This window comes from Variovorax sp. Varisp41, from assembly GCF_047325085.1.
GTDB lineage: Bacteria > Pseudomonadota > Gammaproteobacteria > Burkholderiales > Burkholderiaceae_C > Variovorax.
This window is the reverse complement of the sequence record NZ_CP168540.1, coordinates 3848005-3958196: the sequence shown is the minus strand read 5'-3', so window position 1 is coordinate 3958196 and position 110192 is coordinate 3848005. Positions and strand designations below refer to the sequence as shown.

The window sequence follows — 110192 nt, the reverse complement described above, 5'->3', positions numbered from 1 at the left end:
CAGCGCCGTGGTGGGCTCGCTCGCCAATGCCTGCGTCTCGACCGTGGCGGGACGCGGCAACAAGCTGGGCAACTACGCCTACCTGCGCTTCGTGGCACCCACCACGCGCGAGTACCAGATCTCGGTGGCGTCGAGCGCGCCGACGGTGAATCCGGATTTCGCCGTGTTCCGCGCCGGCCAGATCCCGCGGTCGGGCAACAAGGTCAGCCTGCCGGCCGGCGAGTACGTGCTGGCCGTCACCGATCTCAACAGCTCGGGCGCGAACTGCATCAGCGTCGCGATCCAGTAAGAGGAATGATGGCCATGACGATTCGCTCGAACACACGGACCGCCATCGCGGCGCTCTCGCTGGCGGTGCTGACGACCTGGGCGCTGGCCGACGGCACGCCGGACTCGCGCGTGCACAAGCGCGTGCCGCACAAGGCGGCGGCGGCACCCATGACCACGGCCGTGCAGAAGTCCAACGGCGCCGGTGTCGCGGTGCAGTACCGTGTCGAAGGGGTGCCGCGGGCGGGGAGCGCCACGTCGGTGGTGCTGCAGTTCGACGACGTGACCGATCCGCAGGGCGCGTCGGTGCGCTTCACCACGGACCCCGGCTTGACGCTGCGAAACGGCGCGCCGCTGACGCTTCCCGCCGGCCAACGCAGCACCGCGACGCTGTCGGTCATCGGCGAATCGGACGGGCTGCGCTACCTGAACGTGTTCGTGACCCAGGGCGGCGCGAGCAGCGCCATCTCGATCCCGATCCAGACCGGAGCGGCACCGTTGATGAAGCCGCAGGGCGACACCCAGACCACCAAGGAAGGCGACAGCATCGTCACGATGCCCGCCAAATAGGCAAAAAGCGGCCTCCAGGAGCCGTTGCAGCCGCCCCGAAAGGGGCCTTTTCCAGCACTTGCACCCCGCGCAGGACGCGGGCTATAATCGCTGGCTCTGCCCTTGTTGCGTCCGCAAGGTACGTGCAGGTCGGAGATTTATCAACCTTCCCCCGTTGCCGCGAGTCGGTCATACGACTTCGGTCAAACGCTGTCGCCAATTGAAGTGGCAGCGGCGGGAGAAGCTTCCATTTTTTGGAGAAAACACATGAGTCTGAGCAACTCCCTCGGGTTGCTGGGCCGCAAGGTGGGGATGATGCGTCTCTTCACCGATGACGGGGACGCAGTTCCTGTCACGGTGGTGGATGTGTCGAACAACCGCGTGACCCAGATCAAGTCGCAAGAGACCGATGGCTACGTCGCACTGCAAGTGACGTTCGGTTCGCGCAAAGCATCGCGCGTGACCAAGCCCGAAGCCGGCCACCTCGCCAAGGCGGGTGTCGAAGCTGGCGAAATCATCCAGGAATTCCGCGTCACCGCAGATACCGCAGGTCAGCACCAGGCTGGCGGCGTGATCGCGGCCGGCAGCGTGTTCTCCGTGGGCCAGAAGGTGGACGTGCAAGGCACCTCCATCGGCAAGGGCTACGCCGGCACGATCAAGCGCCACAACATGAGCTCGCAGCGCGCGTCGCACGGTAACAGCCGTTCGCACAACGTGCCCGGCTCGATCGGCATGGCGCAGGACCCCGGTCGCGTGTTCCCCGGCAAGCGCATGACGGGCCACCTCGGCGACGTCACCCGCACGACGCAGAACCTGTCGGTGTTCCGCATCGACGAAGCGCGTCAACTGCTGCTCATCAAGGGCGCGATCCCGGGTTCGAAGGGTGGCTTCGTCACCGTGCGTCCCGCCGTCAAGGCCAAGCCGCAAGCGGCTGAAGGAGCGAAGTAATGGAACTCGAACTCCTGAACGAGCAAGGTCAGGCCGCGTCGAAGTACGACGCCCCCGAAACCGTGTTCGGCCGTGACTACAACGAAGACCTGGTCCACCAGATCGTCGTCGCATTCCAGGCCAACGCCCGCCAAGGCACGCGCGCCCAGAAGGACCGCGAACAGGTCAAGCACTCGACCAAGAAGCCTTTCAAGCAAAAGGGAACGGGCCGCGCCCGTGCCGGTATGACGTCCTCGCCGCTGTGGCGCGGGGGTGGCCGGATCTTCCCGAACATGCCTGACGAAAACTTCTCGCAGAAGATCAACAAGAAGATGTACCGCGCCGGCATGGCGTCCATCTTCTCGCAACTCGCTCGCGAAGGCCGTCTGGCCGTGGTCGATTCGATCAAGGTCGACTCGCCCAAGACCAAGCCGCTGGCTGCCCGCTTCAAGGCGATGAATCTCGACTCCGTGCTCGTGATCGCCGAAGAAGTCGACGAGAACCTTTACCTTGCCTCGCGCAACCTGGTGAACGTCCTCGTGGTCGAGCCGCGCTACGCAGACCCGGTGTCGCTGGTGCACTACAAGAAGGTGCTGGTCACCAAGGGTGCCGTCGACAAGCTCAAGGAGATGTTCGCATGAGCCGCGTGAACCCCACCCCTGCTCAACGTCAGTTCGACGAAGGCCGTCTCATGAACGTGCTGGTCGCCCCGATCGTGTCCGAAAAGGCCACGATGGTCGGCGAGAAGTCGAACGCTGTCACTTTCAAGGTGTTGCAAGACGCCACCAAGCCCGAGATCAAGGCCGCCGTCGAACTGATGTTCAAGGTCGAAGTCAAGGGCGTGTCGGTTGCCAACATCAAGGGCAAGACCAAGCGCTTCGGCAAGTCCGTCGGCCGCCGCGACCACGTTCGCAAGGCCTACGTCACGCTGAAGGCCGGTCAAGAGCTCAACCTCGTCGGGGAAGGCGCTTAATCATGGCCGTCATCAAGATGAAACCCACTTCGCCGGGCCAACGCGGCGCGGTGAAGATCTCGCGTGACCACCTGTACAAGGGTGCTCCGCTCGCATCCCTGCTGGAACCCCAGTTCCAGAAGGCCGGCCGCAACAACAACGGCCACATCACGACCCGTCACAAGGGCGGCGGTCACAAGCACCACTACCGCGTGGTGGACTTCCGTCGCAACAAGGATGGCATCCCGGCGAAGGTCGAGCGCATCGAGTACGACCCGAACCGCACCGCCCACATCGCGCTGGTCTGCTACGCCGACGGCGAGCGCCGCTACATCATCGCCCCGCGCGGTCTGGAAGCCGGTGCAACGCTGCTGTCGGGTTCGGAAGCTCCGATCCGCGCCGGCAACACGCTGCCGATCCGCAACATTCCGGTGGGTTCGACGATCCACTGCATCGAACTGCAGCCCGGCAAGGGCGCGCAGATCGCCCGCTCGGCCGGTACCTCGGCCACGCTGCTGGCCCGTGAAGGCGTCTACGCCCAGGTCCGCATGCGTTCGGGCGAAGTCCGCCGCATTCACATCGAATGCCGCGCGACCATCGGTGAAGTGGCCAACGAAGAACACAGCCTGCGCCAGCTCGGCAAGGCCGGTGTGAAGCGCTGGATGGGTATCCGCCCGACCGTTCGCGGCGTGGTGATGAACCCGGTCGACCACCCGCACGGTGGTGGCGAAGGCAAGACCGGCGAAGGCCGTCACCCTGTCGACCCGTGGGGCAACCTGACCAAGGGTTACCGTACCCGTAACAACAAGCGCACGCAGGTCTTCATCGTGTCGCGCCGCAAGAAGTAAGGGATAGCAAATGACTCGCTCTCTCAAAAAGGGTCCGTTTGTTGACCATCACCTCGTTGCCAAGGCCGACAAGGCCGTGACGACGAAGGACAAGAAGCCGATCAAGACCTGGTCGCGCCGCTCGATGGTCCTGCCCGAATTCATCGGCCTGACCATTGCCGTGCACAACGGCAAGCAGCACGTGCCCGTGTACATCACCGACCAGATGGTCGGCCACAAGCTCGGCGAATTTGCGCTCACGCGCACGTTCAAGGGGCACCCCGCGGACAAGAAAGTCCAGAAGAAGTAAGGAACGACCATGTCTGAAACACGTGCAGTCCTCCGCGGTGTCCGCCTCTCGGTCGACAAGGGCCGTCTGGTCGCCGACCTGATCCGCGGCAAGAAGGTCGATCAAGCGCTCAACATCCTGCAATTCACGCAGAAGAAGGCCGCTGTGATCGTCAAGAAGGTGCTCGAGTCGGCCATCGCCAACGCGGAGCACAACGACGGTGCCGACATCGACGAACTGAAGGTCAAGACCATCTACGTCGAACAGGGCGCCACGCTCAAGCGCTTCACGGCGCGCGCCAAGGGTCGCGGCAATCGCATCAGCAAGCCCACGTGCCATGTGTACGTGACGGTTGGCAACTAAGAGCCTGGAAGAAATATGGGACAGAAAATCCATCCGACCGGCTTCCGTCTGGCGGTTACCCGTAACTGGTCCAGCCGCTGGTACGCCAGCGACCGCGATTTCGCGGGCATGCTGGCCGAAGACATCAAGGTTCGCGAATACCTGAAGAAGAAGCTGAAGAACGCTTCGGTGTCGCGCGTCCTGATCGAGCGTCCCGCCAAGAACGCCCGCATCACGATCTACTCGGCTCGTCCGGGCGTCGTGATCGGCAAGAAGGGCGAAGACATCGAGAACCTCAAGCGCGAACTGGGCCGCCAGCTCGGCGTGCCGGTGGCAGTGAACATCGAAGAAGTGCGCAAGCCCGAAATCGATGCCCAGCTGATCGCCGACAGCATCACGCAGCAGCTCGAAAAGCGGATCATGTTCCGCCGCGCCATGAAGCGTGCCATGCAGAACGCCATGCGTCTGGGTGCCCAGGGCATCAAGATCATGTCGGCTGGCCGCCTGAACGGCATCGAAATCGCTCGTACCGAGTGGTACCGCGAAGGTCGCGTGCCGCTTCACACGCTGCGCGCCGACATCGACTACGGCACCTCGGAAGCCAAGACCACCTACGGCGTCATCGGCGTCAAGGTGTGGGTCTACAAGGGCGACACCCTGGGCCGCAACGACCTGCCCGCCGTCGAGACCCCGCGTCCCGAGGAAGAGCGTCGTCCGCGTGGTCCGCGCCGCGATGGCCGCCCGGGTGGCGACCGTCCGGGCGGTGACCGCCGCGGCGGCCCGCGTGCCGGTGCCCGTGGCCCGATCGGTGGCAACACCGCTCCCGCCGACGGCAGCGACAAGCCCGCAGAAGCAACCGGCGGTGCCGGTGCAGACTCGAAACCCGCCGTTAAGCGCGTCCGCAAAGCCGCGCCCGCTGCAGCAGCGGACGGTGCCAAGACCGAGTAATCGGTCTGTAGCCCCGGGTGTGCATTCGCACTGAAAGCCCGGGGCAGTCCTCACGGAGTAACAAGACATGCTGCAACCTGCACGCAGAAAGTTCCGCAAGGAACAAAAGGGCCGCAACACCGGCGTCGCCACCCGGGGCAACTCGGTGGCCTTCGGTGACTTCGGTCTGAAATGCACCGACCGCGGCCGCCTCACGGCGCGCCAGATCGAAGCCGCTCGCCGCGCGATTTCGCGTCACGTGAAGCGCGGTGGCCGTATCTGGATCCGCGTGTTCCCCGACAAGCCGATCTCGACCAAGCCCGCAGAAGTGCGGATGGGTAACGGCAAGGGCAACCCCGAGTACTACGTCGCCGAGATCCAGCCCGGCAAGATCGTGTTCGAGATCGTCGGCGTGCCCGAAGAACTCGCCCGCGAAGCCTTCCGCCTGGCCGCTGCCAAGCTGCCGCTGCGCACGACGTTCGTCTCGCGCCAGCTCGGCGCCTGAGAGGAGAACATCCATGGCAACACGTAAGAAGAAAGAAGCCGCGGCTCCGGCCAAGGTGAGCAAGGCAGCAGCACTGCGCGAGAAGGACGTCGCCGGTCTGCAAGCCGAAATCAAGGATCTGCAGAAGGCCCATTTCGGCCTGCGCATGCAGAAAGCCACGCAACAGCTGTCGAACACCTCGACGCTGCGCGTGACGCGTCGCGACATCGCGCGCGCCAAGACCGTTCTTGCTCAGAAGCAGCAAGAAACCCAAGCCGCCAAGTAAGGAGTGAACATGACGGAAGCTAAAAAATCCCTCAAGCGCACCTTGATCGGCAAGGTGGTCAGCGACAAGCGTGCCAAGACCGTGACCGTGCTGGTCGAGCGCCGTGTGAAGCACGAGCTCTACGGCAAGATCGTGGCGAAGACGAGCAAGTACCACGCCCATGACGAAAAGGGCGAGTACAAGCTGGGCGACACCATCGAGATCACGGAAAGCCGTCCGATCTCGAAGACCAAGAACTGGGTCGTGACCCGTCTGGTCGAGAAGGCCGTCCTGGTCTGATCCCCCTCGGGTAAGCCGGCTCCGCGAGGCAGCCGGCAGTCCATCGCGAAACGGCCCACAATGTGGGCCGTTTTTCTTTTTCCAGGAGCACTTTCAAATGATCAAAGTCGGCGACACCCTTCCCTCGGCCACCCTGCAGGAGTATTCCGAAGTCGAGGGCGAAGGCTGCAGCATCGGCCCGAACCCCGTCGACGTGAGCAAGGCAACGGCCGGCAAGACGATCGCGCTGTTCGCGCTGCCGGGCGCCTTCACGCCCACCTGCTCGGCCAAGCACGTGCCCGGCTATGTGCAGCACTTCGACGACTTCAAGGCCGCGGGCGTGGACGAGATCTGGTGCGTGAGCGTGAACGACGCCTTCGTGATGGGCGCCTGGGCGCGCGACCAGAAGACCGGCGCCAAGGTGCGCATGCTGGCCGACGGCAGCGCAGACTTCGCCAAGGCCACCGGCCTCACGCTGGACCTCACGGGCCGTGGCATGGGCCTGCGCAGCAACCGCTACTCGATGCTCGTGAAGGACGGCAAGGTCGCGACGCTCAATGTCGAGGCACCGGGCAAGTTCGAGGTCAGCAACGCCGAGACGCTGCTGGCGCAAGCCAAGGGCTGAAGCGGCGAAGCCGGGGCGACGCCTACAGGTCCACCTTCAGGTAGTGCGCCCCCGCAATGGGGTTGTGATAGAAGGGCGGCACCTCTGCGAAGCCCAGGTCCTCGTAGAGGGCGCGTGCCGACTCCATCTCGTCGAGCGTGTCGAGCAGCACGCAGCCGTAGCCCGCGCCACGCGCCGCGTCGAGGATCGCCTCGGCGAGCTGGCGGCCCAGCCCCAGGCCGCGAAAGCCCGGGCGCACGTACAGGCGCTTCATCTCCGCCGCATTCACGTAGTCCGCGCTGTCGAGCGGCCGCAGCGCGCAGCAGCCGGCCACGTGCGCGAGCCGGCCATCGGCGCGCACCAGCGTGGGCGTGGCGCGGCCGGCCTCGTCCTTGACGTGCGCCGGATCGACCAGCGCCAGCAGCAGCGTGCCGCGCGGCTCGACGTATTCGCCCGGCAGCGCGGCCAGTTCCTGGTCGAAATTCTGGAAATCGAGATCGATGCCCAGCGAGGCGGCGTAGTCGCGGAAGATGAGGCGCGCGGCCTCGAGTTCGTGGGCCTCGTCGGGCGTGAGCAGCACGACGGCCGGCGTGTCCGACAGCGGCAGGGGGCGTGAGACCGAGGAGCTCATGCGCGCAACGACGAAACCCAGTACGCGACGCCCGCGCACAGCAGCGCGAGCACCAGCGCGAAGCCACGCGACGCGGCGTCGTCGCGGCTGCCGGCGGCGGCGATGTGCTTGTCGCCCGACACCATCGGCGCGACCAGCCGGTGGCGCTTCACCAGCACGTAGAACAGCACCGCGAGCACGTGCAGGCTCGCGAGCGCGATCACGATCCACTTGCCCTGCGTGCTGTGCCAGCCCGTGGCCAGGCTCACGAGATCGCCCGAGACGAAGCGCGTGAGCGGCCCCGCGGCCGAGATCTCGTCGTCGGCCAAGAGGCCGGTGGCCACCTGCAGCGCCAGGATCGCGAGCACCGCGAACACCGACAGCGCGCCCAGCGGCGTGTGGCCGATCAGGTGGTCGGGATGGGCGCGGCCGCGCAGGTAGGCGAGGAGCGAGCCCGGCGCGTAGACGAAGGCCGCGAAGCGCGACCAGCGTCCGCCGACGAAACCCCAGACCAGCCGGAACAGCAGCAGCGCGAGCACCGTGTAGCCGAGGCGGAAATGCCATTCCATGACGCCGCCGAGGCCGGTGGCGATCAGCCCGATCACGGCGGCGGCCAGGGCCCAGTGGAACAGCCGGGTCGGCAGGTCCCAGACGCGTGTTCGGGTGGCCTGGCGAGACGCCGCGGCCGCGGGGGAGTCGGTCATCGAAGGAGGGGGGAGCGCAAGGCTGCGGAAGGCGCAGATTAGCAAAGTCCGGGCCGTCCGCTCCATCGGGTTGTTGCTATGCGCGCCGGCCGGCCTGCCCCTACACTGCCGCGCAGGTGCCGCGCCCGACGGCATCACCCACGATTTCCCCACGTCAGGAGGACCCCGATGATCCGACTCGCCACCTTCGCGCTGGCCGCCGCCTGCGCCGCCACCACCCTGCCGGCCGCGGCCCAGTTCGCGAAGCCTGAAGACGCCATCAAGTACCGCCAGAGCGCGCTGTTCGTCATGTCGCAGCACTTCGGCCGCCTGGGCGCCATGGCCAATGGCCGCGCGCCCTACGACGCGGCCGCCGCCGCGGCCAATGCCGAGGTGGTGGCCGACATGGCGAAGCTGCCCTGGGCCGGCTTCGGCGCCGGCACCGAGGGCGGCAAGGCCAAGCCCGAGGTCTGGAAGGAAGCGCCGAAGTTCAAGGAGCACCAGGACAAGCTGATCGCCGAGACCGGCAAGCTGCTGGTGGCCGCCAAGGCCGGCAACATCGATGCGCTCAAGGCCCAGTTCGGCCCGACCGCCGCGAGCTGCAAGGCTTGCCACGACAGCTTCCGCGACCGCTGATCCGCCATCGCTTGCCCCAACGAAAAAGGCGCTGCCCGGTCACGGGCAGCGCCTTTTTGGCGGGCAGGAGGAGGGCTCAGGCCTCGGCCAGCAGCTTCTCGATCAGCTTGTGCAGCTCGGCGAAATCGGGTTCGCCCACGTAGCGCTTGACTATCTGGCCCTGCTTGTTCACGAGGTAGGTGGTCGGCGTGAGCTTCACGTCGCCCCAGGCCTGCGCCACGCTGCCGGTGTTGTCGATCGCCACCTTGAACGGCAGCTTGCGGGTTTCGGCGAAATTGACGACGTAGCTCGGCGGGTCGTAGCTCATGGCCACCGCCAGCGTGTCGTAGCCGCGCGCCTTGTACTTGTCGTAGGTGGCGATCACCTTGGGCATCTCGCCGACGCAGGTCACGCAGCTCGTGGCCCAGAAGTTGACCAGCGTGACCTTGCCCTTGAGGTCCTCGGTGCTCTTTTTCGTGCCGTCGAGCAGCACGAAGGTCGAGGCGGGCGCCGCGGTGGTGCCCGAGCCGAGGTACACCCCCACGCCGGTGGCCAGGGCGACGGCAACGGCGGCTGCGATAACGTACTTTTTCATGGCTGCTGACTGAGTGGGGCGGCGCGATTCTAGTTCCGTGCGTCCGAACGTGCAGGCGCGCGCGACAGTCTCCGTGGAACGGTGGATCGATAATCCGATCCCCATGCCGCTGCCCACCTCCCGTCTTCGCCGCCGTGCGCGCGCCGCCTGCGCCGCCGCCGCGGTCCTCGCGCTCGCGGCCTGCAGCCCGACCTTCAACTGGCGCGAAGTCCCGGTGGCCGAGGCCGGCCTGGTCGCGCTGCTGCCCTGCAAGGCCGACCGCGCCACCCGCGCGCAGCCGCTGGGCGCCGAATCGGTGCAGGTCGACATGGCCGGCTGCGAGGCCGGCGGTGCCACCTTCGCGATTGCGCATGCCACCGCCGCCGATGCCGCCCAGGCCGAGAGCTGGCTGCGCGCCTGGCAGCTCGCCACGCGCGAGCAGCTGCAGAGCGCGGCCACCACCGAGGCGCCCGCCACGGTGCCGCGCGCCGCCCCCGTGCCCGCGCCGCTGCGGCTCGACGCGCCGGCCACGCCCACGGGCCAGCCGCTGCAGGTGCTGTGGTTCGCCCAGGCCGAGACCCGCTCGACGCCGCCGGGCGCCGTGTCGCTCTACCAGGCGATGGTGCTGGGCCGGCCCTCGTCGGGCGAGGCCGCCAAGACCTTCTTCGAAGGACTGCGGCTGCCATGAGCCGCGCGCGGCGACGGTTTCGATCGTGCGTCGCTGCCGCGCGCCGGGGCGTCCGTTGCGCAATGGCCAAGCTTGCGGGCTGGCGCGTTATGTCGTCTATCTACTTCCTCCGGGCGCCCCCGCATAATCGAAGCGCCGTCCCCCGAGCCGCATGAACAGCATCCTCATCATTGCCCATTCGCCGTTCGCACAAGCGTTGCGGAAGTGCGCGCTGCATGTGTTTCCCGACAGCGAGAACGCCATCGTCGCGCTCGACGTGCTGCCCAACGTGCCGCCCGAGGAAACCCTGGCGGCCGCGCGCATCACGCTCGCGCAGCAGCTCAACGGGCCGCGCGTGCAGGTGCTGGTGCTGGCCGACGTGTTCGGCGCCACGCCCTGCAACGTGGCGCAGAAGCTGGTGGACGGCGTGCGCTCGCGGCTCGTGGCGGGCGTCAATCTTCCGATGCTGCTGCGCGCCGTGACCTACCGGCACGAGCCGCTCGACGTGCTCGTGCAGCGCGCCATCACTGGCGGCACTTCGGGCGTGATGCAAGTGGCGGTGGCTGCACCGCAGAACCAGGCCAAGAGAAAGCACAGTGATCAAGAAATCCGTGACCATCAGCAATAAGCTGGGACTGCATGCGCGCGCATCGGCCAAGCTGACCAAGCTCGCCGGCAGCTTCCCCTGCGAGGTGTGGCTCTCGCGCGGTGACCGCCGCATCAACGCCAAGAGCATCATGGGCGTGATGATGCTGGCCGCCGGGCTCGGCTCGACCGTCGAGCTCGAGACCAACGGGCCGCAGGAAGAAGAAGCGATGAACGCCATCGTCCAGCTCATGGACGACAAGTTCGGCGAGGGCGAATGACCTTCGCAGTCCACGGCCTCCCCGTCGCCCGTGGCATCGCCATCGGCCGCGCGGTGCTGGTGGTGTCGAGCCGCATCGACGTGGCCCACTACTTCATCAAGCCCGAGGAGATCGAGACCGAGATCGACCGGGTGCGCATCGCGCGCAACGAGGTGGCCGAGGAACTCGCCAAGCTGCAGACCAGCGTCGCGCAGATGGGGCCCAACGACGCGCCGCACGAACTCGCGGCGCTGCTCGAGGTGCACCAGCTGCTGCTGCAGGACGAGGCGCTGACCGGCGGCGTCAAGCACTGGATCACCGAGCGGCTCTACAACGCCGAGTGGGCGCTGACCACGCAGCTGGAGATCGTCGCGCGCCAGTTCGACGAGATGGAGGACGAGTACCTGCGCGAGCGCAAGGCCGACCTCGAGCAGGTGGTGGAGCGGCTGCTGCACCGCATGAAGGGCACGGCCGCGGTGCTGGCACCGAGCCCGCCGCGGCGCAAGCGCGCCTCGTCCGACGAGGACGACGACCTCACCGCGGGCGACGGCATCGACGTGCCGCTGGTGCTGATCGCGCACGACCTCTCGCCGGCCGACATGCTGCAGTTCAAGAAGAGCGTGTTCGCCGGCTTCGTCACCGACGTCGGCGGGCGCACCTCGCACACCGCGATCGTGGCGCGCAGCATGGACGTGCCGGCCGTGGTCGGCGCGCGCACCGCGAGCCAGCTGGTGCGGCAGGACGACTGGGTCATCATCGACGGCGATGCCGGCGTGATGATCATCGATCCCTCGCCGATCATCCTGGCCGAGTACGGCTTCAAGCAGCGCCAGGGCGACCTCGAGCGCGGGCGCCTCGCGCGGCTGCGCCACAAGCCGGCCGTCACGCTCGACGGCCAGCGCGTCGAGCTGCTCGCCAACATCGAGATGCCAGAGGACACGGTGGGCGCGATGAAGGCCGGCGCGGTCGGCGTGGGCCTGTTCCGCAGCGAGTTCCTGTTCATGGGCCGCGAGTCGTCGGCGCGCCAGACCCGGCTGCCCGACGAGGAGGAGCAGTACCAGGCCTACAAGCGCGCGGTCGAGGGCATGCAGGGCATGCCGGTCACCATCCGCACCATCGACGTGGGCGCCGACAAGCCGCTGGACAACAAGTCCGCCAACAAGCAGGAGCACCTGAACCCCGCGCTCGGCCTGCGCGCCATCCGCTGGAGCCTGGCCGATCCCGCGATGTTCCTCACGCAGTTGCGCGCCATCCTGCGCGCGGCCGCGCACGGCGAGATCCACCTGCTGATCCCGATGCTCGCGCATGCGAGCGAGATCCGCCAGACGCTGGCGCTGCTCGCGCTCGCGCGCACCGAGCTCGACAACCGCGGCGCGGTGCACGGCCAGGTGAAGCTCGGCGCCATGATCGAGATCCCGGCCGCGGCGCTCACGCTGCGCACCTTCCTGAAGCACTTCGACTTCCTCTCGATCGGCACCAACGACCTGATCCAGTACACGCTGGCGATCGACCGCGCCGACGAGTCGGTGGCGCACCTCTACGACCCGGCCCATCCGGCGGTGCTCAAGCTGGTGGCCGACACCATCGCGGAGTGCCGGCGCCAGGGCAAGGCCGTGGCGGTGTGCGGCGAGATGGCGGGCGACGTCGCCTTCACGCGGCTGCTGCTGGGCCTGGGGCTGCGCAGCTTCTCGATGCATCCCTCTCGCATCCTCGCGGTCAAGCAGGAGGTGCTGCGCGCCGATACGAGCAAGCTCGAGGCCTGGGCGCGCTCGGTGGTCGACTCGGACGATCCCGCCACCATGCTCGCGGGCTGAGCGCCGCGCGCGCTTCAAGCCCGCCGCAATAAAACGAAACACGCCGAAACCGCGGCGAAAGGACTTGCCGCGCGCCGGCAAGCACGATCAGGCCTTCTCTTCACCAACCCTGAAAGGCCCGATCCATGAAGCTCTCCCTGACCCAGGCTGTCGCCGTCGCCTCCTTCGCCATGCTCGCCGCCGCGGGCGCCAAGGCCGAAAGCTATGACGGCGTGCACCAGGCCGTGTCGGCCAAGACCCGCGCCGAGATCAACGAGGAAGCCGTGCGCGCCGCCGCGGCACCGAACCAGAACGTGACGCGCGGCTCGCGCGGTCCCGAGACCGTGGCGCGCTCCACCGACCGTGCCAACGTGGTGGCCGAGGCGGTGCGCACCGCGGCCGCGCCCGACCAGAATGTGAGCTCGGGTTCGCGCGTCAACAGCAAGGTGATCTCGACGCTGCAGAACCCGGTGGACGCACGCGCCGCCGCCTCGCGCGACGCCAGCAAGCTCTGAGCGACACGGCCCTTCGCGCCCCCGGAAGCAAGCGACGCATCGGCGTCGCTTTTTCGTTTCGGCCCTCCGGCCTCCAATCCAAAAAAAACAAAACACGCCGATACCGCGGTGAAAGGACGCGAAGCCGCCCCGAAAGCACCATCGAGCTTCCTCCTCCAACACACACAAGGACCCGTCATGAAACACTGGATCAAACGCACGCTCTTCGGTTTTGCCGGGCTCGCCGTGGTGGCCGGCAGCGTCGCCGGCTGCGCCGGCCATCGCCACGGCTGGAACGGCGACAGCGCCGAGTTCCGCGCCAAGATGGTCGAGCGCGTGGGCAGCAAGCTCGACCTCGATGCAGCGCAGAAGCAGAAGCTCACCGTGCTGGCCGAGAAGCTGCAGGCGCAGCGCCAGGCCCTGCGCGGCGCCGACGGCTCGGGCGACCCGCGTTCGCAGTTCCGCGCCCTGTTCGCCGGCAACAAGCTCGACCAGGCCGGCGCCACGCGCCTGGTCGACGAGAAGACCGCGGCGCTGCGCAACGGCAGCCCCGAGATCATCGCGGCCGCGGCCGACTTCTTCGACCACCTGAATCCCGCGCAACAGCAGAAGGTGCGCGAGTTCATGGAGCGCGGCGGACGCCGCTGGAGCCGCCAGGGCTGATGCACCGGCGGCCCCGACCCCTGGCCGGGGCCGCATTCCCATCCTTTCCGGGGCCCGGCGCCCTCCACCTGATGCGAGCACACCATGAAGACCATCGAACCGAACCTGGCCGACCTGATCGCGCTGCGGCGCCAGGCCGCGCGCCGCGCGAGCGATGCCGCGACCGATGCGCAGGAAGGCGCCGCGACCGGCGGCGTGCGCACCACGCTGCGGCTCGAGGCGCTGGCCGTGCTGGCGGGCGCGCTGATCGCCTACGACCGCACCGGCAGCGGCTGGGGCCTGTTCGCGCTGCTGTTCCTGCTGCCCGACCTGTCGATGCTCGGCTACCTGGCGGGGCCGCGCATCGGCGCGCGGGTCTACAACCTCGCGCACTCGTACCTGGTGCCGCTGGGCATCGGAGCGCTGGGCCTGCTGGTGGCGCTGCCCTTCGCGCTGCCGCTGGCGCTGGTCTGGGCCGCGCACATCGCGTTCGACCGGACGCTGGGCTTCGGCCTCAAGTACGAGGCGGGCTTCGGCTTCACGCACCTGGGCCGCGTCGGAAGGCAGGACCCATGGTGAGCGCGCGTCCCGACGATGTCGTGCGGCCCGTGCTGCGCCCCGCCGTCGCGCGCACCTGGCTGCTGGCCGAGGCGCTCGCGCTCGGCACTGCCTCGGCCGTGCACGCGGGCCGGCTGATCCCCGGCTTCGCGCATGCGCAGGCGCGCACGGCCGAGGCCGTGATCGCGCTGGTGCTGGTGGGTGCCGCGGCCGCGAGCTGGCTGCGCCCGGCCTGGACGCGCTGGTTCGCGATCCGTGCCCAGGGCTTCGCGCTGCTCGGCACGCTGGTGGGCCTGTTCACCATCGCGATCGGCATCGGGCCGCAGACCGTGCCCGATGTCGCCTATCACCTGGTCCTGCTCGCCGCGCTCGCGGCCGGCCTCGTCGTGGCGGTGCGATGCCGGGCGGGTTGATCATCAGCCAGCTCCTGGCCAGGAGGCACAATCCGCCCATGCCGCGCATCCTGCTGATCGACGACGACGAGCATCTCGGCGCGCCGCTGGCGAGCTACTTCGCGCGCTTCGGCTGCACGCTCGAGAGCGCGGTGCGGCCCAGCGAAGGCCTGGCGCGGCTGCGCGCCGAGAGCTTCGACGCCGCCATCCTCGACGTCATGCTGCCCGAGATGGACGGCTTCGCGCTGTGCCGCGAGATCCGCAAGGAAAGCGACATCCCGATCGTGATGCTGACCGCGCGCGGCGAGGTGATGGACCGCGTGGTCGGCCTCGAGCTCGGTGCCGACGACTACGTGCCCAAGCCCTTCGAGCCGCGCGAGCTGGTGGCGCGCGTGCAGACCATCCTGCGGCGCCAGCGCGTCGCGCCGCCCGCGGCGGCCGCGTCGCAGCAGCGCGTGTTCGACGGCCTGGCGATCGACCTCGACCGGCGCCTGGTGCTGCGCCAGGGCGAGCGCGTCGACCTCACCGGCACCGAGTTCGAGCTGCTGGCGCTGCTGGCGGCCGAGCCCGGCAAGGTGTTCAGCCGCGACGACATCCTCAACCGGCTGCGCGGCCACGAGGCCGAGCTCTACACGCGCGCTGTCGACATCGTGGTGAGCCGCCTGCGCAAGAAGCTCGAGCCGCTGGACTGCATCAAGACGCTGCGCAACGCGGGCTACGCGCTGGCCGTGGCGCCCGGCGAGCCTTCTTCATGAACTTCCGCCGCAGGGAACGCCGCGATCGCGAGGGCGCGTGGCATGCCTTCGCCTGCCGCCGCGACGAGCTGCACCGGCAGTGGCATGCGCAGTGGCACGAGAAGGTGCAGGGCAAGCGCCGCTGGCGCCGCTCGCTGCGCATACGGCTGGTGATGATGTTCGTGCTGCTCGCGGTGGTCATGACCGGCGTGTTCCTCGCGGGCATGAAGAAGTCCTTCTCCACCGGCTGGGCCGAGGCCGCGCAGCCGATGCTGGTCGACTACGCCGACCGGCTGGTGGCCGAGCTCGGCACGCCGCCCGACGTGTCGCGCGCGCAGGCGCTGGTCGACCGCCTGCCGATCACCATCCGCATCGTGGGGCCGACGGTCAACTGGGATTCCAATCCCGGCGAGCACGGCACGCGCGGCGGCTGGATGCGCGACCACGACGAATCGATGTGGGGCGACAAGTGGTTCATCCGGCCCACGGCCGACGGCCACCGCGTGATCTTCGGCTGGGCGCCGCGGCTGTGGCAGATCGCGCCGCGCGCGGCCGGCTGGGCCACGCTGAGCCTGCTGCTGCTGCTCGTGGTGCTGGGCTATGCCTACGTGAGCCGGCTGCTGCGGCCGCTGATCGACATCCGCGAGGGCGCGCAGCGCTTCGGCCGCGGCGACTTCGAGCGACCGATCCCGGTGCGGCGCAACGACGACATCGGCGACCTCGCGGAACACATCAACACCATGGCCCACGACATCCAGGCCATGCTCGATGCCAAGCGCGGCCTGCTGCTGGCGCTGAGCCACGAGCTGCGCTCGCCGCTCACGCGCGCGCGGCTCAATGCCGAACTGCTGCCGTCCACGGCCGAAGGCCGGGCCGAGCGCGAGGCGCTGCTGCGCGACCTCAACGAGATGCGCGACCTGATCAGTGACCTGCTCGAGAGCGAACGGCTCGCGAGCCCGCACGCGGCGCTGCAGCGCGAGCGCATCGACCTCGCGGCGCTGGTGCGCGAGACCGTGGCCGAGATGCCGGCCGCGCGCGAGGTCCACCTCGACCTCGCCGAGGGCCTGCCGGCCCATTCGGTGGATCGCATGCGCATCCGCCTGCTGGTGCGCAACCTGCTGGACAACGCGCTGCGCTACAGCACCGAGGCGCCGCGTCCGCCGAGCGTGTCGGTGCGCGCCGTGCTCGAGGGCCAGGCGCAGGGCGTGGAGATCGAGGTGCGCGACTTCGGCCCGGGGGTGGACGAGGCGCAGCTCGAGCGGCTGACCGAGGCCTTCTACCGCACCGATGGCGCGCGCCAGCGCGCCACCGGCGGCGTCGGCCTGGGCATGTACCTGTGCCGGCTGATCGCCGAGGCGCACGGCGGCAGCCTGCGGGTGCGCAATGCCTCGCCGGGGCTGCAGATCGTGGTGCGGCTGGGCTGAGCGCGGGCCTGGCTGTCGCCTGCGCTACGCGCTGCCTGGAGCGGCGCGGCTAGCATGCGCCGCATCCGCCACACCGGGGCGCGGGCCCCATCTCCAGGAGACGCTTCATGACCGACACCACCGCACTCGTCAACCACCAGGTCCGCCTCGCCAAGCGTCCCGAGGGCGCCGCCACGCGCGAGCACTGGCGCTTCGGCAGCGAGCCCGTGGCCCAGCCGGCCGAGGGCGGCGTGCTGGTCAAGACGCTGTCGCTGTCGCTCGACCCGGCCATGCGCGGCTGGCTCAACGACGCCAAGAGCTACATCCCGCCGGTCGAGATCGGCGCCGTGATGCGCGCCGGCGGCATCGGCCGCGTCATCGCCTCGAAGAACCCGCAGTTCGCGGTCGGCGACACCGTCTACGGCACGCTCAACGTGCAGGAATACATGCTGATCCCGCAGGAGGAGATCAAGCGCAACGGCCTGGTGAAGATCGACCTGCGCGTGGGCAGCATCACCCAGTGGCTCAACGTGCTGGGCATGCCCGGCATGACCGGCTACTTCGGCCTGATGGACGTGGGCCAGCCCAAGGCCGGCGAGACCGTCGTGATCTCGGGCGCCGCCGGCGCGGTCGGCCAGACCGTGGGCCAGCTGGCCAAGATCAAGGGCTGCCGCGTGGTCGGCATCGCGGGCGGCGAGGCCAAGTGCGACTGGGTGGTCAAGGAGCTGGGCTTCGACGCCTGCATCGACTACAAGGCCGGCGCCGCCGCCGTGCGCGACGGCCTCAAGCAGCACTGCCCCAAGGGCGTGGACATCTACTTCGACAACGTCGGCGGCGAGATCCTCGACCTCGTGCTGGCGCGCATCGCGCGCAAGGCCCGCATCATCATCTGCGGCGCCATCAGCCAGTACAACAACGCCAACAGCATGCCTGCGGCCGGCCCGCGCAACTACCTGAGCCTGCTGGTGAACCGGGCCCGCATGGAAGGCATCGTGGTGTTCGACTACGCCGACCGCTATCCCGTGGCCATTGCCGAATTGGCCGGCTACCTGAAAGATGGGCGCATGAAGAGCAAGGAAGACATCGTGCAGGGCCTCGATACCTTCCCCGAGGCCCTGAACCGGCTCTTCAGCGGCGCCAACTTCGGCAAGCTGGTCCTGCAGGTGGCGACCGAGTGATGACAGCTGGGTAGTATTTGGCAAAACTTTCGTATCGAAAAGTTCGCGATTGGCTTTAGTTCACAAACAGTTAGTTAACAATGTCAACCACTGTCAACTGAGGCCAAATGCACTTCTTCTCCTAGGAATTGATTAATAGACTGCGCTCTGCCTTGTAAAGGCATGTAGTCCTTTTGTTAACAATCCCCAGGGAATTCAGATGCGTAAAAGTTTCTTCAAGCTGGCGGCTCTGGCCGCTGTTGCCGGTGCGCTGTCTCAAGGCGCGATGGCTGCCGACGGCACCATCAACTTCACGGGCGAAATCGTCGATGCGCCCTGCTCGATCTCGCCGAACAGCCAGAACATGACCGTGCCGCTGGGCAAGGTCGCGCGTACGGTGCTCGACGGCGGCAAGGGCAAGAAGGCCACGCCGTCGAAGTTCACGATCGACCTGCTCGGCTGCGGCGCCACCGCCAAGGGCGCGACCGTGTCGTTCACCGGCACGCCCGACCTCGACGACGCCACCACCCTGCGCCTGGCGAATGCCGGCCAGGTCGGCGTGACCACCGCTTCGGGCGTGGCCATCGAGCTCGGCGATTCCGCCGCCACCAAGATTCCGCTCGGCTCGGAATCGGCGCAGTACGTTCTGGGCCAGGGCGACAACGCCCTGAAGTTCCAGGCCGTGTACGTGTCGACCAAGGACACCGTGACGGTCGGTCCGGCCAACTCGGTGGCCCAGTTCACGGTCAACTACAAGTAAGCCGCTGACGCGGGATCCGGCCCCTGCCATCGCGCGGGCGCCGGCCGGATTCCGCTCCGGACCGACGCGGCGCGGCGACCTCGCGTGGGCGCGCCGCATCGGCCGGTTTTTTCCATCACCCGTCTTTTTTCCGCCGGTGCGCCGCGTGCGCCGCCGTGCTGGGGTGCGCCCGGACGCCAGCGTCCACCGCACCGAGGAACCCGTCGTATGTGCAGCAAGAATCGAATTCGTTGGACCCTGGGCATCGTGGCGATGCTCTGCCTTCAATGGCCGGCCGCGGCGGGCGTGATGCTCGGTGGCACGCGCGTCATCCTGGGCGAGAAGGACCGCGAAGCCTCGATTCCGGTGAAGAACACCGGCACCTCGCCCTACGTGGTCCAGGCCTGGATCGACGCCGGCGAAGGCAAGAACAAGACCCCGATGCTGGTCACGCCGCCGCTGTCGCGGCTCGATCCCGGCATGGAGAACATCCTGCGCATCATGCGCGTGGCGGGCGAGCTGCCCGCCGACCGCGAGTCGGTGTTCTGGCTCAACGTGAAGGAGATCCCCGAGCGCTCGAAGGACGAGAACGTGCTGCAGATCGCGGTGCGCAGCCGCATCAAGCTGTTCTACCGGCCCAGCGGCCTGGGCGGCAAGTCCGAGGAGGCCCGCGCGCAACTGCAGTGGGCGGTGGCCGGCGGCGCGCAGGGCGCGGTGCTTCGGATCGGCAACCCGACGCCCTACCACGTGACCTTCACCGGTCTCAAGATCAACGGCGGCCAGCAGGACATCAACGCCGACATGGTGCCGCCCTTCGGAGAGTCGGTATATCCGCTGACCGCGGTGAAGGCGCCGCAGGCGATCCAGGTCAACTTCACCACGCTCAACGACTACGGCGGCGAAACGCCCGAGGAGCTGGTGCGCGTGCCCGCGGGCGATGCGCCGGTGGCCGTGAAGGCCGAGCTCGCTCCGGTCGCGGCGGACGGCGCGAAGCGCTGAGGAAGGCGAGCCGAGCCATGCGCCGCCGCGTGCCCACTTTCCCCGCGCTGCGTCGCGCGCCGGTTGCCGCCGCGCTGCTCGCGGGACTCGGCATGCATGGCGTCCAGGCCACGCCCGCGCCGCAGAAGCAGCAGCTCGCCGCCTCGAGCTTCAACGAGGAGTTCCTCGGCATCGGCGGCGACCAGCCCCATGCCGACCTCTCGCTGTTCTCGTTTGGCAACCGCGTGCTCGCGGGCAAGTACACCGTCGACGTCTCGCTCAACGAGCGCGGCGTGGGCCAGAGCGAGGTCCGCTTCGAGGACAGGGAAGGCACGAACGACGCGGTGGCCTGCCTCACGCGCGGCCTGCTCGAGGGCTGGGGCGTGAACGTCGCCGTGTTCCCCGCGATCGCCGGCGCCGCCGACGAGGCCTGTATCGACCTCGCCAGCGCCATTCCCGAATCGAAGCTCAGCTACGACGCCGGCCGCCAGCGTCTGTTCCTGAGCATTCCGCAGGCCGCGCTCAAGCGCAGCGCGCGCGGCGCCGTGGGTCCCGAGAAGTGGGACAAGGGCATCACCGCCTTCATGCTGGACTACCAGCTCAACTACTCGCGCTTCAGCGGCAGCAACTACCGCAACGACACCCCGCTGGCCAACCCGCAGCTCAACGTCTTCGACGCGGCCGACCCGTTCAACCGCAACCGCAACACGCTCCAGCGCAACACCTTCTTCGCGGGCGTGCGCGCGGGCTTCAACATGGGCGACTGGCGCTTTCGCCACTACTCGACCTACAACCGCGGTCTCGACGGCAAGAGCCGCTGGCAGGGCGTCACCAGCTACGCGCAGCGCGACCTGGCCTCGATCAACGGCCAGCTGCTGATCGGCGACGGCAACACGCCCGGCAACTTCTTCGACAGCCTGCCGTTCCGCGGCGTGCAGGTGTCCTCCGACGACGCCATGCTGCCCGACAGCCTGCAGGGCTACGCGCCCACGATCCGCGGCATCGCCCAGACCAATGCGCGCGTCACCGTGCGGCAGAACGGCTACGTGGTCTACAGCACCTTCGTGGCGCCCGGGCCGTTCGTGCTCGACGACCTCTATCCCACCGCCTCGAGCGGCGACCTCGAGGTGACGATCACCGAGGCCGACGGCCGCCAGACCAGGTACACCCAGGCCTTCTCGGCCGTGCCGACCCTGCTGCGCGAGGGCACCTGGCGCTATTCGGCCACCGTGGGCAAGTACCGCAACGGCTACGACAGCGTGAACACCAACCCGCTGCTGCCGAGCCAGGCGCCGGCCGAGCCGGTGTTCCTGCAGGCGACCCTGGCGCGCGGCCTGCCCGACGAGTACTCGGTGTATGGCGGCCTGATCGCCGCGCGCAAGTACCAGTCGGGCCTGGTGGGCGTGGGCAAGAACATGCGCGCCTTCGGCGCGGTTTCGTTCGACCTCTCGGCCGCGCGCACCGTCGACCGTTTCGACAAGACCTACAACGGCCAGTCGCTGCGCTTCCTCTATTCGAAGGCCTTCGTCGACTCGGGCACCAACTTCCGCGTGGCCGGCTATCGCTACTCGACCAGCGGCTACCGCACCTTCCAGGAGGCGGCGCAGATGCAGGGCCTGCTGCTGCCCGACAACTTCAACAGCCGCCGCAACGAGCTGCGCTTCGAACTCTCGCAGCAGATCGGCAGCTGGGGCTCGGTGTTCGCCTCGGCGCGTCAGCAGACCTACTGGGGCACGCCCGCCAAGGACCGGCTGGTGCAGATCGGCTACTCGGGCAACTACAAGCAGTTCGGCTACAGCGTCTTCTACAACTACAGCACCAACAACGGCGGCATCAACACCTTCGGCTCCGGCACGGCGCGCCCGGTCAACCGGCAGCTCATGGTGATGATCAGCATCCCGCTGGGCGACACGCGCGCCAGCGCGCAATACACGGTCACTCGCGACAGCGACGGGCGCCTCAGTCAGCAGGCCAGCGTCTACGGCAGCGCCTTCGAGGACAGCCGGCTCAACTACAACGTCACCGCGGGCCACTCGAACATCGACAGCCAGGGCTCGAGCGGCAGCGCCAGCGCGAGCTACCTGTCGCCCGTGGGCCGCTTCGACCTCGGCCATTCGCAGGGCAAGGGCTATGGCCAGACCACCTTCGGCATGTCGGGCGGCCTGCTCGCGCATGGCGGTGGCGTCACCTTGTCGCAGCCGCTGGGCGAGACCGTCGCGCTGGTGCAGGCGCCCAAGGCCGGCGGCGTGGGCTTCGAGTCGCAGCCGGGCGTGGCGACCGACAGCGCGGGCAATGCCGTCATCCCGAACCTGAGCCCGTACCGGCTCAACCGCCTCGCGCTGCGCACCGGCGACCTCGGCGACACCGTCGAGGTGAAGAACGCGGCAATGGAAGTGGTGCCCACGCGCGGCGCCGTGGTGGTCGCGAAGTTCGAGACCTCGGTGGGTTTCCGCCTGCTGATGACGCTGAGCGACGCGAAGGGCCGGGCCTTGCCGCTGGGTTCGAAGATCGAGAACGAGGCGGGCCAGGAGGTCGGCATCGTCGGCCCCGACGGCCAGGCCTTCGTGACCGGCGCGGGACAGAGCGGCAATCTCACGGTGCGCTGGGGCCAGGGCGCGAGCGACCAGTGCACGGTGGCCTACAGCCTGCCCGAGGAGGCCAATCCGCCGCCGATCCGCGAGCTCGCGGGGCAGTGCGCCGCCAGTTCGCAGGACAGCGCGGCGCTGTTCAAGCCGCAGGCAATGAAGAAAGAGGCGAAATGACCCGCAGCAATCCGTCGGGCGCGATGAAGGCGTTCTTCTCTTCCCCGTTGCGTCGCGGCGCTTCGCTGATCGCGGGGCTCGTGCTGCTGGTGGCCGCGCAGGAAGCGAGTGCCTATTGCCAGCTCAACACCGCCAATGGCTACGTCGTGAAAGACATCAACATGGTGGTGGGGCGCATCGTGGTGGACCCTACCTGGCCCGTGGGTTACCTGATCAAGGAGGCCCGTTTCCCCATCTACGAGGCGGGCAAGAACAACACCCCCTTCGACTGCTCCACCGGGTCCGGCACGCTGCGTGGCGAGATCAACCGTGCATCGGTCGGTGCCGAGTGGTCCGGCAAGGAGAAGGTGTTCGCCACCAGCGTGCCGGGGATCGGCATCCGGCTGCTTCGACGAGGTATCGGCAATTCCCCCGACACCTACTACCCCCACACGCTGTCCGGCGTCTTCGGCGCGTTTGCCACGAATGCCGACTTCGTGGTCGAGCTCTACAAGATCGCTCCCGTCACCGGCAGCGGTCCGCTGGTCAGCGGGATCTACACCACCTACTCCGGCGACCGTGGCGGCTCGGCGGTGACCACGCGCGTGGTCGGCGACGCCATCACCATCGTCACGCCGACCTGCAGCGTGGACACCGGCTCGAAGAACATCCCCGTGCTGTTCGGCAAGGTGCCGCAAAGCGACTTCAAGGGCCGCGGCACCACCACGGCCGAGCGCAACTTCAACATCAGGCTCAACTGCAACGCGGGCGTGGGCACGCAGAACACCGTCTACCTGCGCATGGACGCCACGCCCGACCCGGCCGGCGACGCGGGCGTGCTGCGCATCACCCAGGGAGGTACGAGCACCGCGACCGGGGTGGGCATCCAGGTCATCGACGGCAAGAAGGTGCCCGTGAAGTACGGCGACGACGCGCTGGTGGGGCCGTCGAAGGATGGCGAATACCTGCTGCCTTATACCGCGCGCTACTTCCAGACCGGCAATGCCGTGACGCCGGGACAAGCCAACGGCATCGCGACCTTCACGCTGGACTACAAGTAACTGGGCAAGGCGATCCGCAAGATGGATGCGCCGGGCCCGGTGAGCACCCGGGCCGGCGAGCGGCCGTCGCCGCTTCGTGCTCAGCCCAGGTCCGGCCGCATCGGAATGTCGCCCATCGCGTCATCCTCGCGCAGCCCGCGCGCGGCCTTCAGCAGCTCGATCGACAGTCCGTCGCCATGGCCCGCGAAGCCCTGCGCGATGCCCTCCAGCGCGGTCGAGAGTCCGAGTTCCCCGTCGGCGCGCGCGTCCATGCTGATGTTGAGCACGCGCGCCGCCATCTGGCGGTAGGTGACGGCGCCCGCGCCCTCGAGCGCCGCGACCAGGTCGAGGTACAGCGCGAGGTTCATGTCGAACACGAGCTTGGGGGTGATCTCGAAATCCTCGTTGTTGTTCTTCTTGTCCATGCGATGACTCCTTTCTTCGGGAGTCACCACTCTAGCCACAAAAAGCGCGCGCGCCCGTCGGACACGGGCGATGTTGTGCCGCGTGCACGCATCCGGGGCCGCGCCCGCGCCGCGGTCATCCCAGCCGCAGCAGCAGCGCCGAGGCCGCGCACACCAGCAGGAAGGGCACGCTCAGGCGGTGGAACTCGCGCAGCCCGTGGGGCAGCTTCGCGAGCCGCAGCGCGATCAGGTTGGCGAGCGAGCCCAGCACGCAGCCGAAGCCGCCCACGCTCACGCCAGCGGCCAGCGCCGGCAGGTCGTGCACGTAGCGGTCGAGCAGGATGGTGGCCGGCACGTTGCTGATGAATTGCGAGCTCACGATCGCCGCCAGGTAGGCGCGCCAGCCTTCGGCGATCGGCCATTGCGTCATCAGCGCGGCGATGAAGGGCAGCTCGGCGAGCTGGCGCAGGTCGACGAACATCAGCGCGATGATCGCGAGCAGCGCCCAGTCGACGTCGCGCAGCACGCGGCGCTGGAACAGCAGGTAGGCGCCGAACACCACCGCCAGGCCCGCGGCCAGCCAGTGCCGGTCGAGCGCGACCACGAAGCCCACGAACAGCAGGCCCGACAGCGCCAGCAGCCGCGGCTGCACCGGCGCGCTGTCGGCCGCCGGCTTGAGCGCGATCGCGGTGCGCGGCACCAGCAGCCAGACGGCGGCGAACAGCCAGAACAGCATCACGCCCACCGTGGGCGCCATCATCCCCATGAAGCCCGCGAAGCTCTCGCCGCTGCGGTGCCACAGGTAGAGGTTCTGCGGATTGCCGATCGGCGTGAGCGCCGAGCCCGCGTTGACCGCCAGCGCCTCCAGCACCACCAGCCGTGCCAGCGGCAGGTGCGCCTGGGTGGCGAGCACGCGCGTGAGCGGCACCAGCAGGAACAGGCTGACGTCGTTGGTGACCAGCGCCGACAGCACGGCGGCGCTGGCCACGAGCAGCAGCGCGAGCCGGCGCAGGTCGGTGGTGCGCGCCAGCAGGCGCTGCGCGGCCGACTGCAGCACGCCGCTCTTCTCCACGCCCTGCGTGATCGCGAGCAGGCCCGCGAGCGCGCCCACGGTCTGCCAGTCGATCAGCTTGAGCCAGTCGAGCGGCGCGCGCGGCCGCAGGAAGGCGAACAGCACGGCCACCGCCACCAGCACCCAGAGCAGGCCGTTGCCGCCGCCCTCTTGGGGCGAGCTGGTGTCCGCGGAGGCGGTGGCGGGGGGCAGGGCGGACGCGGTGTTTTTGGTCATGGAGCGGCGGTGGTCAGGGCGGCGGGAGCGTGCGCGGCACGCACTTGCCGCCCCCGAGTTTCGGGCATGGCGAGCGCGAACAGCGCGAGCGCCGCGGCGGCGATGGCCGCGAGCACGACGAAGGCGCTGCCGTAGCCGGCCGCGTGCGCGATGCTGCCCGCCAGCAGGTTGCTGAGCGCGGCACCCAGCCCGACGCAGGCCGCGCCCAGGCCGAGCGCGAAGTTGAAGTGGCCGCTGCCGCGCGTGAGGTCGCCGATCATCAGGGTCAGCATCACGCCGAAGATGCCCGCGCCGATGCCGTCGAGCACCTGCAGCGCGAGCAGCGCGGCGGGGCTGTCGGCCAGCAGGTAGAGCAGCCCGCGCACCGGCAGCACCGCGAAGCCGACCAGGAACACCGGCTTGCGCGCGAGCCGCGGCGCCCAGCGTCCGACCGCCATCGCGATCGGGATGGTCACCAGCTGCGTGACGATCACGCCGGCCGACAGCCACAGCGTGGCCGCGGCGCCGGTGCGCGAGCCGACCTTCTGCGCCACCAGCGTCAGCATCGCGGCATTGGCGAGGTGGAACAGGAAGGCGCAGGCCAGCAGCACGACGAGGCGGCGGTCATGCCAGCGGACGGTGCCGGGCGCGGCATCGGGCAGCGCATCGGCGCCGCGTGCCAGCCGTGGATCGACGTCGCGGTCGCGGATCAGCAGCGCCGCCGCGATGGTCGGCAGCGCCATCGCCACCGCATAGAAGAACATCGCGCGCGGGCCGAAGGCATGGCCGACCCAGCCGGTGCCCAGCGCCCACAGCACCGTGCCGGCCGCGGTGATGGCGGCGTTGCGGCCGATGCGCGCGTCGAGGCCGGCGCGGCCCACCATGCCGAGGCTGGTGGCCGCGAGGGCGGGCGCGACCAGCGTGCCCGCGGCGCCGATCAGCGATTGGCCCGCGAGGATGGTGCCGTAGAGCGGCCACTGGGCCATCGCCACCAGGCTGAGCGCGATCAGCGCGACCGCGCCCGCGATCCAGCGCGGCTTGCGGCGCACGCTGTCGATCAGCGCGCCGGCCGGCGCCTGCACCGCCAGCCCGACCAGCGCCGAGACGAACATCACGCTGCCGATGCGCTGCGGATCCCAGGCCAGCGTGCCGGCCATGAAGACCACCAGGAAGGGGCCGACGCCGCCCTGGATGTCGGGTGCGAAGAAGGCCAGCGCATCGAGGGCGCGCAGGCTGCGGCGGGCGGGCGTGGTCGTCATGGCGGGGCGAGCCGAGGATCAGGAAGCCGGGCCGCGCGGGGCAGGGCGCGGACCCGGCCCCATGCCCGGGCCCGGACGTGGACCGCGCAGCACCTCGGCGACCGTGTCCGCCGTCGGGCCCAGGCCGGTGGCCTCGAGCGCCGTGCCCTGCGCGCCGCGCGTGCCCCAGCCGCGCGCATGGAGCTCGGCGCCCGGCCGCAGCTGGCCGCGGTACATCGCGCCCACGTGCGGCGGGAAGCGCACGATGGTCTGGTCGGCCAGCAGCACGCCGTTCACATCGCCGCGGTCGGTGTAGAGCAGGCGGTCGATGCGGCCCTGCGCGCTCAGCGCGTCGAGCGCGCCCGGTTCGCGCGGCGGCCGCGGCGGCGCCATGCCGGGCGCGGGCGGGGTGTCGGCCAGGCTGCGGCCGTTGGCCTCGAGCGAGCGCATGCGCAGCACCGGCACGCCGGGCGCGCGCCAGCCGCCGACCTGCACCGTGTCGCCGGGCCGCAGCAGCTGCATCGCGTCGGCCGACAGGTGCGGCGGGAACGCGACCTGGGTGCCGTCGGCCAGCAGCAGGCCGTCGGCCTCGCCGCCGGGGTTGAGCAGGAAGCGCTGCACGCGGCCTGTGACGACCGTGCCGGCCTCGGGCGCGGCGGTTGCGGCGCCCGGGGGCAGCGGAGCACCGGGCGGCGGGGACGGCAGTTGGGCGAAGGCCGTGCCGCCCGCGAGCAGGAAGGCGGCGGCGATGAAGGGGGGGCGGACTGTCATGGGAGGCTCCTTGCGGGTGGATGTCCTCAAGACATCTCACGCGACGTGCCAGCACCGAAACCCTTTGAAATCAACGACTTGCGAGCGCCGCCGCGGCGGCATCCGGATGATCCGGGGACAGCGGTCGTCCGCTTTCCGGACACCGCGTCATTCGAGGCCGTACTGCGTCAGCTTGCGATAGAGCAGTTGGCGGTGGATGCCGAGCCGGCGCGCGGCCTCGGCCCGGTTGCCTTGCGCTTGCGCGAGCGCATGCGCGATCAGCAGCCGCTCCAGCCTTTCGACGGCCACCGGCAGTTCGGCCTCGAGCCAGTCCGCGGGCAGCGCCGGCGCGGCATCGACGGCCGGCGCGGCACCCAGCGCGGCGGCCAGGTCGGCCTCGCCGATCACGCGGTGCCGCACCAGCGCCTGGCAGCGCTCCATTGCATTGCGCAGCTCGCGCACGTTGCCGGGCCAGGGATGGCCGAGCAGGCGGCGGGCGGCCTCGGCCGACAGCGACTTCGGCGGCTCGGTCGCATCGCGCGGGACCGCGCGGCGCAGGAAGTGCTCGGCCAGCGGGATGATGTCGGCCAGCCGCTCGCGCAGCGGCGGCAGGCGGATCGACAGCACGTCGAGCCGGTACAGCAGGTCCTCGCGGAAGCGCCCCTCGCGCACGGCCGCGCGCAGGTCGCGGTGGGTCGCGGCGACCACGCGCACGTCGACCTTCACCGTGCGGTGCCCGCCCAGCGGCGTCACTTCGCCCTCCTGCAGCGCGCGCAGCATCTTGGCCTGCACGTCGAGCGCCATGTCGCCGATCTCGTCGAGCAGCAGCACGCCGCCGTCGGCCGCGCGAAAGCACCCGGGCCGCTCGCCGGTGGCGCCGGTGAAGGCGCCGCGCACATGGCCGAACAGCTCGCTCTCGAGCAGCTCCTTCGGGATGGCCGAGCAGTTGATGGCCACGAAGGGCCCGCCGGCGCGCGCCGAATGGCCGTGCAGCGCGCGCGCCACCATCTCCTTGCCGGTGCCCGTCTCGCCGAGCACCAGCACTGGCATCGCGCTGGCGGCCGCCAGGCCGATGCGCTTGTGCACTTCGCGCATGGCTTCGCTCGGCCCGATCAGTTCGGCGTCGTCCTCGTCGTCGGGAGCGCTGGCGGGCGCGGCGGCCGTGCGCTGTTGCAGCGCGCGCTCGAGCACCTCGCGCACCGCCTCACGGCCGATCGGCTTCGCCAGGTGGTCGAAGGCGCCCAGGCGCATCGCCTCGATGGTGTTGCCCGCGCTCGAGAACGCGGTGAGCACGATCACCGGCGGCAGCCTGCCCGCGCGGGCGCGCAGCGCCGAGAGCGTCTGCAGGCCGTCCATGCCGGGCATGCGGTGGTCGAGGAACACGGCGTCGAAGCGCGTGCGCGCGAGCGCCTCGAGGGCCTCGGCGCCGCCGGCCACGGCCGTCACGCCGTGGCCCAGGCCCTCGAGGGTTTCGGCCAGCGTGTCGCGGAAGGCGTCGTCGTCGTCGACGATCAGGAGGTGCGCCATGGAAGCTCCAGTTCGAAACGGGTGCCCGGCGCCAGCGGCAGGTGGCGCAGCTCGCCGCCATGCGCCAGCGCCACCTCGCGCGCCAGCGCCAGGCCCAGGCCGGTGCCGTCGGCGCGGCCGGTGGCGAAGGGCTCGAACAGGCTGGCCTGCAGCGACTGGGGCACGCCCGCGCCGTCGTCGTCGACGCGCAGCGCCAGCGTGCGTGCATCGGGTTGCACCGCCGCGAGCACGACCTCGCCGCCGCGCGGCGCATGGCGCACGGCGTTGTCGAGCAGGTTGTCGATGGCGCGCGCCAGGTGCACGGGGTCGAACACGGCGCTGTCGGGCGCCTCGTGCCGCAGCACGAGCCGCACGCCCGCGGCCTCGGCCTTCGGCGCCACGGCCGCCAGCCGCTCCTCGAGCCAGCGCGCGAGCGGCACCGGCACCGGGGCCAGCGTCACGGGCTGCACCAGCGCCAGCAGGCTCTGCACCAGTCCGTCGAGCCGGTCGATCTGGCCGACGATGGCCTGCAGCGCCGGGCCCTGCCGTTCGGGCGAGGCGGCCAGCGCGTTCTCGGCCTTCAGCCGCATGGTGGCGATGGGGTTGCGGATCTCGTGCGCGATGCCGCCCGTCATGCGGCCCAGCGCGGCCCGCCGCGGGTCGGGGCGGCGCGGCTGCGCGGCCGCGCGCAGGTGGGCGCGCGCCTCCTCGAAGCGCAGCCGGTAGCGGTTGAAGCCGTCGACGATGCGGTCGAGCTCGCGCACGCCGGTGCGCGGCAGCTCGGGCATGGCGTCGCCATCGGCGTCGGCCCGCGCCAGCCGGCTCTCGAGGCGCTGCACATGGCGCAGCCCGCGCAGCAGGATCGAGCCCAGCCACAGGCCCGAGGCCAGCACCAGCAACAGCAGCACGCCGAGCCCGGTGCGCAGGCTGTCCTGGGCCGCGAGCGCGCCGCCGTTGGTGCGCGTCATGGTCCAGGCCGCGAGGTCGTCGGCCGGCGCCGGCAGCGGGCAGGCCGAGACGATCAGCGCCTCGCGGCTGCCGCGCACCACGTCGGTCTGCGGCTGGCGGGTGCGCGCCGCGAGCTGCGCCAGCTGGGCGATCAGCGGCTGCTCGGCCGCGGGCACGTCGCGCTTGACGCCGCTGCCCTCGTAGGTCGGGTAGGCATAGGCCAGCGGGCCGTCGACCGCATGCCAGACGCCGCCCTCGACATGCGGCGCCTCGATCAGCACCAGCTGCAGCAGCACGCGCAGCAGGTCGAGTTCGGGCCGCGGCGGGGCGGGCTTGGCGATCGACCTGGCGTAGCGCGCCGCGATCGCGCGGCAGGACTGCTCGGTGGCGGCGCGTCCGGCCGCCACCTGGGCGCCCGCGCTGCTGCGGTAGAGCGTGAACATCACGACCGCGAGCGCCGCGCACATGCCGAGCAGCAGCACCCAGAAGAAGACCAGTTGACCGCGCAGCGATTTCATCTGCCGCGATCCTGCCCGGTCTTCACGGCGCGGCGCGTCAGCCGCGGACGCGTTCTCTCAGCTCGCGCTTGAGCACCTTGCCGATCGCGCTGCGCGGCAGTTCGTCGATCAGCTCCAGGCCCGCGAGCCGCTGCGTCTTGCCGAGCTGGGCATTGGCCCACTGCAGCAGCGCGTCGCCGGGGGTGGCATCGCCCTCGCACCGCACCACGAAGGCCACCGGCGTCTCGCCCCATTGCTCGGAGGGCACGCCGACCACCGCCACGTCGGCCACGGCCGCATGGCCGCGCAGCACCGCCTCGAGGTCGCTCGGGTAGATGTTGAAGCCGCCGCTGATGATCATGTCCTTCTTGCGGTCGAACAGCGTGAGGAAGCCGTCGGCGTCGAAGCGGCCCACGTCGCCGGTGCGGATGAAGCGCTTGCCCGTCGCGTCGAACCACTCGGCCTCGCGCGTCTTCTCGGGCTGGCGGTGGTAGCCGGTCATCATGCCGGCCGAGTGGCCGACCACCTCGCCGGCCACCTCGGTGTCGCCCGCCGGCAGCTCGCGGCCTTCCTCGTCGATCAGCCGGATGTCGCTGCCCGGTGCCGGCTGGCCCACGGTGTGCAGCTTGGTCGGATGCAGGTGGGCCTCGAGGATGCAGGTGCCGCCGCCCTCGGTCATGCCGTAGAACTCGATCAGCCCGCCGGGCCAGCGCGCGAGCACGTCGGCCTTGAGCGCGGCATTGAAGGGCGCGCTGGTGCTGAACTTGAAGCGGTAGGCCGAGAGGTCGTGCGCGTCGAAGCGTGGATGCGCCATCAGCCGCTGGTACTGCACCGGCACCAGCATGGTGTGGGTCACGCGGTGCCGTTCGGCCAGCTGCAGGTAGCCGAGCGCGTCGAACTTCGGCATCAGCACCACGCAGCCGCCGAAGGCCAGCGTGGGGAAGAACACGACCAGCGTGGTGTTGGAATAGAGCGGCGTCGACAGCAGCGTGACGGTGTGGCTGTCGTACTCGTACTTGGCACCGCGCTGCACGTGGGCCCAGCGCATGCCGTGGCCCTGCACGATGCCCTTGGGCTCGCCCGTGGTGCCCGAGGAATAGATGATGTTGAAGGCCGTGCCGGGCTGTACGTCGGCGGGCTCGGGCGTGGCGCCTTCGGGCGCGAGCCAGTCGGCCAGCGAGCGGCCGACGGCCGAGCCGTCGAGCGCCACGCGCGCGATGCCGCCGGGCTGCGCCGGGCCGATCACCTCGGCCGCGCCCGCGTCGGCGAAGAGGATGCGCGCATCGGCGTCCGAGATCATGCGCGCCAGGCTGGCCGGCGTGGAGCCCGGGGCCAGCGGCGCCACCGCCACGCCCGCGCGCAGCGCGCCCAGGAACACGGCCGCGTAGTTCACCGACGAGGCGGCGCAGACCGCGATCGCGTCGCCGGCGCGCAGGCCGTCGCGCTGCAGGCTGGCGGCGATGCGGTCCATCAGCGCGTCGAGCGCGCGGTAGTCGAGCTGCTGCGCGGCGTCGGCGAGCGCGGGCCGCTCGGGGGTGTTGTGCGCGTGGAAGCGGATCAGGTCGGCGATCACGCCGAAGTCGCGTTCCATCAGGGCCTGAAAGGAAGCGTCGGAAGAAGCGGAAGCGGGTTGCTGCAAGGTCGGTCCTCGGTCGTTGCCGGTCGTGCAGGATAGCGAAGATGCCCGGCGCCCGGTGAGCCCGAGGCGACGGGCCGCGCCATGAAAAAAGCGGCCCGGAGGCCGCTCGTTGCAGGGGCTCGCGCGGCTCAGACGCCGGCCGCGTGCGCCTGCTGGTCCGCGTGATAGCTCGAGCGCACCATCGCGCCGACGGCCGCGTGCGAGAAGCCCATCTTGTAGGCCTCTTCCTCGAACATCTTGAAGGTGTCGGGGTGCACGTAGCGGCGCACCGGCAGGTGCGAGCCCGACGGCGACAGGTACTGGCCGATGGTCAGCATGTCGATGTCGTGGGCGCGCATGTCGCGCATCACTTGGAGGATCTCCTCGTCGGTCTCGCCGAGGCCGACCATGATGCCGCTCTTGGTCGGCACGTCGGGGTGCAGCGCCTTGAACTTCTTCAGCAGGTTGAGGCTGAACTGGTAGTCGCTGCCCGGGCGCGCTTCCTTGTACAGGCGCGGCGCGGTCTCGAGGTTGTGGTTCATCACGTCGGGCGGCGCGGCCTTGAGGATCTCGAGCGCGCGGTCGTCGCGGCCGCGGAAGTCGGGCACCAGGATCTCGATCTGCGTCATCGGCGAGAGCTCGCGGATGTTCCTGATGCAGTCGACGAAGTGCTGGCTGCCGCCGTCGCGCAGGTCGTCGCGGTCGACGCTGGTGATCACCACGTACTTCAGGCGCAGCTTGGCGATGGTCTTCGCGAGGTTGAGCGGCTCGTCCTTGTCGAGCGGATCGGGGCGGCCATGGCCCACGTCGCAGAAGGGGCAGCGCCGCGTGCACTTGTCGCCCATGATCATGAAGGTGGCGGTGCCGTTGCCGAAGCATTCGCCGATGTTGGGGCACGAAGCCTCTTCGCAGACCGTGTGCAGGTTGCTCTCGCGCAGGATCTGCTTGATCTCGTAGAAGCGCGTGGTGGGGCTGCCGGCCTTGACGCGGATCCACTCGGGCTTCTTGAGCACCTCGCCCTGCTGGATCACCTTGACGGGGATGCGCGAGAGCTTGGCCGCGGCCTTCTGCTTGGCCAGCGGGTTGTAGGTTTCGGCGCTCTGGGCGTCGCGGACGACTTCGGTGGTGCTCATTGGAGTTCTCGTCAAGGCGCCAGGAAAGTACCGAGCTTGCGGCCCAGCACGGCGGCGGCTTCTTCCCATGTGGATTGGACGCCGATTGTAGAAAGGTCGACCGTTTGCAGCCCGGCGTAGCCGCAAGGGTTGATTCGCGAGAAGGGTTCGAGGTCCATCGCGACGTTGAGCGCCACGCCGTGGTAGGTGGCGTGGCGGCTGACCTTGATGCCCAGCGCGGCGATCTTGCCGAGGCCGCGGAACGGGTCGTGCGCGGGCCGCGGGCCGGTGAGGGCGGCGTGCGAGAACGGGTCGTCCAGGCGCACGTAGATGCCGGGCGCGCCCGCCACGCGGTGGCCGGTGACGCCGAAATGCGACAGCGTGCGCAGCACCGCCTCCTCGAGCCGGTAGACGTATTCCTTGACGAAGTAGCCCGCGCGGCGCAGGTCGATCAGCGGATAGGCCACCACCTGGCCCGGGCCGTGGAAGGTGACCTGGCCGCCGCGGTCGGTCTGCACCACGGGGATCTCGCCGGGGTTGAGGATGTGGTCCTGGCGGCCCGCGATGCCCTGCGTGAAGACCGGCGCGTGCTCGCAAATCCATAGCGCGTCGGGCGTGTCGGGCGTGCGTTCCAGCGTGAACTGCTTCATCGCGGCGAAGGTGGCGGCGTAGTCGACGCGGCCTTGCCAGTCGAGGGCGATGGGGGGCGCTGCGGTGTCGGTGCTCATCGTGGGGGCTGCCGCTCGGGCAGGGTGCGGGTCTCGCCGATGGCGAGCGTGAAGAAATCGTCGGCGGCCACGCCCTGGGCCTGGCGCGCGGCGGCGAGGTCGCGCGGCGGCTGGTCGAGCGCCTCGTCGGTCAGCGCGAAGGTGCCCCAGTGCACGCCCAGGCTGCGCTTGGCGCCGAGTTCGCGGTGGATGCGCACGCTCTCCTCGGGATTCACGTGCTGGTCCTTCATGAACCAGCGCGGCTCGTAGGCGCCCACGGGCAGCAGCGCGAGGTCGAAGCCGCCGCCCTGGGCCGGGCCCTGGCGCGGCGCGAAGCGGGCCTGGATGTCGGCGAAGTCGCGCGAATAGCCGGTGTCGCCCGAATAGAAGAGCTGCAGCTTCGGCGACAGCACGGCGAAGCCGCCCCACAGCGTCTTCAGCCGGTCGCCGAGGCCGCGCGCGCTCCAGTGCTGGGCGGGCGTGAGGAAGACCTGGGTGGCGTCCGTCGTGGCCGCGAGGCCCGCGCCGTTGCGCTGGATGCGCACCTGCGAAGCCTGCGGCGGGGCGCTGCCGGCGCCCGTGCCGGCCGGCAGCTCGAGGCTGTCCCACCAGTCGAGCTCGACCGCGTTGACGATGCCGCGCTCGGCCAGCCAGGGCGCGATGCCCAGCGGCACCACGAACAGCGGCGATCCGCCGGCCTGCGCCGCGAGCGCCTTCACGCTGGCCTCGTCGAGGTGGTCGTAATGGTTGTGGCTGATCAGCACCAGGTCGATGCGCGGCAGCTCGGCCAGCGCCAGGCCCGGCGGCTGGAAGCGCTTCGGGCCCGCGAAGGACACCGGCGAGGCGCGCTCGCCGAACACCGGGTCGGTCAGCAGGTGGAGGCCGCCGGTCGCGGTCGGCAGCTGCACCAGCACGGTGGCATGGCCGATGAAGGTGGCGGTGGGGCGCATCGGCTGCGCCGTGGCGTTGGCGCGCAGCAGCGCGAGGTCGGGCTTGACCACCGGCGGCGGCGCCTCGGGCGCCTTCGGCAGGCCCTTGAACCAGGACGGGATCTGCCAGCGCACCAGCACGTCGATGAAGAAGTTCTTGGGCTGGAACTCGACGTAGTTGTCCTGGAAGCCGTCGGGCCGGTGGTGCGGGCGGCTCGCGTCGTAGTAGGGATTGGGGGCGGTGGAGCAGGCCACCGCCAGGCCGCCCGCGCACAGCGCGGCCGCGAGGTGCCGCCAGCGTGTCAGCGCGGAACGCGGCATCGCTCGCCCGTACTCAGAGCACGACCTTGACCATCGGGTGCGAGGACAGGGCGCGGTAGAGGTCGTCGAGCTGCTCGCGGCTGGTGGCGGTCACGGTGATCGTCACGCCGAGGTAGTTGCCGGCCTTGCTGTCGCGCAGCTCGACGGTGGTGGCGTCGAACGCCGGGTCGAAGCGCTCGGCGATCTGCGTGATCGCGTGCACGAAGCCGTCGACCTTCGCGCCCATCACCTTGATCGGGAACTGCGAGGGGTACTCGATCAGCGAATCCTTGCGCGGATCGGTGACGGCGTCGGTGGCGGGCGTGTCGGGACGGTCGGTGCTCATGCGGATACTCCTCGTGGCGGCTGCTGCGCCTGTGCGTTGCGTCGCTTGGCCTCCTGGTAGGCCGCGTACAAGCTCTGGTAGATGGGGCCGGGTCGGCCATTGCCAATGGGCCGGTCGTCGAGCTGCGTCACGGGCAGCACCTCCTTGGTGGCCGAGGAGATCATCAGCTCGTCGGCCGCGAACACCTCGTCGCGCGCGATGCGCCGCAGCACGAACGGGATGCCGCGCTCGGCGCACAGGCGCTCGAGCAGACCGTAGCGGATGCCGGTCAGCACGAGGTTGTCGCGCGGCGGGCCGTACACGGTGCCGTCCTTGACCACCCAGACGTTGCTCGAGGCCGCTTCGCTGAGCCATTCGTCGCGGAACATCACGGTCTCGGTCGCGCCCGCGTCGACGCCGATCTGGCGCGCGATCACCGCGCCCAGCAGGCTGGTGCTCTTGATGTGCGCCTTGGCCCAGCGGAACTCGTCGGCCGTCACGCATTTCACTCCGTTGGTGCGCGCCGCCTCATTCGGCAGGCTGAGCCGGTTGACCATCGCGAAGACGGTGGGCGCGATGCCCTGGACCATGGCGTGGTCGCGCGGCGCGACCCCGCGCGTGACCTGGATGTAGACTGAAACGGTCGCCTCTTCCGTGGCCGAGTCCACGAGCCGCTGCGCCAGGGCGCGCCAGCCCTCGCGGTCGTGCGGGTTCGGGATGCGCACCTCGGCAAGCGAACGCTCGAGCCGGGCCAGGTGCTCGTCGAGGCAGAACAGGTGGCCGTCGTAGGCCGGGATCACTTCGTAGATGCCGTCGCCGAAGATGAAGCCGCGATCGAGGACGCTGATCTTCGCGTCGCGCAGCGGGAGGTATTCGCCATCGAGGTGGCACAGGGTGGCGGGCAGGGCTTGCATGGCGCAAATTATGAGCGCCGTCCCCAATGTGTCGCTTGTGCGCCCAAGATGTCCGGATCGGGGCGGGTTTGTCCTTATAATCAGAGGCTTTGTAGAATTCTCGGCTGGCGAGGGGTCGCATTCCAAATGACAACCAGAACCCCGGAAGCCCACGTGGAGGCCGAAGAAGATGATTTCAAGCCGCTGACGCCCGAAGAGGCACGGCGGTTGCGCGAGAAAAATCCCGGACTGTCGCCCTGGTGGGTGATCGGGGCCCAGGTGGCCTTGGGATTGATCGTGGCGGGGGTGGCATGGATGTGGACTGGACGGCCTTCGGCTGCCGTGTCGGCGCTCTACGGGGCGATCGCGGTGGCCGTTCCGGCGGCACTGTTCGTTCGAGGCGTACGGCGCGGAACGGGTGCAGTGTCACAGTCGGCTGCCATGCTGAGGTTTTTTGTGTGGGAGTCGATCAAGATCGTGCTGACCGTGGCCATGCTGGTCGCGGCGCCCTGGCTGATCGGCGGGCTGAACTGGCTGGCGCTGGTCGCCGGCGTGATCGCCGCCCTGAAGACGTACTGGATCGCGCTCATGGTGCGGCCCAGGTTGTTGAACCGGATTTGATGTTTAAGAAGAGACGCTGAAGATGGCCGCCGAAGGACACGCACCGACTGCGAGTGAGTACATCGTTCACCACCTCCAGCATTGGCAGGTCGACTGGAATCTCAATCCCGTGGTGCAGAAGTCGATCGTCGACTTCAACATCATCAACCTCGACTCGATCCTGTATGCGCTGGTCATCGGCGCGCTGGGCTGCTTCGTGCTGTGGCTCGCCGCGCGCAAGGCCACGCCGGGCGTGCCGGGCCGCTTCCAGGCTGCGGTCGAGATCCTGGTCGAGATGGTGGACAACCAGGCCAAGGCCAACATCCACAACGCCAAGAGCCGCAAGTTCATCGCGCCGCTCGCGCTCACGGTGTTCGTCTGGATCTTCCTGCTCAACGCCATGGACATGCTGCCGGTGGATCTGCTGCCGGCCATCTGGGCGAAGCTGCACGAGGTCGCCGGCCACGATCCGCACCACGCGTACATGCGCGTCGTGCCCACGGCCGACCTGTCCACCACGCTGGGCCTGTCGACCTCCGTGCTGCTGCTGTGCCTGATCTACAGCGTCAAGATCAAGGGCGCCGGCGGCTGGGCGCACGAACTGGTGACCGCGCCGTTCGGCACCAGCAAGAACCCCGCGTTTGCCGTGATCCTCGGCATCATCAACCTGCTCATGCAGATCATCGAGTACGTGGCCAAGACCGTGTCGCATGGCATGCGGCTGTTCGGCAACATGTACGCGGGCGAACTCGTTTTCATGCTGATCGCGCTCATGGGTGGTGCGATGGCTGCGTCGTTCTCGGGAGTGCTGTTGCCAGTGGGCCACGTCATTGCCGGTACTGTCTGGGCGATCTTCCACATTCTGGTGATCACGCTCCAGGCATTCATTTTCATGATGCTGACGCTCATTTATCTGGGCCAGGCTCATGAGGCCCACTGAGGCTCGGTTCCCTTTCGTTCTTTTTCTTTTGCATTCATCCAGTTAAATCTAAGGAGTCATCATGGAAGCATCCAACGTTCTCGGTCTCGTTGCCCTCGCCTGTGGTCTGATCGTCGGTCTCGGCGCTATCGGTGCATCGATCGGTATCGCCCTGATGGGTGGCAAGTTCCTGGAATCGTCGGCCCGTCAGCCCGAGCTGATGAACGACCTGCAGACCAAGATGTTCATCTTGGCCGGTCTGATCGACGCGGCCTTCCTGATCGGCGTGGCCATCGCCCTGCTGTTCGCGTTCGCCAACCCCTTCCTGTCCGCCCTGCCGAAGTAATCCGGTTTCAACGCCACTCTAGAAAGGTGTTGCCGTGAGTATCAACGCGACCCTGTTCGTTCAGGCCATCGTCTTCCTGTTGCTCGTGCTGTTCACGATGAGATTCGTGTGGCCGCCGATCGCGAAGGCTTTGGATGACCGGGCACAAAAGATCGCCGCGGGCCTGGCGGCCGCCGACAAGGCCAAGGCCGAACTGCAGTCCGCCAACCAGCGCGTCGAACAGGAACTGTCGGCGTCTCGCACCGAGACCGCCAGCCGTCTTGCCGACGCCGAGCGCCGCGCCCAGCAGATCATCGAAGAAGCCAAGGGCCGTGCGAACGAAGAGGCCAGCAAGATCGTCGCGGCTGCCCGCGACGAGGCCGAGCAGCAGACCGTGCGCGCCCGCGAAGCCCTGCGCGAGCAGGTCGCCGCGCTGGCCGTCAAGGGTGCCGAGCAGATCCTCCGCAAGGAAGTCGATGCCGGCGTCCATGCCGACCTGCTCCAGCGCCTGAAGACCGAGCTCTGAGGACGACATGGCCGAACTCGCGACCATTGCCCGTCCCTACGCTGAAGCGCTGTTCCAGGCCAGTGCCGGCAACCTCGACGCCACCGCCGGCTGGATCGACCAGCTGGCCGCCGTCGTCGGGAACCCGCAGCTGATGCAGTTCGCGGCCAATCCCAAGGTCGCGCCCGAGCAGGTCGTCGGCCTGGTCGCCGGCCTGTTGTCCCAGCCGCTGCCGGATCTCGGCACGAACTTCCTTCGCACCGTCCTCGACAACGGCCGCCTCGCGGCCGTTCCCGAGGTGGCGGTCCAGTTCCGTGCCCTCAAGAACGCCAGCAGCGGTTCGTCCGATGCGGTGATCTACAGCGCCTTCCCGATCGAAGGCGCCGCGCTGCAGGACATCGAGGCGGCGCTCGTGCGCCGCTTCGGTCGCAAGCTCAAGACGAGCGTCGCGATCGATCCCGAGCTGATCGGCGGCATCCGTGCCGTGGTCGGCGACGAGGTGCTCGACATGTCCGTCAAGGCCCGGCTCGAACAAATGAAAGCAGCGCTCACCGCCTGAGGCGGTCTGTCGCCGCGGTAAGCCCTATTTATTGAAAGAAGGAAAGAGTCATGCAACTCAATCCCGCAGAAATTTCCGAGCTGATCAAGAGCCGCATCGAAGGGCTTGGCGTCAGCGCAGACATCCGTAACCAGGGCACCGTGGTGTCGGTGACCGACGGCATCGTGCGCGTGCACGGCCTGTCGGACGCGATGCAGGGCGAAATGCTCGAGTTCCCGCCCACGGCCGACGGCGTCCCGTCGTACGGCCTGGCGCTGAACCTCGAGCGCGATTCCGTCGGCGCCGTGATTCTGGGCGAGTACGAGCACATCTCGGAAGGCGACACCGTCAAGTGCACGGGCCGCATCCTGGAAGTGCCGGTGGGCCCCGAGCTCATCGGCCGCGTGGTCAACGCGCTGGGCCAGCCGATCGACGGCAAGGGTCCGATCAACGCGAAGATGACCGACGTGATCGAGAAGGTCGCGCCGGGCGTGATCGCACGGAAGTCCGTCGACCAGCCGATGCAGACCGGCCTCAAGTCGATCGACTCGATGGTGCCCGTCGGCCGTGGCCAGCGCGAGCTGATCATCGGCGACCGCCAGACCGGCAAGACCGCCGTGGCGATCGACGCGATCATCAACCAGAAGGGTCAGAACATGACCTGCGTCTACGTCGCGATCGGCCAGAAGGCTTCGTCGATCAAGAATGTGGTGCGCGCTCTCGAACAAGCCGGCGCGATGGACTACACCATCGTGGTGGCCGCATCGGCGTCGGAATCGGCCGCCATGCAGTACGTGTCGGCCTACTCGGGCTGCACGATGGGCGAATACTTCCGCGACCGCGGCCAGGACGCCCTGATCGTCTATGACGACCTGTCGAAGCAGGCCGTGGCCTACCGCCAGGTGTCGCTGCTGCTGCGCCGCCCGCCGGGCCGCGAAGCCTACCCCGGCGACGTGTTCTATCTCCACAGCCGCCTGCTCGAGCGCGCGGCCCGCGTGAACGCCGACTACGTCGAAGCCTTCACCAAGGGCGAAGTCAAGGGCAAGACCGGTTCGCTGACCGCGCTGCCGATCATCGAAACGCAGGCCGGCGACGTGTCCGCCTTCGTTCCGACCAACGTGATCTCGATCACCGACGGCCAGATCTTCCTCGAGACCAACCTGTTCAACGCCGGTATCCGTCCCGCCATCAACGCCGGTATCTCGGTGTCGCGCGTGGGTTCGTCGGCACAGACCAAGGCGATCAAGGGCCTGTCGGGCGGTATCCGTACCGACCTCGCGCAGTACCGTGAACTGGCTGCGTTCGCGCAGTTCGCTTCCGACCTCGACGAAGCCACCCGCAAGCAGCTCGACCGCGGTGCCCGCGTGACCGAACTGCTGAAGCAGGCCCAGTACAGCCCGCTGTCCATCTCGCTGATGAGCGCGTCGCTGTTCGCGGTCAACAAGGGCTTCATGGACGATCTCGACGTCAAGAAGGTCCTGGCCTTCGAGCACGGCCTGCACCAGTTCCTCAAGACCAGCCACGCGGCCCTGCTCGACAAGGTCGAACAGGCCAAGGCGATCGACAAGGACTCGGAAGCCGAACTGCACGCGGCGATCACCTCGTTCAAGAAGTCGTTCGCCTGATCGACCCCCAAAGGAATCCTCATGGCAGCTGGTAAGGAAATCCGCGGCAAGATCAAATCGGTGGAGAACACCAAGAAGATCACCAAGGCCATGGAAATGGTGGCCGCGTCGAAGATGCGCAAGGCGCAGGAACGCATGCGCGCCGCCCGCCCCTACAGCGAGAAGATCCGCAACATCGCGGCCAACCTCGGCCAGGCGAATCCGGAGTACACGCACGCGTTCATGAAGGAGAACGAGGCCAAGGCCGCGGGCTTCATCGTCGTCACGACCGACAAGGGTCTGTGCGGCGGCATGAACACCAACGTGCTGCGCGCCGTCACCGCCAAGCTGCGCGAGCAGCAGTCGGCCGGCAACGCGGTCGAGGCGGTCGCCATCGGCAACAAGGGCCTGGGCTTCCTCAACCGGATCGGCGCACGCGTGGTGTCGCATGTCACCCAGCTGGGCGACACGCCGCACCTCGACAAGCTGATCGGCCCGGTCAAGGTGCTGCTCGACGCGTACGCCGAGGGCAAGCTGAGCGCCGTGTACCTGTGCTACACGAAGTTCATCAACACGATGCGCCAGGAATCGGTGGTCGAGCAGCTGCTGCCGCTCGCTTCCGAGACGCTGCAGGTCGAGAGCGGCCAGCACGCCTGGGACTACATCTACGAGCCCGATGCGCAGAGCGTCATCGACGAGCTGCTGGTGCGCTACGTGGAGTCGCTGGTCTACCAGGCCGTGGCCGAGAACATGGCGTCCGAGCAGTCGGCGCGCATGGTCGCGATGAAGGCCGCCACCGACAACGCGGGCAACGTGATCAGCGAGCTGAAGCTGGTCTACAACAAGACCCGCCAGGCCGGCATCACGAAGGAGCTTTCGGAAATCGTGTCGGGCGCGGCCGCGGCGGCGGGCGTCTGATCGAGGCAATGCACAGGGCCACATTGCCCACGGGTTCGCACGCGGACCGGTGACAACGGCCCAGCTCATAAGAAGGGGACCCGACTCAATGAAGAAACTTCTCGCCCTGGTAGCCGTGGCTGCCGCTCTGACCGCCTGTTCCAAGAAGGAAGAGGCACCGGCACCCGCGCCCGCTCCGGCGGCCGCACCGGCTCCGGCGCCTGCTCCCGCTGCATCGGCTCCCGCCGCGGCACCGGCAGCGCCCGCTTCGGCACCGGCCGCAGCAGCACCGACGGCTTCGGCCGCCGACCTGCCGCAAGAGTGCAACGACTACCTGACGAAGGTCAGCGCCTGCGTCGCCTCGCAAAGCGGTGCCGCCGCCGACGCGATGAAGGCCAGCCTCGACCAGACCAAGGCGACCTGGGCTTCGATGGGCGCCGACAAGGCCGCCCTGGGCCAGGCCTGCAAGGCTGCGTCGGACGCTTTCGCCGCGCAAGCCACGGCGATGAAGTGCTGAGCACGGCGAGCGCAGAGATCCGAACGCATCGTCATTGACCTCGAGGATGCCGGCCCGGCCGGCATTCTTGCAAAAGCGGCCCGCATTGGCACCAGGACGCTTCTGCAAGAACCTGTCGCAAATTTATTGAGAATCCATCCAGAAGGAAACGCCATGGCTGAAGGAAAAATTGTCCAATGTATCGGCGCCGTGGTCGACGTGGAGTTCCCGCGTGACCAGATGCCCAAGGTGTACGACGCCTTGAAGTTCGAAGGCAGCGCGCTGACCCTCGAAGTGCAACAACAGCTCGGTGATGGCGTGGTGCGCACGATTGCGCTGGGCTCGTCGGACGGCCTGCGCCGCGGCCTCGTCGTGACCAACACCGGCGCACCCATCACGGTGCCGGTCGGCAAGGCCACCCTCGGCCGCATCATGGACGTGCTGGGCGCGCCCATCGACGAGCGCGGTCCCGTCAGCCAGGAGCTGACCGCCCCCATCCACCGCAAGGCCCCCGCGTACGACGAACTGTCGCCCTCGCAGGACCTGCTGGAAACCGGCATCAAGGTGATCGACCTGGTGTGCCCGTTCGCCAAGGGCGGCAAGGTGGGCCTGTTCGGCGGCGCCGGCGTGGGCAAGACCGTGAACATGATGGAACTCATCAACAACATCGCGAAGGCCCACTCGGGTCTGTCGGTGTTCGCCGGCGTGGGTGAACGTACCCGCGAAGGCAACGACTTCTATCACGAAATGTCGGACGCCAAGGTGGTGGACCTCGACGACCTGCCGAACTCGAAGGTGTCGATGGTCTATGGCCAGATGAACGAACCCCCGGGCAACCGTCTGCGCGTGGCGCTGACCGGCCTGACCATCGCCGAGTCGTTCCGCGACGAAGGCCGTGACGTTCTGTTCTTCGTCGACAACATCTACCGCTACACGCTGGCCGGTACCGAAGTGTCGGCACTGCTGGGCCGCATGCCTTCCGCCGTGGGCTACCAGCCGACGCTGGCCGAGGAAATGGGCCGCCTGCAGGAACGCATCACCTCGACCAAGGTCGGCTCGATCACCTCGATCCAGGCCGTGTACGTTCCCGCCGACGACTTGACCGACCCGTCGCCCGCCACCACCTTCGCCCACCTGGACTCGACCGTGGTGCTGTCGCGCGACATCGCTTCGCTCGGTATCTACCCCGCCGTGGACCCGCTGGACTCGACCTCGCGCCAGCTCGACCCGAACGTGGTCGGCGAAGAGCACTACAACGTGGCCCGCGCCGTGCAAGGCACGCTGCAGCGCTACAAGGAACTGCGCGACATCATCGCCATTCTGGGCATGGACGAACTGGCGCCCGACGACAAGCTCGCCGTGGCCCGTGCCCGCAAGATCCAGCGTTTCCTGTCGCAGCCCTTCCACGTGGCCGAAGTGTTCACGGGCTCGCCCGGCAAGTACGTGCCGCTGTCGGAAACCATCCGCGGCTTCAAGATGATCGTGAACGGCGAAGCCGACCACCTGCCGGAACAGGCGTTCTACATGGTGGGCAGCATCGACGAAGCGTTCGAGAAGGCCAAGAAGGTCGCTTAAGAAGGAATCACCATGGCAGGCACCATTCATGTGGACGTGGTCAGCGCGGAAGAGTCGATCTTCTCGGGCGAAGCCAGGTTCGTCGCGCTGCCCGGTGAAGCCGGTGAGCTCGGCATCTATCCGCGCCACACCCCGCTGATCACGCGCATCCGCCCCGGCGCCGTGCGCATCGAAACGGCCGACGGCAACGAGGAGTTCGTCTTCGTCGCCGGCGGCATCCTCGAAGTGCAGCCGAACGCCGTGACCGTGCTGTCGGATACCGCGATCCGCGGCAAGGACCTCGACGACGAGAAGGCCAACCAGGCCAAGGCCGCCGCCGAGGAAGCGCTGAAGAACGCCAAGAGCGACATCGACATCGCGATGGCGCAATCGGAACTGGCCGTGATGGCCGCGCAGATCGCAGCGCTGCGCAAGTACCGCCAGAAGAAGTAAGCCCGCGCGCTTGCTCATCGCAAAAGCCGCCCCTCGAGGCGGCTTTTTTTCGTCCCGGCCCGGGGCGGAGCGGGTCCGTCAAGATCGAATCGAGCCATCTTCGATCCGAATATGGTCGAAGTTCAGCCTTGCCCGGCTGAAGCCGGCCTCCTAGTATTCGCCTTCGCCCGCCGGCCTCGATGCCGCCGGGTCCCGACAAAGAACCGGAGACAAGCGCGCGTGGCACCCTGGAGCGGCATCACTGCGGACGAAATGCGTTTGCTGGAGACCACCTTCTGGTCGGCCGGCGGTTCGCGCCATGCCATGGCCGAGGAGCTCGGCTTCTCCAAGAGCAAGGCCAATGCGCTCATCGCCGGGCTGCTCGAACAGGGCCTGCTGGCCGAAGCCGGCCTGCAGCGCTCATCGGGCGGGCGCCGCCCCGAAAACCTCCAGCTCCATGCCGACCTCGGCGTGCTCGTGGGCGTCGACATCGGCGCCACCAGCCTCGGCGTCGCCGTGCTGCAGCCCGACCTCACGGTGCTCGCGCAGCACGAGGAAGCGGCCGACGTGCGCGACGGCCCCGCGGTCGTGCTGGCGCGCGTGCGTGCGCTGATGCGCGAACTGCTGGGCCGCTGCGGCCGCACGGCGCGCGACGTGTTCGGCATCGGCATCGGCGTGCCCGGACCGGTCAACTTCGAGATCGGCCAGCTCGTCAATCCGCCGCTGATGCCGGCCTGGGACAGCTTCTCGATCCGCGACTACCTGCGCGAGGACTATGCCGCGCCGGTGTTCGTCGACAACGACGTCAACCTGATGGCGCTCGGCGAGCTCTGGCGCCTCAAGCGCTCGCTCTCGAACTTCCTCGTCATCAAGATCGGTACCGGCGTCGGCTGCGGCATCGTCTGCCACGGCGAGGTCTATCGCGGCGCCGCCGGTTCGGCCGGCGACGTGGGCCACATCTGCGTCGACCAGGAAGGGCCGCGCTGCCATTGCGGCAACCTGGGCTGCGTCGAGGCGATGGCGGCCGGTCCCGCGATCACGCGCATGGCGGTGCAGGCGGCCGAGGCCGGCGAGAGCGCCGTGCTGGCCGAGGTGCTGCGCAGCCAGGGCCGCATCGAGGCCCTCGACGTGGGCCAGGCCAGCCGCGCCGGCGATCCCGCGGCCAACGCTATCGTGCAGCGCGCGGGCAACCTCATCGGCCAGATGCTGGCTTCGGTCGTCAACTTCTTCAATCCGTCGCATGTGTTCATCGGCGGCGGCATCACGCGCATCGGCCCGCTGTTCCTCGCGGCGGTGCGGCAAAGCGTCTACCAGCGCTCGCTCGCGCTGTCGACGCGCCACCTCGAGATCCAGTACACGCCGCTGGCCGCGCAGGGCGGCCTGATCGGCGCCGGCGTGCTCGCGATGCAGCAGAGCCTCAAGGCGAGGGGGATCGCGCCATGAGCGAAACGCAGAGCAAGACCAGCGTGGCCGTCGAATTCGACGACGTGCGGAAATCCTTCGGCCCGGTGCAGGTGCTGCACGGCGTGAGCTTCGCGCTCGCGCCCGGCAAGGTCTACGGCCTGCTCGGCGAGAACGGCGCGGGCAAGTCCACGCTGATGAAGATCCTCTCGGGCTACGAGGGCCTCACGGGCGGCACGCTGCGCATCAACGGCCAGCCGCAGCAGTTCGCCGGCTCGCGCGATGCCGAGGCGCTGGGCATCGTGCTGATCCACCAGGAGTTCAACCTCGCCGAGGACCTGAGCATCGCGCAGAACATCTTCCTCGGCCACGAGAAGAAGAAGGGCCTGTTCCTCGACGATGCCGCGATGGAGCGCGAGTCGGCCGCCGCGCTGGCCGCAGTGGGCCTGCAGGCCGACCCGCGCACCAAAGTGCGCCGGCTCATCGTGGCCGAGAAGCAGCTGGTGGAGATCGCCAAGGCCATCGCGCGCCGCGCGCGCCTCCTGGTGATGGACGAGCCCACCGCCACGCTCACGCCCGGCGAGACCGAGCGCCTGTTCAAGCTGATCGCGCAGCTGCGCGCCGACGGCGTGACCATCGTCTACATCTCGCACAAGCTCGACGAGGTCGAGCGCGTGACCGACGAGGTGATCGTGATGCGCGACGGGCGCTTCGTCGCGCGCTCGCCCACGGCCGAGGTCACGCGCCAGCAGATGGCCAACCTGATGGTGGGCCGCGAGCTGGCCGACCTCTATCCGCCGCGCGACCCGGTGTCGGCCGCGCAGGCGCCCGCGATGCGCGTGCAGGGCTTCAGCGTGCCCGGCTGGGCACGGGACGCGAGCTTCGAGGTGCGCCCCGGCGAGATCCTCGGCTTCGCGGGCCTGGTCGGCGCCGGCCGCACCGAGCTGTTCGAAGGCCTGCTGGGCCTGCGGCCCGCCGCCGGCAGCGTCGAGATGCTCGGGCGCGCGGTGCCCCACGGCAAGGGCTGGCGCAGCCCGCGCGATGCCGCGAAGCACGGCCTCACCTACCTGAGCGAGGACCGCAAGGGCAAGGGCCTGCACGTGCACTTCGGCCTGCGCCAGAACCTCACGCTGATGGCGCTCGAGCGCTACGCCACGCCCTGGCTCAAGCCCGAGGCCGAGCGCGGCGCGCTGGCCGAAGCGGTCAAGGACTACGGCATCCGCGCCGGCTCGCTCGAGGTCAGGGCCTCGTCGCTGTCGGGCGGCAACCAGCAGAAGCTCGCGCTCGCCAAGGTGCTGCAGCCGCGCCCGCGCGTGGTGGTGCTCGACGAGCCCACGCGCGGCGTCGACGTGGGCGCCAAGCGCGACATCTACTTCCTGGTCCAGCGCCTGGCGCGCGAGGGCCTGGCCGTGATCGTCATCTCGTCCGAGCTCATGGAGCTGATCGGCCTGTGCCACCGCGTCGCGGTGATGCGCGCGGGCCGGCTGGTCGCCACGCTCGACGCCGACCACCTGAGCGAAGAAGCGCTCATCGCCCACGCCACCGGCGCGCACTGAGCCACGACCCACACCCGGCCCCCATGAACAACAGCCCCGAACCCACCGCCGACACCCACCGCGCCCAGCCCAAGGCGCGCTGGACCGAGCACCTGCACGGCCTCGGCCCCGTCATCGGCCTGGTGCTGCTGTGCATCGCCGGCACCCTGCTCAACGGCGACTTCGCCACCGTCGACAACGCGATGAACGTGCTCACGCGCACCGCCTTCATCGGCATCATCGCGGTCGGCATGTGCTTCGTGATCATCTCGGGCGGCATCGACCTGTCGGTGGGCTCGATGGCCGCGCTGATCGCGGGCAGCGTGATCATGTTCATCAACTGGGCCGGCCCGGCCACCGGCTCGCCGCTGATGGCGGTGATGCTCGGCGCCGTGCTCGCGGTGGTGCTGGGCGCGCTGTTCGGCCTCGCGCACGGCCTGCTGATCACCAAGGGCCGCATCGAGCCCTTCATCGTCACGCTGGGCACGCTCGGCATCTTCCGCGCCTACCTCACCTACTTCGCCGACGGCGGCGCGCTCACGCTCGACAACGAGCTGTCGGACCTCTACGCGCCGGTCTACTACGCGAGCCTCGCGGGCATCCCGGTGCCGGTGTGGGTGTTCGTCATCGTCGCCATCGTCGGCGGCGTGATCCTCAACCGCACCGCCTACGGCCGCTACGTGCAGGCCATCGGCTCCAACGAGCAGGTGGCGCGCTACGCCGCGGTCGACGTCGATCGCGTGAAGATCCTGACCTACGTGCTGCTCGGCGTGTGCGTGGGCATCGCCACGCTGCTGTACGTGCCGCGCCTGGGCTCGGCCTCGCCGACCACGGGCCTCTTGTGGGAGCTCGAGGCGATCGCCGCGGTGATCGTCGGCGGCACCGCGCTCAAGGGCGGCGCGGGCAGCATCACCGGCACCGTGGTGGGCGCGATCCTGCTCTCGGTCATCAGCAACATCCTGAACCTCACCAGCATCATCAGCGTGTACCTGAATGCCGCGGTGCAGGGCTTCGTGATCATCATCGTGGCCTTCCTCCAGCGAGGAAAGCGATGACGCCGTTGGGCGTGGCCACACCTGGTTCCTTCCCGTTCCGTTCCATCCACCAAGAGGAGACATCAGCATGACCCGTTTCACCCGACGCATCGCGCTCACGGCCGTGGCCGCCGCGGCATTCGCCAGCCTGCCCGCGCTCGCCGCGGACAAGGTCAACCTCGGCGTTTCGATCCCCGCCGCCACCCACAGCTTCATGGGCGGCATCAACTACTGGGCCAACCAGGCGAAGAAGGATCTCGAGAAGGAACACAAGGACCTGAAGATCACGATCAAGACCGCCGCCAACGCGCCCGAGCAGGCCAACCAGCTGCAGGACCTGTCGACGGTCACCAAGATCAACGCACTGGTCGTGTTCCCGTTCGAATCGGCCGCGCTGACCAAGCCGGTCGCGCAGGTCAAGGCCAAGGGTGCCTACGTCACCGTGGTCGACCGCGGCCTGACCGACACCAGCGCGCAGGACGCCTACGTGGCCGGCGACAACACCGCCTTCGGCCGCATCCCGGCCGAGTACATCGTCAAGCAGCTCGGCGGCAAGGGCAACGTGGTGGCATTGCGCGGCATCGCGACCACGCTCGACAACGAGCGCATGGACGCCTTCAACGCGGTGCTCAAGAACAGCCCCGACGTGAAGCTGCTCGACGCCAAGTACGCCAACTGGAACCGCGACGACGCCTTCAAGGTCACGCAGGACTACCTCACGCGCTTCAAGCAGATCGACGCCATCTGGGCCGCCGACGACGACATGGCCGTGGGCGTGCTCAAGGCGATCGAGCAGGCCAAGCGCGACGACATCAGAATCGTGTTCGGCGGCGCCGGCGCCAAGGGCATGGTCAAGACCATCATGGACGGCAAGGACAAGCGCATCACGGCCGACGTGAGCTACTCGCCCAAGTTCATCTACGACGCCATCAAGCTCACGGCCGAGGCGCGCCTGAAGGGCGAGAAGCTGCCCGCGACCACGATCATCCCGTCGGTGCTGATCACCAAGGACAACGCCAAGGACTTCTACCACCCGAACTCGCCGTTCTGAACGGGATCGGCCGGCCGGCCGATCGCTTCGCTCCCTCTCCCCGCGAGGAGGGGGAACCCCGTCTCTGGAACCTCAAGGAGTTGGATGACCGACACCCCCCATCGCAAGCTGCGCTACGCCATGGTCGGCGGCGGCCGCGATGCCTTCATCGGCGGCGTGCACCGCAAGGCGATCGCGCTCGACGGCCAGATCGAACTCGTGGCCGGCGCGCTGTCCTCCGATCCCGCCAAGGCGCGCGCCTCGGGCGCCGACCTCGGCCTGGCCGACGCGCGCAACCATGGCGACTGGCAGGCCCTGCTGGCCGATGAACTGAAGCGGCCCGCCGGCGAGCGCATCGACTTCGTCTCGATCGTCACGCCCAACCACGTGCACTACCCGGTGGCGCGGGCCTTCGTCGAGGCCGGCTTCCACGTGGTGTGCGACAAGCCGCTGGTCCACACGCGCGAGCAGGCCGATGCACTGGTCGCCAGCGTGGCGGCACAGGGCACGGTCTTCGGCGTCACCTACAACTACACCGGCTACCCCATGGTGCGGCAGGCGCGCGCGATGATCCGCGCGGGCGAGCTCGGCACGCTGCGCAAGGTGGTCGTGGAATACAACCAGGGCTGGCTCGCGAGCCAGCTCGAGGGCACCGGCAACAAGCAGGCCGACTGGCGCACCGACCCCGCGCGCAGCGGCGCGGCCGGCGCCATCGGCGACATCGGCTCGCATGCGGAGAACCTCGTCGCCACGCTGACCGGCCTCGAGATCGAGAGCCTGTGCGCCGACCTCACGGCGCACGTGGCCGGCCGCCAGCTCGACGACGACGGCAGCCTGTTGCTGCGCTACCAGGGCGGCGCGCGCGGCGTGCTCATCGCCTCGCAGATCAGCACCGGCCTCGAGAACGACCTGCGCGTGCGCATCGCGGGCACCCTGGGCACGCTCGAGTGGCACCAGGAACAGCCGAGCCGGCTGCTGCACCTGCCGCACGACGGGCCGCTGCGCGTGCTCACGCGCGGCGCCCCCTGGCTGCACGAATCGGCGCGCCGCGCGAGCCGCCTGCCCGCGGGCCATCCCGAGGGCTTCATCGAGGCCTTCGCCAACGTCTACGCGGGCGTCGCCGCCGACATCCGCGCGCGCCTCGAAGGCCGGCGCGCCGATCCGCTGGACGCCGACTATCCGCGCGTGGAGGATGGGGCGCGCGGCGTGCGCTTCATCGAACGCACGGTGGCCTCGGCGCGAAGCGATTTAAAGTGGACGCCCTGGTGATGCCGCGGCCCCGCACCCGCGGGGCCCGCGCGCATCGCCTCCGGCGCCCATGACCTCCTTTCCCGACTCCAAGCCCGTCGCCACGCCGACCTCCTGGGCACGCGCCCTGGGCCGCCGCGCGCTCGCGCTGTGGCCGCTCAAGCTGATCGGCAACACCCTCGCCACCATCGGCTTCTTCCCGCTGTACTTCTGGGTCATGCGGCATTCGGGCGAGGCCTGGGTGCTGCCGCTCACGCCGATCGACCGGCTCGTCGCCTTCTGGCCCGCGCTGCTGCCGGTGTACCTGTCGCTATGGCTCTACATCGCGCTGCCGGTGCTGTTCTCGCGCGACCGGCGCGAGCTCACGGCGTTCTCGCTGGCCTGCGCGCTGATGACGACCATCGCGCTCGTCGTGTTCTGGTGCCTGCCGACGGCGATTCCCAACTTCACGATCGACACCAGTCCCGGCACCACGCTGCACTTCCTCAAGACCAAGGACTCGGCGGGCAATGCCTTTCCCTCGCTGCATGTCTCGTTCTCGGTGTTCGCCTGCGTGGTGCTCGCGCGCCAGCTGCGCAGCGTGGGCGCGCCCGCCTGGCTGCGCGGCCTCAACCTCGCGTGGGCCGCGGGCATCGTCTACTCGACCATGGCGGTGCGCCAGCACGTGCTGATCGACGTGGGCGGCGGCTTCGTGCTGGGCGTGGTGTTCGGGCTGGCCACGCGCGTGCGCGCGGCGGCGAGCGGCACGAGCGGCATCGCCGGGGCCGGCCGCGCGGCGTAGACCGATCGCGGTATTCCGCGCCGCGGGGGCGCCCTGTACAAACCGGGGCATCGTCGAGCCTTCGACACGCCGCGCCCGGAGCCGCCCCATGAAGACCCTTCCCCTCGTCCTGGCCTTCCTCGCCGCCTGCGCCGCGGTGCTGCCCTGCACCGTGCTCGCCGGGCCCGCGGTGGCGATCGACTATCCGGCGCGCAAGCCCGGCCTGTGGGAGATGCGCAGCGACGACGGCAGCGGCGCGAAGGAGGGCAGCCACACCATGCAGCAGTGCATCGACGCGGCCACCGACAAGGCCCTGCGCGAGATGGGCCAGGGCATGGGCCGCAGCCTGTGCTCGAAGCAGGACCTGCGCGCCGAGGGCGGCAAGCTGGTGATCGACTCGGTCTGCAAGATCGGCAGCACCACCGCCACCTCGCGCGCCGTGATGAGCGGCGACTTCGGCTCCGCCTACCGCGTGGAGAGCAAGTCGAGCTACAGCCCGCCGCTGATGGGCCGCAGCGAAGGCATGGCCGTCGTCGAGGCGAAGTGGGTCGGCCCCTGCAAGGCCGGCCAGAAGCCCGGCGACATGGTGATGGCCAACGGCATGAAGATGAACGTGCTCGAGATGACGGCCGCGCGCCGCGGCAAGCAACCCTGAGCACCCGGGACAGGCGCGCCGGGTAGGCGCCGGCCCACGGCGCCTCGCGGCATCCGGGCCGAGGCGTCGCGGGCCGCGAGCGCCTACGATGGCATGCCATGCCCGCGCAGGAAGAAGATCTCGTCGTCGCGCGCCCCGAGGGCCTGTACTGCCCGCCGGGCGATTTCTACATCGACCCCTGGCGGCCGGTCGCGCGCGCCGTCATCACGCACGCGCACTCCGACCATGCGCGCACCGGCCACGGCCACTACCTCGCCCACACCGACAGCGCCGGCACCTTGCGCGCGCGCCTGGGCGCCGACATCCCGCTGCAGACGCTGCCCTACGGCGCGGCGATCGAGCACCGCGGCGTGCGCGTGTCGCTGCATCCGGCCGGCCATGTGCTGGGCTCGGCGCAGGTGCGGCTCGAACACGGCGGCCGCGTCTGGGTGGCCTCGGGCGACTACAAGACCGAACCCGACGGCACCTGCGCGCCCTTCGAGCCGGTGCCCTGCGACACCTTCATCACCGAGTCCACCTTCGGCCTGCCGATCTATCGCTGGCCCTCGCAGGCGCAGCTCATCGCGGAGATCGACGCCTGGTGGCGCGCCAATGCCGAGGCCGGCCGCGCCTCGGTGCTGTTCTGCTATGCCTTCGGCAAGGCGCAGCGCATCCTGCACGGCGTCGACGCCTCGATCGGTCCGATCGTCGTGCACGGCGCGGTCGAGCCGCTCAATGCCGTCTACCGCGCCGCCGGCGTGGCGCTGCCGGCCACCTTGCGCGTCACCGATCCCGGCGTCGACGCGGCGCTGCTGAAGCGCGCGCTGGTGCTGGCGCCGCCCTCGGCGCAGGGCACGCCGTGGATGAAACGCTTCGGCACCTATGCCGATGCCTTCGCGAGTGGCTGGATGCAGTTGCGCGGCACGCGGCGCCGGCGCGGCGTCGATCGCGGCTTCGTGATGTCGGACCATGCGGACTGGCCCGGGCTGCAGCAGGCGATCGCGGGCACGGGCGCCGAGCGCGTGTTCGTCACCCATGGCAGCGTGCAGGTGATGGTGCGCTGGCTGTCGGAGAACGGGCTCGACGCGCAGGGCTTCAAGACCGAGTACGGCGACGAGGACGACCAGGAAGCGCCGCCGCCCGCCGGGGAGGCGGCGCCGGCATGAAGGACTTCGCCGCGCTCTACCGCGAGCTCGATGCCAGCACCTCGAGCCTCGCCAAGCAGGCCGCGCTGCAGCGCTATCTGCGCGCGGCCGACCCGGCCGATGCCGCCTGGGCCGTCTACTTCCTCGCGGGCGGCAAGCCGCGCCAGCTGGTCCCGACCAAGCTGCTGCGCCTGCTCGCGCAGGAGGCCGCGGGCCTGCCCGAGTGGCTGTTCGACGAGAGCTACGAGGCCGTCGGCGACCTCGCGGAGACCATCGCGCTGCTGCTGCCGCCGCCGAGCGAAACGCACGAGCTCGGGCTCGCGGCCTGGGTCGAGCAGCACCTGCTGCCGCTGCGCGAGGCCGCGAAGGCGGCGCCCGAGGAACTGGCCGACAGGCTGCGCGCGCAATGGCGCCGGCTCGCGGCCGAGGAGCGGCTGGTCTACTTCAAGCTCATCACCGGCGCCTTCCGCGTCGGCGTGTCGAAGCTGCAGGTCACGCAGGCGCTCGCGGCCGTGGGCGGCATCGATGCCAAGCGCGTCGCGCAGCGGCTCATGGGCTACACCCACATCGGCGCGCGGCCGCGGGCCGGCGACTACGGCACGCTGATCGCGCCCGAATCGGACGCCGAGCAGGTCCAGAAGACCAGCGGGCAGCCCTATCCCTTCTTCCTCGCGCATCCGTTCAACCTGCCGCTCGAGCAGTTCGATGCGGCGCTGGGGCCGCCTTCGGACTGGATCGTCGAGTGGAAGTGGGACGGCATCCGCGCGCAGCTCGTGAAGCGCGCGGGCGTGGCGTGGCTGTGGTCGCGCGGCGAGGAATTGGTGACCGAGCGCTTCCCCGAGCTCGCGGCGCTCGGCGAGGCGCTGCCCGACGGCACGGTGGTCGACGGCGAGATCGCCGTGTGGCGCGACGGCCGGGTGCAGCCTTTCGCCGAGCTGCAGAAGCGCATCGGCCGCAAGACGCTGGGCGCGAAGCTGCTGCGCGAGATCCCGGTGGTGCTGCTGGCCTACGACCTGCTCGAGTGGGAGGGCCGCGACCTGCGCGCGCTGCCGCAGGCCGAGCGCCGCGTGCTGCTCGACGAGCTGGTCGCGGGCCTCGCGCATCCGCTGCTGCTGCCGAGCCCGATGCTCGAGGGCGCCGACTGGGCCGATCTCGCGCGCCAGCGCGAGGCGGCGCGCAGCATGGGCGTCGAAGGGATGATGCTCAAGCGCCGCAGCGCGCAGTACGGCGTGGGCCGCACCAAGGACGTGGGCGTGTGGTGGAAGTGGAAGATCGATCCGCTGAGCATCGACGCGGTGCTGGTCTATGCGCAACGCGGCCATGGCCGCCGCGCCAGCCTCTACAGCGACTACACCTTCGCCGTGTGGGACGGTCCGCCCGAACAGGCCGAGCGCAAGCTCGTGCCCTTCGCCAAGGCCTACTCGGGCCTCACCGATGCCGAGATGGCGCGCGTCGACGCGGTCATCCGCAAGACCACCATCGAGAGCTTCGGGCCGGTGAAGAGCGTCAAGCCCACGCTGGTGTTCGAACTCGGCTTCGAGGGCATCGCGCGCAGCGCGCGCCACAAGAGCGGCATCGCGGTGCGCTTTCCGCGCATGCTGCGCTGGCGCGAGGACAAGCCGGTCCAAGAGGCCGACACCCTGCAGACGCTGGCCGCGCTGCTGCCGTCATGAACCAGGCGGTCAAGGCGGCGCTCGACGCCTGGTTCGCCGCGCGCGGCTGGAAGCCCTTCAAGTTCCAGCGCGAGGTCTGGAAGGCCGTGGCGCAGGGCCGCTCGGGCCTGCTGCATGCGACCACCGGCGCGGGCAAGACCTATGCCGTGTGGCTCGGCGCGCTGCTGGCCCATGCGCAGGCCGCGCGGCCGCGCAAGGAAGGCGCGCGGCCGGCACCGGCGCCGCCGCTCACCGTGCTGTGGCTCACGCCGATGCGCGCGCTCGCGGCCGACACCCTGCGCGCGCTCCAGCAGCCGCTGGAGGCGCTCGGTGCCGGCGTGCAGCCCTGGAGCGCGGGCGCGCGCAGCGGCGACACCTCCTCGGCCGAGCGCAGCGCGCAGAACACGCGCCTGCCCACGGTGCTGGTCACCACGCCCGAGAGCCTGTCGCTGCTGCTCGCGCGCGCCGATGCCGGCGAGGTGCTGGGCACCGTGAAGATGGTGGTGGTCGACGAGTGGCACGAGCTGCTCGGCAACAAGCGCGGCGTGCAGGTGCAGCTCGCGCTCGCGCGGCTTCGTCGCTGGAACGCGGGGCTCGCGGTCTGGGGCATGTCGGCCACGCTCGGCAACCTGCACGAGGCGATGCATGCGCTGCTGGGCCACGGCGACGGCGTGCTGGTGCAGGGCCAGGTGCCGAAGAAGCTGGTCATTGATTCGCTGCTGCCGGGCCGCGCCGAGCGCTTTCCCTGGGGCGGCCACCTGGGCCTCACGATGCTGCCGCAGGTGCTCGAGGAGATCGCGGCCAGCAGCACCACGCTGGTCTTCACCAACACGCGCTCGCAGTCGGAGATCTGGTACCAGGCGATGCTCGAGGCGCGGCCCGAATGGGCCGGCACCATCGCGCTGCACCACGGCTCGCTCGACCGCGAGGTGCGCGAGTGGGTCGAGCTGGGCCTCAAGAGCGGCGAGCTCAAGGCCGTGGTCTGCACCTCGAGCCTGGACCTCGGCGTCGACTTCCTGCCGGTGGAGCGCGTGTTGCAGATCGGCTCGCCCAAGGGCGTGGCGCGGCTGCTGCAGCGCGCGGGCCGCTCGGGCCATGCGCCGGGCCGGCCCTCGCGCATCACGCTGGTGCCCACGCACAGCATCGAGATGGTCGAGGGCGCGGCGGCGCGCGCCGCGATCGCCGAGGGCCACATCGAGGCGCGCCATTCGCCCGACCAGCCGCTCGACGTGCTGGTGCAGCACCTCGTGACCGTGGCGCTCGGCGGCGGCTTCGTGCCCGACGATCTCTACGAGGAGGTGCGCGGCACGGCCGCCTATGCCGGCCTCACGCGCGCGCACTGGGCCTGGTGCCTGGACTTCGTCGCGCAAGGCGGCGCCTCGCTCGCGGCCTATCCCGACTACAGGCGCGTGGTGCCCGATGCGCAAGGCGTGTGGCGCGTGCCCGATGCGCGGCTCGCGCGGCGCCACCGCATGAACATCGGCACCATCGTGAGCGACGCGAGCATGGCGGTGCAGTACCTCGGCGGCGCGAAGATCGGCAGCGTGGAGGAGGGCTTCGTCGCGCGCATGAAGCCCGGCGACTGCTTCCTGTTCGGCGGCCGGTTGCTCGAGCTGGTGCGCATCCACGACATGACGGCCTGGGTGCGGCGCGCCAGCGGCCAGCGGCCCGCGGTGCCGCGCTGGAATGGCGGGCGCATGCCGCTGTCGAACACGCTGGCCGACGCGGTGGTGCAGCAGCTCGCGCTGGCCGACCAGGGCCGGTGGGAGTCGCCCGAGCTGCGCTGCGTGCGGCCGCTGCTCGAGCTGCAGCAGCAGTGGTCGGCATTGCCCACGCCGCGAACGCTGCTGGCCGAGACGCTGAAGACGCGCGAGGGCTGGCACCTGTTCCTCTATCCCTTCGCGGGCCGCCATGTGCACCTGGGGCTCGCGAGCCTGCTGGCCTGGCGCGTGGCGCAGCACGAGGCGCGCACCTTCTCGATCGCGGTCAACGACTACGGCTTCGAGCTGCTGAGCGCGAGCGAGGTCGACTGGCCCGCGCGGCTGCCCGAGGTGCTCGGCATGCCGGCGGGCGACGCGGCACAGGCGCACGAGGCGCTGCTGCACGAGGTGCTGGCCTCGCTCAACGCGGGAGAGCTCGCGCAGCGGCGCTTTCGCGAGATCGCGCGCGTGTCGGGGCTGATCTTCCAGGGCTATCCGGGCGAGAAGCGCAGCAGCCGGCAACTGCAGGCCTCGTCCTCGCTGTTCTGGGAGGTGTTCCGCAAGTACGACCCCGACAACGCGCTGCTCGCGCAGGCCGAGCGCGAGCTGCTGTCGCAGGAGCTCGAGATCGGCCGCCTCGCCGCCAGCCTCGCGCGCATGGGAACGCAGCAGCTGGTGCTGCGCGCGCTCGAGCGGCCGACGCCGTTCTCGTTTCCGCTGATGGTCGAGCTGTTCCGCGAGAAGCTGTCGAACGAGAACGTGGCCGACCGCATCGCGCGCATGGTCGAGCAGCTCGAGAAGGCGGCCGGCGGTGTCGTGACCGCGGGCGGCGCGGAGCGGGTGCGCGGCTCGCTGGCCTTCGGGCAGGAGGGCGCCGCCCGACCGCCGGCGCCGCGGCGCGAACGCCGGCGGCGGCCTTGACGCTTCAGCCGGCGCCGTGGGCCCTGGCCCAGCGCACGATGTCGGCCGCGCCCATCGCGCCGGCCTGCCGCGCGACCTCGCGGCCGCCCTTGAACAGCGCCAGGGTCGGAATGCTGCGGATGTTGAAGCGCGCGGCCAGCGCGGGCACGGCCTCGGTGTCGACCTTGGCGACGCGCACGCGCGGCTCGAGCTGCGCCGCGGCCTGCTCGTAGGCCGGTGCCATCTGGCGGCACGGGCCGCACCACGGGGCCCAGAAGTCGACCAGCACCGGGATCTCGTTGCGCGCGATGTGGCGGTCGAAGCTCGCCACGTCGGGCAGCGCGGCCGAGTGGGCGCCGAACAGCGGCTTGTGGCAGTTGCCGCAGTCGGGCGCGCTGGCCAGTTGGGCCTCGCGCACCCGGTTGGTGGTGTGGCAGTGCGGGCAGACGATGTGCAGCGTGGGCGATTCGGTCATCCGGCAAAGCTAGGGGCGGGGCGAGCGAATTGCAAGTCGGACGCGGCCGCACGGTGCTTTTGCGACACTGGCCGGCGATGCGTTCCCTTCCGTCTTCTTCCACCTCCATGCCGCTGTCGCTCCAATGGGCGGGCGAAATGGTGCAGCTGCTGCCCGAGCGCGCGCTCTGGTGGCCGGCCGGGCGGGCGCTGTTCGTCGCCGACCTGCACCTGGGCAAGGCCGCCACCTTCCGCGCGCTGGGCCTGCCGGTGCCGGGCGGCACCACGCTCGAGAACCTCGCGCGGCTCGATGTGCTGATCGCGCGCCATGCGCCCGAGCGCCTGGTGTTCCTCGGCGACTTCCTGCATGCGGCGCCCGCGCGCACGGTGCTGCCCGTGGTGCGGGAATGGCGCGAGCAGCATGCGGCGCTCGCGATGACGCTGGTGCGCGGCAACCACGACAGCCGCGCGGGCGATCCGCCGCCCGCGCTTCGCATCGAGGTGGTCGACGAGCCCTGGCTGCTCGGCCCCTTCGCCTGCTGCCACCATCCGCAGGCGCATCCCACGCACTTCGCGCTCGCGGGCCATCTGCATCCGGCGCGCCGGCTGCATGGGCCGGGGCGCGACAGCGTGCGGCTGCCGTGCTTCGTGCACGAGGAAGGACAAGGACAAGGTCAGGCCGTGCTGCCCGCCTTCGGCGAGTTCACGGGTGGCTGGACCATGGAGTCGGCGCCGGGTCGGCGCTTCTATGCGGTGGGTGGATCGACCGTGTGGGCGTTGCCCGCGGTCGATTGACGAACCGGTTCAGAGCACAACGGGTTCGTCGGGCAGCTCGTTGCGGTCGGGTTCGTCGTCGCGCAGCGGGAAGTGCTCGACCAGCAGCGCCGACATCTCCTCGAGCGCCTGCGTGAGCCCGTCCTCGAAGCGGCCTTCGCGAAAGGCCGCGCCCATGCGCAGCGCCATCGCGCGCCAGTCGTCGTCGCTCACCCGTGCATCGATGCCGCGGTCGGCCACGATCTCGATCGCGTGCTCGGCCAAGAGCAGGTAGATCAGCACGCCGTTGTTGTGCTCGGTGTCCCACACGCGCAGCTTGCCGAACAGCGTGACCGCGCGCTGCCGTGCAGGCGCCTCGCGGCGCAGGTAGGACATCGGCAGGCCGGCCTCGATGCAGATGCGGATCTCGCCGCTGTGGCGCCGCTCGCTCGCGCCCACGCGCGCGGCCAGCCGCGCGAGCGCGTCGGCCGGCAGCACGCGGCGCACCGCGGCCTCGTCGATCCAGCGATGGCGCCACATGCGGCCAAGCTTGGAGAAAAGGGTTGCCATGCTCACCAGTCTCCCGAGGCGCCGCCGCCGCCGAAATTGCCGCCGCCGCCCGAGCTGAAGCCGCCGCCTCCGCCTCCACTGCGGCCGCCACCGCCCCAGCCGCCACCTCCGCCGCCGCTCCAGCCACCGCCGCCACCCCCGCTGCTCCAGCCGCCACCGCCGAAGCGCGCGAGGCCCGAGGCCAGCGAGACCACGAGCGCGACCATGCCCGCGAGCACCGCGATCACGAGGCTGGTGGTGAGGAAGAACGCGACCACGCCGATGCCGCCGCCCATGACCACCGAGCCCAGGGTCTTGCCGAGGATCGCGCGCACGATCGGCGCGCCGATGAAGACGCCGACGAACAGGAAGATCGCGAGGTTCTCCCAGTCGAAGCCCTGGCTGCCGCGATCGCCGCCGTCGCGCGCGGGCTCGGGCAGCGGCTCGCCGTCGACCAGGCCGATCAGCCGGTCGACCGCCGCGTTGATGCCGCCCGCGAAGTCGCCGTTGCGAAAGCGCGGCTTCATCTCCTCGTCGACGATGCGCGCCGCCGCGAGGTCGGGCACCGCGCCCTCGAGCGCTTTGGCGGGGGCGATGCGCATCCGGCGGTCGTCCTTGGCGACGATCACGAGCAGGCCGTCGCCCACGCCCTTGCGGCCGATCTTCCAGGCATCGCCCACGCGCTGGGTGTAGCTCTCGATGTCCTCGGGCTGCGTGGTCGGCACCATCAGCACCGCGATCTGAGAGCCCTTGCGCTGCTCGAAGGCCGCGAGCTTGGTCTCGAGGCCGGCGCGTTGCGCGGCGTCGAGCGTGCCGGTCTGGTCGATCACGCGCGCCGTGAGCGCGGGCACCGGCAGCGGTGCCTGCGCGAAGGCCGGCAGCGCTGCCCAGCCGAGCGCCACGGCGAGCAGCGCGGCCAGCAGGCGGCGGATCAGGGCTGCGGCCATCGGCGCAGCTTTGCCTTACTTCTTCGGCGCGCCGAAGTCGACCGTCGGCGGCACCGAGATCTGGGCTTCGTTCTGCACCGAGAAGTTGGGCTTGGGCGCGTAGCCGAAGACCTTGGCCGTGAGGTTGGTCGGGAAGCTGCGCGCGAGCACGTTGTACTCCTGCACGCTCTCGATGTAGCGGTTGCGCGCCACGGTGATGCGGTTCTCGGTGCCCTCGAGCGTCACGCGCAGGTCGCGGAACGCCTGGTTGGCCTTGAGGTCGGGGTAGCGCTCCGACACCACCATCAGCCGCGACAGCGCCGAGGAGAGCTCGCCCTGCGCCTGCTGGAACTTGTTGAAGGCCTCGGGGTTGTTGAGCGTCTCGGGCGTGACCTGGATCGAGGTCGCCTTGGCGCGCGCCTCGATCACCTTGGTCAGCGTGTCCTGCTCGAAGGCGGCTTCGCCCTTCACGGTGGCGACGATGTTGGGCACGAGGTCGGCGCGCCGCTGGTACTGGTTGAGCACCTCGCTCCAGGCCGACTTGCTGGCCTCGTCGAGCGACTGGAACTGGTTGTAGCCGCATCCGCTGAGGGACAGGACCGCCGCGAGGATCAGGAGCCAGCGCTTCATCATCATTTGCATTACCTCCACAGAATGGGGCCGAAGTTAGCATAGGTGCTGCTATGTCCCTCGATCCGCTCCAAGCCCTGCGTGGCGCGAACCGCCCGGCGGCGCCCATCCCCAACGCCTCCGCTGCCTTCGGCACGCTGCTCATTGCCGGCGCCACCGGCGCGCTCGGGCAGGAGCTGCTGCACCGGCTCGCGGGCAGCCACCGCCACGCGCATGTGCGCGTGCTGGTGAGCGAGCCCATGCACGACGGGCTGCCCGGCGTCGAGTCCTGCCTGTGCCCGCCGCTGCCCATCGAGCAGTGGCCGCCGACCTCGGCCCAGGCCGCGATCGTGGCCTTCGACGCGCCGCGCCTGTACCACGGCCGCGAGCGCGCGCTGTGGCTGCCCGACCCCGAGCAGCTGCCGGCGCTCGCGCGCTGGCTGCGCGGCTGCGGCGTGCAGACGCTCGTCATCGTGCAGCCGCACGACCAGGGCCGCCTGCCCGAGGCGCTCAAGCGCGGCCTCGCGAACCTCGACGAGCAGGCCGTGGTGGCCTGCGGCTTCGAGCGCCTGCTGATCCTGCGCTCGGCGCGCAAGCCGGCCGCGGCGCAGCGCGCGAGCCGCCCCGAGCGGCTGGCGGCCTGGATGCTGGGAACGCTGAGCTACATGGTGCCCAGCAGCGAGCAGCCGGTGCGGCCCTCGAAGCTGGCCGAGCTGGTCGACCTCGCGCTGCGCATCGCGCCGCCCGGCGTGCACATCGCGGCGCCCGAGGTGGTGTGGCGCGCGGCGCAGCCCGGGGCGATGCAGGCGGTGGCGCGCGAGTGGCTCGGCGCGCCGGCCGAGGCGCCGGACGCTGCCTGAAACCGGCGCCGCGGCCGGGCGAAAGCGCCTGCAGTGGGCGCGTCACGTTGGGCGCGGCAGAATCACGCCCATGCCCAAGTCCCCACTCCGCACCGCCGCGGCCATCGGCGGCACCGCCGACGACATCGAGGCCGCCTTCTACGAGGCGCTGCAGCGCGGCGACATCGACGCGCTGATGGCCTGCTGGGCCGATGAGGACGAGGTGTTCTGCGTCCATCCGGGCGGTCCGCGGCTGGTGGGCACGGCGGCGATCCGCTCGGCGTTCGAGCAGATGTTCGGCAACGGCGCGATCCACGCCACGCCCGCGCACGTGCGCAAGATCGATTCGATCGCGAGCGCGGTCCACAACGTGCTCGAGCGCATCGAGGTGCTCACGGTCGAGGGACCGCGCCATGCCTTCGTGCTGGCGACCAACGTCTATCACAAGACCGCGCAGGGCTGGCGCATGGTGGCGCACCATGCGAGCCCGGGCAGCGCGCGCGAGCCCGACGACGCGAACGAGCTGCCGCAGATGCTGCACTGAGCGCCGGCGTCTTCCTCCTTCGTTCGATGTCCGCGTTCCTTCCTTCTTCCTTTCCCTCCGGCACGCCCGACGCGCCGACGCCGTCCGCGATGGACTACCTGGCGCCACGCTGGCTGCCGGGCGGCAACCTGCAGACGATCTGGGGCGCGCTCTATGCGCGCCGCTTCGAGGGCGCGGCGCCGGTCTACCGGCGCGAGCGCTGGACCGCGCCCGACGACGACTTCGTCGACGTGGACTTCGCCGATGCGCCTGGTTCGCGGGGCGAGTCCGGCGGCCGGCCCCTGCTGGTGCTGTTCCATGGCCTCGAAGGCTCCTCGCGCAGCCACTATGCCGAGGCCTTCGCCGACTTCGCCGCCGCGCGCGGCATGGACTTCGCGGTGCCGCATTTCCGCGGCTGCAGCGGCGAGATGAACCTCGCGCCGCGCGCCTACCACTCGGGCGACTTCGAGGAGATCGGCTGGATCCTGGCGCGCATGCGCGCGAGCCGCAAGGACGGCGCGCCGGTGCTCGCGGCCGGCGTCTCGCTCGGCGGCAACGCGCTGATGCGCTGGGCCGGCGAGGCCGGCGACAGCGCCTCGCGGGTGGTGAGCGCGGTGGCCTCGGTGTGTTCGCCGCTCGATCTCGCGGCCGGCGGCGACGCCATCGGCCGCGGCTTCAACCGGCTGGTCTACACCCGCATGTTCCTCGCGACCATGAAGCCCAAGGCGCTGGCCAAGCTGGCGCAGTTCCCGGGGCTGTTCGATGGCGCCCGGCTCGCGGCCGCGCGCGACCTGCGGACCTTCGACGACGTCTTCACCGCGCCGCTGCACGGCTTCGTCGACGCGGACGACTACTGGCGGCGCGGCTCGGCCAAGCCGCACCTGGGCGCGATCCGCGTGCCGGCGCTGGCGGTGAATGCACGCAACGACCCCTTCATCCCCGCGGCCAGCCTGCCGCGGCCCGGCGAGGTCGGCCGCCACGTCACGCTGTGGCAGCCCGCGCACGGCGGCCACGTGGGCTTTCCGATGGGGCGGCCGCCGGGCCATGTGCGCGGCATGCCCGAGCAGGTCGGGCGCTGGCTCTGCCGCCAGGCCGGCGTGCCGGCCGACGCGGTGCGTGCCGTGCCGCGGGGACAATGAGGCCATGGACGACATCGTCAGACAGGCCCTGGCCAAGTGGCCCCACGTTCCGCACTGCTACGGCTGGCTCGGCCTCGACGCGCGCGGCAACTGGTACATGCGCGACGACCGCACCCAGGCCCAGGGGCCGTTTCCGGCCGCCAAGGGCTCGATGCTGCGGCACGACAAGCTGATCGACTTCATCCACCGCAACTACGAGCACGACGACGAGGGCCAGTGGTTCTTCCAGAACGGGCCGCAGCGCGTCTACGTGGAGCTGGAGGCGGCGCCGCTGGTCTGGCGCATCGCCGAGACCGGCTTCGCGGTGACGGCGCACACGGGGCAGGCCGTCGAGGTCACGGGCTGCCTGCTCGACGAGCACGGGCATCTCTATCTGTCGGCTGATCTCGGGCTGGGACTGGTCCACACCCAGGACGTGGGTCTCGCGGCCGATGCGATCGAGCAGGGGCTGTGGACGCCCGAGACGGTAACGGCGGCGGAGCTGCCGGCGCGCTTCGGGCATGTGCTGAGCCCGGCCGAACGCCATGCCACGCAAGCCTGAATTGCTATCTAAAGCGTAGCAAGCGAACGCAAAAAAGCCGGCGCGAAGCCGGCTTTTTGCTGGGCGGACGCGGCGCGCGGGCCGCGATCCTCTGCGAAGAACTATTTGCTGGCGCTGGCCGCCGGAGCGGCAGGCGCCGCGCCAGACGCCGCGGGGGCCGCGCCCGAAGCCGCGGGTGCCGCGGCCGCCGAAGCGCCATCGGCCGGGGCTGCCGCCGCCGGACGGTCGGGCACCGGGAACTTGGCGCCGCCGGCATTGGCCATGTAGACCACGGCACGGCCGATCTCAAGGTCTTCGAAGTCGCCGCCACCCTGGGCAGGCATCGCGCCCTTGCCCTTGAGCGCATGCTCGAGCAGCGTGGCGTAGCCCTGGCCGATGCGCGGGCCCCAGGCGGCCGCGTCGTTCAGGTGCGGTGCGCCGGGAATGCCGGGCGCGCCGTGGCAGGTCACGCACTGGGCCTTGAACACCGCTTCGCCGGCCGCCAGCGGGCGGTTGGCATCGCGGATCTCGATCGCGCCGATCTTCTTCAGGCGATCGGCCACCTCGCGGTCGCGCGCCTCCTTGGTGACGCCGTAGAGCGCCATGTTGTCGCCCTCGGCGGTACCGGCCGGCTTGTTGCCGGACACCACGTAGGCCACGAGGCCCACGATGATGAAGATGGGTGCGAGGAAGGAGAAAAAGACCGCCAGCAGCAGTTGCTTGGGATTCTTGATCGGACCGGTGTGGGCTTCTTCGGTGGCCTGGTAATGCGGGTCTGCGCTCATGGCGTCCTCAAAATCGGGGGCTCGTCGGGGGGCGTTTTTCGAATCAACCGACGATTATAGAGAGGCCCATAGCCGCAAGGCGAAGGGCCGGTCGCATGAGCGTGCGCGGATTTGCGCGCAAACAACCTTCGAAGCGGGTTCAGCCCTTGCGGCGGATGACGACGGCGGGCGGCGTCGAGGCCGCGCCGGTCGTGGCCGCGGGGGCCGCGCCACCGCTCGCGCCGCTGGTCGCGGTGCCGGCCGCGGCCGCATCGCGCGAGGCCCAGCCGCCGCCCAGCGTCTTGTACAGCGTGACCTGGTTCTGCAGCAGTTGCAGCTGCGTGGTCACGGCCGACTGCTGCGCCGTGAACAGCGAGCGCTGTGCGTCGAGCAGGTCGAGCGCGCTGGCCACGCCGTTGCGGTAGCGCAGGTCCGAGAGCTTGAAGCGCACCGCCTCGGCATCGGCCTGCGCGCGCTGCGCGCGTGCCTGCTCGCCGAAGGTGGCGCGGCCCGCGAGCGCGTCGGCCACTTCGCGGAACGCCGTCTGGATCGACTTCTCGTACTGCGCCACCGCGATCTCGCGCCCGGCCTTGGCCGAGTCGAGACCCGCGATGTTGCGGCCCGCGTCGAAGATCGGCAGCGTGACCGTGGGCGCGAAGCTCCAGGCCTTGGTGCCGCGGTCGAACAGGTTCGAGAACTCGCTGCTCGCGGTGCCGATCGAGGTGGTCAGCGAGACGCGCGGGAAGAAGTTCGCGCGCGCCGCGCCGATGTTGGCGTTGGCGCCGATCAGCTGCTGCTCGGCCGCGCGGATGTCGGGCCGCTCGGCCAGCAGGTCGGAGGGCAGGCCCGCGGGCACGTCGGGGATCGGGCGGATGCCGCCCAGGCCCTTGGCGCCCGCGAAGGCGCTGGCCGGCACCGGCGCGCCCAGCAGCAGCGCGAGCGCGTTCTCGTCCTGCTGGCGCGTGCGCAGCTGCTGCGCATAGGCGGCGCGCGCGGTCTCGGCCAGCGAGTTGGCGGCCTGGAAGTCGAGCTCGGACGACACGCCGTTGTCGAAGCGCAGCTTGGTCAGCCGCACCGATTCCTCGCGCGTGCTCAAGGTCTGGCGCGTGATCTCGAGCAGTTCGTCGTCGGCCAGCACCGTGAGCCAGCCGTTGGCGACCGCGGCGATCAGGCTGATCTGCGCGGCCTTGCGCGTTTCGTCGGTCGCGAGGTACTGCGCCAGCGCCTGGTCCTTCAGCGCGCGGATGCGGCCGAAGAAGTCGATCTCCCAGGCGGTGATGCCGAGGTTGACCGAGTACTGCGACGTCACGCTGCCCTGGCTGCTGTCGATCGCCTGGTACGGGTTGGGGCTCGAGCGCGAGCCGTTGCCCGACAGGCCCAGCGCGGGGAACAGGTCCGCGCGCTGGATCTGGAACTGCGCGCGCGCCTGCTCGATGTTGAGCACCGAGACGCGCAGGTCGCGGTTGTTGGCCAGCGCGGTCTGGATCAGGCCCGCGAGGCGCGGATCGGTGAAGAAGTCCTGCCACGGGATCGACGAGGCGGCCGGCCCGGCCGGCTGCGCCGGATCGCCCGGGTAGGTGGTGGGCACCGGCGCCGCGGGGCGCTCGTAGGTCGGGATCAGCGAGCAGCCGGCCAGCAGCAGCGCGGCCGCCAGCGCGGTGGGAATCAGTTTGTTATTGAGGTTCATGTTTTTCCTCCGTGATGCCGGCGGCTTGCGCATGCCGCTTGTTGGCTTCGCGCTGGCGCTCGCTGCCCTTGAACAGCGTGCGCACCACCACGAAGAAGACCGGCACGAAGATCACCGCGAGCAGGGTGCCCGTCACCATGCCGCCGAGCACGCCGGTGCCGATCGCGCGCTGGCTCGCCGAGCCGGCACCCGAGGCCGTGAACAGCGGCACCACGCCGAGGCCGAAGGCCAGCGAGGTCATGATGATCGGCCGGAACCGCAGGTGCGCGGCCTCGAGCGCCGACTCGATCACGCCGCGGCCCTGCGCCTGCAGGTCCTTGGCGAACTCGATGATCAGGATCGCGTTCTTCGCCGACAGGCCGATGATCGTGATCAGGCCCACCTGGAAGTACACGTCGTTCGAGTACGAACGCAGCAGCGTCGCGAGCAGCACGCCGATCACGCCGAGCGGCACCACCAGGATCACCGACAGCGGGATCGACCAGCTCTCGTACAGCGCGGCCAGGCAGAGGAACACCGCCAGGATCGCGAAGCCGTAGAGGATCATGGCCTGCGAGCCGGCGAGTTTTTCCTCGCGCGACTGGCCGGTCCACTCGAAGCCGAAGCCTTGCGGCAGCTGCGCGGCGAGCTTTTCCATCTCGGCCATCGCGGCACCGGTGCTGTAGCCGGCCGCCGCGTCGCCGCTGATGCGCATCGCGGGATAGCCGTTGTAGCGCACCGTCTGCGTCGCGCCGTTGACCCACTTGGTGGTCGCGAACGCGCCCAGCGGCACCGGCTGGCCCTGCGTGTTGGTGGCATTGAGCTTGAGCATGTCCTCCGGCTGCATCCGCGCCGGCGCATCGGCCTGCACCACCACGCGCTGCAGGCGGCCGCGGTTCGGGAAGTCGTTGATGTAGCTCGAACCCAGCGCGGTCGACAGCGCGCCATTGATCGCGTCGAAGGTCACGCCCAGGGCGTTGGCCTTGTCGCGGTCGATGTCGATCTGCAACTGCGGTGCGTCTTCCAGGCCGTCGGGACGGACCTGCGACAGGATCTTGCTCTGCGAGGCCATGCCCAGCAGCTGGTTGCGTGCGTTGACCAGTGCCTCGTGGCCCGCGCCCGCGCGGTCCTGCAGCCGGAAGCTGAAGCCGCTGGCGTTGCCCAGTTCGGGAATCGGCGGCGGGCTCAGCGGATAGATGAAGGCGTCGCGGATGCCCGAGAGCGCGCCGAAGGCACGGCCGGCGAGCGCGCTGGCCGAGTTGCCCGGGTCCTTGCGCTCGTCCCAGTCCTTGAGCGTCACGAAGGCGAGGCCCGCGTTCTGTCCCTGGCCCGAGAAGCTGAAGCCCATCACGCTCACGATGCTCTGCACTTCGGGCTGCTTCATGATGAAGCCCTCGACCTGCTGCATCACCGACAGCGAACGTTCCTGCGTCGCGCCCGGGGGCAGCTGCACGTTCACGATGATGTTGCCCTGGTCTTCCTGCGGCAGGAACGAGCTCGGCAGATGGGTGTAGAAGTACACCACCGCGCCGATGATCGCCGCGTAGATGATCAGGTAGCGCGCGGCGCGGCGCAGGATGCGCGCGACGATGCCTTCATAGCCCTTGGCGGTGCGCGAGAAGCCGCGGTTGAACCAGCCGAAGAAGCCGCGCTTCTCGTGGTGGTGGCCGGCTTCCACCGGCTTGAGCAGCGTGGCGCACAGCGCCGGCGTGAGCGACAGCGCCATGAAGGCCGAGAAGCCGATCGAGGCCACCATCACCGCCGAGAACTGGCGGTAGATGTTGCCGGTCGAACCCGCGAAGAAAGCCAGCGGCACGAACACCGAGATCAGCACCACGGTCACGCCGATGATGGCGCCCGAGATCTGCTGCATCGCCTTGCGCGTGGCCTCCAGCGGCGAGAGCCCTTCCTCGCTCATGATGCGCTCGACGTTCTCCACCACCACGATCGCATCGTCCACCACGATGCCGATCACCAGCACCATGCCGAACATGGTCAGCACGTTGATCGAGAAGCCTAGAGCGAGCAGGGTGGCGAAGGTACCGAGCAGCGCGATCGGCACCACGATGGTCGGGATGATCGTGTAGCGCCAGTTCTGCAGGAACAGGAACATCACGAGGAACACCAGCGCGATGGCTTCGAACAGGGTCTTCACCACCTCGGTGATCGAGATCTGCACGAAGCGCGAGCTGTCGTAGGGGATGTCCCATTTCACGCCCTTGGGGAAGTAGCGCTCGAGCTCGCCCATCTTCGCGCGGATGGCCTTGGCCGACTTCAGCGCGTTGCCGGTCGGCGTGGGCTGCACGCCGACGCCCACCGCGGGCACGCCGTTCAGGCGCGCCGAGGTGGCATAGCTCTGGCCGCCGAGCTCGACGCGCGCCACGTCCTTCAGGCGCACGGTCGAGCCGTCGGTGTTGGCGCGCAGCACGATCTCGCGGAACTGCTCGACGCTGGTGAGCTGGCCGTTGACCGTCACCGTGGCGGCGATGGCCTGGCCCGGCACGTTCGGCAGGTCGCCGAGCGTGCCCGAGGACACCTGGGCGTTCTGCGCGCGGATCGCGTTGTTGACGTCGGCCGGCGACAGGTTGAAGCCCTGCAGCTTGGCCGGATCGATCCAGATGCGCATCGCGTTCTCGGAGCCGAACAGCTGCACCTGGCCCACGCCGGCGATGCGCTGCAGTTCCGGCACGATGTTGCGCGCGGCATAGTCGCCGAGCGCCACCGGGTCGACGTCGGGGTTGTCCGACGAGAGCATCGCGAACAGCAGGAAGTTGTCGCGCGACTTGTCGACGCGCACGCCCTGCTGCGTCACCGCCGAGGGCAGCCGCGGCGTGGCGCGCGAGAGCCGGTTCTGCACGTCGACCTGCGCGAGGTCTTCATTGGTGCCGGGCTCGAAGCTGATGGTGATCGCACCGGTACCGTCGGCCTGCGCCACCGATTCCATGTAGATCAGGCCGGGCGAGCCGTTCATTTCGCGCTCGATCACGGACAGCACGCTGTCCTCGAGCGTCTGGGCCGAGGCGCCCGGATAGGCCACGTTGATCACGATGGCGGGCGGCGCCACCGGCGGGTACTGGGCGATCGGCAACTGCGTGATGGACACGCCGCCGAGCACGAGGATGAACAGCGCGATCACCCACGCGAAGATGGGTCGATCGATGAAGAATTTGGCCATTGCGGGCGCGCTCCTTGATTACTTCTTCTCGGCCGGAGCCGAGGCTGCCTTCTGGGGGGCGGGTGCCGCGCCAGAGGCTGCCGGCGCGGCGGCGGGCGCCGCACCGTTGGGATTCGGTTTCGTCCACGGGACCGCCTTCACGGGCGTGCCCGGCGGCATCATCTGCAGGCGCTGGAAGCCGTCGACCATCACCTGTTCGCCGGCCTTCAGGCCTTCGAGCACCACCCACTGGTTGTCCTTGGCGGCGCTGATCTTCACCGTGCGCTGGCTCAGCTTGCCGTCGGCGCCCACCACCGTGAGGTGGTCACCCTGCTGGGTGCGCGTGACCGCCTGCTGGGGCACCGTGATCGCGTTGCTGGCCTGCGCCTGCTCGAGCTTCACGCGCACGTACAGGCCCGGCAGCAGTTCGCCCTTGGGGTTGGGGATCTCGGCACGCAGCGTGACCTGGCCGGTGGTGGCGTCGACCGTGAGGTCGGAGAACAGCAGCTTGCCGTCCTGGCCGTACTCGGTGCCGTCCTCGAGCACCAGCCGGATGCTGGCGGCGTCCTCGCCGCCGGCGCGCTTGTACTGGCCCGCGGCGACCGCGCGGCGCAGCTTCAGCACGTCGGAGGCCGACTGCGTGAAGTTCACGTACAGCGGATTGATCTGCTGCACCACGGCCAGCTCGGTGGCATCGCCCTGGCCGACCAGCGCGCCCTCGGTGACCAGCGCGCGGCCGATGCGGCCCGCGATCGGCGAGGTCACGTCGGCGTAGCCCTGGTTGATCTTCGCGGTCTGCAGCGCGGCGCGGCTGGCGGCCACGTCGGCCTCGGCGGTCTTCTGCGAAGCCACCGCGTTGACGTATTCCTGCTTGCTCACCGCATTGGCCTCGACCAGCGGCTTGTAGCGGTCGGCCAGTGCCTTGGCCTGCGCGGCATTGGCTTCGGAGCGGGCCAGCGCGGCCTGCGCGTTCTGCGTGGCGGCCACCAGCGGTGCCGGATCGATGCGGAACAGCAGCTGGCCGGCCTTCACGTCGCTGCCTTCGCGGAACTCGCGCTTGAGCAGGATGCCGGCGGCGCGGGCGCGCACCTGGGCGACGCGCGAAGCCTCGAGGCGGCCCGGCAGTTCGGTCACCAGGCCGACGTCGGTCGGGGTCGCGACGATCACGCCCACTTCGGGGGCGGGATGGGCGCCGCCACCGCCGCCCGCGCCGGCACCGGCGGGGGCATCGCTCTTCGAACAACCCGCGATGACCAGCAACACGACGGCAGCCACGGTCGCGAGGCGCGGCGAAAGAAACGATGGGCGCGAAACATGCAGGAGAGGCATGCGATTCCTTTGAAGCGAAGACGGGAGACGGCGATTTCTGCGGCCGCGCCGGAAAGCCAGCACGGCCAGGTGGGCCATCGGGAAGGGCGACAGTTTACATACATTCATGGATGTATAGTGACATCCACGCAATGGCCCCACGATATGCAAAGGGCGTTGCCTTTACAAATCAGGAGACTTGGTGGCACGTCGTACGAAGGAAGAAGCACTGGCGACGCGGAATCGACTGCTCGATGCCGCGGAACTGCTGTTTCAGGCGCAAGGGGTCTCCCAGACCACGCTGCAGCAGATCGCGCAGCAGGCCGGGGCGACGCGGGGCGCCATCTATTGGCACTTCAAGGACAAGGCCGATCTTTTCAACGCGATGATGGAGCGGGTCATCCTCCCGCTCGAGGCACCGCCGAAGGCCGCGGCCGTCGGCCACGACGACCCGCTGGCCGAGATCGAGGAGGGCATGGTGCATGCGCTGACCCTCATGACCACCGACCCGCAGGTGCGCCGCGTGTTCGACGTGGCGACCCACAAGGTCGAATACACCCACGACATGGCCTCGGTGCAGCAGCGGCATCTCGATGCGCGCAATGCCTGCGTGGGCGATTTCGAGAAGGCCCTGCGGCTGGCCGCGCGCCGCGCCCGCATCAGGCTGCCGGTGCCCGGCAGCGTGGCGGCGCAGGGGCTGCATGCGCTGATCAGCGGACTGATCCAGAACTGGCTGCTCGATCCCGCGGCCTTCGACCTCGTGCCCACGGGCCGGCGCACCTTCCGGGTGTATCTCGCGGGCCTCGGTTTCGCGCGGCAGACGGGGGCGAATGGCGCGGCCGCGCACGAAGCCGAAACGGCGGCCGCCTGATAGGCGATAATGCGAGGCTCCGGTTCGACCGGAAACCCATTTCTCGCTGTATTTCAACGGATAGAATTCGGCCCTCCGAAGGCTGAGATCCAGGTTCGATTCCTGGCGGCGGGACCAGATACACGGCAAAAAGGCCGGAAGCTCCAAGGGGCTTCCGGCCTTTTTCATTGGGAATGCGGCCCGATCGATGGCTGCTTCAGACCCGGCAGTCGGGCGCCAGCCGGTCGAGCGTCTGCACGATGCGCATCGACAGCCGCTGCGAATAGGCGCCGGCCGGATGCAGGATGTCGGCCATCTCGGCGGTCCTGAATTCTTCCGCGCCCCAGTCCGCGAAGCCCGCGCCGGTCTCCAGCGCCACCTTGCGGATGGCCGCGTCGTACTGGTCGCGGCCCGGCACCGGGATGCGCTGGCGCGACAGCCCCGTGACGATCACGACCCGGCCTTCGCGCACCGCGGTGGCGATCATGCTGCGCAACGGCGCCTCCACCGGCAGCGAGAGCGCCGCGTCGTTGAGGCCGTGGGCGATGACGACGAAGCGCGCGGCGCGCTTCTCGTTCGCGAAGCCCGCCGCGCGCGCGGTGGCCGTCTCGCCGTTGGCGCTGCGGTCGTCGACCGTGTAGCGCGGCCGCAGCCGCTTGAGGGCCGCCGCCGGCGGCTCGGCCAGCCGCAGGTTGCCGCCATAGCCGCCGTGCAGGATCGAGTCGCCATAGAGGACCACGCTGCAATGGGAGGCCGCGGCCGTGGCGGCAGGGAGCGCGGCGGCTGCCGCCGCTGGAGCGGCTGGGGCGGCCGCCGTCGGGGGCGGCGGCACGGGCGCGCGCGGGGTGTCGGGCTTCAAGAGGCCGCAGGCCGCGAGCATGCCAATGCACAGGAAGGCGATGACGCTTCGCGGCGCGCGCGAAGCTTCGCGCGCACCGCGATGCGCTGCTTGAAACGGGGGCCTGGGGCGGGCGGGGAGTCGGGTTCCGTGAGCCCCGATCTTGCGAGCGCAATGTGGAGCAACTGTGAAGATCGTACCGCCGGCATGGCCTTCCTTGCTTTTGCGGGCCGCGGCGCAGCCAATGGTCCCGGACCCGCCACGGGCGCCGCCGCGCGCGGCATCATCGGCACTCATCATGAGAATCGGCATCCGGACCAAGCTCTTCTTCTTCGTGCTGGTGGCCTGCGCCGCCGTGGTGGTGGTTCAGGCCAGCGCCATGCGCTTCGTGTTCGCGCGCGGCTTCCTCGGCTACCTCAACCAGCAGGGCCGTGCGCATGTCCAGGAGATGGTGCCGCGCGTGGCCGCGGCCTATGCGGCGCACGGCGACTGGCAGTTCCTGCGGCAGGACTTCCGCAACTGGATGGAGCTGGTGCTGCCGATCGCGCGCGAGCCCGGCGTGGATCCGGCGCCGCAGCTCGCCTCGTCCGACCAGACCGGCGCCCTCGCGCGCATCGGCCTGCTCGATGCGCAACTGCGCCGCGTGGTGGGCAATCCCTCGGTCGGGCCGGACTCGATCCGGCTGCCGGTGTCGGTCGACGGGCGCATCGTCGGCTGGGTGGCGATGGTTCCCTTCGAGGACGTGCTGCCCAAGGACGACGCGCGCTTCCTCGAGCGGCAGTTCAAGGCGCTGACGCTGATCGGCCTGGGCTCGATCGCGGTGGCGGCGCTGCTGACCTTCGTGCTGTCGCGCGCGCTGCTGCGGCGGGTGCGCGGCATGGCCGGCGCCACGCAGCGGCTGGCGGCCGGCGACTACGCCTCGCGCATCGAGGTCGGCTCGAACGACGAGCTCGGCCATCTCGCGAAGGACTTCAACCGCATGGCGCAGACGCTGGAGCACACCGAGCGCGCGCGCCGCACCTTCATGGCCGACATCTCGCACGAACTGCGCACGCCGCTGGCGGTGCTGCGCGCCGAGCTCGAGGCGATCCAGGACGGTATCCGTCCGACCACCGCGCAGTCGGTCGATGCAATGCACGCCGAGGTCGGCCGCCTGGGCAAGCTGGTCGACGACCTGCACGACCTCTCGCTGACCGACATCGGCGCGATGACCTACCGGCGCACGCCGATCGACGTCGCCACGGTGTTGCGCACGGCGGTCGGCGGCATGCAGGGCCGGCTCGAGGCCGAGGGCCTCGAGCTGCGCGTGCATGTCGCGCCGTCGCCGCTGTCCATCAGTGGCGACGAGCGGCGGCTGCAGCAGCTGATCGCGAACCTGCTCGAGAACTCGCTGCGCTACACCGATCGCGGCGGCGTGGTGCAGCTGCGCGCCGATCGTCACGAGAGCGGCGTGCGCATCGTGGTCGAGGACAGCGCGCCCGGCGTGCCGCTCGACAAGCTCGAGAAGCTGTTCGAGCGCTTCTACCGCGTCGAGGGATCGCGCAACCGCGCCAGCGGCGGTAGCGGGCTGGGCCTGGCGATCTGCCGCAACATCGTCGAGGCGCACGAGGGCCGCATCCAGGCCCAGGCCTCGCCGTTCGGCGGGCTGCGCATCGTCATCGACCTGCCGGGGATCGATGCATGAGCGCCGCGCCGGGCCGCCCCAGGCAAGCTCGCACCGCAGTGCGAAGCACGAAGGTCTTTCAATGAGCACCGGCCTTCCGGCCCAGGGCCATGTGCTCGTCGTCGAGGACGAGCCGCGGCTGGCGGCCGTGCTCGGCGACTACCTCGCGGCGGCCGGCTACACGCACCACTGGGTCGCCGACGGCAACGCGGCGCTGCCGGCCTTCCATGCGCAGCGGCCCGACCTCGTGCTGCTCGACCTGATGCTGCCCGGGCGCGACGGCGTCGAGATCTGCCGCGACCTGCGGCGCATCGGCACGGTGCCGGTGATCATGGTGACCGCGCGCGTCGAGGAGGTCGACCGCCTGCTGGGTCTGGAGATCGGCGCCGACGACTACGTGTGCAAGCCCTTCAGCCCGCGCGAGGTGGTGGCGCGCGTGGGCGCGGTGCTGCGGCGGCATCGCGCCGCGAACGCGAGGCCCTCGGCCGCGCCCTTGCCCGCGCAGGCCGCATTGCTGGTGGTCGATGCCGCGGGCCGTGCCAGCGTGCGCGGCCGCGAACTCGACCTCACGCCGGTCGAATTCCGCCTGCTGGCCGTGCTGCACGGCGCGCTCGGCCGCGCCTTCTCGCGCGACCAGCTGCTCGGCCGCATCTACGACGACCGGCGTGTCGTGACCGACCGCACCATCGACAGCCACATCAAGAACCTGCGCCGCAAGCTCGCCGAGGCCGGCGGTTCGGAGGACTGGATCAAGTCGATCTACAGCGTCGGCTACCGCATGGAGCTCTGAGCGCCGGCATCCGCGAAGTGCGAGGGCGGGCGGCCCAGCGCGCGGCGGAACATGGTCGAGAACGCCGCCGGACTGTCGTAGCCCAGATCGAGCGCCACCGCCGTCACCGTGTCGCCGGACGCCAGTCGCGACAGCGCCAGCAGCACGCAGGCGCGCTGGCGCCACTGGCCGAAGGCCATGCCGGTCTCGCGGCCGAAGCGGCGACTGAAGGTGCGTTCGCTCACGTGCAGCCGCGCGGCCCATTGCGCCGGCGTGGCATGGATGTCGGGCGTGCGCAGGAAGTCCAGGCACAGCGTGGCCAGCGCCGGCTCGCGCGGCAGCGGCAGATGCAGCGGCAGCGCCTCGGCGCGCGCCAGTTCGTGCAGCGCGAGCCGCATCAGCAGGCCGTCTCGGCCCTGGCGTTCGTATTCGGCGGGCACCTCGACGGCCGCCAGCAGCAGCTGGCGCAGCAGCGGCGACACCTCGAGCACCTCGCACTGGCGGCCATGGCGCGGCGCCTCGCGCGGCTCGATGTAGAGGCTGCGCGTGCTCACGCCCAGCATGCGCACGCGGTGCGGCTGGCCCGCCGGTATCCACACGCCGCGCTGCGGCGGCACCACCCAGGCGCCGTCGTCGGTGCCGACCTCCATCACGCCGGTGGCGCCGTAGAGGAACTGCGCGCGCCGATGGCTGTGCGTGGGCAACAGCTGGCCCGGCGGGTAGTCGGTGCCGATCGCGAGCACCGGGCGGGCGATGGCGTCGACGGTATCGATCGGGACGTTGCGCATGGGGGAGGATGGGTTGGCCGGAACGAGAACATCATTGTCCGACTTGCGCGGGCGCGCCGCGGGGTGCCGGCCTATCGTCGAGGCCTGTCTTCGTTCTCCTGGAGTGCCTCTCGTGTGGATCTATCTCCTGCTCGCGGTCTTCGGTGGCCTCGCGGGCGTCACCACCGTGCTGTTCGGTTTCGGTGGCGGCTTCGTCGTGGTGCCGCTGCTCTACCGCGTGCTGCTGCTCGCGCATGGCGAGCACAGCGCCACCGGCCGTGCGGCCATGCACATCGCCGTGGCCACCTCGACCTGCGTGATGATCGCGAGCGCGCTGCTCGCCACGCGGCGCCACCAGCGCGCCGGCACCATCGACTGGCCGCTGATCCGGCCGCTGCTCGGTTTCATCGGGCTCGGCGCCATCGTCGGTGCCGCGGCCGCCGTGCGGGCCGATGGCGAATTCGTGCGGCTGGCCTTCATCGTCTACCTGGGCGTCACCATTCTCGACTGCCTGTTGCGCCCGGGTTTCGTCGTGCGCCGTGCCGCGGCGACGGCAGCCATCGCGCCGCTCTCGCGCGGCATCGCCACCGCGGGCAGCTTCGTCATCGGCCTGATCGCGGCCTTCCTCGGCGTCGGCGGCAGCGTGATGACCGTGCCGCTGATGCGCCGCCGCGGCATCGACATGACGCGCGCCACCGCCATGGCCAATCCGCTGTCGCTGCCCATCGCGCTGGCCGGCACCGCCACCTACATGGCGCTGGCCTGGCGCTCGGGCGCGGCGCTCGAGGGCTGGCACCTCGGCTACGTGGACCTGCCGGCCTTCGCCGCGCTGGTCGCGGGATCGCTGCTGGGCGTGCGCGCCGCCGCCCCGCTGATCGGCCGCCTGCCCGACCGCGTGCATGCCTGGGGCTACCTCGTGCTGCTGGTGGCGGTGCTGCTGGGCATGCTGCTGCGCTGAGCGGTTTCGCCGAACGCGCGCCTCCTTGTCATCGAAGTTCCACAGTTCGCTGCCGGCGGTTGCGGCGCCGCGCCGGGCCTGCCACCATGGCCACATGCCTTACCAACTTCACTACTGGCCCACCATCCAGGGCCGCGGCGAATTCGTCCGGCTCGCGCTCGAGGCCGCCGGTGCCGACTATGTCGACGTGGCGCGCGAGCGCGAGGACAAGGGCGGCGGCGAGGGCGCCCTCGGCCGTCGCCTCGCCGATCCGCTCGCGACGCGGCCGCCGTTCGCGCCGCCTTTCCTCGTCGATGGCGACATCGTCGTCGGCCAGACCGCCGCGATCCTGCTCTACCTGGGCCCGCGCCTGGGCCTGGCCGGCGTCGGCGAATCGGACGGCCTGTGGACGCACCAGCTGCAGCTCACCATCGCCGACGCGGTGGCCGAGGCGCACGACACGCACCACCCAATCTCGACCGGCGACTACTACGAGGACCAGCGCGACGCCGCGCTGGCGCGTGCGAAGGCCTTCCGCGAGCAGCGCATCCCGAAGTTCCTCGACTGGTTCGAGCGCGTGCTGCGGCGCAATCCCTCGGGCGACCTGCACCTGGTGGGCGACGTGCTGACCTATGCCGACCTGTCGCTGTTCCAACTGGTCGACGGACTGCAGTACGCCTTTCCCAAGGCCACCGCGCAGGCGCTCGCGAAGACGCCGGCGGTGGCGAAGCTGCATGCCAACGTTCGGCGCCGCCAGCGCGTGCACGACTACCTGCAGAGCCCGCGCCGCATCGCCTTCAACGAGGACGGCATCTTCCGGCGCTATCCCGAGCTGGACGCCTGATTCAGCGCACCAGCGCCGCCGCATCGCGCCATGCGGGCAGCGGCACCAGGCCGGCCATGGCCACGGGCCTGGCCTGCGGGCCGAACAGGTAGCGGTTCGGCACGATGCCTTCGAGATGGCCCAGCACGTCGCTGCGGTCGTCGATGAAATGCGTGATGCCCAGTTCGCGGCAGTGGTCGGCCTTCTGCGGACGCTGCAGGCAGAAGCGCAGGTTGCCGGGCGCCATGCCCGTGCGTTCGAAGAAGCGGTGGTGCGCGAGCCAGGCGCGGCTCTTGGCCTGCACGCTCGGCCCGCACTTCGACACCAGCCAGACGCGGCCCTCGAAGCGATCGACCAGCGGCGCGACGGCCTCGAACATGCCTTCGTAGGGCGGCGTGTCGAGCGCGTCCCGCAGCGAGCCGCCGATGAAGGCGGTGTCGCCGCCGTCGGCCCGTTCGGCCGCGATCAGCACGCGGCCGATGTCGATGCCCAGGCGCGGGAAATGTTGCGATGCGTTCTTCATGTCGTGTTCCTTTCTCTTGTGTGCGGTGGATCGTAGGAACGAAGGCCATCACCAGGAACTACCGATATGCGATGGGCTATCCATAGAATGGATAGGTGGACATCCCCCGCACCAACCTCGACGCGCTGCAATCCTTCGCCGTGTTCGCCGACACGCTGAACTTCAGCGAGTCGGCGCGCCTGCTGCACATCAGCCAGCCGGCCCTGCATGCGAAGGTGCGAAAGCTGTCGGAGCAGCTCGACGCCAAGCTCTACCTGCGCGTGGGCAGCGCGCTGCAGCTCACGAGCGCGGGCGAGCAGGTGGCGCGCCATGCGCGCGAGTTGCTGCTGCTCAACCAGCGCTTCGTGAAGGGGCTCGCGCAGGGGCAGGAGCAGGCGGTGGTCAGCCTCGCGGCCGGCGAGGGCGCCTACCTCTACCTGCTGGGCAAGGCGCTGTCGCAGTTCTCGGGGCCGGGTGCCTCGCCGCACCTGCAGCTGCTCACGCGCAACCGCGACGCCTCGGTGCAGGCGGTGCGAGCGGGCCAGGCCCAACTGGGCATCGCGCCGCTGGGCGCCGTGCCGACCGATCTGCATGCGGTGCGGCTCACGGTCGTCGGCCAGGTGCTGGTGCTGCCGCGCGCGCATGCGCTGGCCTCGCGCCGTTCGGTGCGCCTGCGCGATCTGCAGGGGGCGCAACTGATCGTGCCGCCCGCGGGTCGGCCGCACCGCGAACTGCTCGGCCGGCTGTTGCAGGCCGAGTCGGTGTCGTGGCAGCCCTCGCTCGAGGCCGATGGCTGGGAGCTGATGCTGCGCTTCGCCCAGCTCGGCTTCGGGCTGACGGTGGTGAATGCCTGCTGCCGCATTCCCAAGGGCCTGGTGGCGGTGCCGCTGCAGGGCCGCCGCTCGAGTACCACCTGTTCCGCGCGGCCGACCGTCCGCCGTCCGTGCATGCGCAACGCCTGTGGAACGCGCTGCTCGCGCAGGCCGATCATTGGAAGAGCGCATGACGCCCGAGGACGCGAGCCGGTTCATCGCCTACGTGCTGCGTCATGCGCCCGAATCCATCGGCCTCGCGCTCGATGCCGAGGGCTGGGCCGAGATCGATGCGCTGGTGACCGGCGCTGTGGCCTCGGGTCGCGCGCTCACGCATGCGCAGGTCGTTCAGGCGGTCGATCCGGTCGAGGTGGGCGCGAAGAAGCGCTACGCGCTGTCGGCCGACGGCCGCTGCATCCGCGCGCTGCAGGGCCATTCGACGCCGCAGGTCCGCCGCAGCTTCGAGCCGGCGGAGCCACCGGCCGTGCTCTTCCATGGCACGGCCACGCGCTTCCTCGCATCGATCCGTGCCGAAGGCCTGCGCTCCGGCACGCGGCAGCATGTGCACCTGTCGGCCGACGAGGCGACCGCCGTGCAGGTCGGGCGGCGCCATGGCAAGGCGCATGTGCTGCGCGTCGACGCGGGCGGAATGCAGGCGCTGGGCCATGCCTTCCATCGCGCGGAGAACGGGGTCTGGCTGACGGAGGCCGTGCCGCCGCGATTCCTGTCGGGCTGGCCTTCGTCCGTCTGAGCTACGCGCCCGAGCGCTGGGTGGTCGAGCGCGAGCGCGAGCGCTTGCGGGTGCTTCGGGGTTCGGCGGCGGGCTGCGCCGCGGCGCTGCGCAGGTCCTGGTTGCGCTGGTGCGCGCCCGCGATCACGCGGCGCAGGCCGCGTTCCATCGACTCGAGCTCCGAAGCCGTCATGTGCTCGTTGAACATCTCGTGGATGAGCTTCTGGTAAGGCGGCCACATCCTGCGGCGCAGCGCGCGGCCCTGCTCGGTCAGCACCGCGACGCGGCCGCGCCCGTCGGTCTCGTCGACCTCGCGCACCACCAGCCCCTCGGCCTCGAGTGTGGTGACGATGCGCGAGATGAAGCTGCGGCTGTAGACCGCGCGCTCCGCGAGCTCGTGCATGCGCATGCGGCCGTTCGGCGAGGCGTCGAGCAGCCACAGCACGTCGTACCAGGTCAGCGGCGGCAGGCCTTCCTTGCGGAAGCTGTCCTCCATGAAGTCGAGCACCAGCACATAGGCGCTGATGAAGGAGGCCCAGGTGGAGGTGCCGCGCACGGCGGTGGAACGGGGCGTTGCCATACGGGGGAGAGCGTTTTCGAGAGTGGACCTCGATTCTCTCTCCGCCGCCCCGGCGCGCATCGTCAGGGCAGCGCCGCGTACCTGGCTTCGGGGTCGATGCCGTAGAGCGACAGGGCCCGCGCCGGCAGTTCCGCGTCGACCGTGCCGTCGTCGGCCAGCGCCTTGAGCGCCGCGAGCGCGACGTGATGGCGGTCGACCTCGAAGAAGGCGCGCAGCGCTTCGCGCGTGTCGGAGCGGCCGAAGCCGTCGGTGCCCAGGGTCACGAAGCGGCGATCGCCGACGAAGGGGCGGATCTGGTCGGGCACGATCTTCATGTAGTCGGTGGCGGCGATCGCCGGCCCGTCCTCGCCAGCCAGGCACTGCGCGACGTACGAAGCGCGCGGCGCCTGCGCCGGATGCAGGCGGTTCCAGCGCTCGGCTTCGAGGCCGTCGCGGCGCAGCTCCGAGAAACTCGTGACGCTCCAGATGTCGGCGCTCACGCCGGAGTCGCGCTCCAGCAGCGCAGCGGCCGCGATCACCTCGGAGAGGATCGCGCCGCTGCCCATCAACTGCACGTGCGGCGCGTCGGCGGCACGGGCGCCCCGCTTCAGGCGGTACATGCCTTTCACGATGCCTTCCTCGGCGCCCTCGGGCATCGCCGGATGCGCGCTCTTTTCGTTGATCAGCGTGAGGTAGTAGAAGACGTCCTCCTGCGGCTCGCCGTACATCCTGCGCAGCCCGTCCTGCACGATCACCGCGATCTCGTACGAGTAGGCGGGGTCGTAGGACACGCAGGACGGGATCACCGACGACAGCACGTGGCTGTGGCCGTCGTCGTGCTGCAGGCCCTCGCCCTCGAGCGTGGTGCGGCCCGAGGTCGCGCCGAGCAGGAAGCCGCGCGCGCGGATGTCGCCGGCGGCCCAGGCCAGGTCGCCCACGCGCTGGAAGCCGAACATCGAATAGAAGATATAGAACGGGATGGTGGCGACGCCGTGCGTGCTGTGCGCGGTCGCCGCCGCGATCCAGGACGACATCGCGCCCGATTCGTTGATGCCTTCCTGCAGGATCTGCCCCTGGCGGTCCTCCTTGTAGAAGCTCAGCTGGTCGGCGTCCTGCGGCGTGTAGAGCTGGCCCACGTGCGAGTAGATGCCGACCTGGCGGAACATGCCGTCCATGCCGAAGGTGCGTGACTCGTCGGGCACGATCGGCACCACGCGCGGACCCAGCACCGGGTCCTTGAGCAGTTGCGCGAGGATGCGCACGAAGGCCATGGTGGTGGCGTACTCGCGCTCGCCGCTGCTTTGCAGGTGGCTCGCGAAGGCCGCGAGCGCGGGCGTTGCCAGCGGGCCCGGTCCGCGCGAGCGTGAAGGCAGGAGCCCGCCGGCGCGCTGGAGGCCAGCCTCGAGGCAGGCGGCTTCGGGGCTGCCGGGCGCGGGCTTGATGTACGGGATCTCCTCGAGCCGTTCGTCGGGCACCGGGATCGCGAAGCGATCGCGGAAGGCGCGCACGGCCGGGTCGCCCATCTTCTTCAGCTGGTGGTTGATGTTGGCCGCTTCGCCCGCCGCGCCCATGCCGTAGCCCTTCACCGTCTTGGCGAGGATCACGGTCGGCTGGCCTTGGTGGCGCACGGCGGCGGCATAGGCCGCATGCACCTTGAGCGGGTCGTGGCCGCCGCGGGCGAGGGCGCCGATCTGCGCGTCGCTCAGGTGCGCGACCCGCTGGAGCAGCTCGGGGTCCTTGCCGAAGAAGTGTTCGCGCACGTAGTCGCCGCCATGCGCCTTGAAGGCCTGGTACTCGCCGTCGACGCATTCCATCATGCGCCGGTGCAGCCGGCCGTCGTGGTCCTGCGCCAGCAGTTCGTCCCAGCCGCTGCCCCAGACGAGCTTGATCACGTTCCAGCCCGCGCCGCGGTAGACGCTCTCGAGCTCCTGGATGATCTTGGCGTTGCCGCGCACCGGGCCGTCGAGGCGCTGCAGGTTGCAGTTCACCACGAAGATCAGGTTGTCGAGCTTCTCGCGGCCCGCCATCGCGACCGCGGCCAGGGTCTCGGGCTGGTCCTGCTCGCCGTCGCCGAGGAAGGCCCAGACCTTGCGGCCCTGCGCCGGGATCAGCCCGCGGTCCTCGAGGTAGCGCATGTAGCGTCCCTGGTAGGCCGCCATCAGCGGACCGAGGCCCATCGAGACGGTCGGGAACTGCCAGAAGTCCGGCATCGTGCGCGGATGCGGGTAGGAGGCGAGGCCGCCACCGATCTCGCGCCGGAAACGGTCCATCTGCTGCTCCGACAGGCGCCCCTCGAGGTAGGCGCGCGCATAGATGCCGGGCGAGGAATGGCCCTGGATGTAGAGCATGTCGCCGAGGAACCCGGGCGTGGCGGCGCGGAAGAAGTGCCGGTAGCCGGTCTCGTAGAGCGTGGTGGCCGAGGCATAGGTCGCGATGTGGCCGCCGACGCCCGAGTGCTTGCCCGCGCGCAGCACCAGCGCCATCGCATTCCAGCGCAGGTAGGCGTCGAGCCGCAGCTCGATGTTCACGTCGCCCGGAAAGGCCGGCTGGTCGGCGACGCGCACGGTGTTCACGTAGGGCGTGGTGCGCGGCGCGGCATAGCGGCCCGCGGCCGCGTGGTCCTGCTCGATCAACTGGTCCAGCAGGTAATGGGCCCGGTCGCGGCCTTCGTGGATCACCACGGCGCGCATGGCGTCGAGCCATTCGCGTGTCTCTTGCGGATCGATGTCGTCCGCGCTCGCCAAGTCGTTCATTCGTTGCTCCTTCGTTGTGCGGTTCGTTGTTCGAACGTCATTCGCATCGCCTTTAAATTTCATTATGTGGATATGAATCGTGCAATGCGCAACGGCAATGTATCCCTAGTTCATTGCAAATGCAATCAGTTGTGATGTAACCTGCCTGGCGTGGATCGCGGCGATGTGGGCGATGAAGAAGGCTGAATTGGCCATGATTCGCCGCCATGACCTCGATCTCGGCGGATCTATCTGCATGCGATAGCAACTATTGGTGTGGCAGATCCGTACCCATGCCCATGGCGCCCGCCGGGGCCGAAGACAACCCCTCGAGAACCCAAAGGCATCCATGCCGCCCTCCGACCCGTCATCCAGCTTTCCCACGCCCGCGCAGTTGCGCGACCTCGATCCCGCGGACCTCGCCGAAGTGGCCACCGATCTCCGAAGCGCGCTGCTGCGCAGCGTGTCGCGAACGGGCGGCCATCTCGCCTCGAACCTCGGCGTGGTCGAGCTCACCCTTGCCTTGCACCACGTCTTCGACACGCCGCGCGATGCGCTGGTCTGGGATGTCGGCCACCAGTGCTATGCGCACAAGATCCTCACGGGCCGTGGCCCGGCGATGGCCACTTTGCGCAAGGTCGGCGGCCTGTCGGGGTTCACCTCGAGGGACGAGTCGCCCTACGACCCCTTCGGTGCCGGCCATGCGGGCACCGCCGTCTCGGCGGCGGTGGGCATCGCGATGGGCATGCGGGACGACGGCAGGCATGCCGTCGCCATCGTCGGCGACGGCGCGCTCTCGGCGGGAATGACCTTCGAGGCGCTCAACCATGCGGGCAGCTTCGCGACCTTGCCGCTGGTCGTGGTGCTCAACGACAACGGGATGTCGATCTCGCCCGCGCTGGGCGCGCTGCACCAGCATCTGCGCGGCCTGGTCGAGCGGGACGCATCCGCTCGCGCCGACCACCGCTCGCTGTTCGAGCTGCTGGGCCTGCGCTACACCGGCCCCATCGACGGCCACGATGCCGAGGCGCTCGTGGCCGCGTTCCGCGCCGCGAAGCGATCGCGCGCGCCGCAGGTCCTCCACGTCGTCACGCAAAAGGGCAGGGGCTATGCGCCGGCCGAGGCCGACCCGACCACCTACCACGGGCCCGGCCCCTTCGACCTCGCCGTGGGCGTGGCCGCCAAGGCCGCGAGCCGCCCGAGCTTCAGCCAGGTCTTCGGCCAATGGGTGTGCGACGCGGCGGCCGACGACCCGGCCATCGTCGCGATCACGCCCGCGATGCGCGAGGGCTCCTGCCTGGTCGATTTCGAGCGGCGATTCCCGGCGCGCTTCGTGGACGCCGCCATCGCGGAGCAGCATGCGGTGACGCTGGCCGCGGGACTCGCCGTGGCCGGCATGCGGCCGATCGTGGCGATCTATTCGACCTTCCTGCAGCGCGGCTACGACCAGCTCGTCCACGACGTCTGCCTGCAGAACCTGCCGGTGCTGTTCGCGATCGACCGCGCGGGAATCGCGGGCGGGGACGGTGCCACGCACCTGGGCGCCTTCGACGTGGCGGCGCTGCGCTGCGTTCCGAACCTGTTGCTGATGACGCCGGCCGACGGGCACGAGTGCCGGCGGATGCTCGCGCTGGGGTTGGATCACGACGGGCCGTCGGCGGTGCGCTACCCGAGGGCCGTCGTCCCCGCGGACGACGGCGTTCGCACGGACCAGCCCTTGGCACTCGGCCGCGGCGTGGTCGTGCGCAGGTCGACGGGCAACAGGCCCGCCAGGGTGGCGTTGCTCGCCTTCGGGCCCTTGCTCCATGCCGCGATGGAGGCCGCCGAGGCGCTCGACGCGAGCGTCGCCAACATGCGCTTCGTCAAGCCGCTCGACGAGGCGCTGCTGCTCGACCTTGCCGCGACGCACGAGGTGCTCGTCACGCTCGAGGAGGCCTCGGTCATCGGTGGCGCGGGCGCGGCCTGCGCGGAGCGCATCGCGATGGAAGGGCTGCCGGTGCGGCTGCTTCGCCTGGGCCTGCCCGATGTCTTCATCGGGCATGGAGATCGGGGCGAACTGCTCGCGTTGCAGGGCCTCGATGCGGCGGGCATCGTCGCGTCGATCCGGGCATTCGTCGAGCGGCACTGACGGCCGGTGCAACGGGCCGGTGTAGGGCAAACGCGCCTCTTGCCCCGCCGGCATGGCGCGGCGCCGGGGCTCTGCCCGACAATTCGCGCCGAATCCTCCGCATCCGGCGCGCCTTGTTCTCCAAAAACGCTTCCACCGACGTCCGCCGCGAAGGCGAGGGGCCCCTGGCCCGGGCGAAGGCACGCCTGCCGTCGCCGATCGCCTGCCTGGTGTTCGTCGTGTCGGTGGCGCTGCTGGTGGCCATGGGGGCCTTCTTCGGCGACCACTCGGGCGGCAAGTACCCCCCGGGCGCGACGCAGCACATCACGCGGGCCGACTGGCAGGTGCAGCGCGCGAACGGTTTCATGGCGCCGCCGCTGATCTTCAGCGGCCAGCAATTGCCCGATGCCTGGCAACCGGTCGAGCTGCCGCTGGCGCTGCCGATCGCGCTGCTCGACCAGGCCGACGCCAACACGATCTCGGACCCGGGCAAGGAGACGCGCACCACCTGGCTGCGGCTGAAGGTGCCGCCCCATCCCGGGCTGCGCGGTCCGCTCGCGCTGTACGGCTCGCGCGTGAAGACCGACGGCACGATCGCGATCTATGCCGATGGCCGGCTGGTGTATCGCGCGCAGGAACTGGGACCGCTGTGGAACAGCACGCGCACGCCGCTGTGGGTGGTGTTCGAGCAGCGCGACGATGGCTCGGCCGCGCGGCCGGCCGAGATCCTGATCCGGCTCGAGCACACCCGCGCCGCGCAGGTGGGCATCGCCTCGCTGTGGCTGGGGCCGGTCGACGCGCTCAAGGGCCGCTACCAGATGCGCCAGTGGCTGCAGCAGGAGCTGCCCGCGATGCTGAGCGCGGCCTTCATGGCGGTGGGCGTGTTCGCGCTGTTCGTGTGGCTGTGGCGCCGCCACGAGACCGGCTACCTGCTGTTCTTCAACCTCGCTACCACCTCGTACCTGCGCGGGCTGCATTTCTACGTCTCGCTGCCGATCGCGAACGACTGGTTCGCCTGGCTCACGGTCAATGCGCTGTTCTGGCTGGTGGCGGTGGTGCACTACGCGCTGCGACAGCTGCACGAGCGGCCGCTCACGCTGCTGACCTGGGCCGTGACGACGATCACCTTGCTGGTCAGCGTGCTGACCCTGCCCGGCATCGCGCTGCTGCCGAACACGCCGCAGGTCACGCCGCTGATTTACCTGGTGGTGGCGGGCATGGCCACGGTGGTGGGGCTGGTGGGCGGCATCAGCGCCTGGCGCCGTTCGCCCGAGGGGCGGCTGGTGGCGGCCGGCATCGGCGTGTGCGTGCTGCTCGGCGCCACCGACTGGATGGTGCAGAACAACATCGTGAGCCCCGAGGGCTGGTACCTGGGCGCCTACACCAACGCCGTCACCTTCGCCGTCTTCGGCATCCTGCTGTATCGGCGCTACGTGCACGCGATCGGCGAGGTGGAACGCGTCAACGCCAGCCTCGCGCAGCGGTTGCAGGCGCGCGAGAGCGAGCTCGACCTGAGCCATCGCCGGCTGCGCGAGGTCGAGCGGCAGAAGACCATCAGCGACGAGCGCCAGCGGCTGATGCAGGACATGCACGACGGGCTGGGCTCCTCGCTGATCAGCGCGATCCGCTCGGTGGAGGAGGGCCGGCTCAGCGACCAGAAGGTGTCGCAGATCCTCCAGGGCTGCCTCGACGACCTGAAGCTCACGATCGACTCGATGGAGCCGATCGACGCCGACCTGCTGCTGCTGCTCGCCACCCTGCGCTACCGGCTCGGCCCGCGGCTCGAGGGCATGGGCGTGTCGCTGACCTGGGAGGTGCAGGAGATCCCGCCCTTGCCGTGGCTCGATCCGTCGAGCGCGCTGCACGTGCTGCGCATCGTGCAGGAAAGCATCTCCAACACCCTGCGCCACACGCGTGCCACCACCATCCGCGTGGCGACCGGCACGGATGCCGCGCACGTGTGGGTGCGCATCGAGGACAACGGCCAGGGCTTCGACGTCGAGCAGGCCCTGACCGGCGGCCGCGGCCGCGGCCTGCAGAACATGCAGCGCCGCGCGCTGGCGGTGCAAGGGCACGTGGCGTGGGAGTCGGATGCGGCGGGTACGCGCTTCCTGCTGTGGCTGCCGCTGGTGCGGGCCGAGCGCCCTTCGGGGGCATGAGCCGTCGGGTACAGTGACGGCCCCTTGCCGCCGCACACCGACCCCTCCTCCGCCGACCACGGCATCCGTCTCGAATCCGTCGTGCTGGAGCGCGGCGCACAGCGCGTGTTCGATGGCCTCTCGCTCGAGCTGCGCGATGCGCGCATCGGCGTGATCGGCGACAACGGCGCCGGCAAGAGCAGCCTGTTCCGGTTGATCAGCGGGCTGGAGCCGCCGGGCGAAGGCCGGGTGCGCGTGCATGGCTGCGACACGGTGGCCGATCGCCGCCAGCTCTCGCAGCACGTCGGCCTGATGTTCCAGAACCCCGACGACCAGATCATCTTTCCGACCGTGGCCGAGGAACTGGCCTTCAGCCTCACGGCGCGCGGCGAATCGCGTACCGAGGCACGCCGGCAGGCACGCGACTTCCTTGCGCGGCGCGGCCTCGCGGCCTGGGCCGAGCGCGCCATCGGCGAACTGAGCCAGGGCCAGCGCCAGCAGGTCTGCCTGCTGGCATTGCTGATCAGCCGGCCCGCCACCTTGCTGCTCGACGAACCGTTCGCGAGCCTCGACCTGCTGAGCCAGGCCCGGCTGTCGGCGCAGCTCGCCGCGAGCGACCAGCAGGTGCTGGTGTCCACGCATGTGCTCGAGCACGTGCACGATTTCGAGCGCGTGCTGTGGCTGGCGCAGGGCCGGGTGCGGGCCGACGGCCCGGGCCGCGAGGTCTGCGAGGCCTATGCGCAGGACGTGCGGCAACGCGCGGCGATGGACCTGCCGCATGCGTAGCCTCTATCTCGACAGGCGCACCTGGATGCACGCGGTGCCGGCGTGGCTCAAGCTCGCGCTGCTGTCGGCCGGCGGCACCGCGCTCGTGCTGACCAACCGGCCTGCGCTGCTGGGCGCGGCCTGTGGACTGTCGCTCGCGCTGTTCGCCTCGCTCGGGCGGCCCGCGTGGGGCCGGGTGCGCACGCTGTTCGGCATCGCGATCGCCTGCGCGCTCATCGTCGGCTTCCATGCACTGCTCGGCACCACGCTGCTCGGCGTGGCGAGCGCGCTGCGCATCGCCACCGCCGCGGTGCTCGCGCTGATGCTGACGCTGACCACGCGCTTCGAGGACCTGCTCGCGGTGCTCGAGACGGTGCTGCATCCGCTGCGCCGCCTGGGCGTGCCCACCGACCGCATCGCGCTCGGCCTCGGGCTCACGCTGCGGTTCGCCGAGAACTTCTACGTGCAGTGGCAGCGGCTCGACGACGCGCACCGCGCGCGCGCCGGCCATGGCGGCGGACTGCGGCTGCTGGCGCCGCTGACCATCCGCACGCTGCAGACTGCGGAGCGCGTGGCCGATGCGCTCGCGGCGCGGCTCGGGCGCTGATCAGGTGGTGGCGCGGAAGCGCGTGAGGCTCACGTAGTCCTTGCGCGGACCGCGCACGGTGTGGCGCAGCGTGAAGCTGCCATCGTCCAGGAAGCGATAGAGGCTGTCGTAGAGGTCGGCGGCGCACAGGTGCGCGGCGGTGCCGGTCCAGGCCGTGTCGCCGTCGTCGCCCGGCAGCAGCGCGATCTCGTGGAACAGGCGTGGCGGCCGTTCGGCGAACAGCACCGCGAAACCGCCGGGACTGCCCTGGTACAGGTACTCGCGGTGGGCGTCGAAGCTGCGGCCGTCGAGCAGGCGCAGCCGGCCTTGCTCGCGATAGTGCAGGGTCGCGGGTATCGCGTCGGGCACGGCATGGAAGACAGCGGTGCCGTGCATCGAGGCCTGGCCTTCGATCGCGCGTTCGAAGGTCCAACTGCCCGCGAGACGGCGCCAGACATCGTCGGCTTCGCCCCATGGCGAGAGAGAAAGGGTGGGGTTGGCCGCACGCATGGGGCGACTCTATCCCTCCGGGGAAAGCCCCTCCATGTCGGACGCGGACCATCGATTGTTTCCTTCCCGTGAACGCCGCGGTTCCATTTGCCTAGGGTTTTTACCTAGATTCAAGGCGCACAATTCGTCTCACGGACCAGCCGCCGACTCCAAGACAAGCAGAAGGCAGCGACTGATCTGGGTGAACAGGCACTGACGAGGTGGCCGCCCCCGAAGGGACGGCGCCCCACCAAGACCGGTTCGAATCATCCAAAGTCAAGTCACAAGAATTGAAGGAATACTCAAAATGAACGCCTCGAAGCTCCTCTCCGCCGTTGCCCTCTCCCTGCTCGCCGCTGCCGGTGCAGCCCATGCAGAAACCTATGAGGGTGTGCATCCCCTGACCTCGGCCGCCAGCCGCGCCGAAGTCGCCGGCCAGGCCGTCATCGCCGCTCGCAGCGCCGACCCCTATGCCGAAGGCGCCAACGCCGGCCCGGCCCAGGTGGTCGCCTCGGATACCAGCCGTGCCGCCGTCCGTGCCGAAGCCGTTGCCGCTGCGCACAGCGCCGACCCGTACGCCGAAGGCGCTTCGTCGGGCGTGGCCCCGCTGGTCGCCAGCACCGTGGACCGCAATGCGGTGCGCGCACAAGCCCGCGCCGCTGCCCGCGGCGACTCGCTGCCGCTGTAATCGGCGCCCAGAACTCGGTCGCATCGCGGGGCTCGCTCCCGCGGTGAGTCGAGTGGTCTAGCCACCCGGAGGCCGGCCCTTGCGAAAGCAGGGGCCGGCCTTTCGCTTGGATGTCGGTCAATCCAAAGCATTAACGGCGGATGCAGCGCACTTCGCGGCCGATGCGGCCGTGAAACCGGGTCTGTCGCGCAAATCGCACAGAGCCGCATGCGGCGTATCGAGCGCTTTCGGCCTCCATGCCGTCGCGCGCGAACCCGTGCGGTCGCTGGGACACCGCGACACGCCACTGCAACGTTGCACCGCCGCGGTGCGCTTCGCTCTCCCATTCGGCCGATCGCACGAGCCGTCGTCCGCCGAATGGCGCATTGCCATGCTGCAATGCATGATCGATGATGTTGCTCGCGGCTCGATGGACCGCACAACGTCATGCTTTCGGCCTACAGCGCCATTGTGGTGCGGGCACGCGAAAATGTACGGGCGCTTCTGCCACGACAAAAGCAAGCACGACCCCGCCGCCGAGCGCGGCTGACCCATTACGCATGGCCCTCACTCTCGACACCGAAGACACGCGACAAAGGATCCACGATCTCGTGTGGTCAGGCTTTCATCACGACGCCGACGTCGAATGGATGATCACCGACGAGTACCTCGATCCCGACGAGCTGACTTCCGATGACCGGGCCTGGGTCAAGGCCGAGACCGCGCGCGCCTGCGCCGCCAAGCATGCGGCCGAAGCCGAGTGGCCCGCGCAGACCGAATACGACCGCCTCGAGACCGCGTTCGCGCAGCTGCGCGAAGAGAAGATCATCGCGCTGCACCGCGCGGGCAACACGCTGGCCGACGGCCAGGACGACGTGCGCGATGCCTGGCGCGCCGCCGGCCGCGACGCCTCGGGCATCGTGGGCTGCTGCTTCTATCACGCGCAGGACCTCGAGCGCGCGGTGCGCACCGGCCGGCTGCACCTGGCCTTCAGCGGCGGCCTGATTCCCGAGATCGCGCGGCGCGAGGCCAATACCGTGGCGGTCGGGCAGCGCATCGCCGCGCTGCTCCGGGGCGTCGGCTTCGCCGTGCACTGGAGCGGCAACATCGACGAACGCATCGAGGTCGACCTCGGCCAGTGGCGCAAGCGAGGCCCATCGGCGTGAGCGTGCAGGCCTGGCAGCCGCCGCGCCGCATCGATGCGATCGATTTCTGGCTGCGCTCCCGGTTGCTGGCCATCGCGCATGGGTTGCGCGAAACCTGGCGCCCTTCCGCGCGCCGCTGGCCCATGGCCGATGCGCTGGCCGATGCGCCCGTGCTGGCGCGCTTCAGCAGCCCGCTGTGGACCGATGGCCGCGACGACGAATTCGCGCTGGTCGCCGGCAAGGTGCAGAACCTGCGCGTGGCGCGCGCCGCCTTCGATGCCATCGAGGTGCCCGCGGGCGAGCTGCTGAGCTTCTGGCGCCAGCTCGGCCGGCCCAGCGCATGGCGCGGCTTCGTGCAGGGCCGCGAACTGCGCGGCGGCTGCGTGGTGCCGACACTGGCGGGCGGGCTCTGCCAGCTCTCGAATGCACTGGCCACGGTCGGCGCTCGCGCGGGGCTCGAACTGGTCGAGCGCCATGCGCACACCGCGCGCATCGAGCAGGCCGCGGCCGGGCCCGACGATGCGGTCGACGCGACCGTGTTCTGGAACTACGTCGACCTCAAGCTGCGCGCGCGCCATGCGTGGCGGCTCGAAGTCGAAATCACCGCCACCGAGCTGGTGCTGCGCATCCGCGCGCATGCGCCGCCGGTCGCGCCGCGCGTGATGTGGCGCGCGCCGCGCGATGCCGGCGCCGACGCGCTGGCGCCGCCCGTGGCGCGCGGCTGCCTGAGCTGCGACCGCAACGACTGCTTCCGTCACCGGCCCGCGCTGCCGGTCGCGGCCCAGGGGCGGACCGCCGTGCTGCTCGACGCATGGACGCCCGAGTTCGCGCGCTACCTCGAGGCCCGGCATCCCGAGGCCGACCGCATGCAGCGCGCGCCCGTGCGGCTGGCGTTCTGGCGGCCGATGAGGGACTGGCGCGGCGGCGAGGCCTCGGTGCACCGGCCCTGGCTGGCCAGCGTTCGCGGCGCGTTGTGGCGCCGACTGTGGGCGCGCCGGGAAGGCGGGCGGCGGCAGGCCGGCGTGATCGATGCGCAGCGCTGGCTCGCGCGGGCCTTCGCGGCACGGCTTCGGCCCGAACACACGCAACTGGTGGTCGACCAGGCGCTGCTGCCGCATCTGCAGCGCCTCGGCGCGCTCGACGGACGCGCGTTCACCGTGCTGGCCGGCGCGCTGCCGATGGCCGAGATCGAGGCACGTCTCGATGCGGCCGCGGCGCGCTGGCCCGACGACACCACGTTGCGCGACTTCCGTGTCGCGCCGTCGTTGGTGCGTGCCGAAGCCCAGGCATTCGCGCGCGCGGCCACGGTGGTCACCCCACATGCGGCGGTGGCGGACGCGATGGCCACCGCGGCGCCGCAGGCCACGCTGGAGCGGCTCGAATGGGTGCTGCCCGGCATGTCGCCGCGTGCGAATCGGACACCGGACGACGGCGCGCCGCTGGTCGTGCTGCCCGCCAGCGCTCTCGCGCGCAAGGGCGCGCGCGAACTGGCCGCGGCATTGCGCGGCAGCGGATGGCGCCTGCGCGTGCTCGGCTCGCCATCGGCCGACGCCTCGCTCTGGCGGGGCATCGCGCTGGATGCGGCCCGCGATCCGCGCGGCGACTGGCTCGACGGCGCCCGCGTGGTGGTGCTGCCCGCGCATGTGGAGCATGCGCCGCGCGCGGCGCTGCGCGCGCTCGCGGCCGGCGTGCCGGTGGTGGCCTCCACCGCCTGCGGCCTCGCGGGCCGGCAGGGCGTGCGCGAAGTGCGCGCGGGCGACATCGAGGGCCTGCGCGCCGCGCTGCGCGAGGCGATCGACGGCCAGTGCCATTCCAACGAACAAGACGACAACGACCAGCGCTTCCCATGACCATCGATCTCCAGACGCTCAAGTGCGGCGAATGCGGCAGCAGCGTGCTCAAGCGCACCGGCCTCAACGAATTCACCTGCCAGCACTGCGGCTCCGTCACGCTGGTGGAGGACGACATCTCCGACCGCCTCGACCGCGTGCTCGACCAGGTCAAGGATGCGGCCGCGCGCCGTCTCGCCGACGAGCAGGCGGCGCGGCAGAAGGTGGCGATGCGCACCGCGGGCTTCGCGGTCGCGGCCGTGGTCGGCATCACCCTGCTCGTGACGGTGGTGCAGATGTTCACGCGCAAGGACACGTCCGACGGCGGCCGCCGCGCCGCGGTCGCCTCGGTGGTCGACCGCAACATTCCCACCGATGGCCTCAAGCTCGGCGAACCGCGCCAGGTGCTGGTGGGCAGCGGCAGCTCGGCGCGGCCCAAGCTGCTGGTGGTGGCGCGCAACGAGACCGGCAAGCCGCTCGAGCGCGCGAGCGTCAAGGCCACCTACTACGACGGCGAGACGCGGCTCGAGGAGCGCGGCGAATCGCTGCCGATCTCGGTGCTCGAGCCCGGCGAGAGCGCGCCGCTGCTGATCGACCTGCCGAGCGGCAAGAACGTCACGCGCCAGGAGCTGCAGGTGCAGCGCCTGTCGGCACCCTACCGCTCGGCCGACGGCCCGCGGCTCGCGTTCTCGCGCCTGCGGCTGGTGCAGCAGGGCGAGCGCGTGCGGCTGGTGGGGCGCGTGGTCAACGAGCGCAAGGATGCGGCGATCGGCGGCGTCGAGGCGCTCGCCACGCTCTACGACGACGCCGGCAACGTGATCGGCTTCGGCCGCGGCTATGCGCAGGGCAACGACATCCCGCCCGGCGCGCGCAGCGCGATCGACATCGACCTCGCACGCTTCGGCCGCGCCGCGCAGGTCGCGGCCTGGGATTACCGCATCGCCTACAGCACCGTCGAAGCCGGCGGCTCGCGCAGCGCGGTGCGCAGCGCCGACCGCGTGATCCGCACCGCCGGCGCGCCCGAGGTCTTCCATGCCGACCTGCGCCTGAGCACCGAGGACCTGCTGGCCGACGACAGCGAGCGCTTCGACCTCAAGGAGCTCGAACTGCTGCCGCTGGTGGCGGGCCGCAGCAACATCCAGCGGCCGCTGTTCCTGACCGAGCTCGTGAACCGCAGCAAGGAGGCGGTGGTGATCGCGCCCGGCGGCGTGATCTCGCGCTTCGGCGGCAGCAAGGCCGACGGCGCCACCGCCATCCAGGGCCTGGCCTATCTCTACCCGGGCGAGCGCTTCCCGATCCTGCTGGAGCCGCGCGAGGTCGACCGCATCACCCAGACCCGCGTCGAGTGGAAGCCGATGCGCCGCGCGGCACTGCCCGGTCCGCGCACGCCGCTCGAGGTGCAGGTGACCGGCACCAAGGCCGAGACCGGCAGCGTGCTGCTCAACTTCAGCCAGCGCTTCCTCTACAAGAGCGTGCAGGTCACGGGCAAGGTCGGCAATCCGGGCACGACCATCGTCGGCAAGGTGCGGCTGTGGGTCAGCCTGCGCGACCGCGACGGACAGCTCAGCGGCTTCAAGCTGGTCGACAACCTGCCGGCCATCGCGCCCGGCGAAAGCGTGCCGTTCCAGGTCAACGTGGAGCAGAACGGCCGCGACTTCGCGAGCGTCGGCACGCTATACCAAACCGAATAGCCCCGCAGCCAGCGTTCGCGGGCGCTTCGCGCCATGATCGGCGGATGACCGATTTCTCGATCCTCGACCTCTCCCCGATCGTCGAAGGCAGCGATGCCGCGCAGTCCTTTCGCAACTCGCTGTCGTTGGCGCAGCATGGCGAAAAGCTCGGCTACCGGCGCTACTGGCTCGCCGAGCACCATGGCATGCCGGGCATCGCCAGCGCGGCCACGGCGGTGCTGCTGGCGCACGTGGGCGCGGGCACCTCGACGATCCGCATCGGCGCCGGCGGCGTGATGCTGCCCAACCATTCGCCGCTGGTCATCGCAGAGCAGTTCGGCACCCTCGAGTCGCTCTACCCGGGCCGCGTCGACCTGGGCCTGGGCCGCGCCCCCGGTTCCGACCAGCGCACCGCGCGCGCGCTGCGCCGCAATCTCGAATCGGACGCCGACCAGTTCCCGCAGGACGTGATCGAGCTGATGGACTTCATGTCGAAGAACCCGCAGCAGGCGGTGCGCGCCGTGCCGGGCGCGGGGCTCGAGGTGCCGGTGTGGATCCTCGGCTCGAGCACCTTCGGCGCGCAGTTGGCCGCCCACCTGGGCCTGCCCTATGCCTTCGCCTCGCACTTCGCGCCGCAGCAGATGATGCAGGCGATCCAGATCTACCGCGAGACCTTCAAGCCCTCGGCGCAGCTCGCCAAGCCCTACGTGATGCTGGGCTTCAACGTGTTCGCGGCCGACACCGACGCCGAGGCCGAGTTCCGCGCCACCTCGTGGCAGCAGGCTTTCGTCAACCTGCGCAGCGGCCGGCCCGGCCGGCTGCCGCCGCCGGTCGAGGGCTACCGGCAGAAGGTCGGCCCGGCCGAGAACGCGCTGCTCGACTCGGTGCTGTCCTGCTCGGCCGTGGGCTCGCCCGACACCGTGCGCGCGGGCGTCGAGGCCTTCATCGAGCGCACCGGCGCCGACGAGCTGATGATCACCTCGCAGGTCTTCGACCACGCCTCGCGGCTGCGCTCGTACGAGCTGCTGGCCCGCATCCGCGACAGCCTGCGCGCCTGAGCGGGCGCCCCCGGATTTCCCCCACGCCGACCCCGCCTCGCCGGGGCTGGGACAATGTCGCCCCTATGGCAAAGCAACGGATCGTGGTCGGGCTGAGCGGCGGTGTGGATTCCGCGGTGACCGCGCACCTGCTCAAGCAGCAGGGGCACGAGGTGGTCGGCATCTTCATGAAGAACTGGGAAGACGACGACGACAGCGAGTACTGCTCGTCGAACATCGACTTCGTGGACGCCGCCAGCGTGGCCGACGTGCTGGGCATCGAGATCGAGCACGTGAACTTCGCGGCCGACTACAAGGACCGCGTGTTCGCCGAGTTCCTGCGCGAGTACAAGGCCGGCCGCACGCCCAATCCCGACGTGCTGTGCAATGCCGAGATCAAGTTCAAGGCCTTCCTCGACCATGCGATGCGCCTGGGCGCCGAGAAGATCGCCACCGGCCACTACGCGCGCGTGCGGCTCGACGAGGCTACGGGCCGGCACGAGCTGCTCAAGGGGCTCGACCCCTCGAAGGACCAGAGCTACTTCCTCCACCGCCTGAACCAGGCGCAGCTGTCGAAGACGCTGTTCCCGGTCGGCGAGCTGCACAAGACCGAGGTGCGCCGCATCGCCGAGGAGATCGGCCTGCCGAACGCGAAGAAGAAGGACTCGACCGGTATCTGCTTCATCGGCGAGCGGCCGTTCCGCGAATTCCTCAACCGCTACATCTCGAAGGAACCGGGCCCGATCAAGGACGACCGCGGCCGCAGGCTCGGCGAGCACCAGGGCCTGAGCTTCTACACGCTGGGCCAGCGGCAGGGGCTGGGCATCGGCGGCGTGAAGGAAAAGGGCGCGCAACGCGGCGCGGGCGACCATTCGCCGTGGTTCGTGGCGCGCAAGGACGTCGAGAACAACACGCTGTGGGTGGTGCAGGGCCATGACCATCCCTGGCTGCTGTCGACCTCGCTGCGCGCCGACGACGCGAGCTGGGTGGCGGGCGAGCCGCCGCTGCCGGGCGCCTATGGCGCCAAGTCGCGCTATCGGCAGGCCGACGCGGCCTGCGAGATGGTGGCCGGCGACGAAGCTCCGCGCGACGATGCCTTTGCATTGCGCTTCGGCCAGACGCAATGGGCGGTGACGCCGGGCCAGTCGGCGGTGCTGTACGACGGCGAACGCTGCCTGGGCGGCGGCGTGATCGTCTGAGCGCTGCTCAGCGCGGCTCTTGCCGCACCGAATCATCGACGTGGATCAGGTCCAGCGGATGCCGTTGGCCGGCCAGGTGGTCTTCGACGCACTGCAGCAGCAGCGGGCTGCGATGCCGCTCCACGCTGGCGCGGATCTCGTCGGCCGTCATCCAGAGCGTGCGCACGATGCCGGTGTCGAGCGCCCGGCCTGCCTCGCGTTCGCCGAGCTCGCCGCTGAAGGCGAAGCGCATGTAGGTCACGGCGGGATCGTCGACCGAACGCGCGAGATAGATGCCGACCAGCGCGGTCGGCACGAAGGCATGGGCGGTTTCCTCGAGCGCCTCGCGCGCGCAGCCTTCGGCAGGGGATTCGCCGGGGTCGAGGTGGCCGGCCGGGGTGTTGAGGCGCAGGCCCTGATCGGTGTGCTCCTCGACCAGCAGGAAGCGGCCCTCGCGTTCGATCACCGCGGCGACGGTGACGTTGGGTTTCCAGCGGACGGTGGTGTTCATGGGGATGGCTTCCTTCGACGCTCGCGCGGAAGGCGGGCCATGGGCTGACACGCCGCCGCGCGAATCATCCCCGTATTGGACGCGAACCCGCTCAGGAGCTGCGCGCTTCGCCCCCGCGTGCGCCGAGCTGGCCGGCTTCGACCGTTTCGAGCCGGTAGCCGAGCCCGTAGATCGCCAGCAGCAGGAAGCCGTTGGCGGGCCGCAGGTCGAGCTTGGTCCGCAGGCGCGAGATGTGGGTGTCGAGCGAGCGCGAGAGCGCCTCGACGCCCAGGCCCCATACCGCTTCGTGCAGGTGCTCGCGCGACAGCAGGCGGCCGAGGTTCTGGAACAGGAACAGCGCCAGTTCGTACTCGCGGTTCTTGAGCTCGACCGGCATGCCGCGCACCTTGAGCGTTCGCGAGGGTGGATAGAAATGGTAGGGGCCGAAGACCAGCTCGGTCTCGTGCTGCGCGGGGTACGAGCGCCGCAGCAGGGCGTTGACGCGCGCCTCGAGCTCGGTGGCCTGGATCGGCTTGCTCATGAAGTCGTCGGCTCCCGCGTTGAGCCCGGCGACCATGTCTGCGTCGTCGTGCCGCGCGGTGACGAACAGCACGGGCAACCGGCTCTTGAGGTCGTGGCGAATCGTCTTCACCACGTCGAGGCCGCGGATGTCGGGCAGGTGCCAGTCGAGAAGCAGCAGATCGAAGGTCTGTCGCCGCATCGAATGCAGCAGCGATTTTCCGTCCGCGTACTCATGGCACTCGTGCCCGAGCGACGCCATGGTCTGATGAATCAGTTTTCTCTGATGGGCCTCGTGGTCGAGGACAGCAATGCGCATTTTTTTACCCCCTTACTTCCTCCCATGGGCCGCCTCTGTGTACGGCTCCAAGTGAGGCGAAGTGTATCTATCTGCGTCTAAGGTAAGCAATCTGCCCTGCAACTAATGCACATGAACCCTTCTTTTAAATCAATCCATGGAAGAATGATTACAAAGGCCTACATCTTTGTCCTGTAGATGACACGAAGTTCGTGCAAACGCCGGCGTTGTTTTTGCGCCGCACGATGCCGCCGCGCCGGCGCCGCCTGAGACCGGTTTCCTTACAGCGCGTCAGAGGGAAAGGCCTCGATCCATCACCAATAAGCTATCAAATGGATAGCTAGATTTTCAGCAGCCACGGACGTTGGAGCATGGATACTTCGCCCCTTGCGCGACAGATCGGGCCGAATGTCTTGCTGTAAGCTTCGCCCGCATTTCGCGCTGCACCTTGCCCTGAGGAGAACTCTATGCTGATAGGCGTGCCTGCCGAGACAACGACAGGCGAAACCCGAGTGGCCGTGACCCCGGAGACGGCGAAGAAACTGGTGGCGTTGGGGCACACGGTGCGTGTGCAGAGCGGCGCGGGCGTGGCGGCCAGCGTGACCGACGCGGCCTACCAGGCGGCCGGCGCCGAGATCACCGACCAGGCCGGCGCCTTCGGTGCCGACATCGTGCTCAAGGTGCGCGCCCCGAGCGACGCCGAATGCGCGCTCGCCAAGTCCGGCAGCGTGCTCGTGGGCATGCTCAACCCCTTCGACGCCGCCGGCCTGCAGCGCGTGGCCGCGGCCGGCCTCACCGGCTTCGCGCTCGAGGCGGCCCCACGCACGACGCGCGCCCAGAGCATGGACGTGCTCAGCTCCCAGGCCAACATCGCGGGCTACAAGGCCGTGATGATCGCGGCCGACAAGTACCAGCGCTTCTTCCCGATGCTGATGACCGCCGCCGGCACCGTGAAGGCCGCGCGGGTCGTGATCCTCGGCGTGGGCGTCGCGGGCCTGCAGGCCATCGCCACGGCCAAGCGCCTGGGCGCGGTCATCGAGGCCTCGGACGTTCGCCCCAGCGTCAAGGAGCAGATCGAATCGCTGGGCGGCAAGTTCATCGACGTGCCCTACGAGACCCAGGAAGAGAAGGACGCCGCCGAAGGCGTGGGCGGCTATGCGCGCCCGATGCCCGCGAGCTGGCTCACGCGCCAGCAGGCCGAGGTCGCCAAGCGCGTGGCGCTGGCCGACGTCGTCATCAGCACCGCGCTGATCCCGGGGCGTGCCGCGCCGACCCTCATCACCGAGGACATGGTCAAGTCCATGAAGCCCGGCAGCGTCATCGTCGACATCGCCGCCGGCAAGGGCCCGGATGGCGTGGGCGGCAACTGCCCGCTGTCCGAAGCCGACAAGACGGTGGTCAAGCACGGCGTGACCATCGTCGGCGAAACGAACCTCGCCGCGCTGGTGGCTGCCGACGCCTCTGCGCTGTACGCGCGCAACGTGCTCGACTTCCTCAAGCTCGTGCTGACCAAGGAGGGCACGCTGAAGATCGACCTCGAGGACGACATCGTCGCCGCCTGCCGCGTCACGCAGGACGGCCAGGTCACGAAGAAGTAAGCGAACACGCGAGGAGAAGAAACCATGGACATCGTCTCTCACACCGTCATCAACCTCATCATCTTCGTGCTGGCCATCTACGTGGGCTACCACGTGGTGTGGACCGTCACGCCCGCGCTGCACACGCCGCTGATGGCCGTGACCAACGCCATCTCGGCGATCGTCATCGTGGGCGCCATTCTGGCCGCCGCGCTCACCGAGACCGGCCTGGGCAAGACCATGGGCGTGCTGGCCGTCGCGCTGGCGGCGGTCAACGTCTTCGGCGGCTTCCTGGTCACGCGGCGCATGCTGGAGATGTTCAAGAAGAAGGAAAAGAAGGCCGCGCCCGCAGCCGCCGAGGGAGCTTCCAAGTGAGCATGAACCTCGTCACCCTGCTGTACCTGCTGGCCAGCATCTGCTTCATCCAGGCGCTCAAGGGCCTGAGCCATCCCACCACCTCGATCCGCGGCAACGTCTTCGGCATGACCGGCATGGCGATCGCCGTGCTGACCACCGGCGCGCTGATCTGGAAGCTGGCCAACGGCAACCCGGCCGGCCTGGGCTACGTGCTGGTCGCGCTGGTCGTGGGCGGCGGTCTCGGCGCCTACATGGCCAACAAGGTCGAGATGACCAAGATGCCCGAGCTCGTGGCCTTCATGCACAGCATGATCGGCCTGGCGGCCGTGTTCATCGCGGTGGCCGCCGTGGCCGAGCCGCATGCCTTCAACATCGCGCTCAAGGGCGACCCGATCCCCGCGGGCAACCGCCTGGAGCTGTTCCTGGGCGCGGCCATCGGCGCCATCACCTTCAGCGGCTCGGTGATCGCCTTCGGCAAGCTCTCGGGCAAGTACAAGTTCCGCCTGTTCCAGGGCGCGCCGGTGCAGTTCGCGGGCCAGCACATGCTGAACCTCGTGCTGGGCCTGGCGACCGTGGGCCTGGGCCTCGTGTTCATGGCGACGGAGAACTGGACGGCGTTCTTCGCGATGCTCGCGCTGGCCTTCGTGATGGGCGTGCTGATCATCATCCCGATCGGCGGGGCGGACATGCCGGTGGTGGTGTCGATGCTCAACAGCTACTCGGGCTGGGCGGCCGCGGGCATTGGCTTCAGCCTGAACAACGCGATGCTGATCGTGGCGGGCAGCCTCGTGGGCAGCTCGGGCGCGATCCTGAGCTACATCATGTGCAAGGCGATGAACCGCTCGTTCTTCAACGTGATCCTGGGCGGCTTCGGCGGCGACGCGGCCGCGGCCACGGGCGGCGCGAAGGAGCAGCGCCCCGTGAAGAGCGGCAGCGCCGACGACGCGGCCTTCGTGCTGGGCAATGCCGAGACGGTGGTGATCGTGCCGGGCTACGGCCTGGCGGTGGCGCGAGCGCAGCATGCGGTCAAGGAGCTCGCGGCCAAGCTCACCGAGAAGGGCATCACGGTGAAGTACGCGATCCATCCGGTGGCCGGGCGCATGCCGGGCCACATGAACGTGCTGCTGGCCGAAGCCGAGGTGCCGTACGACCAGGTGTTCGAGATGGAGGACATCAACGGCGAGTTCGGCCAGGCCGACGTGGCGATCATCCTGGGCGCCAACGACGTGGTGAACCCGGCCGCGCACACCAAGGGCAGCCCGATCTACGGCATGCCGATCCTGGAGGCCTACAAGGCCAAGACAGTGATCGTGAACAAGCGCTCCATGGCCGCCGGCTACGCGGGCCTGGACAACGAGCTGTTCTACATGGACAAGACCATGATGGTCTTTGGCGATGCTAAAAAAGTAGTGGAAGATATGGGCAAGGCCATCGAATAGGCCGAGGTTCCGTCCCGGCCCGCGCTCTGCGGGCAAACCCTTACGGCGCCGCTCAGGCGCCGTTTTCGTTTTCATCCCAATCCGACTCCGGAGGAGACACATCCATGACCGATCGTCCCTGGCTCAGCAGTTACCCGCAAGGCGTGCCTGCCGACATCGACCCATCGCAGTACGCGTCGCTGGTCGGCCTCATGGAAGAGAGCTTCTCGAAGTACGCCGACCGCACGGCCTACAGCTTCATGGGCAAGGACGTGAGCTATGCCGAGACCGACAAGCTCAGCAAGGCCTTCGCGGCCTACCTGCAGGGCCTGGGCCTCGCCAAGGGCGACCGCGTCGCGGCCATGATGCCCAACTGCCCGCAGTACCCGATCGCGGTGGCCGGCATCCTGCGCGCGGGCCTGATCCTCGTGAACGTGAACCCGCTGTACACGCCGCGCGAGCTCGAGCACCAGCTCAAGGACTCGGGCGCGAAGGCGATCATCATCATGGAGAACTTCGGCGTCACGCTGCAGCAGTGCATCGCGGCAACGCCGGTCAAGCACATCGTGCTGGCCTCGATGGGCGACCGGCTCGGCTTCCTCAAGGGCGCGCTCGTCAACTACGTGGTGCGCAACGTCAAGAAGCTGGTGCCGGCCTTCAACCTGCCGGGCGCGGTGCGCTTCAACGATGCGCTCGACCAGGGCGCGGGCCGCACGCTGCAGACGCCGGCCATCGGCGCCGACGATGTCGCGGTGCTGCAGTACACCGGCGGGACCACGGGCGTATCGAAGGGGGCGGTGCTGCTGCATCGCAACGTGATCGCCAACGTGCTGCAGTCCGAGGCCTGGAACGAGCCGGTGATGCGCAAGGTGCCCGCGGGCCAGCAGCCCACGAGCGTGTGCGCGCTGCCGCTCTATCACATCTTCGCGTTCACGGTCGGCATGATGCTGAGCATGCGCACGGGCGGCAAGCTGATCCTGATCCCGAATCCGCGCGACCTGCCCGCGGTGCTCAAGGAACTGTCGAAGCACACGGTCCACAGCTTCCCGGCGGTCAACACGCTGTTCAACGGCCTGGCCAACCATCCCGACTTCAACACCGTCGACTGGTCGAACCTCAAGGTCTCGCTGGGTGGGGGCATGGCGGTGCAGGCCGCGGTCGCGAAGCTCTGGCTCGAGAAGACCGGCTGCCCGATCTGCGAGGGCTACGGCCTGTCCGAGACCTCGCCCTCGACCACCTGCAACCCGACCGACAGCAAGGCCTACACCGGCACCATCGGCGTACCGCTGCCGAGCACCTGGCTCAAGCTGCTCGACGACAACGGCAACGAGGTTGCGCTCGGCGAGCCCGGCGAGATCGCGATCAAGGGACCGCAGGTGATGGCCGGCTACTGGCAGCGCCCCGACGAGACCGCGAAGGTCATGACCAGCGACGGCTACTTCAAGAGCGGCGACATCGGCGTGGTCGACGAGCGCGGCTACTTCAAGGTGGTCGACCGCAAGAAGGACATGATCCTGGTGTCGGGCTTCAACGTGTACCCGAACGAGATCGAGGACGTGGTCGCGCAGATTCCGGGCGTGCTCGAATGCGCGGCCGTGGGCGTTGCCGACGAGAAGACCGGCGAGGCCGTGAAGCTCGTGATCGTGAAGAAGGACGAGTCGCTCACCGAGGCGCAGGTGCGCGAATATTGCAGAGCAAACCTTACGGGTTACAAGCAGCCGCGAATCGTAGAGTTTCGCACTGACCTGCCGAAGACACCGGTCGGAAAGATACTGCGCAGAGAGTTGCGCGACGCCAAAAAGTAAGGGTTCGGCCCGGGTGGGGCCACGGCATCGATCTTGCATATTGCGGGTCGATGTTTCGCTTCCTCCTCACGCGCGTGAGCTTGCTGGTGCCGACCTTCTTCGGCATGACGCTGCTTGCCTTCTTCCTCATCCGGCTGGTGCCGGGCGACCCCATCGAGACCATGGCCGGCGAGCGCGGGATCGACCCCGCGCGCCATGCCGAGCTGCTCACGGCCTACGGCCTCGACAAGCCGGTGATCGTGCAGTACGGCATCTACATCGCGCGCGTGCTGCACGGCGACCTCGGCAAGTCGCTGATCACGCAGGAATCGGTGATGAACGAGTTCCTCGCGCTGTTCCCGGCCACCATCGAGCTCGCGATCTGCGCCATCGCGTTCGCGCTGTTGCTGGGGTTGCCCGCGGGCATCCTCGCCGCGGTGCGGCGCAACTCGATCTTCGACCACGGCGTGATGGCCACCTCGCTGACCGGCTACTCGATGCCGATCTTCTGGTGGGGCCTGTTGCTCATCCTCTTCTTCTCGGTGCAGCTCTGCTGGACGCCGGTCTCGGGCCGCATCTCGGTGCAGTACTACGTCGAGCCCGACACCGGCTTCCTGCTGCTCGATGCCTTGCGCGCCGGCGAGATCGACGCCTTCTGGTCGGCGCTGCACCACCTCGTGCTGCCGGCCGTGGTGCTGGGCACGGTGCCGCTGGCGGTGATCGCGCGCATGACGCGCTCGGCCATGCTCGAGGTGCTCGGCGAGGACTACATCCGCACCGCGCGCGCCAAGGGCCTGTCGCGCTTTCGCGTGGTGGGCCTGCATGCGCTGCGCAATGCGCTGATCCCGGTCGTCACGGTGATCGGGCTGCAGGTGGGCGTGCTGTTCACCGGCGCCATCCTCACCGAGACCATCTTCTCGTGGCCCGGCGTCGGCAAGTGGCTGATCGAGGCCATCGGCCGGCGCGACTATCCGGTGCTGCAGGGCGGCATGCTGCTGCTCGGCGGCATCGTGATGCTGGTCAACCTGCTGGTCGACCTGACCTACGGCGTCATCAACCCCCGCATCCGGCGCTGAATCCATGGCCTCGACCCACACCCTCGCGAACGCGGCCCCCGCCGCCTCGACGCCGCCCGGACCCTGGCGCGAATTCTGGAGTGCGTTCTCCGCCAACCGCGGCGCGGTGATCGGCCTCGTGACCATCGTCGTGCTGCTGCTGGTCGCGCTGCTCGCGCCGTGGATCGCGCCGCATGCGCCCAACCAGACCAACAGCGCCGTGTTCCTGCAGCCGCCGGCCTGGCAGCAGGGCGGCTCGCTCACCTACCTGCTGGGCACCGACGCCATCGGCCGCGACATCCTTTCGCGCCTGATGCACGGCGCGCGCCTGTCGCTGTCGATCGGCGTCGCGGTGGTCGCGCTCTCGGTGGTGGTGGGCGTGGTGCTCGGCCTGGTCGCGGGCTTCTTCCGCGGCGTGCTCGAGATCGCGATCATGCGGCTGATGGACATCATCCTCACGCTGCCGAGCCTGCTGCTCGCGATCGTGATCGTGGCCATCCTCGGGCCGGGCCTCATCAACGCGATGCTCGCCGTGGCCATCGTCGTGCTGCCGCACTATGTGCGCATCACGCGCGCGGCCGTCATCGCCGAGGTCTCGCGCGACTACGTGACCGCGGCGCGCGTCAGCGGCGCCGGCACGCTGCGCCTGATGTTCCGCGAGGTGCTGCCCAACTGCGCGGCGCCGCTGATCGTGCAGGCCTCGCTCGGCATCTCCACCGCCATCCTCGACGCGGCCGCGCTCGGCTTCCTCGGCCTCGGCGCGCAGCCGCCGTCGCCTGAGTGGGGCACCATGCTGGCCGACGCGCGCGAGTTCGTGCTGCGTGCCTGGTGGGTCGTGACCTTCCCCGGCCTCGCCATCCTCGCGGCGGTGCTGGCCTTCAACCTGCTGGGCGACGGTCTGCGCGACGCGCTCGATCCGAAGCTCAAGCGCTGAAGCAAGGGAACGCATCGATGCCTTTGCTCGACATCCAGGATCTGCACGTCGAATTCCCGACCCAGGGCGGCGTGATGCATGCGGTCGACGGCGTGAGCCTCTCGCTCGAGGAGGGCGAGGTGCTCGGCATCGTCGGCGAATCGGGTTCGGGCAAGAGCGTGACCATGATGGCGCTGATGGGGCTGATCGGCTTCCCGGGCCGCGTGCGCGCCGACCACATGCGCTTCGCGGGCCGCGACCTGCTCGGCATCTCCGACAAGGCGCGCCGCGCGCTGGTGGGCAAGGAGGTCGCGATGATCTTCCAGGAGCCCACCACCAGCCTCAACCCCTGCTTCACCGTCGGCTTCCAGCTGATGGAGACGCTGCGCCTGCATCTCGGGCTCGACCGGCGCGCGGCGAAGAAGCGCGCCACCGAGCTGCTCGAGCAGGTCGGCATCCCGGCCGCGTCGTCGCGCCTCTCGAGCTATCCGCACCAGCTCTCGGGCGGCATGAACCAGCGCGTGATGATCGCGATGGCGATCGCCTGCAACCCGCGCCTGTTGATCGCCGACGAGCCGACCACCGCGCTCGACGTCACGATCCAGGCGCAGATCCTCGACCTGCTGCGCGAGCTGCAGAAGGAGCGCGGCATGGCGCTGGTGCTGATCACGCACAACATGGGCGTGGTCAGCGAGATGGCGCAGCGCATCGCCGTGATGTATGCGGGCCAGGTGATGGAGCAGCAGCGCGTGGACCGGCTGTTCGCGACGCCGCAGCATCCCTACACCGAGGCGCTGCTGGCCGCGCTGCCCGAACGCGCGCCGCCCGACGGCCGGCTCGCCACCATCGCGGGCGTGGTGCCCGGCGTGCACGACCGGCCCGCGGGCTGCCTGTTCGCGCCGCGCTGCGGCTACGTGACGACGCGCGCCTGCCAGGTGCGCCCGGCCCTGCGCGGCGTCGAGGCGCTGCCCGGCGCGCAGGTGCGCTGCCACTTCCCGCTCGGCGAGCCCGGGCGCATGGCCGCGATCGAGCGCGACCGGCCGCGCCTGCCGCGCGTCGAGGAGGCCGCATCGTGAGCGCCGCGGAGATCGTGGTCGAGGCGAAGAACCTGCAGCGCATCTACGAGGTGCGCCGCGGCCTGTTCCGCCCGAGCGCGCAACTGCGCGCGGTGGGCGACATCTCGTTCCGGCTCGAGCGCGGCCGCACGCTCGCGGTGGTCGGCGAATCGGGCTGCGGCAAATCGACGCTCGCGCGCATGGTCGCGCTGATCGAGAAGCCGACGGCGGGCCAGCTCACGCTGGTCGGCCACGATGCCGTGAACCCGCCGTCCGAGCGGCGCCGCGAACTGCGCCAGGCCGTGCAGCTGGTGTTCCAGAACCCCTACGGCTCGCTCAATCCGCGCAAGAAGGTCGCGGCGGTGCTCGAGGATCCGCTCGCGATCAACACCACGCTCGGCAAGTCCGAGCGTGCCGCCAAGGCGCGCGAGATGCTCGCGCGCGTGGGCCTGCGGCCCGAGCAGGCCAACCGCTATCCGCACATGTTCTCGGGCGGCCAGCGCCAGCGCATCGCGATCGCGCGCGCGCTGATGCTCGAGCCGCGGCTGGTGGTGGCCGACGAGCCGGTGTCGGCGCTCGACGTGTCGATCCAGGCCCAGGTGCTGAACCTGCTGGCCGACCTGCAGGGCGAGCTCGGCCTGGCGTACCTGTTCATCTCGCACGACCTCGGCGTGGTGCGCCACATCGCGCACGACGTGCTCGTGATGTACCTCGGCCATGCGGTGGAGCAGGGGCCGAAGGCGCGCATCTTCGAGCGCCCGCTGCATCCCTACACGCAGGCGCTGCTGGCCTCCACGCCGGGCCTCAGCAGCCAGCGCATCGTGCTCAAGGGCGAGCTGCCGTCGCCGCTGTCGCCGCCCACGGGCTGCGTCTTCAGCACGCGCTGCCCGCATGTCACGCAGCGCTGCCGCGACGAGCGGCCCGTGCTGCGCGAGCTCGACCAGCGGCGCGTCGCCTGCCACTACGCCGAGCGTTTTCTCGAAGGCGCGCCGGTGGTGCGCGCCGACCTGCCGTCGGCACCGCCGTTCGTCGCGCCCGTCGCGATGAATCCCTGAAACCCGCTTTCCGTTTTCTCCAACCCGTGTCTCAAGGAGTTCCCATGACGAACCGTTCCTTCCTCCCGCGCCGCGCACGACGGCTGGCGCTGCTGGCACCCGTGGCGATCGCGGCGCTGACCCTGGCCTGCGGCGCGGTGTCGGCCAAGACGCTGGTCTACTGTTCCGAGGGCAGCCCCGAGAACTTCTATCCGGGCATGAACACCACCGGCACCTCGTTCGACGTGACCACGCAGGTCTACAACACCATCGTCGAGTTCGAGCGCGGCGGCACCAAGGTCGTGCCGGGCCTGGCCGAGAAGTGGGACATCTCGGCCGACGGCACGGTCTACACCTTCCACCTGCGCAAAGGCGTGAAGTGGCACACCACGAGCAAGAGCTTCAAGCCCACGCGCGACTTCAACGCCGACGACTTCATCTTCATGATCGACCGCCAGTGGAAGGAGAGCGATCCCTTCTTCAAGGTCACGAGCCAGAACCACTCCTACTTCAACGACATGGGCATGCCCAAGCTGCTGAAGTCGGTGGACCGCGTCGACGACTACACGGTGAAGATCACGCTCAACCAGGCCGAGGCGCCGTTCCTCGCCAACCTCGCGATGCAGTACGCGGGCATCCAGTCGAAGGAGTACGCGATCGCGATGCTCAAGGCCGGCACGCCCGAGAAGGTCGACCAGGACCCGATCGGCACCGGCCCGTTCTACCTCGTGCAGTACCAGAAGGACGCGATCATCCGCTTCAAGGCCTTCCCGCAGTACTGGGGCGGCAAGGCCAAGATCGACGACCTCGTGTTCGCGATCACGCCCGACGCCTCGGTGCGCTGGGCCAAGCTGCAGAAGGGCGAGTGCCACGTCATGCCCTACCCGAACCCGGCCGACCTCGACGCGATCCGCAAGGATCCGAACGTGCAGGTGCTCGAGCAGCCGGGCCTGAACGTCGGCTACCTCTCGTACAACACGACGAAGAAGCCCTTCGACGACGTGCGCGTGCGCAAGGCCATCAACATGGCGATCAACAAGAAGGCGATCATCGACGGCGTCTACCTCTCGACCGGCGTGGCCGCGAAGAACCCGATCCCGCCGACCATGTGGTCCTACAACGATGCGGTGAAGGACGACCCCTACGATCCCGAGGCCGCGAAGAAACTGCTGGCGCAGGCCGGCTTCCCCGACGGCTTCTCGACCGACCTGTGGGCCATGCCGGTGCAGCGGCCCTACAACCCGAACGCCAAGCGCATCGCCGAGCTGATGCAGGCCGACCTCGCCAAGATCAACGTCAAGGCCGAGATCAAGAGCTTCGAATGGGGCGAGTACCGCAAGCGGCTGCAGGCCGGCGAGCACCAGATGGGCATGCTGGGCTGGACCGGCGACAACGGCGATCCCGACAACTTCCTCTATACGCTGCTGGGCTGCGCCTCGGCCAAGTCGGCCAGCGGCAGCAACATCTCGAAGTTCTGCTACCAGCCCTACGAGGACCTCGTGGTCAAGGCCAAGAGCACGACCAAGCAGGCCGACCGCGACGCGCTCTACAAGAAGGCACAACTCATCTTCAAGGAGCAGGCGCCGTGGTTCACCATCGCGCACGCGGTGCAGCTCAAACCGGTGCGCAAGGAAGTGATCGACTTCAAGCTCAGCCCCTTCGGCCGCCACACCTTCTACGGCGTGGACATCAAGTAAGCGGTGGCTGCGGCGGCACCCATCGCGATCGTCGCGGCGATGCACGAGGAGCTCAAGGCGCTGCTCGCGCTGATGCCCGACGAGCAGCGCGTGCGCGTCGCGGGCCGCGACTTCTGGGTCGGCCACCTGCGGGGCCAACCCGTGGTCGCGGTGCTGTCGCGCATCGGCAAGGTCGCGGCGGCGGTGACGGCCACGCTGCTGCTCGAGCGCTTCGGCGTGCGCGCCATCGTCTTCAGCGGTGTCGCGGGCGGGCTCGCGCCGGGTGTTCGGGTCGGCGACGTGGTGGTGGCGACCGAGCTGCTGCAGCACGACATGGATGCCTCGCCGCTCTTTCCGAAGCACGAGGTGCCCTTGATGGGGGTCTCGCGGTTCGAGGCCGATGCGGCGATCGGCGATGCGCTGGCGGCCGTGGCCGAGCAGATCCTGCGCGATCCCGTGGCCCTGGTGGGGCAGGGTGCCGTCGACGAGTTCGGCCTGCGTTCGCCGGCCGTGCATCGCGGCCTGCTGATCAGCGGCGACCGCTTCGTCTCGACAGCGGCCGAGAGCGAGGCGCTGCGCCGCGCGCTGCCCGATGCGCTGGCCGTGGAGATGGAAGGCGCCGCGGTGGCGCAGGTCTGTCACGACTACGGCGTGCCCTTCGCCGCGATGCGCACGATCTCGGACCGTGCCGACGACGCGGCCCATGGCGACTTCGCGCGCTTCGTCGCCGAGGTCGCGAGCCGCTACAGCCTCGCGCTGGTCGGCGCGTGGCTCGCCGCCCAGCCTTCTACTGCGGTTGCTACTTGAGCCAGCCGCGCCGGCGGAAGTACCACATCGGCACCAGCGCGCTCGCGGCCATCAGCACGATGGCGTAGGGATAGCCCATGGCCCAGTCGAGCTCGGGCATGAACTTGAAGTTCATGCCGTAGATGCTCGCGATCAGGGTCGGCGGCAGCAGCGCGACGCTGGCCACCGAGAAGATCTTGATCGTCTTGTTCTGGTTGATGTTGATGAAACCGACGGTCGCATCCATCAGGAAGTTGATCTTGTCGAACAGGAAGGCCGTGTGGTTGTCGAGCGACTCGATGTCGCGCAGGATCTGCCGCGCTTCCTCGAACTGCTCGGCATTGAGCATCTTGCTGCGCATCATGAAGCTGACCGCGCGGCGCGTGTCCATCACGTTGCGGCGGATGCGCCCGTTCAGGTCTTCCTGGCGCGCGATGGCGCCCAGCACCTCGCCCGCTAGCTCGTCGCTGACGTTGCCCGAGAGCACCTTCTTGCTGGCGGCCTCGAGCTCGTCGTAGATGTTCTCGAGCGAGTCGGCCGAGTACTCGGCGTCGGCGTCGAAGAGCTTGAGCATCACTTCCTTCGCGTCCTCGATCAGCCCCGGGGCGCGGCGCGCGCGCATGCGCAGCAGGCGGAACACGGGCACGTCCTCGTCGTGGATCGAGAACAGCACGCCGCGGCTGCGCAGGTCGGTGTTGTGCTGGTTGAGGATGAAGGCGACGCGCACCGCGCGCGGGGCTTCGTCGTCGTCGATCAGGAAGTCGCTGCGGATGTGCAGTTCGCCGTTGTCCTCTTCATAGAAGCGCGCCGATTCCTCGATGTCCTCGTCCATCGCGTCCTCGGGGATCGAGAGGCCGTAGTACTGCTTGATCCAGCGCTTCTCCTCGAGCGTGGGCGATTCGAGGTCGACCCAGATCGGCTGGAAGCGGGAGAGCTCCTCGAGGGCCTCGATCTCTTCCTGGACGAGGCGGCCGTTGGCGAGCGTGAAGATATTGAGCATGGCTCACTCCCGAGAAATGGCTGGGGCGATGGGGCGGACGGGCGGGGGACGAGAAAGAGGGGCGCTTTCAAATCCCGGAGCCGGTCGGCCGGGCTCAGCCGGGAGTTGAAAGCTGCCGAGACGGGGCGGTTTCCATGATGCGGTCTCCAGTTGCAGCGAGGCGCGATTATGTCATCGGCGAATGAGCGCAGAGTTGGCTGGACTGGACGAACATCCAGTAGAGTGGCGGCCATGCCGAGCGCCGCGTCCCCCGTCTTTTCCCATCCGCCGGCGACCCAGGCCGAGCGCCTCGCGGCCGCCCTTGCGAGCCTCAACGACGAACAGCGCGCGGCGGTCGAGCACGGGGTGGCGGCGCTGGCCGGTGGCGCTCCGGACGCGGCCGATGCGGGCCCGCTGCTCGTGATCGCCGGCGCCGGCTCGGGCAAGACCAGCACGCTGGCGCACCGGGTGGCGCACCTGATCGCGCGCGGGGTCGATCCGCAACGGCTGCTTCTCTTGACCTTCTCGCGCCGCGCCGCGCAGGAAATGGCGCAGCGCGCCGGCCAGGTGCTCGCGCGCGTGCTGGGGCTGCAGGCCCACACCGCGCCCGCGCTGCCCTGGGCCGGCACCTTCCACGGCATCGGCGCGCGGCTGCTGCGCGAGTACGCCGCGCAG

Annotated in this window: 114 protein-coding genes, 1 tRNA gene and 1 pseudogene (2 of these 116 only partly in view); 84 read left to right on the top strand and 32 right to left on the bottom strand. The window is 69.7% G+C overall.

Annotation, left to right across the window (positions count from 1 at the left end):
- The 13 genes from ACEN9J_RS18255 to ACEN9J_RS18195 all read left to right on the top strand — a co-directional run.
- Nucleotides 1-289: the 3' end of a carboxypeptidase-like regulatory domain-containing protein gene (locus ACEN9J_RS18255; protein ID WP_413761703.1), read on the top strand. The gene continues 1121 nt to the left of window position 1, outside the view; 289 of the gene's 1410 nt are visible here — the last part of the coding sequence; the start codon falls outside the window, past its left edge; the stop codon is at nt 287-289.
- 14 nt (nt 290-303) lie between these two features.
- The gene (locus tag ACEN9J_RS18250; protein ID WP_057596179.1) at nt 304-837 is read left to right on the top strand and encodes a hypothetical protein; all 534 of its coding nucleotides are present in this window, start codon (nt 304-306) and stop codon (nt 835-837) included.
- A gap of 246 nt (nt 838-1083) precedes the next feature.
- Nucleotides 1084-1764, top strand: a complete 681-nt coding sequence (rplC, locus tag ACEN9J_RS18245) for a 50S ribosomal protein L3 (protein WP_057596145.1) — start codon at nt 1084-1086, stop codon at nt 1762-1764.
- Nucleotides 1764-2384 carry a 50S ribosomal protein L4 gene (rplD, locus tag ACEN9J_RS18240; protein ID WP_057596147.1) on the top strand — a complete coding sequence of 207 codons (621 nt, stop codon included), beginning with the start codon at nt 1764-1766 and terminating at the stop codon, nt 2382-2384. The genes rplC and rplD overlap by 1 nt, the downstream gene beginning before the upstream one ends.
- Nucleotides 2381-2716: a 50S ribosomal protein L23 gene (gene rplW, locus ACEN9J_RS18235; protein WP_057596149.1), complete on the top strand. Its 336-nt coding sequence runs from the start codon at nt 2381-2383 to the stop codon at nt 2714-2716. The genes rplD and rplW overlap by 4 nt, the downstream gene beginning before the upstream one ends.
- Before the next feature lie 2 nt (nt 2717-2718).
- Nucleotides 2719-3543, top strand: coding sequence for a 50S ribosomal protein L2 (gene rplB / locus ACEN9J_RS18230; protein ID WP_057596151.1), 825 nt, complete (start codon nt 2719-2721; stop codon nt 3541-3543).
- Nucleotides 3544-3553: 10 nt separating this feature from the next.
- The gene (rpsS, locus tag ACEN9J_RS18225; RefSeq protein ID WP_007838132.1) at nt 3554-3832 is read left to right on the top strand and encodes a 30S ribosomal protein S19; all 279 of its coding nucleotides are present in this window, start codon (nt 3554-3556) and stop codon (nt 3830-3832) included.
- Between the two features lie 9 nt (nt 3833-3841).
- On the top strand, nt 3842-4174 hold the full coding sequence (gene rplV / locus ACEN9J_RS18220) for a 50S ribosomal protein L22 (RefSeq protein WP_019657678.1): 333 nt from the start codon (nt 3842-3844) through the stop codon (nt 4172-4174).
- Between the two features lie 15 nt (nt 4175-4189).
- A complete protein-coding gene (gene rpsC, locus ACEN9J_RS18215; protein WP_057596153.1) occupies nt 4190-5101 on the top strand; it encodes a 30S ribosomal protein S3 in 912 nt (303 codons plus the stop codon).
- Between the two features lie 67 nt (nt 5102-5168).
- Nucleotides 5169-5585 carry a 50S ribosomal protein L16 gene (gene rplP, locus ACEN9J_RS18210; protein ID WP_057596155.1) on the top strand — a complete coding sequence of 139 codons (417 nt, stop codon included), beginning with the start codon at nt 5169-5171 and terminating at the stop codon, nt 5583-5585.
- A gap of 55 nt (nt 5586-5640) precedes the next feature.
- Nucleotides 5641-5850 (top strand): 50S ribosomal protein L29, encoded by a 210-nt coding sequence (rpmC, locus tag ACEN9J_RS18205; RefSeq protein ID WP_057596180.1) that lies wholly within the window; start codon nt 5641-5643, stop codon nt 5848-5850.
- A gap of 9 nt (nt 5851-5859) precedes the next feature.
- Nucleotides 5860-6129, top strand: a complete 270-nt coding sequence (gene rpsQ, locus ACEN9J_RS18200) for a 30S ribosomal protein S17 (protein WP_015867662.1) — start codon at nt 5860-5862, stop codon at nt 6127-6129.
- A 97-nt stretch (nt 6130-6226) separates the two neighbouring features.
- Nucleotides 6227-6733, top strand: coding sequence for a peroxiredoxin (locus ACEN9J_RS18195; RefSeq protein WP_057596157.1), 507 nt, complete (start codon nt 6227-6229; stop codon nt 6731-6733).
- Between the two features lie 22 nt (nt 6734-6755).
- On the opposite strand, the gene ACEN9J_RS18190 is transcribed toward ACEN9J_RS18195, so the two are convergent.
- Entirely contained in the window at nt 6756-7343 is a 588-nt protein-coding gene (locus ACEN9J_RS18190; protein ID WP_057596158.1) for a GNAT family N-acetyltransferase, read from the bottom strand.
- Nucleotides 7340-8026, bottom strand: a complete 687-nt coding sequence (locus ACEN9J_RS18185; RefSeq protein WP_413761702.1) for a cytochrome b/b6 domain-containing protein — start codon at nt 8024-8026, stop codon at nt 7340-7342. The genes ACEN9J_RS18190 and ACEN9J_RS18185 overlap by 4 nt, the downstream gene beginning before the upstream one ends.
- A gap of 168 nt (nt 8027-8194) precedes the next feature.
- On the opposite strand from ACEN9J_RS18185, the gene ACEN9J_RS18180 reads away from it, so the two are divergent.
- Entirely contained in the window at nt 8195-8641 is a 447-nt protein-coding gene (locus ACEN9J_RS18180) for a c-type cytochrome (RefSeq protein WP_057596160.1), read from the top strand.
- Nucleotides 8642-8717: 76 nt separating this feature from the next.
- Here the strand turns inward: ACEN9J_RS18180 and ACEN9J_RS18175 are convergent, their stop codons facing one another.
- Nucleotides 8718-9215, bottom strand: coding sequence for a TlpA family protein disulfide reductase (locus tag ACEN9J_RS18175; protein ID WP_057596161.1), 498 nt, complete (start codon nt 9213-9215; stop codon nt 8718-8720).
- A 103-nt stretch (nt 9216-9318) separates the two neighbouring features.
- On the opposite strand from ACEN9J_RS18175, the gene ACEN9J_RS18170 reads away from it, so the two are divergent.
- From ACEN9J_RS18170 to ACEN9J_RS18100, 15 genes are all read left to right on the top strand, one after another.
- Complete coding sequence (locus tag ACEN9J_RS18170; RefSeq protein WP_413761701.1) at nt 9319-9882, top strand: hypothetical protein; 564 nt, start codon at nt 9319-9321, stop codon at nt 9880-9882.
- A 151-nt stretch (nt 9883-10033) separates the two neighbouring features.
- Nucleotides 10034-10489 (top strand): PTS sugar transporter subunit IIA, encoded by a 456-nt coding sequence (locus ACEN9J_RS18165; protein ID WP_057596163.1) that lies wholly within the window; start codon nt 10034-10036, stop codon nt 10487-10489.
- Nucleotides 10458-10727, top strand: coding sequence for an HPr family phosphocarrier protein (locus tag ACEN9J_RS18160; protein ID WP_057596164.1), 270 nt, complete (start codon nt 10458-10460; stop codon nt 10725-10727). Before ACEN9J_RS18165 ends, ACEN9J_RS18160 begins: the two co-directional genes overlap by 32 nt.
- Nucleotides 10724-12520, top strand: a complete 1797-nt coding sequence (ptsP, locus tag ACEN9J_RS18155) for a phosphoenolpyruvate--protein phosphotransferase (protein WP_057596165.1) — start codon at nt 10724-10726, stop codon at nt 12518-12520. Before ACEN9J_RS18160 ends, ptsP begins: the two co-directional genes overlap by 4 nt.
- Nucleotides 12521-12645: 125 nt before the next feature.
- Entirely contained in the window at nt 12646-13014 is a 369-nt protein-coding gene (locus ACEN9J_RS18150; RefSeq protein WP_413761700.1) for a DUF4148 domain-containing protein, read from the top strand.
- Between the two features lie 177 nt (nt 13015-13191).
- Nucleotides 13192-13656 carry a Spy/CpxP family protein refolding chaperone gene (locus tag ACEN9J_RS18145; protein WP_057596167.1) on the top strand — a complete coding sequence of 155 codons (465 nt, stop codon included), beginning with the start codon at nt 13192-13194 and terminating at the stop codon, nt 13654-13656.
- A gap of 84 nt (nt 13657-13740) precedes the next feature.
- Entirely contained in the window at nt 13741-14214 is a 474-nt protein-coding gene (locus tag ACEN9J_RS18140) for a DUF4260 domain-containing protein (protein WP_082322052.1), read from the top strand.
- The gene (locus ACEN9J_RS18135; protein WP_409976582.1) at nt 14208-14606 is read left to right on the top strand and encodes a hypothetical protein; all 399 of its coding nucleotides are present in this window, start codon (nt 14208-14210) and stop codon (nt 14604-14606) included. The genes ACEN9J_RS18140 and ACEN9J_RS18135 overlap by 7 nt, the downstream gene beginning before the upstream one ends.
- Before the next feature lie 38 nt (nt 14607-14644).
- Nucleotides 14645-15340, top strand: a complete 696-nt coding sequence (locus tag ACEN9J_RS18130; RefSeq protein ID WP_057596169.1) for a response regulator transcription factor — start codon at nt 14645-14647, stop codon at nt 15338-15340.
- Nucleotides 15337-16743, top strand: coding sequence for a sensor histidine kinase (locus tag ACEN9J_RS18125; protein WP_057596170.1), 1407 nt, complete (start codon nt 15337-15339; stop codon nt 16741-16743). The genes ACEN9J_RS18130 and ACEN9J_RS18125 overlap by 4 nt, the downstream gene beginning before the upstream one ends.
- A 107-nt stretch (nt 16744-16850) precedes the next feature.
- Nucleotides 16851-17900 (top strand): NADP-dependent oxidoreductase, encoded by a 1050-nt coding sequence (locus ACEN9J_RS18120; protein ID WP_413761699.1) that lies wholly within the window; start codon nt 16851-16853, stop codon nt 17898-17900.
- A 199-nt stretch (nt 17901-18099) separates the two neighbouring features.
- On the top strand, nt 18100-18639 hold the full coding sequence (locus ACEN9J_RS18115) for a fimbrial protein (protein ID WP_057596172.1): 540 nt from the start codon (nt 18100-18102) through the stop codon (nt 18637-18639).
- Nucleotides 18640-18891: 252 nt separating this feature from the next.
- A complete protein-coding gene (locus tag ACEN9J_RS18110; protein WP_413761698.1) occupies nt 18892-19617 on the top strand; it encodes a molecular chaperone in 726 nt (241 codons plus the stop codon).
- A 29-nt stretch (nt 19618-19646) separates the two neighbouring features.
- Nucleotides 19647-22358: a fimbria/pilus outer membrane usher protein gene (locus ACEN9J_RS18105; protein WP_413761697.1), complete on the top strand. Its 2712-nt coding sequence runs from the start codon at nt 19647-19649 to the stop codon at nt 22356-22358.
- Nucleotides 22355-23398 (top strand): fimbrial protein, encoded by a 1044-nt coding sequence (locus tag ACEN9J_RS18100; RefSeq protein WP_057596175.1) that lies wholly within the window; start codon nt 22355-22357, stop codon nt 23396-23398. Before ACEN9J_RS18105 ends, ACEN9J_RS18100 begins: the two co-directional genes overlap by 4 nt.
- A gap of 80 nt (nt 23399-23478) precedes the next feature.
- Here the strand turns inward: ACEN9J_RS18100 and ACEN9J_RS18095 are convergent, their stop codons facing one another.
- The 12 genes from ACEN9J_RS18095 to ACEN9J_RS18040 form a co-directional block, all read right to left on the bottom strand.
- Nucleotides 23479-23802 (bottom strand): hypothetical protein, encoded by a 324-nt coding sequence (locus ACEN9J_RS18095; RefSeq protein WP_261215558.1) that lies wholly within the window; start codon nt 23800-23802, stop codon nt 23479-23481.
- Between the two features lie 115 nt (nt 23803-23917).
- Entirely contained in the window at nt 23918-25069 is a 1152-nt protein-coding gene (locus ACEN9J_RS18090) for an SLC13 family permease (RefSeq protein WP_413761696.1), read from the bottom strand.
- Nucleotides 25066-26307, bottom strand: coding sequence for an MFS transporter (locus tag ACEN9J_RS18085; RefSeq protein ID WP_413761695.1), 1242 nt, complete (start codon nt 26305-26307; stop codon nt 25066-25068). The genes ACEN9J_RS18090 and ACEN9J_RS18085 overlap by 4 nt, the downstream gene beginning before the upstream one ends.
- 18 nt (nt 26308-26325) lie before the next feature.
- On the bottom strand, nt 26326-27057 hold the full coding sequence (locus tag ACEN9J_RS18080) for a hypothetical protein (protein WP_057593992.1): 732 nt from the start codon (nt 27055-27057) through the stop codon (nt 26326-26328).
- Nucleotides 27058-27204: 147 nt separating this feature from the next.
- A complete protein-coding gene (locus tag ACEN9J_RS18075) occupies nt 27205-28563 on the bottom strand; it encodes a sigma-54-dependent transcriptional regulator (protein WP_413761694.1) in 1359 nt (452 codons plus the stop codon).
- Nucleotides 28548-30008, bottom strand: a complete 1461-nt coding sequence (locus ACEN9J_RS18070; RefSeq protein ID WP_413761693.1) for a sensor histidine kinase — start codon at nt 30006-30008, stop codon at nt 28548-28550. The genes ACEN9J_RS18075 and ACEN9J_RS18070 overlap by 16 nt, the downstream gene beginning before the upstream one ends.
- A gap of 37 nt (nt 30009-30045) precedes the next feature.
- Complete coding sequence (locus ACEN9J_RS18065) at nt 30046-31578, bottom strand: class I adenylate-forming enzyme family protein (RefSeq protein WP_413764578.1); 1533 nt, start codon at nt 31576-31578, stop codon at nt 30046-30048.
- 176 nt (nt 31579-31754) lie between these two features.
- On the bottom strand, nt 31755-32738 hold the full coding sequence (gene lipA, locus ACEN9J_RS18060) for a lipoyl synthase (RefSeq protein ID WP_057593988.1): 984 nt from the start codon (nt 32736-32738) through the stop codon (nt 31755-31757).
- A gap of 11 nt (nt 32739-32749) precedes the next feature.
- A complete protein-coding gene (gene lipB, locus ACEN9J_RS18055; protein WP_209546163.1) occupies nt 32750-33445 on the bottom strand; it encodes a lipoyl(octanoyl) transferase LipB in 696 nt (231 codons plus the stop codon).
- Entirely contained in the window at nt 33442-34674 is a 1233-nt protein-coding gene (locus ACEN9J_RS18050; protein WP_413761692.1) for an MBL fold metallo-hydrolase, read from the bottom strand. Before ACEN9J_RS18050 ends, lipB begins: the two co-directional genes overlap by 4 nt.
- A gap of 13 nt (nt 34675-34687) precedes the next feature.
- Nucleotides 34688-34999 carry a YbeD family protein gene (locus ACEN9J_RS18045; RefSeq protein ID WP_057593986.1) on the bottom strand — a complete coding sequence of 104 codons (312 nt, stop codon included), beginning with the start codon at nt 34997-34999 and terminating at the stop codon, nt 34688-34690.
- Nucleotides 34996-35892 (bottom strand): D-amino acid aminotransferase, encoded by an 897-nt coding sequence (locus tag ACEN9J_RS18040; protein WP_413761691.1) that lies wholly within the window; start codon nt 35890-35892, stop codon nt 34996-34998. Before ACEN9J_RS18040 ends, ACEN9J_RS18045 begins: the two co-directional genes overlap by 4 nt.
- A 126-nt stretch (nt 35893-36018) precedes the next feature.
- Here ACEN9J_RS18040 and ACEN9J_RS18035 point away from each other — a divergent pair, with 126 nt between their 5' ends.
- The 20 genes from ACEN9J_RS18035 (at nt 36019) to ACEN9J_RS17940 (ending at nt 56801) form a co-directional block, all read left to right on the top strand.
- Nucleotides 36019-36492, top strand: a complete 474-nt coding sequence (locus ACEN9J_RS18035; protein ID WP_057593984.1) for an ATP synthase subunit I — start codon at nt 36019-36021, stop codon at nt 36490-36492.
- Nucleotides 36493-36514: 22 nt separating this feature from the next.
- Entirely contained in the window at nt 36515-37411 is an 897-nt protein-coding gene (atpB, locus tag ACEN9J_RS18030) for a F0F1 ATP synthase subunit A (protein WP_057593983.1), read from the top strand.
- Nucleotides 37412-37472: 61 nt separating this feature from the next.
- A complete protein-coding gene (atpE, locus tag ACEN9J_RS18025) occupies nt 37473-37736 on the top strand; it encodes a F0F1 ATP synthase subunit C (protein WP_057593982.1) in 264 nt (87 codons plus the stop codon).
- 34 nt (nt 37737-37770) lie between these two features.
- Nucleotides 37771-38241, top strand: a complete 471-nt coding sequence (locus ACEN9J_RS18020) for a F0F1 ATP synthase subunit B (RefSeq protein WP_057593981.1) — start codon at nt 37771-37773, stop codon at nt 38239-38241.
- 7 nt (nt 38242-38248) lie between these two features.
- Nucleotides 38249-38779 (top strand): F0F1 ATP synthase subunit delta, encoded by a 531-nt coding sequence (locus ACEN9J_RS18015; RefSeq protein ID WP_057593980.1) that lies wholly within the window; start codon nt 38249-38251, stop codon nt 38777-38779.
- A 50-nt stretch (nt 38780-38829) separates the two neighbouring features.
- On the top strand, nt 38830-40383 hold the full coding sequence (atpA, locus tag ACEN9J_RS18010; RefSeq protein ID WP_057593979.1) for a F0F1 ATP synthase subunit alpha: 1554 nt from the start codon (nt 38830-38832) through the stop codon (nt 40381-40383).
- A gap of 21 nt (nt 40384-40404) precedes the next feature.
- Nucleotides 40405-41280, top strand: a complete 876-nt coding sequence (atpG, locus tag ACEN9J_RS18005; protein WP_057593978.1) for a F0F1 ATP synthase subunit gamma — start codon at nt 40405-40407, stop codon at nt 41278-41280.
- Nucleotides 41281-41368: 88 nt separating this feature from the next.
- Nucleotides 41369-41776, top strand: a complete 408-nt coding sequence (locus ACEN9J_RS18000) for a hypothetical protein (RefSeq protein WP_057593977.1) — start codon at nt 41369-41371, stop codon at nt 41774-41776.
- A 153-nt stretch (nt 41777-41929) separates the two neighbouring features.
- The gene (atpD, locus tag ACEN9J_RS17995; RefSeq protein WP_057593976.1) at nt 41930-43330 is read left to right on the top strand and encodes a F0F1 ATP synthase subunit beta; all 1401 of its coding nucleotides are present in this window, start codon (nt 41930-41932) and stop codon (nt 43328-43330) included.
- Nucleotides 43331-43342: 12 nt separating this feature from the next.
- On the top strand, nt 43343-43762 hold the full coding sequence (locus ACEN9J_RS17990; RefSeq protein ID WP_057593975.1) for a F0F1 ATP synthase subunit epsilon: 420 nt from the start codon (nt 43343-43345) through the stop codon (nt 43760-43762).
- 252 nt (nt 43763-44014) lie between these two features.
- Nucleotides 44015-45184, top strand: a complete 1170-nt coding sequence (locus ACEN9J_RS17985; RefSeq protein ID WP_413761690.1) for an ROK family protein — start codon at nt 44015-44017, stop codon at nt 45182-45184.
- The gene (locus tag ACEN9J_RS17980) at nt 45181-46698 is read left to right on the top strand and encodes a sugar ABC transporter ATP-binding protein (protein WP_413761689.1); all 1518 of its coding nucleotides are present in this window, start codon (nt 45181-45183) and stop codon (nt 46696-46698) included. Before ACEN9J_RS17985 ends, ACEN9J_RS17980 begins: the two co-directional genes overlap by 4 nt.
- A gap of 23 nt (nt 46699-46721) precedes the next feature.
- On the top strand, nt 46722-47732 hold the full coding sequence (locus ACEN9J_RS17975; RefSeq protein ID WP_057593972.1) for an ABC transporter permease: 1011 nt from the start codon (nt 46722-46724) through the stop codon (nt 47730-47732).
- Nucleotides 47733-47799: 67 nt separating this feature from the next.
- Entirely contained in the window at nt 47800-48762 is a 963-nt protein-coding gene (locus ACEN9J_RS17970; protein ID WP_057593971.1) for a substrate-binding domain-containing protein, read from the top strand.
- 84 nt (nt 48763-48846) lie between these two features.
- Entirely contained in the window at nt 48847-50010 is a 1164-nt protein-coding gene (locus ACEN9J_RS17965) for a Gfo/Idh/MocA family protein (RefSeq protein WP_057593970.1), read from the top strand.
- 49 nt (nt 50011-50059) lie between these two features.
- Nucleotides 50060-50770 carry a phosphatase PAP2 family protein gene (locus ACEN9J_RS17960; protein ID WP_413761688.1) on the top strand — a complete coding sequence of 237 codons (711 nt, stop codon included), beginning with the start codon at nt 50060-50062 and terminating at the stop codon, nt 50768-50770.
- 88 nt (nt 50771-50858) lie between these two features.
- Nucleotides 50859-51404 carry a DUF3617 domain-containing protein gene (locus ACEN9J_RS17955; RefSeq protein ID WP_413761687.1) on the top strand — a complete coding sequence of 182 codons (546 nt, stop codon included), beginning with the start codon at nt 50859-50861 and terminating at the stop codon, nt 51402-51404.
- 98 nt (nt 51405-51502) lie between these two features.
- Nucleotides 51503-52549 carry a ligase-associated DNA damage response exonuclease gene (locus tag ACEN9J_RS17950; RefSeq protein ID WP_413761686.1) on the top strand — a complete coding sequence of 349 codons (1047 nt, stop codon included), beginning with the start codon at nt 51503-51505 and terminating at the stop codon, nt 52547-52549.
- Nucleotides 52546-54201 (top strand): ATP-dependent DNA ligase, encoded by a 1656-nt coding sequence (locus ACEN9J_RS17945; RefSeq protein WP_057593966.1) that lies wholly within the window; start codon nt 52546-52548, stop codon nt 54199-54201. Before ACEN9J_RS17950 ends, ACEN9J_RS17945 begins: the two co-directional genes overlap by 4 nt.
- On the top strand, nt 54198-56801 hold the full coding sequence (locus tag ACEN9J_RS17940) for a ligase-associated DNA damage response DEXH box helicase (protein WP_413761685.1): 2604 nt from the start codon (nt 54198-54200) through the stop codon (nt 56799-56801). The genes ACEN9J_RS17945 and ACEN9J_RS17940 overlap by 4 nt, the downstream gene beginning before the upstream one ends.
- Before the next feature lie 4 nt (nt 56802-56805).
- Here ACEN9J_RS17940 and trxC read toward each other — a convergent pair whose 3' ends face one another.
- Nucleotides 56806-57255: a thioredoxin TrxC gene (gene trxC / locus ACEN9J_RS17935; protein WP_057593964.1), complete on the bottom strand. Its 450-nt coding sequence runs from the start codon at nt 57253-57255 to the stop codon at nt 56806-56808.
- Nucleotides 57256-57332: 77 nt separating this feature from the next.
- On the opposite strand from trxC, the gene pdeM reads away from it, so the two are divergent.
- The gene (gene pdeM, locus ACEN9J_RS17930) at nt 57333-58028 is read left to right on the top strand and encodes a ligase-associated DNA damage response endonuclease PdeM (RefSeq protein WP_413761684.1); all 696 of its coding nucleotides are present in this window, start codon (nt 57333-57335) and stop codon (nt 58026-58028) included.
- Nucleotides 58029-58037: 9 nt separating this feature from the next.
- Here pdeM and ACEN9J_RS17925 read toward each other — a convergent pair whose 3' ends face one another.
- The 3 genes from ACEN9J_RS17925 to ACEN9J_RS17915 are packed head-to-tail and all read right to left on the bottom strand — an operon-like array spanning nt 58038 to nt 60097.
- The gene (locus ACEN9J_RS17925) at nt 58038-58556 is read right to left on the bottom strand and encodes a TPM domain-containing protein (protein ID WP_261215502.1); all 519 of its coding nucleotides are present in this window, start codon (nt 58554-58556) and stop codon (nt 58038-58040) included.
- Nucleotides 58557-58558: 2 nt separating this feature from the next.
- Entirely contained in the window at nt 58559-59482 is a 924-nt protein-coding gene (locus ACEN9J_RS17920) for a TPM domain-containing protein (protein WP_413761683.1), read from the bottom strand.
- Nucleotides 59483-59497: 15 nt separating this feature from the next.
- On the bottom strand, nt 59498-60097 hold the full coding sequence (locus ACEN9J_RS17915; RefSeq protein ID WP_395349219.1) for a LemA family protein: 600 nt from the start codon (nt 60095-60097) through the stop codon (nt 59498-59500).
- A 47-nt stretch (nt 60098-60144) separates the two neighbouring features.
- Between ACEN9J_RS17915 and ACEN9J_RS17910 the strand changes: the two genes are divergently transcribed.
- The 4 genes from ACEN9J_RS17910 to ACEN9J_RS17895 all read left to right on the top strand — a co-directional run bounded on the left by ACEN9J_RS17910 (nt 60145) and on the right by ACEN9J_RS17895 (nt 63112).
- Nucleotides 60145-60930 carry a hypothetical protein gene (locus tag ACEN9J_RS17910; RefSeq protein ID WP_413761682.1) on the top strand — a complete coding sequence of 262 codons (786 nt, stop codon included), beginning with the start codon at nt 60145-60147 and terminating at the stop codon, nt 60928-60930.
- Nucleotides 60931-61000: 70 nt separating this feature from the next.
- The gene (locus tag ACEN9J_RS17905) at nt 61001-61453 is read left to right on the top strand and encodes a YybH family protein (protein WP_057593960.1); all 453 of its coding nucleotides are present in this window, start codon (nt 61001-61003) and stop codon (nt 61451-61453) included.
- Nucleotides 61454-61479: 26 nt separating this feature from the next.
- Nucleotides 61480-62571: a YheT family hydrolase gene (locus tag ACEN9J_RS17900; RefSeq protein ID WP_413761681.1), complete on the top strand. Its 1092-nt coding sequence runs from the start codon at nt 61480-61482 to the stop codon at nt 62569-62571.
- Nucleotides 62572-62575: 4 nt separating this feature from the next.
- Nucleotides 62576-63112, top strand: coding sequence for a DUF2946 family protein (locus ACEN9J_RS17895; protein ID WP_057593958.1), 537 nt, complete (start codon nt 62576-62578; stop codon nt 63110-63112).
- 101 nt (nt 63113-63213) lie between these two features.
- Here ACEN9J_RS17895 and ACEN9J_RS17890 read toward each other — a convergent pair whose 3' ends face one another.
- From ACEN9J_RS17890 to ACEN9J_RS17875, 4 genes are all read right to left on the bottom strand, one after another.
- Nucleotides 63214-63876, bottom strand: a complete 663-nt coding sequence (locus ACEN9J_RS17890; protein ID WP_057593957.1) for a c-type cytochrome — start codon at nt 63874-63876, stop codon at nt 63214-63216.
- 139 nt (nt 63877-64015) lie between these two features.
- On the bottom strand, nt 64016-65542 hold the full coding sequence (locus ACEN9J_RS17885; RefSeq protein WP_296739136.1) for an efflux transporter outer membrane subunit: 1527 nt from the start codon (nt 65540-65542) through the stop codon (nt 64016-64018).
- Nucleotides 65529-68696 carry an efflux RND transporter permease subunit gene (locus ACEN9J_RS17880; protein WP_057593956.1) on the bottom strand — a complete coding sequence of 1056 codons (3168 nt, stop codon included), beginning with the start codon at nt 68694-68696 and terminating at the stop codon, nt 65529-65531. The genes ACEN9J_RS17885 and ACEN9J_RS17880 overlap by 14 nt, the downstream gene beginning before the upstream one ends.
- 18 nt (nt 68697-68714) lie before the next feature.
- Nucleotides 68715-70004: an efflux RND transporter periplasmic adaptor subunit gene (locus ACEN9J_RS17875; RefSeq protein WP_057593955.1), complete on the bottom strand. Its 1290-nt coding sequence runs from the start codon at nt 70002-70004 to the stop codon at nt 68715-68717.
- 178 nt (nt 70005-70182) lie between these two features.
- Between ACEN9J_RS17875 and ACEN9J_RS17870 the strand changes: the two genes are divergently transcribed.
- Nucleotides 70183-70854 (top strand): TetR family transcriptional regulator, encoded by a 672-nt coding sequence (locus ACEN9J_RS17870; protein ID WP_057593954.1) that lies wholly within the window; start codon nt 70183-70185, stop codon nt 70852-70854.
- A gap of 42 nt (nt 70855-70896) precedes the next feature.
- Nucleotides 70897-70971: transfer RNA gene (locus ACEN9J_RS17865), tRNA-Arg, on the top strand.
- Between the two features lie 79 nt (nt 70972-71050).
- Here the strand turns inward: ACEN9J_RS17865 and ACEN9J_RS17860 are convergent.
- Entirely contained in the window at nt 71051-71713 is a 663-nt protein-coding gene (locus ACEN9J_RS17860; RefSeq protein ID WP_413761680.1) for an SGNH/GDSL hydrolase family protein, read from the bottom strand.
- Between the two features lie 256 nt (nt 71714-71969).
- On the opposite strand from ACEN9J_RS17860, the gene baeS reads away from it, so the two are divergent.
- Together baeS and ACEN9J_RS17850 are read left to right on the top strand one after the other, a co-directional pair.
- Nucleotides 71970-73355, top strand: coding sequence for a sensor histidine kinase efflux regulator BaeS (baeS, locus tag ACEN9J_RS17855; RefSeq protein ID WP_057597900.1), 1386 nt, complete (start codon nt 71970-71972; stop codon nt 73353-73355).
- Between the two features lie 61 nt (nt 73356-73416).
- Nucleotides 73417-74124 carry a response regulator gene (locus ACEN9J_RS17850; protein WP_057597899.1) on the top strand — a complete coding sequence of 236 codons (708 nt, stop codon included), beginning with the start codon at nt 73417-73419 and terminating at the stop codon, nt 74122-74124.
- Here the strand turns inward: ACEN9J_RS17850 and ACEN9J_RS17845 are convergent.
- Nucleotides 74106-74891 carry an AraC family transcriptional regulator gene (locus tag ACEN9J_RS17845; protein ID WP_261215465.1) on the bottom strand — a complete coding sequence of 262 codons (786 nt, stop codon included), beginning with the start codon at nt 74889-74891 and terminating at the stop codon, nt 74106-74108. The genes ACEN9J_RS17850 and ACEN9J_RS17845 overlap by 19 nt on opposite strands.
- Nucleotides 74892-75003: 112 nt before the next feature.
- Here ACEN9J_RS17845 and ACEN9J_RS17840 point away from each other — a divergent pair, with 112 nt between their 5' ends.
- Nucleotides 75004-75828 (top strand): sulfite exporter TauE/SafE family protein, encoded by an 825-nt coding sequence (locus ACEN9J_RS17840; protein WP_261215463.1) that lies wholly within the window; start codon nt 75004-75006, stop codon nt 75826-75828.
- A 94-nt stretch (nt 75829-75922) separates the two neighbouring features.
- Entirely contained in the window at nt 75923-76651 is a 729-nt protein-coding gene (locus ACEN9J_RS17835) for a glutathione S-transferase (RefSeq protein ID WP_413761679.1), read from the top strand.
- A 1-nt stretch (nt 76652) separates the two neighbouring features.
- On the opposite strand, the gene ACEN9J_RS17830 is transcribed toward ACEN9J_RS17835, so the two are convergent.
- Nucleotides 76653-77153: a hypothetical protein gene (locus ACEN9J_RS17830; RefSeq protein WP_057597387.1), complete on the bottom strand. Its 501-nt coding sequence runs from the start codon at nt 77151-77153 to the stop codon at nt 76653-76655.
- Between the two features lie 95 nt (nt 77154-77248).
- Here ACEN9J_RS17830 and ACEN9J_RS17825 point away from each other — a divergent pair.
- Nucleotides 77249-77980, top strand: a pseudogene (locus ACEN9J_RS17825) (LysR family transcriptional regulator); the annotation flags it as partial.
- A gap of 154 nt (nt 77981-78134) precedes the next feature.
- Nucleotides 78135-78695: an RNA 2'-phosphotransferase gene (locus tag ACEN9J_RS17820; protein ID WP_413761678.1), complete on the top strand. Its 561-nt coding sequence runs from the start codon at nt 78135-78137 to the stop codon at nt 78693-78695.
- 1 nt (nt 78696) lies between these two features.
- Here the strand turns inward: ACEN9J_RS17820 and ACEN9J_RS17815 are convergent, their stop codons facing one another.
- Both ACEN9J_RS17815 and aceE read right to left on the bottom strand, forming a co-directional pair.
- Complete coding sequence (locus ACEN9J_RS17815) at nt 78697-79254, bottom strand: MarR family winged helix-turn-helix transcriptional regulator (RefSeq protein ID WP_057597384.1); 558 nt, start codon at nt 79252-79254, stop codon at nt 78697-78699.
- Between the two features lie 62 nt (nt 79255-79316).
- Nucleotides 79317-81986 carry a pyruvate dehydrogenase (acetyl-transferring), homodimeric type gene (gene aceE, locus ACEN9J_RS17810; RefSeq protein WP_413761677.1) on the bottom strand — a complete coding sequence of 890 codons (2670 nt, stop codon included), beginning with the start codon at nt 81984-81986 and terminating at the stop codon, nt 79317-79319.
- A 328-nt stretch (nt 81987-82314) separates the two neighbouring features.
- Between aceE and ACEN9J_RS17805 the strand changes: the two genes are divergently transcribed.
- The 4 genes from ACEN9J_RS17805 to ACEN9J_RS17790 all read left to right on the top strand — a co-directional run bounded on the left by ACEN9J_RS17805 (nt 82315) and on the right by ACEN9J_RS17790 (nt 87582).
- Nucleotides 82315-84093, top strand: a complete 1779-nt coding sequence (locus ACEN9J_RS17805; protein ID WP_413761676.1) for a 1-deoxy-D-xylulose-5-phosphate synthase — start codon at nt 82315-82317, stop codon at nt 84091-84093.
- Nucleotides 84094-84335: 242 nt separating this feature from the next.
- Nucleotides 84336-86231, top strand: a complete 1896-nt coding sequence (locus ACEN9J_RS17800; protein ID WP_413764577.1) for a sensor histidine kinase — start codon at nt 84336-84338, stop codon at nt 86229-86231.
- 24 nt (nt 86232-86255) lie between these two features.
- Nucleotides 86256-86996 carry an energy-coupling factor ABC transporter ATP-binding protein gene (locus ACEN9J_RS17795; protein ID WP_413761675.1) on the top strand — a complete coding sequence of 247 codons (741 nt, stop codon included), beginning with the start codon at nt 86256-86258 and terminating at the stop codon, nt 86994-86996.
- Nucleotides 86989-87582, top strand: coding sequence for an energy-coupling factor transporter transmembrane component T family protein (locus ACEN9J_RS17790; protein ID WP_057597380.1), 594 nt, complete (start codon nt 86989-86991; stop codon nt 87580-87582). Before ACEN9J_RS17795 ends, ACEN9J_RS17790 begins: the two co-directional genes overlap by 8 nt.
- On the opposite strand, the gene ACEN9J_RS17785 is transcribed toward ACEN9J_RS17790, so the two are convergent.
- Nucleotides 87583-88071 carry a DUF6314 family protein gene (locus tag ACEN9J_RS17785; protein ID WP_413761674.1) on the bottom strand — a complete coding sequence of 163 codons (489 nt, stop codon included), beginning with the start codon at nt 88069-88071 and terminating at the stop codon, nt 87583-87585. It abuts the gene before it with no gap.
- 286 nt (nt 88072-88357) lie between these two features.
- On the opposite strand from ACEN9J_RS17785, the gene ACEN9J_RS17780 reads away from it, so the two are divergent.
- From ACEN9J_RS17780 to mnmA, 7 genes are all read left to right on the top strand, one after another.
- The gene (locus ACEN9J_RS17780; protein WP_261215444.1) at nt 88358-88738 is read left to right on the top strand and encodes a helicase SNF2; all 381 of its coding nucleotides are present in this window, start codon (nt 88358-88360) and stop codon (nt 88736-88738) included.
- Between the two features lie 79 nt (nt 88739-88817).
- On the top strand, nt 88818-89267 hold the full coding sequence (locus ACEN9J_RS17775) for a hypothetical protein (protein ID WP_413761673.1): 450 nt from the start codon (nt 88818-88820) through the stop codon (nt 89265-89267).
- 61 nt (nt 89268-89328) lie between these two features.
- Nucleotides 89329-89883, top strand: a complete 555-nt coding sequence (locus ACEN9J_RS17770) for a DUF6891 domain-containing protein (protein WP_413761672.1) — start codon at nt 89329-89331, stop codon at nt 89881-89883.
- Complete coding sequence (locus ACEN9J_RS17765) at nt 89880-91712, top strand: VanW family protein (RefSeq protein WP_413761671.1); 1833 nt, start codon at nt 89880-89882, stop codon at nt 91710-91712. The genes ACEN9J_RS17770 and ACEN9J_RS17765 overlap by 4 nt, the downstream gene beginning before the upstream one ends.
- The gene (locus ACEN9J_RS17760) at nt 91709-93382 is read left to right on the top strand and encodes an FxLYD domain-containing protein (protein ID WP_413761670.1); all 1674 of its coding nucleotides are present in this window, start codon (nt 91709-91711) and stop codon (nt 93380-93382) included. The genes ACEN9J_RS17765 and ACEN9J_RS17760 overlap by 4 nt, the downstream gene beginning before the upstream one ends.
- A gap of 44 nt (nt 93383-93426) precedes the next feature.
- Entirely contained in the window at nt 93427-94419 is a 993-nt protein-coding gene (locus tag ACEN9J_RS17755; RefSeq protein ID WP_261215435.1) for an LLM class flavin-dependent oxidoreductase, read from the top strand.
- A 65-nt stretch (nt 94420-94484) separates the two neighbouring features.
- The gene (mnmA, locus tag ACEN9J_RS17750) at nt 94485-95597 is read left to right on the top strand and encodes a tRNA 2-thiouridine(34) synthase MnmA (protein WP_413761669.1); all 1113 of its coding nucleotides are present in this window, start codon (nt 94485-94487) and stop codon (nt 95595-95597) included.
- 7 nt (nt 95598-95604) lie between these two features.
- On the opposite strand, the gene ACEN9J_RS17745 is transcribed toward mnmA, so the two are convergent.
- Complete coding sequence (locus ACEN9J_RS17745) at nt 95605-96087, bottom strand: NUDIX hydrolase (RefSeq protein WP_296739293.1); 483 nt, start codon at nt 96085-96087, stop codon at nt 95605-95607.
- A gap of 91 nt (nt 96088-96178) precedes the next feature.
- Nucleotides 96179-96904 (bottom strand): response regulator transcription factor, encoded by a 726-nt coding sequence (locus ACEN9J_RS17740; RefSeq protein WP_261215433.1) that lies wholly within the window; start codon nt 96902-96904, stop codon nt 96179-96181.
- Nucleotides 96905-97350: 446 nt separating this feature from the next.
- Here ACEN9J_RS17740 and ACEN9J_RS17735 point away from each other — a divergent pair, with 446 nt between their 5' ends.
- The 10 genes from ACEN9J_RS17735 to ACEN9J_RS17690 all read left to right on the top strand — a co-directional run bounded on the left by ACEN9J_RS17735 (nt 97351) and on the right by ACEN9J_RS17690 (nt 108559).
- Complete coding sequence (locus ACEN9J_RS17735; RefSeq protein ID WP_057598203.1) at nt 97351-98481, top strand: Re/Si-specific NAD(P)(+) transhydrogenase subunit alpha; 1131 nt, start codon at nt 97351-97353, stop codon at nt 98479-98481.
- Nucleotides 98482-98505: 24 nt separating this feature from the next.
- Nucleotides 98506-98835 (top strand): NAD(P) transhydrogenase subunit alpha, encoded by a 330-nt coding sequence (locus tag ACEN9J_RS17730; protein ID WP_413761668.1) that lies wholly within the window; start codon nt 98506-98508, stop codon nt 98833-98835.
- On the top strand, nt 98832-100256 hold the full coding sequence (locus ACEN9J_RS17725) for an NAD(P)(+) transhydrogenase (Re/Si-specific) subunit beta (RefSeq protein ID WP_203204009.1): 1425 nt from the start codon (nt 98832-98834) through the stop codon (nt 100254-100256). The genes ACEN9J_RS17730 and ACEN9J_RS17725 overlap by 4 nt, the downstream gene beginning before the upstream one ends.
- A 104-nt stretch (nt 100257-100360) precedes the next feature.
- Complete coding sequence (locus ACEN9J_RS17720; protein WP_261217830.1) at nt 100361-102040, top strand: long-chain-fatty-acid--CoA ligase; 1680 nt, start codon at nt 100361-100363, stop codon at nt 102038-102040.
- A 50-nt stretch (nt 102041-102090) separates the two neighbouring features.
- Entirely contained in the window at nt 102091-103095 is a 1005-nt protein-coding gene (locus ACEN9J_RS17715; protein WP_413761667.1) for an ABC transporter permease subunit, read from the top strand.
- Between the two features lie 4 nt (nt 103096-103099).
- Nucleotides 103100-104008, top strand: coding sequence for an ABC transporter permease subunit (locus ACEN9J_RS17710; RefSeq protein WP_413761666.1), 909 nt, complete (start codon nt 103100-103102; stop codon nt 104006-104008).
- A gap of 17 nt (nt 104009-104025) precedes the next feature.
- Nucleotides 104026-105063, top strand: coding sequence for an ABC transporter ATP-binding protein (locus ACEN9J_RS17705; protein ID WP_057593821.1), 1038 nt, complete (start codon nt 104026-104028; stop codon nt 105061-105063).
- Nucleotides 105060-106097: a peptide ABC transporter ATP-binding protein gene (locus ACEN9J_RS17700; RefSeq protein ID WP_413761665.1), complete on the top strand. Its 1038-nt coding sequence runs from the start codon at nt 105060-105062 to the stop codon at nt 106095-106097. Before ACEN9J_RS17705 ends, ACEN9J_RS17700 begins: the two co-directional genes overlap by 4 nt.
- A 44-nt stretch (nt 106098-106141) precedes the next feature.
- Nucleotides 106142-107773, top strand: coding sequence for an ABC transporter substrate-binding protein (locus ACEN9J_RS17695; RefSeq protein WP_413761664.1), 1632 nt, complete (start codon nt 106142-106144; stop codon nt 107771-107773).
- Between the two features lie 39 nt (nt 107774-107812).
- On the top strand, nt 107813-108559 hold the full coding sequence (locus ACEN9J_RS17690) for a 5'-methylthioadenosine/adenosylhomocysteine nucleosidase (protein WP_057593851.1): 747 nt from the start codon (nt 107813-107815) through the stop codon (nt 108557-108559).
- On the opposite strand, the gene corA is transcribed toward ACEN9J_RS17690, so the two are convergent.
- Nucleotides 108552-109538, bottom strand: a complete 987-nt coding sequence (gene corA / locus ACEN9J_RS17685) for a magnesium/cobalt transporter CorA (protein WP_057593823.1) — start codon at nt 109536-109538, stop codon at nt 108552-108554. The genes ACEN9J_RS17690 and corA overlap by 8 nt on opposite strands.
- Nucleotides 109539-109769: 231 nt before the next feature.
- Between corA and ACEN9J_RS17680 the strand changes: the two genes are divergently transcribed.
- Nucleotides 109770-110192, top strand: partial view of an ATP-dependent helicase gene (locus tag ACEN9J_RS17680; protein ID WP_413761663.1) — the beginning only. The gene runs 1710 nt beyond the window's last position; only the first 423 of its 2133 coding nucleotides appear in the window; its start codon is at nt 109770-109772; its stop codon lies off the right edge, out of view.

Bases quoted from the DNA above. Each gene is read 5' to 3' on its own strand.
- ACEN9J_RS18170 (WP_413761701.1), top strand. From the start codon at position 9,319: ATGCCGCTGCCCACCTCCCGTCTTCGCCGCCGTGCGCGCGCCGCCTGC.
- ACEN9J_RS18130 (WP_057596169.1), top strand. From the start codon at position 14,645: ATGCCGCGCATCCTGCTGATCGACGACGACGAGCATCTCGGCGCGCCG.
- rplD (WP_057596147.1), top strand. From the start codon at position 1,764: ATGGAACTCGAACTCCTGAACGAGCAAGGTCAGGCCGCGTCGAAGTAC.
- ACEN9J_RS17985 (WP_413761690.1), top strand. From the start codon at position 44,015: ATGCGTTTGCTGGAGACCACCTTCTGGTCGGCCGGCGGTTCGCGCCAT.
- atpG (WP_057593978.1), top strand. From the start codon at position 40,405: ATGGCAGCTGGTAAGGAAATCCGCGGCAAGATCAAATCGGTGGAGAAC.
- atpD (WP_057593976.1), top strand. From the start codon at position 41,930: ATGGCTGAAGGAAAAATTGTCCAATGTATCGGCGCCGTGGTCGACGTG.
- ACEN9J_RS17910 (WP_413761682.1), top strand. From the start codon at position 60,145: ATGTCCCTCGATCCGCTCCAAGCCCTGCGTGGCGCGAACCGCCCGGCG.
- ACEN9J_RS17820 (WP_413761678.1), top strand. From the start codon at position 78,135: ATGACGCCCGAGGACGCGAGCCGGTTCATCGCCTACGTGCTGCGTCAT.
- ACEN9J_RS17980 (WP_413761689.1), top strand. From the start codon at position 45,181: ATGAGCGAAACGCAGAGCAAGACCAGCGTGGCCGTCGAATTCGACGAC.
- ACEN9J_RS17945 (WP_057593966.1), top strand. From the start codon at position 52,546: ATGAAGGACTTCGCCGCGCTCTACCGCGAGCTCGATGCCAGCACCTCG.
- ACEN9J_RS18190 (WP_057596158.1), bottom strand. From the start codon at position 7,343: ATGAGCTCCTCGGTCTCACGCCCCCTGCCGCTGTCGGACACGCCGGCC.
- ACEN9J_RS18095 (WP_261215558.1), bottom strand. From the start codon at position 23,802: ATGGACAAGAAGAACAACAACGAGGATTTCGAGATCACCCCCAAGCTC.
- ACEN9J_RS18040 (WP_413761691.1), bottom strand. From the start codon at position 35,892: ATGCAAGCCCTGCCCGCCACCCTGTGCCACCTCGATGGCGAATACCTC.
- ACEN9J_RS17975 (WP_057593972.1), top strand. From the start codon at position 46,722: ATGAACAACAGCCCCGAACCCACCGCCGACACCCACCGCGCCCAGCCC.
- ACEN9J_RS17755 (WP_261215435.1), top strand. From the start codon at position 93,427: ATGACCGATTTCTCGATCCTCGACCTCTCCCCGATCGTCGAAGGCAGC.
- ACEN9J_RS18090 (WP_413761696.1), bottom strand. From the start codon at position 25,069: ATGACCAAAAACACCGCGTCCGCCCTGCCCCCCGCCACCGCCTCCGCG.
- ACEN9J_RS17850 (WP_057597899.1), top strand. From the start codon at position 73,417: ATGAGCACCGGCCTTCCGGCCCAGGGCCATGTGCTCGTCGTCGAGGAC.
- ACEN9J_RS18250 (WP_057596179.1), top strand. From the start codon at position 304: ATGACGATTCGCTCGAACACACGGACCGCCATCGCGGCGCTCTCGCTG.
- ACEN9J_RS18195 (WP_057596157.1), top strand. From the start codon at position 6,227: ATGATCAAAGTCGGCGACACCCTTCCCTCGGCCACCCTGCAGGAGTAT.
- ACEN9J_RS17740 (WP_261215433.1), bottom strand. From the start codon at position 96,904: ATGCGCATTGCTGTCCTCGACCACGAGGCCCATCAGAGAAAACTGATT.
- ACEN9J_RS17915 (WP_395349219.1), bottom strand. From the start codon at position 60,097: ATGATGATGAAGCGCTGGCTCCTGATCCTCGCGGCGGTCCTGTCCCTC.
- ACEN9J_RS18150 (WP_413761700.1), top strand. From the start codon at position 12,646: ATGAAGCTCTCCCTGACCCAGGCTGTCGCCGTCGCCTCCTTCGCCATG.
- ACEN9J_RS18015 (WP_057593980.1), top strand. From the start codon at position 38,249: ATGGCCGAACTCGCGACCATTGCCCGTCCCTACGCTGAAGCGCTGTTC.
- ACEN9J_RS18075 (WP_413761694.1), bottom strand. From the start codon at position 28,563: ATGGCGCACCTCCTGATCGTCGACGACGACGACGCCTTCCGCGACACG.
- ACEN9J_RS18180 (WP_057596160.1), top strand. From the start codon at position 8,195: ATGATCCGACTCGCCACCTTCGCGCTGGCCGCCGCCTGCGCCGCCACC.
- ACEN9J_RS17805 (WP_413761676.1), top strand. From the start codon at position 82,315: ATGCCGCCCTCCGACCCGTCATCCAGCTTTCCCACGCCCGCGCAGTTG.
- ACEN9J_RS17800 (WP_413764577.1), top strand. From the start codon at position 84,336: ATGGGGGCCTTCTTCGGCGACCACTCGGGCGGCAAGTACCCCCCGGGC.
- ACEN9J_RS17735 (WP_057598203.1), top strand. From the start codon at position 97,351: ATGCTGATAGGCGTGCCTGCCGAGACAACGACAGGCGAAACCCGAGTG.
- ACEN9J_RS17745 (WP_296739293.1), bottom strand. From the start codon at position 96,087: ATGAACACCACCGTCCGCTGGAAACCCAACGTCACCGTCGCCGCGGTG.
- ACEN9J_RS17900 (WP_413761681.1), top strand. From the start codon at position 61,480: ATGTCCGCGTTCCTTCCTTCTTCCTTTCCCTCCGGCACGCCCGACGCG.
- ACEN9J_RS18135 (WP_409976582.1), top strand. From the start codon at position 14,208: ATGGTGAGCGCGCGTCCCGACGATGTCGTGCGGCCCGTGCTGCGCCCC.
- rplV (WP_019657678.1), top strand. From the start codon at position 3,842: ATGTCTGAAACACGTGCAGTCCTCCGCGGTGTCCGCCTCTCGGTCGAC.
- rpsQ (WP_015867662.1), top strand. From the start codon at position 5,860: ATGACGGAAGCTAAAAAATCCCTCAAGCGCACCTTGATCGGCAAGGTG.
- trxC (WP_057593964.1), bottom strand. From the start codon at position 57,255: ATGACCGAATCGCCCACGCTGCACATCGTCTGCCCGCACTGCCACACC.
- ACEN9J_RS18115 (WP_057596172.1), top strand. From the start codon at position 18,100: ATGCGTAAAAGTTTCTTCAAGCTGGCGGCTCTGGCCGCTGTTGCCGGT.
- ACEN9J_RS17905 (WP_057593960.1), top strand. From the start codon at position 61,001: ATGCCCAAGTCCCCACTCCGCACCGCCGCGGCCATCGGCGGCACCGCC.
- ACEN9J_RS18110 (WP_413761698.1), top strand. From the start codon at position 18,892: ATGCTCTGCCTTCAATGGCCGGCCGCGGCGGGCGTGATGCTCGGTGGC.
- ACEN9J_RS18070 (WP_413761693.1), bottom strand. From the start codon at position 30,008: ATGAAATCGCTGCGCGGTCAACTGGTCTTCTTCTGGGTGCTGCTGCTC.
- ACEN9J_RS18085 (WP_413761695.1), bottom strand. From the start codon at position 26,307: ATGACGACCACGCCCGCCCGCCGCAGCCTGCGCGCCCTCGATGCGCTG.
- ACEN9J_RS17780 (WP_261215444.1), top strand. From the start codon at position 88,358: ATGAACGCCTCGAAGCTCCTCTCCGCCGTTGCCCTCTCCCTGCTCGCC.
- rplP (WP_057596155.1), top strand. From the start codon at position 5,169: ATGCTGCAACCTGCACGCAGAAAGTTCCGCAAGGAACAAAAGGGCCGC.
- mnmA (WP_413761669.1), top strand. From the start codon at position 94,485: ATGGCAAAGCAACGGATCGTGGTCGGGCTGAGCGGCGGTGTGGATTCC.
- ACEN9J_RS17760 (WP_413761670.1), top strand. From the start codon at position 91,709: ATGACCATCGATCTCCAGACGCTCAAGTGCGGCGAATGCGGCAGCAGC.
- ACEN9J_RS17835 (WP_413761679.1), top strand. From the start codon at position 75,923: ATGCCTTACCAACTTCACTACTGGCCCACCATCCAGGGCCGCGGCGAA.
- ACEN9J_RS18175 (WP_057596161.1), bottom strand. From the start codon at position 9,215: ATGAAAAAGTACGTTATCGCAGCCGCCGTTGCCGTCGCCCTGGCCACC.
- ACEN9J_RS18185 (WP_413761702.1), bottom strand. From the start codon at position 8,026: ATGACCGACTCCCCCGCGGCCGCGGCGTCTCGCCAGGCCACCCGAACA.
- corA (WP_057593823.1), bottom strand. From the start codon at position 109,538: ATGCTCAATATCTTCACGCTCGCCAACGGCCGCCTCGTCCAGGAAGAG.
- ACEN9J_RS17970 (WP_057593971.1), top strand. From the start codon at position 47,800: ATGACCCGTTTCACCCGACGCATCGCGCTCACGGCCGTGGCCGCCGCG.
- ACEN9J_RS18000 (WP_057593977.1), top strand. From the start codon at position 41,369: ATGAAGAAACTTCTCGCCCTGGTAGCCGTGGCTGCCGCTCTGACCGCC.
- ACEN9J_RS18050 (WP_413761692.1), bottom strand. From the start codon at position 34,674: ATGCCGCGTTCCGCGCTGACACGCTGGCGGCACCTCGCGGCCGCGCTG.
- ACEN9J_RS18140 (WP_082322052.1), top strand. From the start codon at position 13,741: ATGAAGACCATCGAACCGAACCTGGCCGACCTGATCGCGCTGCGGCGC.
- ACEN9J_RS17885 (WP_296739136.1), bottom strand. From the start codon at position 65,542: ATGAACCTCAATAACAAACTGATTCCCACCGCGCTGGCGGCCGCGCTG.
- ACEN9J_RS18035 (WP_057593984.1), top strand. From the start codon at position 36,019: ATGACAACCAGAACCCCGGAAGCCCACGTGGAGGCCGAAGAAGATGAT.
- ACEN9J_RS17690 (WP_057593851.1), top strand. From the start codon at position 107,813: ATGCACGAGGAGCTCAAGGCGCTGCTCGCGCTGATGCCCGACGAGCAG.
- ACEN9J_RS18080 (WP_057593992.1), bottom strand. From the start codon at position 27,057: ATGACAGTCCGCCCCCCCTTCATCGCCGCCGCCTTCCTGCTCGCGGGC.
- ACEN9J_RS17960 (WP_413761688.1), top strand. From the start codon at position 50,060: ATGACCTCCTTTCCCGACTCCAAGCCCGTCGCCACGCCGACCTCCTGG.
- atpE (WP_057593982.1), top strand. From the start codon at position 37,473: ATGGAAGCATCCAACGTTCTCGGTCTCGTTGCCCTCGCCTGTGGTCTG.
- ACEN9J_RS17730 (WP_413761668.1), top strand. From the start codon at position 98,506: ATGGACATCGTCTCTCACACCGTCATCAACCTCATCATCTTCGTGCTG.
- ACEN9J_RS17790 (WP_057597380.1), top strand. From the start codon at position 86,989: ATGCGTAGCCTCTATCTCGACAGGCGCACCTGGATGCACGCGGTGCCG.
- ACEN9J_RS17785 (WP_413761674.1), bottom strand. From the start codon at position 88,071: ATGCGTGCGGCCAACCCCACCCTTTCTCTCTCGCCATGGGGCGAAGCC.
- ACEN9J_RS17830 (WP_057597387.1), bottom strand. From the start codon at position 77,153: ATGAAGAACGCATCGCAACATTTCCCGCGCCTGGGCATCGACATCGGC.
- rplW (WP_057596149.1), top strand. From the start codon at position 2,381: ATGAGCCGCGTGAACCCCACCCCTGCTCAACGTCAGTTCGACGAAGGC.
- ACEN9J_RS17705 (WP_057593821.1), top strand. From the start codon at position 104,026: ATGCCTTTGCTCGACATCCAGGATCTGCACGTCGAATTCCCGACCCAG.
- atpB (WP_057593983.1), top strand. From the start codon at position 36,515: ATGGCCGCCGAAGGACACGCACCGACTGCGAGTGAGTACATCGTTCAC.
- pdeM (WP_413761684.1), top strand. From the start codon at position 57,333: ATGCGTTCCCTTCCGTCTTCTTCCACCTCCATGCCGCTGTCGCTCCAA.
- ACEN9J_RS18165 (WP_057596163.1), top strand. From the start codon at position 10,034: ATGAACAGCATCCTCATCATTGCCCATTCGCCGTTCGCACAAGCGTTG.
- baeS (WP_057597900.1), top strand. From the start codon at position 71,970: ATGAGAATCGGCATCCGGACCAAGCTCTTCTTCTTCGTGCTGGTGGCC.
- ACEN9J_RS17720 (WP_261217830.1), top strand. From the start codon at position 100,361: ATGACCGATCGTCCCTGGCTCAGCAGTTACCCGCAAGGCGTGCCTGCC.
- ptsP (WP_057596165.1), top strand. From the start codon at position 10,724: ATGACCTTCGCAGTCCACGGCCTCCCCGTCGCCCGTGGCATCGCCATC.
- ACEN9J_RS17815 (WP_057597384.1), bottom strand. From the start codon at position 79,254: ATGGCAACGCCCCGTTCCACCGCCGTGCGCGGCACCTCCACCTGGGCC.
- rpsC (WP_057596153.1), top strand. From the start codon at position 4,190: ATGGGACAGAAAATCCATCCGACCGGCTTCCGTCTGGCGGTTACCCGT.
- ACEN9J_RS18045 (WP_057593986.1), bottom strand. From the start codon at position 34,999: ATGAGCACCGACCGTCCCGACACGCCCGCCACCGACGCCGTCACCGAT.
- lipB (WP_209546163.1), bottom strand. From the start codon at position 33,445: ATGAGCACCGACACCGCAGCGCCCCCCATCGCCCTCGACTGGCAAGGC.
- lipA (WP_057593988.1), bottom strand. From the start codon at position 32,738: ATGAGCACCACCGAAGTCGTCCGCGACGCCCAGAGCGCCGAAACCTAC.
- ACEN9J_RS17940 (WP_413761685.1), top strand. From the start codon at position 54,198: ATGAACCAGGCGGTCAAGGCGGCGCTCGACGCCTGGTTCGCCGCGCGC.
- ACEN9J_RS17860 (WP_413761680.1), bottom strand. From the start codon at position 71,713: ATGCTCGCGGCCTGCGGCCTCTTGAAGCCCGACACCCCGCGCGCGCCC.
- ACEN9J_RS17880 (WP_057593956.1), bottom strand. From the start codon at position 68,696: ATGGCCAAATTCTTCATCGATCGACCCATCTTCGCGTGGGTGATCGCG.
- ACEN9J_RS18100 (WP_057596175.1), top strand. From the start codon at position 22,355: ATGACCCGCAGCAATCCGTCGGGCGCGATGAAGGCGTTCTTCTCTTCC.
- atpA (WP_057593979.1), top strand. From the start codon at position 38,830: ATGCAACTCAATCCCGCAGAAATTTCCGAGCTGATCAAGAGCCGCATC.
- ACEN9J_RS17950 (WP_413761686.1), top strand. From the start codon at position 51,503: ATGCCCGCGCAGGAAGAAGATCTCGTCGTCGCGCGCCCCGAGGGCCTG.
- ACEN9J_RS17920 (WP_413761683.1), bottom strand. From the start codon at position 59,482: ATGGCCGCAGCCCTGATCCGCCGCCTGCTGGCCGCGCTGCTCGCCGTG.
- ACEN9J_RS17890 (WP_057593957.1), bottom strand. From the start codon at position 63,876: ATGAGCGCAGACCCGCATTACCAGGCCACCGAAGAAGCCCACACCGGT.
- ACEN9J_RS17955 (WP_413761687.1), top strand. From the start codon at position 50,859: ATGAAGACCCTTCCCCTCGTCCTGGCCTTCCTCGCCGCCTGCGCCGCG.
- ACEN9J_RS18065 (WP_413764578.1), bottom strand. From the start codon at position 31,578: ATGGAACGCGACTTCGGCGTGATCGCCGACCTGATCCGCTTCCACGCG.
- ACEN9J_RS17845 (WP_261215465.1), bottom strand. From the start codon at position 74,891: ATGCGCAACGTCCCGATCGATACCGTCGACGCCATCGCCCGCCCGGTG.
- ACEN9J_RS17925 (WP_261215502.1), bottom strand. From the start codon at position 58,556: ATGGCAACCCTTTTCTCCAAGCTTGGCCGCATGTGGCGCCATCGCTGG.
- ACEN9J_RS17710 (WP_413761666.1), top strand. From the start codon at position 103,100: ATGGCCTCGACCCACACCCTCGCGAACGCGGCCCCCGCCGCCTCGACG.
- ACEN9J_RS17695 (WP_413761664.1), top strand. From the start codon at position 106,142: ATGACGAACCGTTCCTTCCTCCCGCGCCGCGCACGACGGCTGGCGCTG.
- rplC (WP_057596145.1), top strand. From the start codon at position 1,084: ATGAGTCTGAGCAACTCCCTCGGGTTGCTGGGCCGCAAGGTGGGGATG.
- ACEN9J_RS17990 (WP_057593975.1), top strand. From the start codon at position 43,343: ATGGCAGGCACCATTCATGTGGACGTGGTCAGCGCGGAAGAGTCGATC.
- ACEN9J_RS17965 (WP_057593970.1), top strand. From the start codon at position 48,847: ATGACCGACACCCCCCATCGCAAGCTGCGCTACGCCATGGTCGGCGGC.
- rpsS (WP_007838132.1), top strand. From the start codon at position 3,554: ATGACTCGCTCTCTCAAAAAGGGTCCGTTTGTTGACCATCACCTCGTT.
- ACEN9J_RS18120 (WP_413761699.1), top strand. From the start codon at position 16,851: ATGACCGACACCACCGCACTCGTCAACCACCAGGTCCGCCTCGCCAAG.
- aceE (WP_413761677.1), bottom strand. From the start codon at position 81,986: ATGAACGACTTGGCGAGCGCGGACGACATCGATCCGCAAGAGACACGC.
- ACEN9J_RS17895 (WP_057593958.1), top strand. From the start codon at position 62,576: ATGGACGACATCGTCAGACAGGCCCTGGCCAAGTGGCCCCACGTTCCG.
- ACEN9J_RS17875 (WP_057593955.1), bottom strand. From the start codon at position 70,004: ATGCCTCTCCTGCATGTTTCGCGCCCATCGTTTCTTTCGCCGCGCCTC.
- ACEN9J_RS18145 (WP_057596167.1), top strand. From the start codon at position 13,192: ATGAAACACTGGATCAAACGCACGCTCTTCGGTTTTGCCGGGCTCGCC.
- ACEN9J_RS18125 (WP_057596170.1), top strand. From the start codon at position 15,337: ATGAACTTCCGCCGCAGGGAACGCCGCGATCGCGAGGGCGCGTGGCAT.
- rplB (WP_057596151.1), top strand. From the start codon at position 2,719: ATGGCCGTCATCAAGATGAAACCCACTTCGCCGGGCCAACGCGGCGCG.
- ACEN9J_RS17715 (WP_413761667.1), top strand. From the start codon at position 102,091: ATGTTTCGCTTCCTCCTCACGCGCGTGAGCTTGCTGGTGCCGACCTTC.